Raw genomic sequence first — 95,702 nt, forward strand, 5'->3', positions numbered from 1 at the left:
AGGCACAAGATCATCTGACACCTGCAGAACTCTGCCGCCCTGAGACCCAACTGCCAAGCCCCACAAGCGAACTCATTCTGAAATGATCAGTAAGTAACCGCTGTTGCACTCGTGCCGCACGAGCCAGAGAAGAGACGGAAGTGAAGCGAGTGAAGCGCAGAACTGTGAACCCGAACCGGGCCGGGCACTGGTGGATCCGGCTCGGCACGAAGGACAGCGACACCTCGCTGACCGTCTCCGCGAACCTCGCCGCCCGGCTGAGGAACCTCGGCGACGACGTGAACATCAAGTACTACTGGGACGCCGGGCACGGCGCCGACAACGACCCCGGGGACTTCATCACGTGGATCGCGCAGGTGTCGGGTCACCGGCCCGCGAGCCGCCGGCGCTGAAACTCACGTAGGTGGCCAGGAAGCCGACGGCGTAGCCGGTCAGCAGACCGCCCGCGTAGACCGCCGCCGCCAGGGCCGGGCCCCTGTTCCCCGTCAGCAGAGGGAACAGGGCCCAGCCCGAGGGGCCGATGGCGGTGGCGCCCACGCGGTCACCGAGTACGGCGAAGAACCCGACGAACGCCCCGCCCGCCGCGCCGCCCGCACAGGCGGTGAGGAAGGGCCGCCCGAGAGGGAGTGAGACGCCGTAGATCAGGGGCTCGCCGACACCGAGCAGGCCCGCCGGGAGGGCGGACTTGATGGTCGTACGCAGTGAGGTGTCGTGGCGGAGGCGGACGTAGACGGCCAGCGCGGCGCCCACCTGTCCGGCACCGGCCATGGCCAGCAGCGGGAGCAGGACGGTGTAGCCCTGCTGCTGGATGAGGGTGGTGTGGATGGGGATCAGGGCCTGGTGGAGGCCCAGCATCACGAGGGGGAGGAAGAGGCCGCCGAGGATCAGGCCGGCGAGGGGGCCGGTGGTGGCGAGGAGCCAGTCGGCGGCGGTGCCGATGGCGGAGGAGACGACTCCGGCGGCGTACATCAGGCCGTACAGGGTGGCCAGTCCGGCGACGAGGACGGTGACGGTGGGGGTGAGGAGGACGTCGAGGGCGTCGGGGACGCGGCCCCGGCACCAGCGTTCGACGTAGACGGCGAGCAGGGCGGCGGCCAGCGCGCCCAGCACCCCGCCCTGCCCCGGCGCGAGCGTCACCCCGAAGGCGGTCACCTTCGCGACGCCCGGATAGACGACGATCGCCGCGACCGCACCGCCGAGGACGGGCGTCCCGCCGAACACCTTCGCCGTGTTGTAGCCGACGAAGACGCTGATCAGGGCCATGAAGCCGGAGGCGATGGCGGCGAGGGCGGGGGTGAGCCAGGGCAGCAGGCCGGCGTTGACGAGGAGCCCGTTGAGGCCGGCCAGCACCCCGCAGCCGATCAGGGCGGGGATGAGCGGAACGAAGACGTCGGCGATGCGGCGCAGGGCGGTCTTGAGGGGGGTCGCGTTGCGCCGGGCGCGGGCGGCGCGCAGTTCGGCTCCACGGGCGGCGAGCTGCCCGGCTCCGCGGGCGGCGGGCGGCTCGGCTTCGTGGGCGGCGGGCGGCTCGGCTTCGTGGGCGCCGCGTAGATCGGCTCCGCGGGTGGCGGGCGGCTCGGCCTCGTGGGTGGCAGGCTGCCCGGCACCTCGGGTGGCGGGCTGCTCGGCCGCCGCCGCTTCCTCCGTCGTCAGCAGTTGCTGGAACTCGGCGGTCACCGTCACCACCGCCCCCGGCCCGAGCACCACCTGGAGGCTGTCCCCGGCGGCCACCACTCCCAGCACCCCGGGCACCGCCCGCACCGCCTCCCCCTCCACGAGAGAGGGATCGCTCAGCCCCAGCCGCAGCCGGGTCATGCAGTGGGCGACGGAGGTGACGTTCGCGGGGCCGCCGACGAGGGGCAGCAGTGCGGCGGCGGTGTCGTACGGCGATCTCTGCACACCCCGAGCGTGCGGGTCAGCCGGCCGCCCTGGCGAGCGCGGCGCGCAGACGGCCGCCGGACTCCTCCAGAAGGCGGGTGGCGGTGGGCCCGTCGACACCGGCCAGGATCACCAGGACGGCGTTCTTCACCTCGCCGTGGGTCGCGGTGAGGGCCTGCTCGATCTCCTCGTCCCCGGCGCCGGTCGCGAGGGCCACGATCCGTCTGGACCGGGCGCGCAGCTTCTCGTTCGAGGCCCGGACGTCGACCATCAGGTTCCCGTAGGTCTTGCCGAGCCGGATCATCGTGATCGTCGACAGCATGTTGAGGACCAGCTTCTGGGCGGTGCCGGCCTTCAGGCGGGTGGAGCCGGTGAGCAGCTCGGGGCCGACGACCACCTCGATGCCGTGCTCGGCGGCGGCCGCGAGCGCGCTGCCCGCGTTGCAGGAGAGCCCGACGGTCAGGGCGCCGAGGGCGCGGGCGTGCTCGACGGCGCCGACGGCGTAGGGAGTGCGGCCGGAGGCGGAGACACCGACGACCGAGTCGAGGGCGTCCACCCCGAGGGCGTCGAGGTCCTTCCGGGCCAGCTCCGCCGAGTCCTCGGCGCCTTCCACGGACGTGACCATGGCCTCGGGCCCGCCCGCGATGACACCGACGACCTGACCGGGAGCGGTGTTGAAGGTGGGCGGGCACTCGGAGGCGTCGAGCACCCCCAGCCGCCCGGCGGTACCGGCACCGGCGTAGACGAGCCGCCCGCCCTGGGCCATCCGGGTGGCGACGGCGTCGATGGCCCCGGAGATCTCCGGCAGCCGCAGTGCCACAGCGGCGGCGACCCCGGCGTCCTCGCCGTTCATGAGACGCGCGATGTCGAGGGTGGGAAGCGTGTCGATCTCGGAGAGCTCCGGCCGAAACGCCTCGGTGGTGAGCGCCTCCAGCTCGGAGCGGAGGGCGCGGTGTTCGGTGGTCATGGACACACGGCTCTTTCTGATTAGCGCTCAGTCAACCAACCAAGGGGCGCGGGGAACTGCGCGACAAGCCACAACGCGGCCGCGGCCGTCACAACGCATCCACCCCCACGGTCTATCGAGGCAAGTTACGGTGCCGATGAGCCAACGCCTCGTAAGACGCCGCCAACGCCGGAGCCGCCGCCTCGTACGTCCGCTGCGCAACACCCACGAACAGACAGTCCACCACCAGCAACTGACTGGTCCGCGAGGACATCGCGGCCGGCCTCAGCTCGCTCTCCCGCGCGGTCGAGGTCGTCAGCACATGGTCGGCGTACTGCGTCACCGAGGAATCCGGCCGCCCGGTGATGGCAACGGTCGTGGCCCCCCGCTCGAAGGCGACCCGCAACGGCTCTATGACATCCCCGGTGGACCCGGAGTGCGTGATGGCGATGGCCACGTCACCCGCCCGCAACTGCACCGCGTTGGTGACCGCCAGATGCGGATCGCTGTGCGCGTGCGCTATCAGCCCTATCCGCAGCAGCTTCTGCGTGAGGTCCTGGGCGACCAGCCCGGACGCCCCGATGCCGTAGACGTCGGTCCGCCGGGCCCCGGCGAGCGCGCTCACCGCGGCCCCCAGCTGCACGGTGTCCAGGCCGGCGGCCGTGTCCGCGAGGGTCTGCTGCTCGTCGTAGGCGAGTTTCGCGACGACGTCGGCGATCGGGTCGTCGACGGCTATGTCGGTGGTGATCGCGGGCGCCCGCCCCGACTGCTGGTGCGCGGCCAGCCCGGCGAGGGCGAGCCGCAGATCGCGGTAGCCGGGGTAACCGAGCAGCCGGGCGGTGCGCACGACGGTCGCCTCGCTGGTACCGGTGCGCTCCGCGAGCCCGGTGACCGTGAGGGCCGCGCAGCCGGCGGGGTCGCCCGCGACGGCTTCGGCGACCCGCTGCATGGAGCGGGTCATGGAGGGGGCGAGGGTACGCACCTTGGCCGCGAGGGCGGCCGGAGCAGGCGGCGCGCTCGCCGGGGCCGGGGTCCCGCCCGGACGGTTGCCGAAAATTTCCTTCACGTTCTCGGTCACCCCTGAAAGATATTTTCGTTTCGGGTGCCCGGTCAAGACCGCGCACAATAGGACCATGGACCCCGTAAGCCCCCTGGAACAGTCGCTGCACGCAGCCCGCGCCCTGGTGCTCGCCGATCTGGTCGCGGGCGAGGTCGCCGAGGCGGACGTCGTCTCACTGGTCGAGGACTCCGTCGTACAGCGGCGCTGGTGGGTCGAGCAGTGGCCGGACGGGGCCGGGTACGTGGCGGGGCTGGTCGCCCAGGACGTACAGGACGCGCTGCTCGAGCGGTACGGCCGCTGGCCGCTGTGCCCGGTGTGCGGCACCGGCGACCCGCACGCCCTGGACGTCGAACCGGAGCTCGGCCCGGACCCGCACTGGGTGTGCCACAAGGCGGGCGTGAAGGTCGCCTCCGTCGGCTCCCTGGGCCGGGCGACGGGCGGGATGGGGTCCTCGTGACCGTGCTCTCGTGAAGGTGCTCTCATGACGGTGTACATCGACCCGCCGACCTGGCCCGGCCACGGCCGCATGTGGTCCCACCTGGTCAGCGACGTCTCCTACGCCGAACTGCACGTCTTCGCCGAGGCGTTGGGCGTACCCCGGCGCGCCTTCGAACGCGACCACTACGACCTCCCGTCCGACCGCTACGCGGACGCGGTACGGGCGGGCGCGGTGCGGGTCAGCAGCCGCGAGGTGGTACGGCTGCTGCACGGAGCGGGGCTGCGCAGACGCAAGAGCGACACGTCCCGATAACCGCCCTTACCGTCCCCGCAGTTCGAAGGCGAGTCCCTCCCCGTCCTCGCTCACCTTGGTGAAGCCGGCGCGGGTGACGACCGCCTGGGAGGGGATGTTGGCGGGCTCGACCGTGGCGAACAGGGAGCTCACGTCGGCGCGGGACAGGGCCCAGTCGGCCAGGGCGCGCAGCGCCTCCGTGGCGTAGCCGTGGCCGCGGGCGGACTCGGTCAGGTCGTAGCCGATCTCCACCCGGCCCTCCTCGTCCGGCGCGGAGTGGAAGCCCATGCCGCCGACCGCGCGGCCGTCCTCCCGGCGGACCAGGGCGAAGACGCCGAACTCCGGCCGGTGTACGCCCCCTTCGTACGCCTTCAGCAGGAAACCGGCGGCGTCCCGGGTGCCCTCGTACGGGCCGCCCTCGATCCACGTGAAGCCGCCGTCGCCGCCGAGGCGCAGGTCGCGGGCCTCGGCGGGGCGGATGCCGACGAGGTCGAGGCGGGCGGCGGGGATGACCAGGTTGTTGTGCCAGCGCCAGTCGGTGACCGGGGCGCGGCCGGGCAGTTCGCCGCGGCCGGTCGCCCACAGCAGGGTCTCCCAGGGCGTCGGACCGGGCTGGACGTGCGGGAAGAGCAGGGCCAGGACGGATTCGGCCAGTTCGTCGGACGGCCGGTAGGGGACCCCGAGGCCCGCTGCCATGTCGTGGGTGTGGAGCAGTACTTCGGCGATGCCCATCGCGGCGAAGCCGACCCGGTCCGCGCTGCGGAAGGGGTACGGGTGAAAGGCGCGGACCTCGCGCGGGGTGGTCCGGACGGTGGCGGCGAGCAGGGCGCCGGTCGTCTCGATGACGTGCAGCAGGCCGGAGTTGTCGGTGCCGTCGTCGAGCTTGAGCTCGAAGGGCACGTACGCGTCCTGGGCGCGTCCGGCCAGATTGGCGGCGTACGCGACGAGGTCGTCGGCGACGTGGATCGCCGTCTCGTGGCAGCTCCAGTCCAGGCCCCCTGCCTTCACCTCCGTCCAGTCCCGTGCCACCGCCGGCCGCAGCGCCGCGACACAGCCCGCGACGGCCTCTTCCACCTGATCCCCGCCCGTTGCCCGCATGGGCCGCACCCTAGGACGCCGGATCCTGCGCGGTCGACAGCATTTCCAGCTCGGCTGCGAGGTTGTAGCGGGCGGTCGGCTCCCACTGCGCCCGGCCGTGCGGGGTTCTGAAGAGTGCCGGCAGGTCGAGCAGTTGGCGGAGGATCGCGGAACGGCCGTCGCGGAAGGCGTCGTTCGGGACGAAGTGGTACTCCTCGCGTACCTCGGCGGTGTAGGCGGCGTACGCGGCGGGCGGGGCGGCGAGGATCGCGAGGTCGGCGTCGCACAGGACCTCGCCGTTGCGGTCGCCGGGGGCCGGGTCGTGGGTGACGGTGAGCCGGACCAGGCGGGCGACCTCGGCGGTCCCAGCGTCGGAGACCCCGGCCTCGGGCAGGGCGCGTTCGGCGAGACGGGCCGAGCGCTCCTCGTTCGTCGACCGCTCCGGCAGATACACCGCGTCGTGGAACCAGGCGGCGAGCCGCACCAGATCGGGGTCGTCCGCGTACTCCTCCAGTACGTCGACGTGGTCGAGGACCGCCGTGAGGTGGGCCAGGGTGTGGTACCGGCGCTGAGGCTCCTGCCAGCGGCGCAACAGCTCGTCGGCGTACGGGTCGGTGTCGGGGTAGCAGGTGTCTTCGTCCCGCGCCATCTGCACGGCGCGCCGCCAGCGGACGCTCAGTTCCTGGAGATCGGCCATGCGCCCATTCTCCCGCGAGCCACTGACATGCCCCTAGCGTGGAAGGCATGACTGCTGCTGCCGACGACGTACGTGACCCTTCGCTGCCCGGACGTCTGCTCGCCGTCGAGCGTGACGCGCTGCTCCCGCTCCTGCGCTCCCGGCCGGACGCGGACTTCGCGCTGCCGACCGCCGCCTGTCCGGGGTGGACGGTGCGCGATGTGCTCGCCCACTGTTCGGCCGCGCTGGACCGGGTGGTGGAGAGCCGTTTCGAGAAGGGGGTGTTCTCGCCCGAGTCGAACGACCGGGACATCGCCGACCGCGCCGACTGGACGAACGCTCGGGTCCTCGACGAACTGGAGCGCGGGATGACCGAGGCCGGAGAGGTGATCGCGGGGCGGGCCGACGGCGCCTGGGACGGGATCGCCTTCGGGGAGTGGGTGCACGCCGGTGACGTCCGTGACTGCCTCGGCGAGCCCGGCGCCTACACCGGCGTGGGCCGGCCGTACGCGCTCTCGCTGCTGTCCCGGGTCACCCGGGACCGGGGGCGGCTGAGGCTGCAGGCCGACCTGGACGACGTCGACGACCCGCTGCACCTGGGCGTGCCGAGCGGGACACGGACCCCGGCCCGTTTCATCGGGGACTCGGCGACGCTCGTACGGCTGTACACGGGGCGGGCGGTCGACGGGGCGTCGTACGAGCTGACCGGGGCGGCGGCGGAGGAGCTGAATCTGTACGGGTGACAGGAGCCGAATCTGTACGGGTGAGCGGCCGGGGGCGGTCTCGCGGCCGTATACGGTCCCCACGTATTCTTGGATTGGACTAGACCTCCTGCGGTCGGCCGGCCGGCTGATCGGCCGGCTGCGTCAGGGGTACACGGGGAACACCACGGAAGGGGCCCTATGAGCACGCGTGCAGTCCTGGAGGTGATCGCCCTCGACGCCGAGGACGCGGTCGCCGCCCAGGCCGGAGGCGCGGACCGCCTCGAACTGGTCACCGACATGGCGGCCGACGGGCTGACCCCGCCGCCCCGGACCTTCACCGCGATCCGGGCCGCCGTCGACATCGACCTGCGCGTGATGCTGAGGCTGGCGGACGGGTTCGCGGCGGGTGACGTCGATCGCCTGGTCGGGGTGGCCGGGGAGCTGCGGGAGGCGGGGGCCGACCAGTTCGTGCTCGGGTTCCTGGGCGCGGAAGGCGATGTGGACCTGGCGGCCGTGGAGCGCGTGGTGGCCGAACTGGCGGGTTGTAGCTGGACCTTCCACCGGGCCATCGACCGCGCCGCCGACCGCGACGCGCTGCGCAAGCAGCTCGCCGACCTTCCGGGCCTGGACACCTACCTCACCGCGGGCGCGGCGACGGGCGTGGACGAGGGCCTGCCCACCCTGCTGGCCGAGGCCCGGCGCCGCGGCGAGCCGGGGTACGGGCAGACGCTGCTGGTGGGGGGAGGTCTGCGGCTCGACCATGTGCCGGGGCTGCGGGATGCGGGGATCGACGCCTTTCACATCGGCGGCGCGGCCCGGCCGGGCGGCTGGGAAGGACCGGTGTCGGCGCCGGCCGTACGGGAGTGGCGGCGGGTGCTGGACGAAGGGTGAGCGCCCTCCGCTGGTGTTCATTTAAATGAACGCCAGGTTCGCCATATCGGAATGGCCTGTTATAGTGAACGAATGGTTCACTCAAACGACTCCTGGGTCCGTTGATGGGCCCGCAGCCCGGGACCGGGCGGCAGCCGGTGAGCAGTACATCGGCCGCGGTCGGTGCGAAGATCCGGTTGCGCCGTCAGCAGCGTGGCATGAGCGCGGCGGAGATGGCCCGGCGCGCCGGACTGAGCAAGGCCACCCTGTCCCAGCTGGAGGCCGGCCGGGGCAACCCGACCATCGACACCCTGGACGCCATCGCGATCGCACTGCGCATCCCGATCGCGGACCTGCTCGCACGCGACGCCGACACCGGCCCGGTCTACCGGGCGGCCACGGAAGCCGAACCCGGCGAGGTCACCCGCGAGTTGCTGCGCCGCATCAGCAGCGGCAACAGCCTGGAGATCTGGCGGCTGCGCATCCGGCCCGAGACCGAGCTGGCCGGTGTCCCGCACGCCACCGGCACGATCGAGCACCTGATCATCTCCACCGGACACGTCACCGCCGGACCGGTCGACGCCCCGCACGACCTCGGCCCCGGCGACATGCTCGCCTTCGCCGGCGACGCCCCGCACTTCTACCGCACCGGCGCGGAGGCGGTGGACATCACCGTCGTCTTCGCCTCCCCCATCAGCGCCTGAGAACGGGAACACCCCTCATGACCGCCGCCGCCCCCACCGCCACCACCCCGTCCGGCCTGTCCTTCATCAGCGACAACATGGCCGGAGCCGCCCCTCGCATAGCCACCGCCGTCGCCGACGCCGCCGTGGGTCAGGTCCTGCCCTACGGCAACGACCCCTTCACCGAGCGCGCCCGGGGCAGGCTCGCCGAGATCTTCGAACGGGACGTCGACGTCTTCCCCGTCTCCACCGGATCCGCCGCCAACGGCCTCGCCCTGGCCGCCCTCACCCCGCCGTGGGGCAGCGTCCTCGCCCACCAGGACAGCCACATCCACCACGACGAATGCGGGGCACCCGAGTTCTTCACCGGCGGCGCCAAGCTCGTCCGGCTCCCCGGCCTCGACAGCAAGATCGACCCCGAGGCGCTCCAGGCGGCGGTGCGCCGCGGCGCCGGCGACGTCCACAGAGTGCAGCCGTCCGCGGTGAGCATCAGCCAGGCCACCGAGAGCGGCAGCGTCCACACCGTCGAGGAGATCCGCCGACTGTCCTCGATCGCCAAGGGCGCGGGCCTGCGCGTCCACATGGACGGCGCTCGCTTCGCCAACGCCCTGGTCCACCTCGACGCCACCCCGGCCGAGATGACCTGGAAGGCGGGGGTCGACGTGCTGTCCTTCGGCGCCACCAAGAACGGGGCGATGACCGCCGACGCCATCGTCTCCTTCGACCCCGCCCTCGCCGCGGAACTGGCCTTCCGGGCCAAGCGCGGCGGTCAGCTCACCTCCAAGATGCGCTTCCAGACGGCCCAGCTCGACGCCTACCTCACCGACGGCCTGTGGCTGGACAACGCCCGCCGGGCCAACGCCATGGCCGCCCGACTCGGTGCCGGCCTCAAGGCCGTCCCGGGTGTCGGCCTCCTGGCCGCCCCGGAGGCCAACATCCTCTTCTGCCGCCTGCCCCAGCACGTCACCGACGGGCTCCTCGCCGAGGGTTACGCCTTTTACCACGACCGCTGGGAGCCGGGCATCGTCCGCTTCGTCACCGCCTTCTCCCACCACGCCGAGGACATCGACCAGCTCCTCGACGCGGTCCACCGCCACAGCGCCTGAACCCACGGCGTCGAGGACCGGGCCGAGTGCACCCGAACCGGCCCTCCACGCCGTCGCGGCACGCCTGGTGGACGGCGCCGCGCCTCCGGGGCGTTCACCTTGCGGCCCGGAGGCGCGGCGCGTCAGGTCAGTTGGGGCGGGAGCGGGGCCATGTGCGTCACGATCAGGCCGGAGACGGCCCGGGTGAGGGCGACGTAGAGGCGGCGCAGGCCGGTGCGTTCGTCGGGTTCGCCGTCGACGACCGCCTGCGGCTCGTCCAGGACCACGTAGTCGTACTCCAGGCCCTTCGCCAGTGACGCCGGGACCAGGGTGAGACGCGTGTCGGCCGTCGTCTCCTCGCCGGGGGCGAGATATCCGATGCCCGCCGCCGTCAGGGTTTCCGCGAGGGCCGGTACGCGCGCGTCCGCCGCGATCAGGCCCGTCGATCCCTCGTGGCGCAGCAACTCCTCGCAGGCCGCCACGGTTTCGGCGGTGCCGGAGATCGAACGCACCGCGAAGAAGCCGGGGTTCTCACGGACCGAAGCCACCGGGGTGAGGCCGGGGGCGATGTGCGGGAGGAGCCGGGAGGCGTACGTGATGACGTCCGTCGGGACGCGGAAACCGGCCGTCAGTTCCTCGATCACGCCGTCCGACTTGCCGAGGTGGGACAGGGCCTCGTCCCAACTCCGGGTCGCCCAGGGCGTGGTGCCCTGCGCCAGGTCGCCGAGGACGGTCGCCGAGCCGGTGGTGCAGCGGCGGCCGACCGCGCGGTACTGCATGGGCGACAGGTCCTGCGCCTCGTCCAGGACCACATGGCCGAGGGAGTGCGTCCGCTGGACGAGATCCGTCGTCTCGTCGATCAGCACGGCGTCCGCGGCCGACCACTTGGCCGACTTGACGCTGCGCACCGGTTTCGCCCAGACGATCGTCTTCTGCTCGTCGTCGGTGAGGATTCCCTCCGCGTGCACGGCGAGGAAGTCCGCGTCCGTGAGCAGGCGCAGCACGAGTTTCGGCGGGTCGACCGGCGGCCAGACCTGTTTGACGGCCGCCTTCACCGCCGCGTTGCGGGCCACCGAGTCCTGCACCCGGTCGTCGGGAGCCTCGCCCGAGCGTTCCATCTGGACCAGCACGGCGTGTGCGATGCGCTGCGGCAGGGCCTCGCGCGCCGCGCCGTACCGGATGCCGCGGGCCAGCAACTCCCTGACGATGTCCTCCAGTTCGTACGCCGGGACGCGCCAGCGCCGGGAGCCGCGGACCACCACGACCGGTTCGCCGGGCATCGTGACGTGCGCGTACACGGCCCTGCGCAGCACCTCCGCCATCCGGGCGTCGCCCTTGATGACCGCGGCGGGCGCGGTGTCGGTGCCGCGCACCTCGACGCCGTTCGCCACCAGGTCGTCCACCGTGGCCTGCTGCACCGTCAGTTCGCCCAGTGCCGGGAGCACCTGCTCGATGTAGTGGAGGAAGGAGCGGTTCGGGCCGATGACCAGGGTGCCGGTGCGGGCGAGGCGCTCCCGGTGGGCGTAGAGGAGGTACGCGACCCGGTGCAGGCCGACGGCGGTCTTTCCGGTCCCCGGCCCTCCCTGCACGCACACGGTTCCGCCGAGCCCGCTGCGCACGATCTCGTCCTGCTCGGGCTGGATGGTCGCGACGATGTCCCGCATCGGGCCCACGCGCGGGCGCTCGATCTCCTGCTGGAGCAGCTTGCTGGTCCGGGCCGCCTCGGCCGGGTCGGACAGGTGCTCGTCCTCGTAGGCGGTGATGTCGCCGCGGGTGTACCCGAAGCGGCGGCGCAGCGCCACGTCCATCGGGTCCTTCTTGGACGCGCGGTAGAACGGCTGCGAGACCGGCGCCCGCCAGTCGATGACCATCGGGTCGCCGTCGTGGTTGTGGACGTGCCGGCGCCCGATGTAGAAACGCTCGCCGTACGCCCCCTCGGCCTGTTCGGCGCCGGGGGCGTGCAGGTAGTCGAGGCGGCCGAAGAAGAGAGGCGTGTCGCTGAGGTCGGCCAGCGCCTTGATGCGCTCCTCGATCTGGCGGGCGAGGACCTCGGCGTTGACCCAGTTCGCGGTGACGTCGCTGATGTCCAGCGACTCGACGTCCTCCCGCATGGCCCGCAGAGCGGACCGGGAGCCGGCGAGGTGGGCGCGCTCACGGGAGAGGGGGTCGGTGGCTTCGGTGTGCGGGTCCGTGAGGGGGTCGTGGGCGGGCGTGGACAAGGGGGTGCCTCCGAAGGCCTGCGAGTGGGTGGCGCTCAGGTGTGAGTGGCGCACGGGTGGCGATCAGCCGACCGGTTTCCGTCCGGGCGGCGGCACTCCCGGGAAGGAGGCGGGCAAGAGCGGAGATTGTAGTGAGGCGGGGGCGGGGGAGGCCAATGGATTTCCCTCGGCGTGCCGAGGGGGGCCGGGGGGGCGTGCCGAGGGGGGGCGGCCCGGGCGGGGTGAGCCGAGGGGGGCGTGCCGAGGGGGTTGGGCTGGGCGCCCAGGAGGGGGAGCGTCCCCTAGGGGGAGCGTCCCCCGTGGGGTGGGGCGGAGGTAGGGGGTGGGGTCCATCGGCGGGTGGACTGGCGGAAGCCGGAAATTGGACCCGTGGACCGATGCCGTACTTGTGCCCGAAGTTCCACCATTGAGGCATGAGCGCAGCAACCATCCATCCAGCCCCCAGCCGTCCGCCGGGCGCCACCGCCCTGGACGGCGTCCCGCACCCCCAGCACCGTCTGGGCGACGCCCTGCGTGCCGTCAAGGTCTTCGTCGGCGCGGCGTTCAGCGTCGTCATACTCGGCGAATACGGCGAGGAAGCAGGCATACACCGCAAGTGACGGCATAGTGTCGCCTCCGTGCCGAACCGGACGGTGACGTCATCTCCCCTGCCCTCCCTCACCCGCACCCGTTCCCTTTGCTCCCTCTCTCTTCTGGCGGTCTCCCTCTCCTCCTTCGTGGCCCTCTGCGTCCTGCTGCACGCCCCGATGGCCGATCTGCTGGTCTACCGGGCCGAGGGCGAGGCCGTGGTCCACGGCAGTGACCTGTACGGCTTCACGGTCACTGAGTGGCGGCTGCCGGCGACCTACCCGCCCTTCGCGGCGGTCCTGTTCGTCCCGGCGACCTGGATCCCCGTCCCGGCCCTGAAGGCGGCGTTCCTCGCGGGCAACGCGCTCCTGCTCGCCTGTCTCGTCGCCCTCTCCGCCCGCCTGGCCGGCCGCACGGCACCCCTCCCCGTGCTGTGCACGGCCACCGCCCTCGCCCTCTGGCTGGAGCCGGTCTTCCAGACCCTCCTCTTCGGCCAGATCAACCTGGCGATCGCCTGCCTGGTCCTCTGGGACCTCACCCGCCCGCCCGGCGCCCGCGCCAAGGGCCTGGCCCTGGGCATCGCGGCGGGCGTCAAACTCACCCCGGCGATCTTCATCGCCTACCTGTTCCTCACCGCACGCAGAAAGGAGGCAGGCGTTGCGACGGCATCCTTCGCCGGTACGGCACTGCTCGGCGCCCTGTTCCTCCCCACGGCGACCGTGGACTTCTGGACGCGGCGCCTGTTCGAGACCGGCCGGGTCGGCAAGGCCTGGATCGTCGACAACCAGTCGCTCCAGGGCCTGATCGCAAGGGTCACGGGCACGGCGACACCGGGCCTGACCTGGGCGCTCCCGGCGGCCGTGCTCGCGGCGACGGGCCTGTGGCTGGCGACCCGCACCCACCGCGCGGACCTCACGCACCGCGTCGACCTCGCGTACCGCGCCGGCGGAGACCGCTGGGGCATCCTGCTCACCGCGTTCACGGCACTGCTGATCAGCCCGATCAGCTGGTCCCATCACTGGGTGTGGTGCGTCCCGCTGCTGGCGGTACTGCAGGCGGAGGGCCGCACGCTCGTCGCGGCCACCACGGCGCTCGTGTTCGCGGCCCGCACGATGTGGCTGCTGCCGCACGAGGGCGACCGGGACCTGCACCTCCCCTGGTGGCAGCAGCCGTTCGCGGCGCCCTACCCGCTGCTGGGGCTGGCGCTGCTGGCGGGCGCGGGCGTGGTCCTGCGACGGCACAGCCACGCCCGGCCGGAGACTCAGCCCTCCGCGGCGTCCGTGCCCGCCGTGCCCTCCGCGAGGAGCTCGTCCGCGTCGACGATGCGGTAGGCGTAGCCCTGCTCCGCCAGGAACCGCTGCCGGTGGGCGGCGAAGTCCTGGTCGATCGTGTCGCGGGCGACGACGGAGTAGAAGTGGGCCTGGTGGCCGTCGGCCTTGGGGCGGAGCACCCGGCCGAGGCGCTGGGCCTCCTCCTGGCGGGAGCCGAAGGTGCCCGACACCTGGATCGCGACCGTCGCCTCCGGCAGGTCGATGGAGAAGTTGGCGACCTTCGACACCACCAGCACGCTGATCTCGCCCTCGCGGAAGGCGTCGAAGAGCTTCTCGCGCTGGGCGTTGGAGGTCTCGCCCTTGATGACGGGGGCGTTCAGGTGCTCGCCCAGCTCGTCGAGCTGGTCGATGTACTGGCCGATGACAAGGATCTGCTGGCCGGCGAAACGCTTCACGATCGCCTCCGTGACCTTCCGCTTGGTCGCGGTGGTCGCACAGAAGCGGTACTTCTCCTCGGTCTCGGCGGTGGCGTAGGCGAGCCGCTCCGAGTCCGTGAGGTTCACCCGCACCTCGACACAGTCGGCGGGCGCGATGTAGCCCTGCGCCTCGATCTCCTTCCACGGGGCGTCGAAGCGCTTGGGCCCGATGAGGGAGAACACGTCCGATTCCCGGCCGTCCTCGCGCACGAGGGTGGCCGTCAGCCCCAGCCGCCGGCGCGCCTGCAGATCGGCGGTGAACTTGAAGACAGGAGCCGGCAGTAGATGGACCTCGTCGTAGACGATCAGACCCCAGTCACGGGAGTCGAAGAGTTCGAGGTGCGGGTAGACGCCCTTCCGCTTGGTCGTGAGCACCTGGTACGTGGCGATCGTGACGGGCCGGATCTCCTTCCGCGTCCCGCTGTACTCCCCGATCTCGTCCTCGGTGAGACTCGTCCGCTTCACCAGCTCGTGCTTCCACTGGCGCGCGGAGACGGTGTTGGTGACGAGGATCAGGGTCGTCGACTTGGCCTGTGCCATGGACCCGGCACCGACCAGCGTCTTGCCCGCCCCGCAGGGCAGGACGACCACGCCGCTCCCGCCGTGCCAGAAGTTCTCCACGGCCTGCTTCTGGTACGGCCGCAGCGCCCAGCCGTCCTCGGCGAGCTCGATCGGATGGGCCTCGCCGTCCACGTATCCGGCGAGGTCCTCGGCGGGCCAGCCCAGCTTCAGCAGCGTCTGCTTGATCTGCCCGCGCTCGGAGGGGTGCACGGCCACGGTGTCGGGGTCGATCCGGGCGCCGACCAGCGGGATGACCCGCTTGGAGCGCAGGATCTCCTCCAGGACCGGCCGGTCGGTGGTGGTGAGCACCAGCCCGTGCGCCGGGTGCTTGGAAAGCGTCAGCCGGCCGTAGCGGTCCATCGTCTCGGCGATGTCGACCAGCAGCGCGTGCGGCACCGGGTAGCGGCTGTACTCCACCAGCGCGTCCACGACCTGCTCGGCGTCGTGTCCGGCCGCCCGCGCGTTCCACAGGCCCAGCGGGGTCACCCGGTAGGTGTGGATGTGCTCCGGCGCCCGCTCCAGCTCGGCGAAGGGCGCGATCGCCCGACGGCATTCGTCGGCCCGCTCATGGTCGACTTCCAGGAGCAGCGTCTTGTCGGACTGGACGATCAACGGACCATTCACGCGCGGCACCTTTCCCTTTCGGCTCATGCGGCCATCGCCATGGCGGCCATCGTCATGGGCCAAAGTTCCAGTGTGCCTCATGGGCGAGCGATCACCTGCGCCGCTCGGCAGAAGGTGCCTTCCGAGGGCGGGGGACCGCCCGATGCAACCTTGGGCCCGTTTCGGGTGTCATGTCCCGAGGGGGAGCCGCGCAACGCGTGTGGTTCGGTGAGGAGGGGTGGGGTGACGTCCGTACGTATATGGGGGCCAGGTGCCGGGGCGGTGGCGGTGCTGGTGGTGACGGCGGTGTGGGCGCACGGGTCCGCCGGTGTGGACGCCGGCCTGTGGACCGAGGTGCGCCCCGCCATAGAGGCCCGGCTCGTGGCGCAGGCCGCGGGAACCGGGGCGGGGGAGAGCGAGCCCGGCCTCCGGTCGCGGTGGTTCTGCCGGGCGGAGGCCCTGGACCTGGCGGAGAGCGGGGGCCAGGTCCGGGCCGGGATCGACACGCTGTGCCTGGAGTACGGCGAGCGCGCCGGCGCCCTGGTGGAGTGCGGCGGCGCACAGATACCGCAGGTGGTCCGGCTGGAGCGGGACGCGGCGCACGGCGGGTACCGCGTCGTCGCCGAGGAGGAGCCGCCGGACGGCGAGGGCTACGGCGAGTGGACGGAGAACCACTTCAGCCGCCACGCCGAGTCCCGCCTCGACAAGGAGATGGAGTCCACCGGGCTGCAGACCGTGGCCCGCACCCACTTCGCCCTGCCGGCGGACGCACCGGTGCGGTACTGCTGAGTGCTTCGCGGTGAGCGCCGCGGCCGACCTCGCCCGACCGGCTCGGCCGCCCGCGCCGCTACTCCTCCGCGAGTTCCGCCACCCCCGTCACCCGGTGCAGGGGGTAGGTGCGTACCTCGTCGGCCGTGTGGTCGTACGCCGTGACGAAGCCGCCCTCCACGCGGATGGGGGCGATGACGCGCTGGCTGGCGGTGCCCTCGGCGTTGACGTAGCCGATCCACAGGGTGCCGCCGGTGAGGACGGCGGCCTGCATGGTGGCGAGGGTCTCGGCGGCGGTGGTGCGCGGGAGTTCGCCGCCCTGGACGGCGGTGCCGGTCGCCTTGCGCGGGGTGGTGGCGGCCAGATCGCCGGCGCGGATCGCGCGGATCGCGGCGGCCAGGAGGGTGCCGTCCGGCGGGGGCGGGCCGTCCGGGACCGGCTCGGGGGCCGTGCGCGGCGGGGTGCGGTGGGCGTGGGCTCGGGTGATCAGGACATCGCCCTCGGCGGACTCGGCCGCGGGCGCGTAGCCCATCGCGCGCAGGCCCTCCAGGAGGGTGGCCGGGTCGGCCTGGGTGGCGAGCACGGTCGGGGCCAGGCGGCGCAGGCGCAGGGCGGCGGCTCTCTTGTCGGCCATGATCTCGTTCAGGACGGTGTCGTCGTCGCAGCGGACGTACGCCGAGGCCGCCCCCACCCGCAGATGGCCGTGCTTGCGGGCCACGTCGTCGATCAGGTAGGCGAGCGGCTGCGGGACCGGGGTGCGGGAGTGGGTGCTGAGGAAGGCGTGCAGGTCGGTGGCGGTGCGGCCGGCGTCCAGGGCGCGGCGGACCGAGGCGGGCGTGAAGCGGTAGACGGTGGCGCCGCCCTTGGACTCGACGTCGGCGAGTACGCCCAGCGCGTCGGCGAGCGGGCGCTGCAGCGGGCCGGGGGCGACCGCCGTCAGGTCGGCCTGGAGCAGCACGTGGTCGAGGGGCTCGGGCAGCAGCGGGGCGAGGAGACGGCCGGCGGCCGCGGCGGCGACGGCCTGCTCGGGCGGGGAGAGGGGTTCGAGGACGGCGGCGGGACGGTGATGGTGCACGGGGAGCTTGTCGCCGGGCCCGGCGGCCTCCTGCTCGTTTTCCGCCGGGGGTTCCACCGGTGGCGCCCCGAGGAGCGCCCTGCCCTGCGCCGACAGCGCCCCGCGTCCCGTCACGCCCAGCAGCTCGGCCTCGGACAGGGTCCAGCGGGCCAGGCGGCCGCGCAGGTCGTCGCCCTGCTGCTGGGGGCCGCGCAGCGGGCGTTCCCAGCGCAGCCGGGCCAGTACCGAGGCGGCGGCCGGGGCGGTGCCCTCCGGGAGCCCGGCCAGCAGGGTCAGCACCCGGTGCCGTACCTCGGGCGCGGCCGAGCGGTCGAGGCCGGGGCCGAGCGCCGACAGCGCGCGGTCCTTGGCGTCCCGGCCGCCGACCAGGCCGGAGGCGCGGGTCGCGGTGAGCCAGGCCTGGGCGAGCTGGGACCAGCGTTCGGCCGGGGGGCGGTCCAGCCACTCGTCGTAGGCGGGGGTGGCCGCGTAGCGTTCTTCGGCCTCGCCGTCGGAGGCGAGCAGCCCGGCCGCGTACGCCAGCTCGACCCAGAAGGCGGCGATCGGCTCGGGCAGGTCCAGGGCCACGGCCGTCCGCTTCAGGTCCCGGACGCTGAGCCCGCCCGCCCGCAGCACGGCCGGCCCGCCCTCGTCCCAGTCCTTCAGCAGCTCCTCCACGGTGGCGAGTGCGGTGTACGCCTGCCCGGCCGCCGTGGTGTCCACAACCTGTGGACGGTGCGTCGCCGTCGGCTCGACCGCGGGCGGCACCGGCTCCGGCTCGCGGTGCGCCCGGCCCTCGCGCAGGTGCAGGGCGACCTCGCGGGGGAGGACGACCGTGCCCGGCGCGGTCGGCAGCAGCAGGCCGCGGTCGAGGAGCCAGCGCAGATGGGCGGCCGGTTCCGGGGTGACCTGGCCGTACGGAGGCCCCCAGACCAGCCGGGAGAGGACCTCGCGGGACTCGGCGGGCGCGGCGGCGAGCAGCTTCGCCATCTTCTTGCGGTGGCCGAACAGCTTGCCGAGCGCGTCCGCCGCGGACACCGAGTCGTGTGTGGTGGGCAGCCCGGCGGTGGTGACGATCTCCTGGATCCGGCCCGGCGACATGCCCGAGGTGGCCTCCCGCACGGTCGGGCCCAGCCCGGTCGGCGAGGGGTACTGCGGGGACGGGGCGAGCACCTCGCGCGCGGTCCGCACCAGCCGCAGCCGGTCGTCGTCGCCCCACACCAGCGCCTGGTCGCGGAGCGTGCCGAGGGCGCGCGGCAGGGCTGCGGCGACCGGCGGGTCCTCGCCGTCGCCGGCCATCAGGCCCAGCAGTTCCGGGTACGACGCGGGGTCGCCGGCCACCGCGAGCGCCTCCGCGGTCTGCAGGGCGAAGCGGTCCAGGCGTTCCAGGGCGCGCAGCACCGAGGCGCGGGTGCCGGCCCGGGTGGCCAGCTGGGTGAGATCGGTGGGGACGGGGGTGATGAGGTCGGGGCGGGCGCGCAGCAGTACGGCCAGGGAGACGTCGTCCCTGGCGCGAAGCGCCTCCGCGAGGGAGCGCGGCGGGGTGGCCGGGTTGCTCATCCGACCCACGGTAGCGGGTGCGGGGCGGGGACCGGGATCACCCGGCGGTTCCGGCAACCCACGCCATGCACTCGTCACCCTGGGCGGTGGACGGCGGCCACGGAGACCACGTACGGCAACCGCCCCCGCCCGGAGTCGCGTTACCCGCTGGTGTGCCCGCCGACATAAGCCGTGACCTGCGCTACCGTCGTTCCGACGGGTTATCCAACGCGGCGGCCCCGGAGGGGACTTCGTGGGTATCGAGAGTGATCAGGTCGTCTACGAGTATCTGAGCCGGGTCGGGGACATCGCGCACCAGCGCCAGTTGTCGTCGGCCGACCGTATGCGGCTGGTGTCGGGGCTGCGCAACGAGATCGACCGGCACCGGGCGAAGGCGACCGTCGACAGTCCCGCGGCCGTGCGGCGCATCCTCGACCGGCTGGGCTCGCCCGACGAGGTCGTCGAGGCGGCGGGGGGTACGACGGAGACCGCGCCGCCACCGTCACCGCCGTCGGCGGCAGCGGTTCCCGCCCAGCGGGAGGCCGGGGCGGCCGCCGGGGGCGAGGAACTGCGTCGCGTCGTACCGCGGCCGCGGCCCGACGAGCCGGCGGACGGACAGATGCCGCCCGACTGGTGGCGGGTGGACAGCAGCCCGTTCGGGGACGGCGACAGCGTGCCGGGGTTCGTGGGCGGCGTGGAGATCCCGGAGCTGCTCAGGAAGCCGCGCCTGCGCAAGGAAGCGGAGCCGGAGGAGGAGGCCGCCGGGGAACCGGCGGAGGCCGCCGGGCCGGCCCCGAAGGTCGAGGCGGCCGAAGCCGTGCCGACCGTCCGCCGGCGCTTCCGTGTCGTCCCCCGGCCCGCGGTCGGCTGGAGCAACCCCCTGCTGCTGCTCGCCGCCGCCGCGCTGGTCGTGGGCGCGGTGCTCGGCAACTGGTTCGCGTTGCTCCTCGGCTGGCTCATCGCCTACGGCTCCCGGCGGCTCACCCCTGCGGAGACGAAGCTGGCCGTGATGTGGGTACCGGGACTGTCCGTCACGGCCGGGGTGGTCTGGCTGTGGGGCCGCAGCGCAGGCCGCTGGGGCGACCCGATAGCCCAGGGCCACATGAGCGACGCGGTGGGCGAGACCTGGCCGTGGGTGGTCCGGGGCGCGGCGGTGGCATCGGCGCTGTATCTGGTGTGGCGGTCGCAGAGAGCGCGGTAGGGGGGCGCCGGGTCCGGTTGTCGGGCGGCTGCGGGTGCGTGGGGGCTTGTCGCGCCCACGCGGCGGAGCCGAATATCGGACACAGCCCCGCGCTCCTTCAGGTGGGACGAGTGGACCCACTTTCTCGGGGACGCGGGGAACTGCGCGAACGACCCCCACCGGCCCGCAGCCTCCAGACGGCCGACCCTCCCGGGCACAATGGCCCATATGACTTCTCGCGCCCTCACCGTCGGCTTCGATCTCGACATGACCCTCATCGACTCCCGGCCCGGGATCCACGCCTGCTACACGGCGCTGGCCGAGCGGACGGGGACCTTCATCGATGCCGATCTGGCGATCACCCGGCTGGGGCCGCCGCTCGCCGAGGAGTTGATCAACTGGTTTCCGGCCGAGCGGGTCGCGGAGATGAGTGATCTGTACCGGGCCATGTATCCGGAGATCGCGATCGCCGCGACGCCCGCCATGCCGGGCGCGCAGGAGGCGGTCGCGGCGGTGCAGGGCACGGGGGGCAAGGCCGTCGTGGTCACCGCGAAGTACGAGCCCAATGCGAAGCTGCATCTCAGCCACCTCGGCATAGTCCCCGACGCGGTGGTCGGTGACCTCTGGGCCGAGCAGAAGGCCGTCGCACTGCGCGAGCACGGCGCGGGCGTGTACGTCGGCGACCACGTCGGCGACGTGCGCGGGGCACGTACCGCCGGAGCGCTGTCCGTCGCCGTGGCCACCGGGCCGTGCGACGCGGACGAACTGCTCGCGGCGGGCGCCGACGTGGTTCTCGGGGACCTCACCGAACTCCCGGCCTGGCTGTCCGCCTACCGCGAGGACGCCTCCCGGGCCTGACGGCGCCCGGCCGCGATCGACTGGAGCACTCCGGCGCCGGCGACCAGGAAGCCGACGCCCATGAGCATGCTCAGCAGGTACATGTAGGTCGGAAAAGGCTTCGCACCGAGGAACAGCGGTATCACGGTGACGAGAGTGGCCACCGTACCGATGAAGAAGAGCACGGCACCGGCGCGGATCAGTCGGTCACCGGGCCCGGCGGAATTCGCTTGGGTTTTGTCACGCACTCGACCAGGGTAGTTCCCTGCCCGAAGGAACAACCGGGCGACGTCTTGTCACGCGCCCGCAGACCATTAGCCTTGGTACCGGCGGGTCGTGGTCGACCCGCCCGAGTGCTATCAAGGCCCGTTCCAGAGCTGTTGCATTCAGAAGTTTCCCGAGCAGTTTCCGACGAGATACGAGGACGAGGACAGACGTGCCTACCGGCAAGGTCAAGTGGTTCAACAGTGAGAAGGGCTTCGGCTTTCTCTCCCGCGACGACGGCGGTGACGTCTTCGTCCATTCCTCGGTTCTCCCCGACGGGGTCGACGCACTCAAGCCCGGACAGCGCGTGGAGTTCGGCGTCGTCGCCGGTCAACGCGGTGACCAGGCACTGTCGGTGGTCCTGCTCGACCCCACCCCGTCGGTCGCGGCCGCCCAGCGCAAGAAGCCGGACGAACTGGCCTCGATCGTGCAGGACCTGACGACCCTGCTCGAAAACATCACGCCGATGCTGGAGCGCGGCCGTTACCCCGACAAGGCGGCCGGCGCGAAGATCGCCGGGCTGCTGCGCGCGGTCGCGGACCAGCTTGACGTGTAAGCGCGTAAGAGACCGGCAAGTCGCGTAAGCGTGCAAGTCCCGTAAGTGTTTTTACGGGAAATCGAGTGCGTGCGGACCGAGGGGCGGCACGAGTCCCTCGGCCGCCGCCCGGGTGAGCAGTCCGCGTACCGCCGCGTAGCCGTCCTCGCCGAGTTCCGAGGTGAACTCGTTGACGTAGAGCCCGATGTGCTGGTCGGCGACGGCCGGGTCCATCTCCTGGGCGTGCGCCATGACGTAGGGCCGGGAGGCCTCGGGGTCGTCCCAGGCCGCGTGGACGGACGTACGGATCGACTCGGCGAGGCGGGTGAGCGTCTCCGCGCCCAGGGACCGCTTGGCGATGATCGCGCCGAGCGGGATCGGCAAGCCCGTCGTGTTCTCCCAGTGCTCGCCCATGTCGGCGAGCTTGTGCAGCCCGTAGTTCTGGTAGGTGAAGCGCGCCTCGTGGATCACCAGCCCCGCGTCGACCTTGCCGTCCCGTACGGCCGGCATGATCTCGTGGAAGGGCATGACCACGATCTCGCCGACGCCACCGGGGAGCGTGTCCGCCGCCCAGAGGCGGAACAGCAGGTACGCCGTCGACTTCTCGCTCGGTACGGCGACCGTACGGCCCGTGAGGTCCGTCCCGGCCTCCCTGGTCAGCACCAGCGGCCCGCAGCCCCGCCCCAGCGCGCCCCCGCAGGGCAGCAGCGCGTACTCGTCGAGGACGTACGGCAGTACGGCATACGACACCTTCAGCGCGTCGGACTCGCCGCGCTCGGCCATGCCGTTGGTGATGTCGATGTCCGCGAAGGTCACGTCGAGCGCGGGTGCGCCCTCGACGCGGCTGTGGGCGAGGGCGTCGAAGACGAAGGTGTCGTTCGGGCAGGGCGAGTACGCGATGCGCAACGAGTCAGCGGTGGTCATGTGGGTTCCAACTCTCCAAAGCGGGCGCGAGCTTCCCGAAGGCCTCGGTCAGGGCGGCCAGGGCGTCCGCGATGCGCCAGGCGGCGCGGTCGCGGGGTCCGACGGGGTTGGAGACCGCGCGTATCTCCAGTACGGGCACGCCGTGCGCGGCGGCCGCCTCGGCCACGCCGAAGCCCTCCATGGCCTCGGCGAGGGCGTGCGGATGCCGGGCGCGCAGTTCGGCCGCGCGGGCGGCGGAGCCGGTCACGGTGGACACGGTGAGTACCGCTCCGGGGCGGGCGCCGGTCGCCTCGGCGGTAGCTCGTACGAGTGAATCCGGCGGACGGTGGCTGACGGTCCCGAACCCCAGTTCGGTGACCGGCACGAACCCGTCGGCCGTCTCGGCGCCCAGGTCCGCCGCGACGATCTCGTCGGCGACGACCAAGGAGCCCACGGGGGCCGCCGGCCGGAAACCGCCGGCGATCCCGGCGGAGACCACCAGGGCGTAGGGCCGGCCGTCCAGGGCGGCGGCGGTGAGGGCGGTCGCGGTGCCCGCGGCGGCCAGGGCCGGTCCGACTCCGGCGGCGAGCAGGTCGTACCCCGCGCGTGTCTCGCGCGTGCGATGCAGCAGAACCGAGCCGGGCAGCCGTACCTCGGCCGTCCCCGCTGTGAACGCCCCTGCCACCGCGTCCCGTTCGGCCGGGACCGCGGTGGTCACGAGGATGCGTACGGCGGACGTGGTCAGGCGTCCTTCTTGAGCTTGAAGGACCACAGGCCCAGCACCGACTTGTCGCCCTCCTTGATGGAGACGAGGGTCGAGTCGCCGGAGGCGCCGTACTGGGCGTTGAAGAACACGCTGCCCGGGATCGTGCGGTAGGTCTTGGTGCTGGAGTCGGTGAGCGCCTGACCGTTCATCAGGATCGTCCAGCCGTTGTCCGCGATCTTCGGGTCGACGCCGAAGCGGACCGTGTCGTCCGGGTCCACCTTGATGGACTTGATCCCGGTGTCCTTGATGCAGCTCGCGAGGGAGGCCGTGTTCAGAGCCTTCCCGTCGTTGTAACAGGTGGCCTCGGAGTTGACCGAGGCCGTACCGACGGTGATCGTGGCGATCGGCGTCGGCTTGTCACAGGCCGACAGGACGAGCAGTCCGGCGGAAACGGCGCCGGCGGCGGCGACGACGCGGCGGCGTCGCGAGCGGGATTGCAGCGTGGTCATGGCCGAAGGCTATCGGGACCTCCCGGCCCGCTCCCCATGTGGGGTACGGCGTGCCCGGTTCGTTACGCCAGCCGCGTTCCTCAGGCCACCCTCGCCCGGCCACGGGTGCCGTGCCGGGCGGAGCCGATCAGGCCGCGCAGGGTGGCCAGCCAGCCGGCCGCCACGATCACGGCGGCCACCACCAGGCCCAGGGTGCCGTTCAGCGGCATCACGATGCCCACCGCCCCGCCGAACACCCAGGCCATCTGGAGCAGCGTCTCCGAGCGGGCGAACGCCGAGGTGCGCACCGCCTCCGGCACGTCCCGCTGGATCAGCGCGTCCAGGCACAGCTTGGCCAGCGCCTGGGCGAATCCGGCCACCGCGGCGAGGACGGCGACCAGGAAGGCGCCGAAGAACAGGGCCGCGACGACCGCCGTCCCCAGCACCACGGCGACCACCGTCACGATGATGATCTCCGGCGCCCGGGAGCGCAGCCAGGCCCCCACCGCCGTACCGAGCGCGTTGCCCGCGCCCGCCGCGACGCCCACTATCCCCAGCGACACCGCCGCGCTCTCGCCGGTCAGCGGGTGCTCGCGGAGCAGGAACGCCAGGAAGAAGATCAGGAAGCCGGAGAGGCAGCGCAGGGTCGCGTTCGCGCCGAGCGCGTGCGTGACGGCGGGGCCCACCGTCCGCAGCCCCGGCCGCTTCGCCTCCTTCCGGAGCGGGCCGTGCAGATGCTCCTCGTCGGCGGCGAGCAGCGCCACGTCCTCGCCCTTGGCCGAGTCGACCTTCGAGGGGAGGGTGAAGGAGAGAACCGTCCCGGCAACGAAGATCACGAAGGCGCCGTAGAGCGGCCAGGGGTCGCCGACGGCGTGCAGCCCGGCCCCGATCGGGGCGGCCACACCGGTGGCGAGCAGCCCGGCGAGGGTGACCCGTGAATTGGCCTTCACGAGGGAGAACCGGGGCGGCAGCAGGCGGGGCACGACGGCACTGCGCACCACGCCGTACGCCTTCGACGCGACCAGCACCCCGAGCGCGGCCGGATACAGCTCCAGACTGCCGCCGGCCACCGCCCCCGAGATGATCAGCGCGAGCAGCGCCCGGGCGAGCATCGCGCCGGCCATCGCGGCGCGGCGGCCGTGCGGGAGGCGGTCGAGGAGGGGGCCGATGACCGGGGCGAGAACGGTGAAGGGTGCCATGGTGATGGCGAGATAGAGCGCGACCCGCCCCCGGGCCTCGTCGGTGGGCACGGAGAAGAACACGGTGGAGGCGAGGGCGACGGTGATCATGACATCGCCCGCGCCGTTGACCGCGTGCAACTCGATCAGCTTGCCGAGACCGGACTCACCGGCGCCGTGCGCGTGCGTGGCCTTGCGGATACCCCGGGCGGTACCGGTCACCGGGAGGTGCAGGGCACGCCCGACGGAGCGGACGGCACCGCGCACGCGGCCCGCGCCGCTACCGACCCCGACGGTGTGTTGGGGGGATTTCGCGGTTGCCACGTCGTTCATAGTGCCCTGAGACGACAGTTCCTACTGCACTTTGTGACCAAGCGAGTCGGAGACGGCGCGCGGAACGACTGCCCGCGGCTACGGCGCCCTGAAGGGGCGCGGGGAACTGCGCGCCCAGCCCCCGCTCGCCTGCACCCGCCGACGGACCTGACCCGGCACCCCCCCCACCGCCTTCGGCCCCCCCGCCGCCGCGCAGGCATCGCGGCGGACTGTCCCCCACTACCGGCGACGGGGTAGCGTGCGTATCTCAGCCATAAAGCACAATGGATGGCAGAGGTGCGCCCGAGCGCGATCGGACGCGGACGTCGATGCGGCCCACAGGTCCGCTCCGTCCGCCCCACCGCCGGAGGCAGCCGCACTCGTGAGACGGCGTAGGAGAGAAGCGATACCTGTGAGCGCAGCGACAACGCGAAGCCGCACCCCCGACCGTCTGTGCGCCGAGGCGGTCGACCTCGCCCGGACCGCCGCCGAGGAGGCCGCCGCACCCGGAGTGGTCGGCGAGCACGCCGGAGCGGTCGCGGAGGGTGACCGTGTCGTCACGCACTACTTCGAGTGCAAGGAACTCGGGTACCGCGGCTGGCGCTGGGCGGTGACGGTGGCCCGCGCCTCCCGCGCCAAGCTCGTCACGCTGGACGAGGTCGTCCTCCTCCCGGGCTCCGACGCCCTCCTCGCCCCCGAGTGGGTGCCCTGGAGCGAGCGGCTGCGCCCCGGCGACATGGGCCCCGGCGACCTGCTCCCCACCGAGGCCGAGGACCTCCGCCTGGAGCCCGGCTACACCGGCGAGGACGGACCGGAGCCGAACTCCCCGGTCTCGGCGGAGATGGAGGAGCTGGCGGAGGCGGAGGACGCCGAGGTCACCGCGGGCACGCCCGCCCACCTGCCCACGGTCCCCTCCCGGGGCACGATCGCGTCGGTCGCCGAGGAACTGGGCATGCGCCGCGCCCGCGTCCTGTCCCGCTACGGCCTGCACATCGCCGCCGACCGCTGGGAGGAGTCGTTCGGCGCCAAGACCCCGATGGCCCAGGCGGCCCCCGCGACCTGCGTCAGCTGCGGCTTCCTCACCCCCATCGGCGGCTCCCTGGGCCAGGCCTTCGGCGTCTGCGCCAACGAGTTCTCCCCGGCCGACGGCCGGGTCGTCTCGTTCTCCTACGGCTGCGGCGGCCACTCGGAGGCCGCGGTCATGCCGAAACCTCCGGTGGTGGCACCCCCGGTGATCGACGAGACCCGCGTCGACCCCTTCCCGCTCCGCCCGGCCTCCGACTCCGGCTCGGTACCGGCGACGGAGGACGAGACGTCGGCGGAACTGGGTCACTCGTAGTCCCGCTCCCTGCCGGAGTGACGGCCGGTCAGCCCCCGGCACCGGCCGCCCGGTTCCCGAGCGCCGCCAGGAACGCGCCGTCCGCCACCACGGCCGCCGGCAGGGCATCCCGTGAGCCGTCGGTTTCGGCCGGCGGGCCCGACACGGCCCGGCCGGCCGCGGTGCCCGGCGGTCCGGCGGCCTTCAGGAGCGTCATCGCGGCCGTGGCACGGTACGGCGGGGCGAGGCGCCCGGCCAGGGCGTAGCGGGTGATCACGCACGGCGCCACGGTGCGGCCGGCCACCGCCGGTGCCGGGCCGGGGCACGGGCTTCCGCTCCTTGGCTGAGCGGGGCGGGTACGCGGACGGGTGGGCTCTCGGCGCGCGGTACCTTCGTCCTCACGCCGATGAGGAGAGAAAACGTGAGCAAGTTCGTGCGGCCGGCCGCCGAGGGCGCCGACCCCTTCGGCACCGCCCGCCTGCGCCGCGGTGTCCTCGACGCCTGGGCCACCAGCCCCGCCCGGTTCCGGGAGGACGCCAACGCCGAGGAGGACCTGGTCCTCGGCGGCTACCGGGACCGGCTCGTCGTGGAGCTCGCCCAGAACGCCGCCGACGCCGCCGCCCGCGCCGGGGTCCCCGGCCGGTTCCGGCTCACCCTCCGCGACGGCGTCCTGTTCGCCGCCAACACCGGCGCCCCGCTGGACGCGGCCGGCGTCGAGTCCCTCTCCACCCTGCGGGCCTCCGCGAAGCGGGAGGAGACCGAGAGTGCCGTCGGGCGGTTCGGGGTCGGCTTCGCCGCCGTGCTGGCCGTCACCGACGAGCCGGCGGTGGTCGGCCGGCACGGTGGGGTGCGGTGGTCGCTCGCCGAGGCGCGGGAGCTGGCCGAGGAGACCGCCCGGCACAGCACCGGTCTCGGGGACGAGATCCGTCGCCGGGACGGCCATGTGCCGCTGCTCCGGCTCCCGTTCGCCGCCGAGGGCACCGCCCCGGACCCGTACGACACGGTCGTGATCCTGCCGCTCCGGGACACCGCCGCCACCGATCTCGCCGAGCGCCTGCTCGCCGCCGTCGACGACGCCCTCCTGCTCGCCCTGCCGGGGCTGGAAGAGGTCGTGATCGAGAGCGGCGACACCGTACGCACCCTGCGCCGCGGCACCGACGGCGCGCTCACCGTCGTGGACGACTCGCAGGAGGGCACGACCCGCTGGCGTACCGTCTCCGCGCACGGCTCGCTCACCCCGGAGCTGCTGGCCGGCCGGCCGGTGGAGGAGCGGCTGCGCCCGCACTGGTCGCTGACCTGGGCCGTGCCCACGGACGGCGCGGGCGCCCCCGACCGCCCGCGCACCGCCGCCGTGCTGCACGCCCCCACTCCCAGCGACGAGCCGCTCGGTGTCCCCGCCCTGCTCATCGCGTCCTTCCCCCTCGACACCACCCGCCGGCACGCCGCCCCCGGCCCGCTCACCGACTTCCTGGTGCAGCGCGCGGCCGACGCGTACGCCGAACTCCTCGGCGGCTGGCGGCCGGTGGGGGAGGGGATCATCCATCTGGTGCCCGGCCCGCTCGGCAAGGGCGAGCTGGACGGCGCGCTGCGCCAGGCGATCCTGGAGCGGCTGCCGCGCACCGCGTTCCTGCCGCCCGCCGTCGAGGCCGGAGACGACAGCGAGCTCCCCGAGGCGTTGCGGCCGCGGGACGCCGAGATCGTGGAGGGGGCGGGCGCGGACACGATCCGGGTCCTCGCCGAGGTGCTCCCCACGCTCCTGCCCGCCGGTCTCGAACGCCGGGTGGAACTACGGACGTTGTCCGTCAGCCGGCTCCCGCTCGCCGACGCCGTCGACCGCCTGGCCGGCCTCGAGAAGGACCCGGACTGGTGGTGGCGGCTCTACGACAGCCTTGCGGGCGTCGACCCGGAGCGGCTGTCCGGGCTCCCGGTGCCGCTGGCCGACGGGCGGACCACCATCGGCCCCCGCCAGATCCTGCTCCCCACCCCGGACGCGGTCATCGACCCCGAGGTCCTGGCCCGGCTCGGCCTCAAGGTCGCCCACCAGGACGCCGCCCACCCCCTCCTGGAGAAGCTCGGCGCGCTGCCCGCGACCCCGCGCGCGGTCCTCACCACCCCGCAGGTGCGGGCCGCCGTGGCCGCCTCTCTGGACGACGAGGGAGGCGTGAACTGGGAGGAGGACACCCCGGACGCGGAGGAGCTGGCGGACACGGTCCTCGCCCTGGTCCGGGATGCCGGCCTGGAACCCGGTGACGAGCCCTGGCTGGGCGCCCTCGCCCTGCCTGACGAGGACGGTGAACCGGCGCCCGCCGGTGAACTCGTCTTTCCCGGCAGCCCGTTCGCCCGGGTGATCAGGGGGGACGAACTCGCCGCCGTGGACGCCGACCTGGCGGAGAAGTGGGGCGAACAGCCGCTGGCCGCCTGCGGGGTGCTGGCGAACTTCGCCCTCGTCCGTGCCACCGACGTCGTCCTGGACCCGGACGAACTGGAGCCCCGCGAAGGCGACTTCGCCGAACCCGACGACGCCGGTCTGCTTGACGCCGTGGACGTCTGGTGCGAGGACATCCTGGACCGCTTCCCGGACACCCCCGTACCCCCGGTCGCCACCGAGTTGGTCGCCGTCCGCGACCTCGACCTCGTCGACGAGGACCACTGGCCCGAGGCCCTCGCGCTGCTCGCCCGGCCGCCGCTGCGCGACGCCCTCACCCAGCCGGTCCGCATCCTGCTGCCGGACGGCACCCACGAGGTCGTACGGCCGTACACGGCCTGGTGGCTGCGCGGCCACCCGGTGCTGGACGGCCGCCGCCCCGCCGGTCTGCTGGCCTCCGGCGGCGACCCGCTGCTGCGCGGCCTCTACGAGGAGGCCGACGCGACCGGCTTCGAGGACGAGCAGGTGCTCCGGGCGCTGGGGGTACGGACCTCGGTGGCCGCCCTCCTCGACGAGCCTGGCGGCGCCGCCGAACTCCTGGACCGCCTCGCCGACCCGGACCGCTCGGTCACCGGGGCCCAACTGCACGCCCTGTACGGCGCGTTGGCGGACCTGGACCCTGAGCGGGTGACCCTCCCCGACGAGCTGCGGGCGGTGGTCGACGGCCGGGTGGAGGTGGTGGACGCGGCGGACGCGGTGGTCGTCGACTCGCCGGACCTGCTGCCGTTCACGACCGGCGTCCCGCTGCTCCCGGTACGGCCCGCCCGCGCCGCCGAACTGGCCGAACTGTTCCAGGTGCGGCGGCTGAGCGAGTCGGTGACGGGGTCGGTCGACTCGGAGGGGACCGAACACGACGTCCCCGAGCCGGTCCACGTCCTGCTCGGCCCGCGCACCCCGGGGACCTACGTCGAACACGAGGAGCTGGTGGTCGACGGCGTCGAGATCGACTGGCGGCTCACCGGGGACGGCGTCCTGCACGCGGCCACCCTGGAGGGCGTCGCTGCCGGTCTCGCCTGGGCGGCGGGCCAGTGGCCGCGCCGCTTCGAGGTGGCCGCGCTGCTGGAGGACCCGTCCCGCACGGAGGAACTGGCCCGGGACCGCTGGTTCGACTGAGGTCGAAAGGCGACGGCCCGGGACCCCGGCAGGGGCCCCGGGCCATGTCAGACCGATCAGACCGATCAGACCGATCAGGCCGGTAAGACGGGTAAGACCGGTAAGACCGGTCAGGCTTCCACTTCCAGGAAGTACTCGAAGCGGTCCAGGTCGAGTGCCATGCCGGTCAGCCGGTGGAAACCGTCCGCGTGCTCCGGCCCCAGCGGATACACGTCGGTGAGCCGGTCCGCGGGCATCGCCAGCAGCCCCGCGAACGCGTCCGCGCCCACGGACGAGACGTCGGTGACCGACTCGGGGGTGTCCTCGTCCTTGGCGTAGCGGGCGACGAGGTATTTCATGGGGTCACCTTCCGGGTTCCGTCCGCGGGCTTGGTCTGGGCACCAGTATCGGGGTCGAACTCCCCGAGGTGCTTGCCCCGCTTGTTGTACTTCTCGACCGTCCCGTGCTGGGAGTCCCACTCGTAGATCTCCCCGCTGCCCGGGTCCTTCCACCGCTTGCGTAGGCCCCCGCCGCCCTGCACGGGCGTCTTCGGCTTGGCACGGGCGGCCTTGGGGAAGCCCGGCAGGCTGCTGGGCGCCGGCTTCGGGCCCGGCTGGACGACCTTGTTGACGTTGCTCTTGCTCTGCGCCTCACGCAGCGCCTGGCCCAGGCCGTCGTTGAACCGGCCCACGCCGTCGGCGGTGGTGAAGCCGCCCGAGACGACCAGCGTCGTGCTCGCGGCAATGGCCGGGGCCCCCGCGAGACAGCCGATGCCGGTGATGCACAGCGCGCCGCCGGCGATGTCGCCGGAGCCGCCGACGCCCATCATCACGACGCCCGCGCCGGTCTCGGCCAGACCCGTCCAGACGTCCTCGTTGGTGAGGATCGCCTCGCCGTAGGTGAGGACGGTGTCCGCCGTGTCCTCCAGCCAGTCCGGGACCCAGTCGCTGCCGGAGTCCTCGTCCGGCGCGTCCTGGCTCTGGGCCTTGCGCCAGGCCTCCTCGGTCTTGCGGTACTCGGCCTCCTCCTGCTTCTGCTTGGTGACCGCGGTCCGGAAGGCGTCCTCGAACGCCTTGCCGGCGGCCACCGAGTCCTTGCCCGCGGCCGTCGCCGACGCGCGGGCGTCCTGGGCCGCGCTCCACGCCTCGTCGGCCGAGCCCTGGGCCCAGTTCGCCGAGGACTGCGCCTGGGTGGCCGACTCGACGGCCCGGGCCGCCGCCGCGTGGGCGTCCTCCTCCGCGGCCCGCGCGGTCCTGGCCGAGGCCGCCGCGTTCGCCGCCGACGTCTCCGCGTCCTTGGCGGACTCGAGGGCGTCGTCGGCGTACCCCTTGGCGGCCTTCGCCGAGGCGTCGGCCTGCTTGGCGTACTCCTTGGCCTCGGCCGCGGCCTTGCGTGCCGTGGCGGCGACCTTGCCGGCCTCGGCGGCGTTCTTCTGGGCGGTGGCGGCCACCGAGGCGGCCTCCGAGATCAGCTGCTGGACCAGGGCGACATGCCCGGCCGCGAGCTGGTCCTTGCGCTGCGCCTGGTACTGGCCGTGCTGGATGAACGCGTGCAGCAGCGGCGCGGGCCCCTCCAACGCGATCCTGGCCGCCGCCTTGACCTCGGGGCCGCCGCTGTCGACGAGCTGTGCCGCGCGGACCCGCTCGTCCTCGGTGCGGGCCTGGTACTGGCCGTCGGTGACGAAGGTGCGGTAGCGGTCCACGGAACCGGAGTTCAGCGCCGCGCGGCCCGCCTCCTGGACGCCGGGACCCCCGGTGGAGACGACCCGCGCGATGTAGACGCGCAGGTCGTCGGCCATCGCCTGGTACTGGCCGTCCTTCAGGAAGGTGCTGATCCGGGCCGTGTCGCCGGCCAGGGCCTGCTCGGCTCCGCCGCGCACGTCGGACGACGGCGAATCCAGGGCCAGCGTCTCCACCCTGGCCCGTTCGTCCGCCTGCGCCGCCTCGACCCGGGCGGTACGGACATACGACACCACCTCGGCGGCGTCACCGGAGAGCGCGTCCCCCGCCGCCGAACGGCTCCAGGGCCCACGGGACTTCAGGGTGCGCAACGCGAGGTCACGCCCGTCGTCGGCGATCTTCTGCAGGTCGGCGCCGGGTGCGGAGGCATCCGTGCTCAGCTGCCGGGCATCGGCTTCGAGGGCCGCGGAGGCCTGTGTCGCGCGGTTCAGCGCCGCCTGCCGCTGCTCCTCCTGCGCCTTGAGCTCCCGGGCCCGCGCGACGGCCTCGTTCGTACGGGCGGTCAGCTCCTCGGCCTCGATCTGACGGGCCAGCGTGAACACCGACCTGGCCTTGGCCACGGCCGCGCTCGCGACGTCCGCCGCCTCCTTGGCGGACTTGGCGTGGGCGGTCGCCTGGGCCGCCGCGTTGGCGGCGTCCGTGGCGTGGTCGGCGGCCGCGTCGGCCGCCTTGGCCGCGTTCTCGGCGTGCGTGGCGGCGGAGTTGGCCGCGTCGCGTGCCTCGCCTGCGGCCGTCGCCGCCTTGCGGGCCAGGCTCTCCGCGGCGTTCGCGGCGCGGGTGGCCTCCGCGGCCTGGGCGCGCGCCGCCGAAGCCGCCGCGGCGGCCTCCGCGGAGTGCACGCCGGCCTGGTCCGCGTAGGCGCTGGCGTCGCTCGCGGCACTGGCGGCCGCGTCGGCGTTGCCGCCCGCGCTCGCCGCCGCCTTCGCCGCGTCCCCGGCCGCGGTCGCGGCGACCCCGGCCTGGTTGGCGGCGTCCGCCGCGAGCCGGGCGCCCTTGGCCGCGGTACGGGCGTCGTCGGCGGCCTTGCGGGCGGTGCTCGCCTTGGTGGCGTCCGTGGCGGCGTCGGCCGCCGCCCCGCGGGCCCGGCTCGCGGCCTGGGCGGCACCGGTCGCGGCGGCCGCGGCCTGGGTGGCCGCGTTGGCCGCCGTGCGGGCCGAGTTGTTGGCGGCCCGGGCCGCGTCGATGGCCTGCTGGGCCGCCTTGGCGGCCTGGCCCGCGGCCGTGGCCGCGCGGGAGGCGGCGGACGCGGCACGCACCGAGTCCTTGCGGGCCGCCTCCGTCTCCTTCGCCGCCTTCTGCGCGGCCTCCTTGGCCAGCGCCGAGGCCGCGACGGCCCGCGCCGAGGCGTCCTTGGCGGCCTCCGTCTCCGCCTTCGCCTGGCGTCCGGCCTCCTTCGCCTGGGCGGCGAGCTGGGCGACCGTGGCGCGTTCCTGATCCCGTGAGCGGGCGACGTACTGGCCGACCTGGAGGAACTCGCGGATGTCGGCCGCGGTGCCGTCCAGCGCGACCCGGCCCGCTGCCCGGACGTTGGGTCCGCCCGTGCTCACGATCTGCACGAGCTGGACCCGCTCGTCCTGCTCGCGCTCCGTGTACTGGCCCTCGTCGAGGAAGGCGGTCATGTCGTCGGTGGTGCCGTTGAGCGCGGCCCGGCCGGCGTCCTGCACGCCTGGCCCGCCCGCGTCGACGATCTGCGCGATGCGGACGCGCTGGTCCTGCTCCAGCGGTGCCTTCCAGCCGTCCTTCAGGAGGGCGGTCAGGTCGTCCTGCGACCCGGCCAGCGCCTTGCGGGCGGCCTCCTGCAGCCCCCGTCCGCCGATGCTCGCGACCTGCGCGGTCTGGACGCGGTCGTCCTGGTAGGCGGCCTCGGGAGCGACGTCGTCGAGGAAGTGCCGTACGTCGGTGTCCGCGCCGGTGAGGGCGACCTCCGCGGCGGCCCGCACTCCGGGCCCGCCCGCCTGCCACAGCTCCAGGACCCGGCCGCGGTCGGTGTACGCCCCGCTCGTCGGGTCGGAGTCGCCGGCGGGAGAGCCGGCTGCCTGGGCCGGGGCGGGGCCGAGCAGTCCGGCGGCGATCGCCAGGGGCAGCAGGCCCAGTGCCGTTCTGCGTATCAGACGTGTGGTGTTTCCAGCGGTATCGAACTGGTCAGTTCTTCGATTCACTGAGTACCTGTCTCGGTAATCGGCGACGACCCCCGAAAAGCGAGTCGCCGAATGGTCGACGGGTAAGCATAGTCATCGTTTTCCCGAGGGGGATGTGAATAAGATGTCGGCGGTGCAGCGAATGCACCGGCCTGCTTATATCGGACAAGGGGGATCTTCCGGAGCGGGTGTGTCGTGGGTGCGGGGCCGAGGTTGACGGAACGGCGAACCTTTGCTTACTCTGTGCCTCGACTTTACGTTCGAGGCAATCAGGCCCGACCAGCCTGCGATGCCGCGGACCTGTATTCACACGGGGATGAAGGGGGGACCGGTTGCGCCTGCGCGCAACCGGCTGATCTGGGCATCTGTCGGCCGCGAACGGCCGCTGCCCACGCATGTCTGCATTTTCTCATCGCATCCTGGCGGGGGTCTCTCGATGCGAGGATCCACGCCGGAAGGGAATCTTCGGTGCCTTTCCGTGCCCGAAATCTCGTCGTTTCCGGAATAGCGGCCGCGTGTGCCACGCTGGCCGGAATTTCCGTGGCATCGGCCGACGACCCACCGCAATCCCCGTCGGATTCGACCCCGCCCGCGGCGGTCGAGGACTACGGTTATCCCGGTGCCGACCACGTGCTCGCCGAAAAGGGGATCCGGCTGAAGAAGGGTGACGGGCACATTCTGCTGGCGGACTGCGACCAGGGCGCCCAGCAGATCCGGGTGCTGACCCGCAAGGACGACTCCGTGGGCCGGGCCGGCACCTACTGTTTCCAGGCCACGGCGAAGACCGGCCGCCTCACGCTGGAACTCCCGCAGGTCTTCATGGTGGAGGCGGGCGCCGACCACCCGGTCCGCGCCGACCTGACCAGCAACGGCCAGACCACCTCGGTCAGCGTCCCCAAGGGCGGCTTCCAGTCCGTCGGCGAGGGCACCGGCGGCGCACCGTCGGTCCTCGTCGAACTGCTGGTGACCGGCTGAGCACGACCGGCGCACCGAGCTCCGCGGTGCGCTGAGCGCCGAGTTCCGCGGGGTTCCGGCCTGCGCCGAGAGCCCCGAGTCCGTGGGTTCCGAGTCCGTGGATTTCGAGTCCCGTGGGTCCCGAATCCCGTGGGTTCCGTCGAGCACCGGGCGCTGCGTGCCGCCGGTGCCGTCTGTGCCGCAGGTGCCGAGGCGCCTCCGCTCCCCCCTTGCCCGTCCGCATGCTCCTCCGCTTCCCCCCTGCGCCCTGCGCACCCTGGGGAAGCCCGCCTTCCGATTCGAGGGAAACGTGAAAGACGTCCGTCCGCGCAGCGCGCGCATGGTGTGGGCCGCCGGTCTCGCGGCCGCCGGTCTGACGACCGGTCTGCTGACCGCGGCCCCGGCCCAGTCCGTCGTCGGTGACCAGGTCGCGGACGGTGCCGACCAGTACACGGTCAAGCTCCACATCGCCGGCGGCACCGACAACGAACGCGGCTGCTCCGGCACCCTGGTCGACCAGCAGTGGGTTCTCACCGCCGCCAGCTGCTTCGCCCCGGATCCCCGGCAGGCGACCGCGCTCACCCGGGGCGCGCCGCCCCTGCCCACCCTCGTGACCGCCGACGGCAACGCGCCCACGCCGACGGCCGAGCTGAAGCAGCGGGTGCGCGAGATCGTGCCGTACCCGGGCCGCGACCTGGTCATGGCGCGTCTCGAGGACCCGACCACCGCCACCGACCCGCTGGACGGACCGTTCCCCGACATCGCCTCCGCCGACGTCAGCGGCGCCACCCCGGCCCAGGGCGACCAGCTCACGGCGATCGGCTACGGCCGCACCAAGCTGGAGTGGGTTCCCGCGCGGGCCCACACCGGATCCTTCGGCGTGGACGTCGTCAACCCCACCACCCTGGCGATCTCGCCCGCCGCGTCCGGCGGCGCCCTGTGCAAGGGAGACGCGGGCGGTCCCGTGCTCAACGCCGGCGGCAGGGTCGTCGGCGTGGTCAGCGCCGCCTGGGACGGCGGCTGCTTCAACTCGCGGGAGACCCGCACCGGGGCCGTCGCCACCCGGGTCGACGACATCGCCGACTGGGTGCAGAAGGTGCTGCTGACGAACCGCCAGAAGTACGTCACCGACGTCATGACCGCGGCCGACTTCGACGGCGACGGCCGTACGGACATCGCCACGCTGCTCACCAACGGCTCGGCCCAGGTCTTCCAGGGCCGTGCCGACGGCACACTGGAGTACGGCTCCTTCCTGAAGGTCGTCGGACGCAGCAACCAGAAGGAGCTCGTCGCCGGGGACTTCGACACGACCCCCGGGACCGAGCTGATCTCGGCCGACACCGAGGGCGACCTCACCCTGTTCAGCAAGCGCTCGTGGGTCCCGGACCTCTACAGCCGCGCCCAGCTGTGGACGGACGCCGGCTGGAAGAACGGCCTGCCCGTGGCCGCCCTGCGGACCGGGAAGGCGGGCCGCGACACCCTGCTCTTCCAGTGGTCCGACGGCTCCCTCTACAGCTACAAGCGGGACGCCGACGGCAACCTCGTGAACCAGAAGAAGTCGATGTGGCCGGACAAGACCTGGAAGAAGAAGCACATCGCCACCGCCGACTTCACCGGTGACGGGCGGGACGACATCGCCGCCGTCGCCTCCGACGGGGCGCTCCACCTCTACCCGGCCAAGGCCGACGGCACCTTCGACAAGGCCCGTTCGATGTGGTCCGACAAGAGCTGGAGCACCATGCGCGCCGTGGTCGGCGGCGACTTCGACGGCGACGGCAAGGCGGACCTGGCCGCGCTGTGGGCCAACGGCGACCTGAAGTGGTACGCGGGCGACGGCAAGGGCGGACTGGCGGCGGGCAAGACCATGTGGCCGACGGTCTGAGCAACCGCGGGAAGGAACGTCTCACACGACTTTTGATTTATCGCACAACCTTTCCCCTCCCCTGTGGATCTGATCGGGCGAGTCAACAGACTCCCCGGTCACTTCCATGCAGGGGAACCTATGCGCATACGCGCCACCGTGGTCGCCGTCTCCGGCGTCCTGGCCCTCTCCGCCCTCGCCGTGCCGGCCGCACAGGCCGCCGGCGGCTCTTCCTACAGCCCCTCCGGCCTGGCGAAGCTCGCCCAGGCGCACCAGGGCACCGCCGGCCGGTCGGCGTACACCGCCTCGACCGCGGACGACGCGGGCGACCCCTACGCGCTGGACCTGTCCTTCTCCAACGTCCAGGTCAACAAGGGCAAGCCGATCGTCGCGGGCACCACCACCCACGGGACGTTCCCGGTCACCTACACGGTGACGCACGGCGCCGACGTCGACATCCACGCGGACGACTTCCTGATGGACGTCGAGATCTACCGCGGCGCCACCATCGACGACCCGGCGAACGAGCTGTTCGGCGTGGACTGGCCGTCCTGCACGGACACCTCGACGACCACCGCCAGCTGCAAGGGCACCATCGACGTCTACGCGGACGAGGAACTCTCCAACGCCGACGCCACCACCTGGAAGGCGTTCGGCGTCGCGATCGCCCTCAACGGGCAGGACCCGACCAGCGACGACTGGAGCAAGATCGGCGTCGCCGAGCAGGACAAGCTGGCCACCACCAAGCTCCAGCGCCTGTCGAAGCTGACGGTGAACGCCGCCCCGGAGCCGGTGACGAAGGGCAAGACCATCACGGTCACCGGCAAGCTGTCCCGTGCCAACTGGGACGACGGCAAGTACCACGGCTACGCCACCCAGTCCGTGCGGCTGCAGTTCCGCAAGAAGAACTCCAGCATCTACACGAACGTCAAGGGCATCAAGTCGTCCTCGACCGGCACGCTGAAGACGACCACCAAGGCGACGGTGGACGGCTACTACCGCTTCTCCTTCGTGGGCACCTCCACGACCCCGGCGGTCAACGCGACGGGCGACTACGTCGACGTGAAGTAACCCCATGGGGACGTAATCCGGTCGCAAAGGAATCAAAATCTGACCGGATTACGTCTCGCTCGTACAACCACTCCCGCCCCTCGTGGATCTGATCACCGAGTCAACAGACTCCCTAGATCACTTGGGCCTCGCGCCCACTGTTCTCCACTTGGGGAATCCATGCGCATTCGTGCCACTGTGGCCGCCGTCTCCGGCGCCCTGGCCCTCTCCGCCCTCGCAGTCCCGGCCGCACAGGCCGCCGGCGACTCGGGCACCCCGTACACGCTGAACGCCAGCTTCTCGAACCTGTCGATCGCCAAGGCGGTCAAGGTCGGCACCACCGCCAAGGTCAGCGTCAAGTACACGTACAAGCTGACGCACGGCGCCGACGTGGACATCACCGCGAAGGACTTCTACACGGACGCCTTCCTCTACAAGGGCTCCTACAGCGACACGGCCCCCGAGCTGTACGGCGATGCCGACTCGGCGACCTGCACCGCCACCTCCTCGACCACCGCCACCTGCGCTGGTTCCGTCGACATCTACCCGGCCGACGGCGACCTGAAGAGCGTCTGGGCCGGCAGCTGGAGCGTCGCCGCCGAGGCCGTCGCCTTCAACGGGCAGAGCCCGACCAACCCCGACCTGAGCAAGGTCGGCTACAAGGACCAGAGCGGCCTCGCCACCACCCTGGTCCAGCGCAACTCGAAGCTGACGGCCAACGCGGGCCCCGAGCCGGTCGCGAAGGGCAAGACCCTCACGGTCACCGGCAAGCTCTCCCGCGCCAACTGGGATGACAACCTGTACCACGGCTACGCCAGCCAGCCGGTCAAGCTCCAGTTCCGCAAGGCGGGTACGAGCACCTACACCACCGTCAAGACGGTGTCCACGGACTCGTCCGGCAACCTGAAGACCACCACCACCGCCAACTACGACGGCTACTGGCGCTTCAGCTTCGCCGGCACCTCGACTACCCCGGCGGTCAGCGCCACGGGCGACTACGTCGACGTGAAGTAAACCCTGTCAGTGCGGCTCCGCCACGTGGGCACCCAGCCCTCGCGGCGGAGCCGCACTGTTCTAGTCGGGGAAGCGGCGCTCCACCCACCTCCAGGAGAACTCCAGCAAGGCCGACCCCACCACGGCGATACCGACGGCAGTCCACGGCATCACCACCCCCACCAGCTTCAGCGCGAAGAAGCTCTGCAGGGCGGGTACCGCGAGGACGAAGACGAAGGCCACGCCCATCGAGGCCACCAGCGCCACCCGCCACCAGGTGTACGGGCGGGCGATGATCGCCAGGACCCACATCGAGATCAGGAACAGGGTCAGGGTCGCCGCGCTGGTCTCCGCGTCCAGGGAGCCCGGTCCCGTGTAGTAGTGGCGGGCGAGCAGATACGTCACGAAGGTCGCGACGCCGGCCAGCACCCCGCCCGGGATCGAATAACGCATCACGCGGCGCACGAAGTGCGGTCTGGCCCGTTCCTTGTTGGGGGCGAGGGCCAGGAAGAAGGCCGGGATGCCGATGGTGAGGGTGGACAGCAGGGTCAGGTGTCGGGGCAGGAAGGGGTATTCGACCTGCCAGCAGACCACGAGCACCGCGAGCAGGACCGAGTAGACCGTCTTGACCAGGAACAGGGTGGCGACCCGGGTGATGTTGCCGATCACCCGGCGTCCCTCGGCGACCACCGAAGGCAGCGTGGCGAAGCTGTTGTTGAGCAGGACGATCTGCGCGACCGCCCGGGTGGCCTCGGAGCCCGATCCCATCGAGACACCGATGTCCGCGTCCTTCAGGGCGAGTACGTCGTTCACGCCGTCCCCGGTCATCGCGACCGTGTGCCCGCGTGACTGCAACGCCCCCACCATGTCCCGCTTCTGCTGCGGGGTGACCCGGCCGAAGACGGTGCCCCCGTCCAGGGCCTCGGCCATCTCGCCGGGCTCCGCGGGCAGCCGGCGCGCGTCCACCGTCGTACCGCTCAGGCCGAGCTTCGCGGCCACGGCACCGACCGACACCGCGTTGTCGCCGGAGATCACCTTCGCCCGGACCTCCTGGTCGGCGAAGTAACGGAGCGTGTCGGCGGCGTCGGGGCGCAGCCGCTGCTCGAGGACCACCAGCGCGGTCGGGCGGGCGCCCTCGGCCACCTTCGCGTGGTCGAGGTCCCGGGTGGAGCGGGCGAGCAGCAGCACCCGCAGCCCCTCCTCATTGAGGCGTACGGTTTCGGCCAACGCCGGGTCGCCGTCGTCGAGCAGCACGTCCGGCGCCCCCAGCAGCCAGGTGCTCAGCTCCCCGTCGCCCTCGCTGAAGGTGGCCCCGCTGTACTTGCGGGCGGAGGAGAAGGGCAGCGACTCCACGCACCGCCAGTCCTCGCTGTCCGGGTAGGCGTCGATGATCGCCTGGAGGGAGGCGTTCGGACGCGGGTCCGACTCGCCGAGCGAGCCCAGCACCTTGCGTACGTAACTCTCGTCGACCCCGTCCAGCGCCCGCAGCTCGGTGACGTCCATGCCGCCCTCGGTGAGCGTGCCGGTCTTGTCGAGGCAGACGGTGTCGATGCGGGCGAGGCCCTCGATCGCGGGGAGTTCCTGGACCAGGCACTGCTGGCGGCCCAGCCGGATCACGCCGATCGCGAAGGCGACGGACGTGAGCAGGACGAGACCCTCGGGGACCATCGGGACGATGCCGCCGACCGTGCGGGCGACGGCGTCCTTGATCCCGTTGTTCTTGACGACCAGCTGGGTGGCGACCAGGCCGATGGCGGCCGGGACCATCATCCACGTCACGTACTTGAGGATGGTCGAGATACCGGAGCGCAGCTCGGAGTGGACCAGCGTGAAGCGGGAGGCCTCCTCGGCGAGCTGGGCCGCATAGGCCTCCCGGCCGACCTTCGTGGCCGCGAAGGCGCCACCGCCGGCCACCACGAAACTCCCCGACATCACCTGGTCGCCGCGGCGTTTGACGACCGGGTCGGCCTCACCGGTGAGCAGCGACTCGTCGATCTCCAGGCCGTCGGCCTCGGCACACACGCCGTCCACCACGATCTTGTCGCCGGGGCCGATCTCTATGAGGTCGTCGAGCACGATCTCGCTCGTGCCCACTTCCACCGCGGCCCCGTCGCGGCGCACGGTCGGCCGCGCCTCGCCGATCACCGCGAGCGAGTCCAGGGTCTTCTTCGCCCGCCACTCCTGCACGATGCCGATGCCCGTGTTGGCCAGGATCACGAAGCCGAACAGGCTGTCCTGGATCGGCGCCACCACGAGCATGATCACCCACAGCACACCGATGATCGCGTTGAACCGGGTGAAGACGTTCGCGCGCACGATCTCGCCGAACGAGCGGCTGCTGCGCACCGGAATGTCGTTCACCTGGCCGCGCGCGATCCGCTCCGCGACCTCGGCGGCGGTCAGCCCGCTCGTCCGGGCCGGGGCCGGCAGCGGAACCGGATGCACAGGGTCGAGTTCCGCGCCCGCGTCGATGTGCGTCATACGTTCGACGGTACGTGCGGATTTGCGCGTTCACCTGCCGAGTGCCCGGAAGATCCGACCAGGGGAGGAGCGAAGTCGTGCCCTGGTTGTAGGCGGCCCCGGGGTCTCCCCTACAGGGAGCGTGCGGTCTGCGCCCGCTTGATGGCCGCGTCCCGCTTCTTCACGTACCAGATGCCGATCAGCCCGAGGCCGCCGCCGGCCAGGCAGGTCCACACCCACCAGGTGTGGCCGTGGTCGGCGTACCAGCCGTAGAAGGGGAGCTGGGCCAGGAAGAGGACGAACCAGACGAGCGTGCCGCCGATGATCGTCGGCACCACGGGCCCCTCCAGGGGTTCCGGTGCCTCGTGCTGGGGGGTCCACTTCGCCATGGTGCTCAGCTTACGCATCCCTGGGGTCTACGCGCGGAGATAGCGATCTATCACTCATACGTTCATACTGAAACCGTTTGTGTCTGGCTACTTCTGATCGTAGGAACCTCCAATGCCGACCCCGGCTTCCACTCAGGCGCCCGCCCCCGAACAGCCGGGTGCGACCCCCGCGTACGGCGCGCTCGACCGTTACTTCAAGATCTCCGAGCGGGGTAGCACCCTCGCCCGCGAGGTGCGCGGCGGCTTCGCCACGTTCTTCGCGATGGCGTACATCATCGTGCTGAACCCGATCATCCTCGGCAGCGCGAAGGACATGTACGGCCACCAGCTCGACAACGGTCAGCTGGTCACGGCCACCGTCGTCACCGCGGCCTTCACCACGCTGCTCATGGGCGTCGTCGGCAACGTCCCGATCGCGCTCGCCGCCGGTCTCGGTGTGAACTCCGTCGTCGCTCTCCAGCTGGCGCCCCGGATGTCCTGGCCGGACGCCATGGGCATGGTGGTGCTGGCGGGCTTCGTCGTGATGCTGCTGGTCGCCAGCGGCCTGCGCGAGCGCGTGATGAACGCGGTGCCCTACAGCCTGCGCAAGGCGATCTCGATCGGTATCGGCCTGTTCATCATGCTGATCGGCCTGGTGGACTCCGGCTTCGTCACCCGGATCCCGGACGTCGCCCAGACCACCGTCCCGCTCCAGCTCGGCGTCGACGGTCACCTGAACGGCTGGCCGGTCCTGGTCTTCGTGCTCGGCGTGCTGCTGACCCTCGGGCTGATCGTCCGCAAGGTCTCCGGTGCGATCCTGATCTCCATCGTCGCGATGACCGTGCTCGCGCTGATCATCAACTCCGTCGCCCATGTGACGACCTGGGGCCTGACCGTCCCGAAGTGGCCCGGCAACCCCGTCTCCACCCCGGACTTCGGCCTGCTCGGCAAGGTCAGCCTGTTCGGCGGCTTCGACAAGGTCGGCTTGCTGACCGGCGTCCTCTTCGTCTTCACCGTCCTGCTGTCCTGCTTCTTCGACGCCATGGGCACGATCATGGGCGTCAGCGACGAGGCCAAGCTGACCGACGCCCAGGGCTATATGCCGGGCATCAACAAGGTCCTCTTCATCGACGGTGTCGCGGTCGCCGCCGGCGGTGCCAGCTCCTCCTCGGCCACCACCTGCTTCGTGGAGTCGACGGCGGGTGTCGGCGAGGGCGCGCGCACCGGCTTCGCCAACGTCGTCACCGGCGGACTGTTCGCCGTGGCGCTGTTCCTGACCCCGATCGCCACGATGGTCCCCTCGCAGGCGGCCACCCCGGCGCTGCTCGCGGTGGGCTTCCTGATCCTGGCCGGCTCGATCAAGGAGATCGACTGGGCCGACTACACCGTCGCGATCCCGGCCTTCGTGACCATGGTGATGATGCCGTTCACCTACTCGATCACGAACGGCATCGGCATGGGCTTCATCACCTTCGTGGTGCTGCGGCTGACCGCCGGCCGGGCCAAGGAGATCCCGGTCGCGATGTACGTGGTCGCGGCCGTGTTCGCCTTCTACTACCTGATGCCGGCCCTGGGTCTCACCTGATCCCGATCCCGATCCGATCGCGATCCTGATCCGGCCGGGGTCTCATGTGACCTTGACCTGGTCGCCGTAGAACCTCTCCGTCTCCTCGACGGCGGCCGAGAACCGCTCGTCGAAGTCGTTGCGAATGAGCGTCCGGACCACGTAGTCCTGGACGCTCATTCCCCTTTTCGCCGCATGGTGCCGGAGCCGGTCGAGCAGCTCTTTGTCTATCCGCAGGCTGAGCACACTGGTCCCCATGCATACGAGGGCGCCACATCCGGGCGCCCGATGCGTCACTTTCCGGATTCGACTCACTCGTAAGGGTGACGCGATGTTTTCTGGGGGACACCCACAGGCCACCAGATTCAGTGGCCGAGGTCACGGGCATACGGCGTGTCCCAGGTGGTCCTTAGGCAGGGTAATGAGTTACTCTAAAGAACATGCCGGACCTTACCCATGGCGACGACGCGGCCGCCGTGAACTCCCTCCGCTCCGCCGTGATGCGACTCTCGCGACGGCTGAAGCACCAGCGGGTCGACGAGTCACTGAGCCCCACCGAGATGTCGGTGCTGGGCACCCTCTCCAACTGCGGCCAGGCCACCCCCGGTGAGCTGGCCCGCAAGGAACATGTGCAGCCGCCCTCGATGACCCGCATCGTGGCGCTGCTCGAAGCCAAGGGACTGGTCCGTCTGGAGCCGCACCCCGAGGACCGGCGCCAGAAGGTCGTCACCAAGACCGAGCAGGCCGAGGCGATGCTCGAGGAGAGCCGCCGCAAGCGCAACGCGTTCCTGGCCGGCCTCGTCGACGGCCTCGACGAGGACGAGTGGGCCAAGCTCCGTGCTGCCGCCCCCGTCCTGGAGAAACTCGCACACCTGTAAAGCCCTTGCACCGCGAGTGAGCTGAAGGGCCTCCCGGCACCGGCGGGAGCGCCCCGTAGGCGAACGAGCCAGAGAAAGAGGAGGCGAACGCACTTTGAGTTCGGGATCCGGAGCACCTTCCGCCCCCGCACCGACCGCCCCTACTACCCCCGCATCACGCAGCAGGTCCTCGATGTTCGGCTCGCTGAAGGTCAGGAACTACCGCCTGTTCTTCGCGGGCCAGGTCGTCTCGAACATCGGCACCTGGATGCAGCGCATCGCCCAGGACTGGCTGGTCCTCAGCCTCACCGGCTCCGCGACCGCCGTCGGCGTCACCACCGCTCTCCAGTTCCTGCCGATGCTGCTCTTCGGCCTCTACGGCGGGGTCCTCGTCGACCGGCTGAACAAGCGGCGCGCACTCTTCGTCACCCAAACGTCCATGGCCCTCACCGGCATCGCGCTGGCGCTGTTGACCCTCTCCGGCCATGTCCAGGTCTGGCACGTCTACCTCGCCGCCTTCGTGGTCGGTCTCGCCACGGTCGTCGACAACCCGGCCCGCCAGTCCTTCGTCTCCGAGATGGTCGGCCCGGACCAGCTGCAGAACGCGGTCAGCCTCAACTCGGCGAACTTCCAGTCGGCCCGCCTGGTCGGCCCGGCGGTCGCCGGCCTGATGATCACCGGCGTCGGTACCGGCTACGCCTTCCTCTTCAACGGCTTGTCCTTCGTCGCCCCCATCGTCGGCCTGCTGCTGATGCGCGCGCGTGACCTGCACGTCGTGCAGCGGGCGCCGAGAGGCAAGGGCCAGCTGCGGGAGGGCCTGCACTATGTGGCCGGCCGCCCCGACCTGACGTGGACGATCATCCTGGTCGGCTTCATCGGCACCTTCGGCTTCAACTTCCCCGTCTATCTCTCCGCCTTCGCGGACGACGTGTTCCACGCGGGCGCCGGTTCCTACAGCCTCTTCAACACCCTGATGGCGGTCGGCTCCCTGGCCGGCGCCCTGCTCGCGGCCAGACGCGGCACGGCCAAGCTGCGGGTGATGCTCGCGGCGGCGGTGGCCTTCGGCGGACTGGAGCTGGTAGCTGCGACCGCACCGTCCCTCTGGCTGTTCTCGCTGCTCATGGTCCCGATCGGCATGTTCGGCATGACGGTCAACGTCACCGCGAACACCACCGTCCAGATGGGCACCGACCCGGCCATGCGCGGCCGGGTGATGGCCCTGTACATGATGGTGTTCATGGGCGGCTCCCCCATCGGCGCACCCATCGCCGGCTGGATCACGGACGCGTACGGCGTCCGCGCCGGCCTGGCGGTGGGCGGCGCCATCGCCGCCGCGGCGGCCGTGGTGATCGGCCTGGTCCTGGCCCGCGTCGGCAACCTGCGGCTGTCGGTCGGCTGGCACGGCGGCCACCCGCGGGTGCGGTTCGTCCCGCGCGATGAGCGGGAGGACCAGGAGGAGCTCGCCGCGGCCGCGTGAGACACGGACGGGGCGCCGGCCCGGAGGCGTACTACAGCCTCCGGGCCAGCACCTGTCCCGGCCAGTCCCGCATCGCGGTGTAGGTCTCGGTGCGGACGAAGCCGTTGCCCTCGTAGTAGCGGACCAGCTTGCCGTCGGCGCCCGCGTAGCAGTCCACCCGCAGCAGCGAGATCCCGGCCCGCCGGGTCTCCTCGGCGGCATGCGCCAGCAGCGCGCTGCCCACGCCGTGGCCCTTGAACCGGCGGTCGGAGGCCAGCCAGTGGATGTACCGCTCGGGCTCACCGGGCGGCGGGAGATGCGACAGATAGGCGCCGGGCGCGTCGGTGACCGTGAGCGTGGCCGCCGGCACTCCGTCGGCCTCGGCGATGTAGGTCACGCCCTTGTCCATGTAGTGCGCGACCGACTCCGCCGTCTTCTGGTTCTCCGACAGCGGCGTGGTGCCCCACTGCTCGGTCCGCCCCTGTCCCACCAGCCACTCCACACAACTGTCGAGCATCCCGAGTATCGCGGGAATGTCGTCGGGCCTGCCTTCTCTGATGGTGATCTGCATCTCCTCATGATGGCAGGGTGGTCCGCATGAGACTCTTCGCCGCCGTGCTGCCCCCGGCCGAGGTGGCCGCCGAACTCGCCGTCGAGGTCGACCGGTTGAAGCGGCTGCCGGGCGCGGACGCGCTCCGCTGGACCGGCCGCCCCGGCTGGCACTACACCCTGGCGTTCTACGGCGAGGTCGAGGACGGCGTCGTACCGGACCTGTCGGACCGGCTGGCCCGCGCGGCCCACCGCACGCCGTCCTTCCCGCTGTCCGTCGCGGGCGGCGGCCAGTTCGGCCACGGCCGGGCCCTGTGGGCGGGCGCCCGGGGGGATCTGGAGACCCTCCGACTCCTTGCCGACCGCGCGGAGGCGGCGGCGCGGAAGGCGGGCGTACCGATGGGGGAGCACCGCCGCTACAAGGCCCACCTGACGGTGGCGCGCAGCCGGGACGCGGTGGAGGTACGGCCGTACGTCGCGCTGCTCGCCGAGTTCGCGAGCCGGACCTGGGCGGTGGGGGAGCTGGCGCTGGTGCGCAGCAACCTGCCGACGTCGGGGGTGCCGGGGGAGCAGCCGCGGTACGAGGTGGTCGCCCGCTGGGGGCTCGGGGCGGGCGGTTAGGCTCGTTGCCGTGGACCCGAAGACCAGGAACCGGATCATGGCCGGTGCGCTTGTGCTGTTGTTCGTGGTGGTCGCGGTGGCGTCGGCGATGAGGTGAGGGCCGGCCGGGGAACTGCGGCCGGCTTTCGACTGCGGGCAGTCGGTGGCTGATCGCGCAGTTCCCCGCGCCCCTACGGGGCGCTCTCCTACCAGGCGAAGGCCTCCGGAGAAGGACCAGGACCCGGGAAGATCTCGTCCAGCCCCGCCAGCAGCTCCTCGCTCAGCTCCAGCTCGACGGCCCTCAGCGCCGACTCCAGCTGCTCGCCGGTGCGCGGGCCGACGATCGGACCCGTCACCCCCGGACGCGTGAGCAGCCAGGCCAGCGCGGCTTCTCCGGGCTCGGTCCCGTGCTTTTCGAGCAGGTCCTCGTAGGCCTGGATCTGGGCGCGTGAGGTGGGGTTGGCGAGGGTGTCGGCGGCCCGGCCACTGGCCCGGCGCCCGCCCGCCACCTCCTTCTTGATCACACCGCCGAGCAGCCCGCCCTGCAGCGGCGACCAGGGGATGACCCCGAGGCCGTAGTCCTGCGCGGCCGGGATGACCTCCATCTCCGCGCGCCGCTCGGCGAGGTTGTAGAGGCACTGCTCGCTCACGAGACCGATGGTGCCGCCGCGCCGGGCGGCGATCTCGTTGGCCTGGGCGATCTTGTAGCCGGGGAAGTTGGAGGACCCGACGTACAGGATCTTGCCCTGCGTGATGAGGGTGTCGATCGCCTGCCAGATCTCCTCGAAGGGGGTCCGGCGGTCGATGTGGTGGAACTGGTAGACGTCGATGTAGTCGGTCCCCAGCCGCTTCAGGCTGGCGTCGACGGCCCGCCGGATGTTGACGGCGGACAGCTTGTCGTGGTTGGGCCAGGCGTCACCGTCGGCGGCCATGTTGCCGTACACCTTGGTGGCGAGCACGACCTTGTCGCGGTGCGCGGGGCTCTTGGCGAACCAGCTGCCGATGATCTCCTCGGTCCGCCCCTTGTTCTCACCCCACCCGTAGACATTGGCGGTGTCGAAGAAGTTGATGCCGGCATCCAGCGCCGCGTCCATGATCGCGTGGCTGTCGGCCTCGTCGGTCTGCGGGCCGAAGTTCATGGTGCCGAGGACGAGTCGGCTGACCTTGAGTCCGGTACGTCCGAGCTGCGTGTACTTCATGGTCACCCAGCCAACGGCGTGGAGTGCGCTCTAGGCAAGGACTTCGGGTCGGTGGGCCCGGGGTTCTTCAGAGGAAGACCCGCGCGATGTCGAGCCACTTGCCCGCGTCCTCGCCGACCGCCCTGAGGTCGGTCTCGGCCCGGGACCTGCGTCGGGTGACCCGGAGGCAGAAGTCGAGGGCGGTGCCCTGAACCCGTTGCGCCGCGTTCTCCGGGCCCCATGCCCAGGTCCGGCCACCGGGACCGGTCAGCTCGATACGGAACGGCTCGGCCGGACCGGGCAGCCCGGCCGCGTGGAAGGACAGCTCCCGTCCGGTCACTCCCAGGGCGGCCACCTGCCTGAGCCGGTCGGTCGGACGACGTTTCACACCGAGTGAATCGAAGACGTCCTGCCCGTGGGCCCACGTTTCCATCAGCCGAAGCGGTGTCATGAGCGCCGCGGTCAGCTGTGAGCCGTACCAGGGAAACCCCTGGTCCCGGGGTACGTCACGGAGCGCCGCCGCTGCTTCGGTCCGGCCCGCGCGCCATCGGGCCAGCAGTGCCGACCGCGGTTCGGCCGCTCCCGCGGCGGCGTCGAGGTCGGCGTACCGGGCGCCCGCGGCCTCGGCCTGCTGCAGCACGGCGTCGAACGCCTCCGGGGCCCGTATGGCGGTGACGACGTTCGCATCGGCTGAAGCGAGATGAGCGATCTGGTGGGCGATCGTCCACCCCGCGGCCGGTGTGGGCCTGGTCCAGTCCGGATGCGCCGACACCAGGGCGTCGAGCTCCTCTCCTTCGGCCACCAGGTCGGGCACCGTGAGGTCGCCCTCCAGGGCGGAGAGGTCGAGCCCGTAGTTCAGCATCCGGAATCACCTTCGCACGCGTTGACGGCAGGCACGGCCGACGGGAGCCGATCCACGCACGACCCTAGCCGAACGTACTTGCGGCAACGGCTCAACTCCGTTGCGTGGAGGGCTAGTCGGTCGGGAACTCGTCGGTCTTCAGGGCGAGGCCGACGACGGTGGCCGTGAGGTCCGCCTCGTCGCCGAAGTCGACCTTCGTCTCGGTCGCGTAGTCGTCGCCCTTGGGGTTGGTGTAGATGTGGCAGCGGCGCTGGTAGGGGTCGGCGATCAGGTAGACGGGGACCTCGGCCTGGGCGTAGGCGTTCTTCTTCAGGCCGTAGTCGTTGGCTGCGGTGCCCCGGGAGATGACCTCGGCGACGAACTCGACGTCCTGGTAACGCCAGAGCCCTTTCCCGTTCTTCGCCGCCTCCTCGGCCATCACCGTCACGTCGGACGCGAACCCGTTCAGATGCCCCGGGTAGTCGACACGGACGTCGGACTTGACCCGCTTCCGGGGGTACTTGGTCCGCAACTGCTCGACGATGTCCAGGATGATCTCCCAGTGGGTGTCCCGCTGCGGCGCCATGAGGACGGTCCCCTCGACGATCTCGACCTTGTATCCCTCGGGGGCGGGCATCTTCTCGATCCGCTCGAACAGCTCGTCGAGCGTGATCTCGTCGTCGCTCTCGGCCATCGCGATCCTGTCTTCGAGGACGGTCATCCTGGCGCTCCTCCCCGGCCACCCTCCGCACGAGTGCGGCCGCGCGGTTCAACGATACGCACGGTGACCGGGCGACGGCGGAATTCGGTCAGTCCGTTCCGGCCGCGTACTCCTCGCCCAGATCCCACCCCTGCCACATCGCCTCCGCGAACGCCTCCGCGATGCGGTGTTCGCCGTTCGCGTTGGGGTGGGTGCCGTCGTAGGTGTCCGTGTCGATGTCGTACGACGGCGGGGGCGAGGCCAGCAGCAGCGGGGAGCGGGGCTCGTCCAGGTCGGCGATCGTCTTCGCCAGCAGTTCGTTGAAGAGGTTCACCTGCTCCGCGAACTGCGGGTCCGACGCGGCCCGGATGTTCGGGATCACCGGCAGCACCACCATGCGGATGCGCGGGTTGGCCTCCCTCGCGGCCGCCACGAAGGACCGTGCGTTCGCCGCCGTCTGCTCCGCGTTCGTGTAGAAGCCCAGGTCGATCAGGCCGAGGGAGACCAGCAGGACGTCGGCGCGGCAGGACCGCACCGCCTCCCCGATCAGCGGGGCCATGTGCAGCCAGCCCTCGCCCCAGCCGGCCAGGTGGGCGCAGGGGAAGTCCGGGTCGGCGTAGGTGTACGACACGGGCGCGTCGGCAAGCTTGTCGTACAGCGTCTCGCGCGGGCCGACCAGGGTGAACGGGCCGCCGTAGGTCGCGCACAGGTGCTGCCACATGCGGTATCGCCATGTGTGTTCGCCCGTGCTGCCGATGGTCATCGAGTCCCCGACGGGCATGAACCTGAGCATCCGCTCATGATGGACGATCAGCAGGAGCGGTGGGGTGTGAGGACCGCCACGTCATCCACGGGCCCCGGGCCGTGAAACACGGTGCGGGATGGCAGGCTTGGGCCCATGCGCCGACGATCGTTCGCCCTTCTCGCCGGGGTCCTGCTCACCGGGGCCCTCGCCGCCGCACCCGCCTCCGCCGCCGACGGCGCCGGTGACAAGGGGTTCACGATCACGGACCCGCGCATCACCGAGTCCAGCGGTCTCGCCGCCTCCCATCTGCACCCCGGCATCTACTGGACCCACAACGACAGCGACGACGGCCCCTACATCTACGCCGTCGACAGCGCGACCGGGAAGACCGTGGCGACCGTCACGCTCAGTGGTATCGGCAGGCCCCGTGACGTCGAGGCCATCTCCATCGGCCCCGACAACCAGATCTACGTCGGGGACATCGGCGACAACCTCGACGGCAGCTGGCCGTACGTGTGGATCTACCGGCTGCCCGAGCCGAAGGTCCTGGAGAACCAGACGATCAAGGCCACGCAGTACGTCGTCAAGTACGCGAACGGCGCCCGGAACGCCGAGTCGCTGATCGTCCACCCCAAGACCGGGCGCGTGTACATCATCGACAAGAAGGAGGACGGCGGGCATCTCTACGAGGGCCCGGCGACCCTGTCCTCCTCCGGCACCAACGTCTTCAAGCCCGTCGCCGCCGTCGACCTGTGGGCCACCGACGCCGCCTTCTCGCCCGACGGCAAGCAGCTCGCCGTACGCGGCTACTTCGGCGGCATCTACTACGACTGGAACGGCGGGAAGATCAAGCGGGAGGGGCGGCTCGACGTGCCGCTCCAGAAGCAGGGCGAGTCGGTCAGCTACTCCGCCGACGGGACCAGGCTGATGTACGGCAGCGAGGGCTCCGACAGTCCGGTGCAGGCCGAGGACGTGCCGGGCGGGGCGGCGGCAGGCACGTCGCCGTCCGGCAGCGGGAGTTCGGCCGCCGCCGGGGACAGCGGCAGTCCCGCGAGCGGCAAGGTCAAGGTCGGTGCCATCGCCGTCGGCGTCGCGGTGCTCGCCCTCTTCGGGCTGCGCCGGCTGCGGCGCACACCCACCCGCCGGCACTGACTCCTGGCCGGACATCACTCTTCCGGGTCACCGGCGGGGCGGCCGTACGCGGGTCCGTGCAGGCTGGGAAGCGTCCCGCGGGACGGGGCGGCAACACGCGACCGGTCCCGCCGCACGGAATGGGAGCACCCATGCGCCGCAACGCCCTACGCCTGGCCGGGAACGTCTGCCTGCTCACGGCCGCCCTGGGCCTGACCGTCCCCGCGACCGCCGCCACCGCCGCCGAGCCCGCCCGAACGGCCCGCACGGTACGGGCCGCAGCCGCCGCCCTCCCGCAGTTCCGCTCGGTCAGCCTGCCGATCAGCGGCACCTTCGCCGGCCCGCACGAGAACGTCCGCCTCACCGGCACCCTCGACGTCACCGTCATCACCCTGCCCGGCGCGGCCGGCGGCGGCACCGCCCAGATCATCAGCAGCCTGGACGACACCAGCGGCACCGGCGACCCGAGCGGCGAGAAGTACGACCTGGTCGGCGCGGGCCGGGACAACCTGCCCTTCTCGGCGGGGGCCACCACGACCCTCAAGACCCGCCCCTCCTTCGTGCTGATCTCTCCGGTCGTCCCGCCCAACCCGATCGTCCCGCCGAACCCGATCCGGCCCGTCACGGTCTCGGTCACCGTGAGCAGCACCGGCGTGATCGGCGCCATCACCGCCACGGTCGGCACCCCCGCGCCCTGAGGAGGGCCGACCGAGGAACGGCCGAGGACCGGCCCAGGAGGGGCGACGAGGGGCGTCGTATGTCTTGACGTGATGACGGTGTGTCAGTTTCCTGGGAGGTGCGCGGCATATGGGAGCGCTCCCATGTTCCGGGGCCGCGCCTCCCCAGTGGAACTCCGAGAGGAACAGGCACATGTTCCGCTTACGCGCCCTGCGAAGAGCGCTGTGCGCTGCCGCCGCCGCGCTCCTCCTGCCCCTCGCCGGTGTGCACCCCGCGCACGCGGCGACCGCCCCCGGGGCCGGCTACTGGCACACCAGCGGCCGGCAGATCCTGGACGCGGCCGGCCAGCCGGTCCGGATCGCCGGGATCAACTGGTTCGGGTTCGAGACCGCCAACTACGTGGCGCACGGCCTCTGGTCACGCGACTACAAGAGCATGATCGACCAGATGAGGTCGCTGGGCTACAACACCATCCGGCTGCCCTACAGCGACGACATCTTCAAGAGCACGACCGTCCCCAACAGCATCGACTTCAGCAACGGCAAGAACGCCGACCTCCAGGGGCTCAACTCGCTCCAGGTCATGGACAGGATCGTGGCCTACGCCGGTCAGGACGGCCTCAAGGTCATCCTGGACCGGCACCGCCCGGACGCCGGCGGCCAGTCGGCGCTCTGGTACACCTCGTCGGTCCCCGAGTCGACGTGGATCGCCGACCTGAAGGCCCTCGCGGTGCGTTACGCGGCCGATCCGACCGTCGTCGGCATCGACCTCCACAACGAGCCCCACGATCCTGCCTGCTGGGGCTGCGGCGACACCACGATCGACTGGCGGCTCGCCGCCCAGCGCGCCGGGAACGCCGTGCTGTCCGTCAACCCCGACCTGCTGATCTTCGTCGAGGGCGTGCAGACGTACAACGGCGTCTCCGGCTGGTGGGGCGGCAACCTGATGGGGGCCGGCCAGTACCCGGTGCAGCTGAGCGTCGCCGGCCGGGTGGTGTACTCCGCCCACGACTACGCCACCAGCGTGGCCCAGCAGAGCTGGTTCGGCGATCCCACGTTCCCCGCCAACATGCCCGGGATCTGGGACAGGTACTGGGGCTACCTCTTCAAGCAGAACATCGCGCCGGTGTGGGTGGGCGAGTTCGGCACCACGCTCGCCTCGACCGTGGACCAGAAGTGGCTGGCCGCGCTGGTGAGTTACCTGCGGCCGACCGCGACGTACGGCGCCGACTCCTTCCAGTGGACCTTCTGGTCCTGGAATCCCGACTCGGGTGACACCGGCGGGATCCTGAAGGACGACTGGCAGACCGTGGACACGGTCAAGGACGGCTACCTGGCGAGCGTCAAGGCGCCGCTGTTCCCGGGCACGGGGGGCGGCGGTGGCGGTGGCGGGAACACGGGTGCCTCCTGCGCGGCCTCCTACGCCGTCAGCAGTGACTGGGGGAGTGGCTTCAACGCCGCTGTCACGGTCACCAACACCGGTACGACCGCGATCGGTTCGTGGACGGTGACCTGGACGTGGAGCGGCTCGCAGCAGGTCACGAACATGTGGAACGCGTCGTACACCCAGAGCGGCGGGAAGGTCACCGCCGTGAACGCCGCGCACAACGGGACGATCCCGGCGGGCGGTTCGGCGAGCTTCGGCTTCGGGGGCGCGCCGGGCGGCGGGTCCGTCCCGAGCGTGAGCTGTACGGCCGGATGAGCAAGGGCGCCCGGTGCCTGTCCGGGCACCGGGCGCCCTCCGCTGCCGTACGCGTCAGAGCTTCTCGATCACGTAGTCGACGCACTTCGTCAGCGCCTCGACGTCGGCCGGGTCGATCGCCGGGAACATCGCGATGCGGAGCTGGTTGCGGCCGAGCTTGCGGTAGGGCTCGGTGTCGACGATGCCGTTGGCGCGCAGCACCTTGGCGACGGCGGCCGCGTCGATCTCGTCGGCGAAGTCGATCGTGCCGATGACCTGCGAGCGCTGGGCCGGGTCGGCGACGAACGGGGTGGCGTACTTGCTCTCCTCGGCCCAGGTGTAGAGGCGGGTCGAGGAGTCCTTCGTACGGCCGGTGGAGAAGGCCAGGCCGCCCTGGCCGTTCAGCCACTCCAGCTGCTGGTCGAGCAGGAAGAGGGTGGCCAGGGCCGGCGTGTTGTACGTCTGGTTCTTGCGGGAGTTGTCGATCGCCGTGGGGAGGCTGAAGAACTCCGGCACATGGCGGCCGGACGCGTGGATGCGCTCGGCGCGCTCGATCGCCGCCGGGGAGAAGACGCCGATCCACAGCCCGCCGTCGGAGGCGAAGGACTTCTGCGGGGCGAAGTAGTAGACGTCGGTCTCGCTGACATCGACGGGCAGGCCGCCCGCGCCGGAGGTGGCGTCGACGAGCACGAGCGCGCCCTCGTCGGCCCCGGCGACCCGCTCGATCGGCATGGCGACACCGGTCGAGGTCTCGTTGTGGGTGAAGGCGTAGACGTCCACGCCGGCCTCGGCCCGCGGCTGCGGGTGGGTGCCCGGGTCGGAGGCGATGACGGTGGGTTCGGCCAGCCAGGGGGCGAGCTTGGCGGCCTTGGCGAACTTGGACGAGAACTCACCGAAGTTCAGGTGCTGCGACTTGCCGTCGATCAGACCGTGGGTGGCGACGTCCCAGAAGGCGGTGGAGCCGCCGTTGCCGAGGACGACCTCGTAGCCGTCCGGGAGGGAGAACAGGGCGCTGATGCCCTCGCGCACCCGGCCGACCAGGTTCTTCACCGGGGCCTGGCGGTGGGAGGTGCCCATGAGAGAGGTACCGGTGGCGGCGAGCGCGTCCAGCGCCTCCGTCCGCACCTTGGAGGGGCCCGCGCCGAAGCGTCCGTCGGCGGGCTTGATGTCAGCGGGGATCTGGATGTCAGCCACGGGGCGAGCGTAGTGGCTGGAGGAAACGTGGTCGAAATGTAGTCCGTCGGGTGAGACGGGCGGGTGTGGGGGCGGGAGGCGGGCGGGTGTGAGGGGCGTGAGACGGACGGGTGACGAGCGGGTGTGAGGGGCGTGAGACGGGCGGGTGACGAGCCGGTTCCTGCCCCGGCGCCGTCGGGCGCGCGCCGGCCGGGGCGGTTCCCCGGCCGTCGTCCCGCGTCACCGCCGGTGCCGGAGGGCAGACTGGGAGGCATGGTCGATCTGGAGGCTGAGCTGCGCGGGGCCGTCCGGGGCGAGGTGGGGTTCGACGTCACGTCGCGGGCGCTGGCCACCATGGACGCGTCCAACTACCGGCGGGTCCCGGTGGGGGTGGTGGCCCCTCGGGACGCGGACGACGTGGCGGCCGTACTGGAGGTGTGCCGCGCCCACGGGGTGCCGGTGGTCGCCCGGGGTGGCGGCACCTCGATCGCGGGGCAGGCCACGGGCACGGGCGTGGTGCTGGACTTCACCCGTCACATGAACCGCCTGATCGGCCTGGACCCGGTCACCCGTACGGCCGTCGTCCAGCCGGGTCTGGTCCTGGACCGCCTCCAGGAGGCCGCCGCCCCGCACGGCCTGCGGTTCGGCCCGGACCCCTCCACGCACAGCCGCTGCACGCTCGGCGGGATGATCGGCAACAACTCGTGCGGCTCGCACAGCGTGGCCTGGGGCACGACCGCGGACAGCGTCCGGGAGCTGGACGTGATCACCGCGCGGGGCGGCCGGCTGCGGCTCGGCCAGGGCTGGGCCGGGGCTCCGGACGGCCTGCGGGCCCTGGTGGAGGGGGACCTGGCGCTGCTGCGCACCGGCTACCCCGACCTCCCCCGCCGGATCTCCGGGTACGCGCTGGACGCCCTGCTCCCCGAGAAGGGCGCCGACGTGGCCCGCGCCTTCTGCGGCAGCGAGGGCACGCTGGGGATCCTCACGGAGGCGACCGTCCGCCTCGTCGAGTCGCCCCGCGCGCGTGCCCTCGCGGTGCTCGGGTACGCCGACGAGAGCGCGGCCGCGGAGGCGGCGGCCGGGCTGCTCGCCGCCGCCCCGCTGACGGTGGAGGGCATGGCCGCCGACCTGGTGCGGTCCCCGGCCGGACTGCCGCGCGGCGGCGCCTGGCTGTTCGTGGAGACGGGCGGGGAGTCGGCCGCGCAGGCACGCGCGCGTGCCGAGGCGGTCGTCCGCGCGGCGGATGTCCTCGACGCGCTGGTCGTCACCGACCCGGCCGGGCAGCGCGCACTCTGGCGCATCCGCGAGGACGCCTCCGGTACGGCGACCCGGATGCCGGACGGCAGCGAGGCCTGGCCCGGCTGGGAGGACTGCGCGGTACCGCCGGCCCGACTGGGCGCCTACCTGCGGGACTTCAGAGGCCTGCTGTCCGCCCACGGCCTGCGGGGCACTCCGTACGGCCACTTCGGTGACGGCTGTATCCATGTCCGCATCGACTTCGACCTGCTCAGTGCGGCCGGCGTGGCCCGCTTCCGCCGCTTCTCCGAGGAGCTGGCCGATCTCGTCGTCGCCCACGGCGGCTCGCTCTCCGGGGAGCACGGGGACGGCCAGGCGAGGGCGGAACTGCTGCCCAGGATGTACGGCGCGCAGATGGTGGCGTTGTTCGAGCGCGCGAAGGGGATCTGGGACCCCGACGACCTCCTCAACCCCGGCATGCTGGTCAGGGCCGCCCCCCTGGACACCAACCTCCGTTTCGCCGTCCTCCCCCGCGAGCCGCTGCCGGTGGCCTTCGCCTACCCCTCCGACCACGGCGACTTCTCGGCGGCCGTCCGCCGCTGCGTGGGCGTGGCGAAGTGCCGTACGACCGAGGTGTCCGGCGCGTCCGTGATGTGCCCGTCCTTCCGGGTCACGGGCGAGGAGGAGCACTCCACGCGCGGCCGGGCCCGGCTGCTGCACGAGATGCTGGCGGGCGAGCTGGTGACGGACGGCTGGCAGTCGACGGAGGTCCGGGACGCGCTGGACCTGTGTCTGTCCTGCAAGGGCTGCCGGTCGGACTGCCCGGTGGGGGTGGACATGGCGACGTACAAGGCGGAGTTCCTGCACCATCACTACGCGGGCCGCCGCCGTCCTTCGTCGCACTACAGCATGGGCAGGCTGCCGCTATGGCTGCGCCTGGTGGCCCGCACGCGCACGGCGGGACTGGTCAACGCGCTCGTCGCCGTACGCCCGCTGGCGGCGCTGGCCAAACGCGTCGGCGGTATCGCGCCGGAGCGGCGGATCCCGCACCTGGCGAGGGAGCCGTTCAGCCGGTGGCTGCGGCGACGGCAGCGCAGGCGCCTGAGTGACTGGATGGCGGACGCGCGGGCGGGACGCCGGCCGGACTTCCCGGCGCGGATGGTCTTCCTCTGGCCGGACACGTTCACGGAGCACCTGTCACCGTCCGTGGGGCGGGCGGCCGTACGGGTGCTGGAGGCGGCGGGAGTGGGCGTGGCGGAGCTCCCGACGCGACCGTGGCGGGTGCGCCGGTCGCACGCCGGCGAGGTGGCGAGCGTCGGCATGTCCACGCGCCGGCCGCGCCGGGCCTCCCGCGCGTGCTGCGGGTTGACGTACATCTCGACGGGCCAGCTGGACGAGGCGCGGGCGGTGCTGCGTCGCACGCTCGACCTCCTGGGCCCCTTCGTGCTGCCGGAACCGGAGGACGTGGAGGACGCGGCGCTGTTCGTGGTCCTGGAACCCAGCTGTGCGGCCGCCCTCCGCGCGGACCTGCCGGAACTCCTCCCGGACGACCCCCGCGCGGCCCGCGTGGCGGGGGCGGTGATCACCTTCGCGGAGGCCCTGGAACGCCTGGCCCCGGAGTGGACCCCGCCCCACCTGAACCGCCGGGTCACCGGCCAGACCCACTGTCACCAGCACGCGGTGCTGGGCGACACCGCCGACCGCCGCCTGCGCGAGGCCGCCGGCCTCACCGGCGACCTGGTCGGCGGCTGCTGCGGTCTGGCGGGCAACTTCGGCTTCGAGAAAGGGCACTTCGAGGTGTCCAGGGCGTGCGCGGAGGAGCAGCTGCTGCCGGCGGTGGCCGAGGCGCCGGCGGACACGGTGATCCTGGCGGACGGCTTCTCCTGCCGGACACAGCTGGAACAGCTGGCGGGGGTGCGGGGGAGGCACCTGGCGGAGGTGCTCGCCGAGGGGCTGGAACCGGAGGGGGTTGGGAAGGGCGGGAAGTGGGTCGGGGAGTGGGTAGGGGAGGACGGGAAGTGGGGCGGGAAGTGGGTCGGGAGGGACCGGAAGTGGGGCGGGAAGTGGGGCGGAAAGGACCGGAAGCGGGACGCGAAGCGGGATGGGAAGTGATCGTGTCCGAGGCCGAGTTGGACCGGGTGGCGGTCCTCTCCGACATCCACGGGGTGTTGCCGGCGCTGGAGGCGGTCCTCGCGGAACCTGACGTGTCCTCGGCCGACCGCATCGTGCTCACCGGTGACATCACGGCGGGCCCGCAACCGGGCCAGGTGATCGAGGCGTTGCGCGAGCTGGGCGACCGGGTGCTGTGGCTGTCGGGAAACGCGGACCGGGAGCTGGTGGAGTACCGCAGGGGCGAACGCACCGAGATCCCGGACCCGATCGGCCCGTTCGCGGCGAACGCGCTCACCGCCGAACAGGTCGGCTTCCTCGCCGCGCTCCCCAGGACGGTCACCCTCACGGTTCGAGGCCTGGGCCGGGTCCTGTTCTGCCACGCGACGCCCCGCGACGACGAGGAGATCGTCCTGGTCGACTCCTCGGCGGCCCGCTGGGCGGAGGTGTTCACCGGCATCGACCCCGCCGTCGGAACGGTCGTCTGCGGCCACACCCACATGCCGTACACCCGCCTCGCCCACGGCCGCCTGGTCGTCAACCCCGGCAGCGTGGGCATGCCCTACGGCCGTCCGGGCGCCCACTGGTGCCTGCTGGGCCCCGGGACCGACCTGCGGGTGTCGTCGTACGACATCCCGGCGGCGGTGGCCCGGCTCCGCGCCGAGTGCGCGTACCCGGACATCGCGGAGTGGGCGGACTGCTACCTCAACTCCCGCGTGACCGACACGGAGGCACTGACGGCGTTCGGCCCTGGCGACGGGAGGGCGGATGATCGGCAGGCTGCCACTCGATGAACAACTCGAGGCCCTGCGGGAGGCGTTGAGGCGCAACGAGGTTCTTGTGGATGTCCTGGAGCGGAGTGCGGTGCTCGGGCTGCCCGGGGGCTACGTAGCGGCCGGGTGTCTGTTCCAGACCGTGTGGAACGTGGTGACGGGCAGGCCGGCGGGGGCCGGGATCAAGGACTACGACCTCATCTACTTCGACGACGCTGATCTGTCGTGGGAGGCGGAGGACCGGGTGATCCGGCGGGGGCGGGAGGTGTTCGCCGGGGTGGCGGCCGAGGTCGAGATACGGAACGAGGCCCGGGTGCACCTCTGGTACGAGGAGAGGTTCGGGGTGCCCTGTCCACCGTACGGGTCGACCGAGGCCGCGATCGACAGCTTCGCGGCGACGACCTGCTGCCTGGGCGTCCGGGTTGAGGAGGGCGGCCGGTGGCGGGTGTACGCCCCGCACGGGCTGTCGGACGTGTTCAACCTCGTCGTCCGGCCCAATCCGGTGCTCGCTCCCCGGGCCGTCTACGAGGAGAAGACGGCCCGGTGGCGGGAGCAGTGGCCCGAGCTCACGGTGCTGGCGTGGCCCTGACGGCGATCGCCACCGTGCAGCAGACCGGCTGGACCCGGCCGAGCCGCCGGAGAGGCCCAGGCCGTCCGTCGTGAGGACGGCGCCCACGTCCGCCACGACACCCGCCGCGAGTCCCGACACGCCCTCACCGACCTGCGCGGAAACGATTCCGACCAGATCCGCGTCTGTTCTGCTTGATGCCGTCGCCATCAGTTTCCCCCGCACCTCCTGTTTGCGGCCGGTGAGTGTCGAAGCCGGTCCGATGCCCCTCTGTCCAGGAAGAATCCGAGGAGTCTTCGCCCATGACGTCAGCCTCCGCAGCCCTCCGTCTCCAGCCCGTCTCCCGTGCCGAACACCTCGCCTTCGTCGACTCCCGTAGCCCCTCCCCGAGCCATATGCAGGTGCCGTCCTGGGGAGACGTGAAGCCGGACTGGCGGGCGGAGAGCCTGGGCTGGTTCGACGGGGAGGGGCGGATGGTCGGGGCCGGGCTGGTGCTGTTGCGCGCGTTGCCCAAGGTGAAGCGGTATCTCGCCTATCTGCCGGAGGGACCGGTCATCGACTGGCACGACCCGGCGCTGGAGCGCTGGCTCGATCCGCTGCTGGCGTACCTGAAGGGGCGCGGGGCGTTCGCGGTGAAGATGGGGCCGCCCGTCGTCGTACGACGGTGGAGCGCGGAGGCGGTGAAGGAGGCGATCGCCGATCCCGCCGCCCGACGGCTGCGGGACGCCGACGCGACCACGGAGGAACCCCGTGCCCTCGAACTCGGCGAACGGCTGCGCCGGATGGGATGGCGGCAGGCGGAGGCCGGCGGCGAGGACGGGTTCGCGGCCGGGCAGCCCCGGTACGTGTTCCAGGTTCCGTTCGCCGGGCGGTCGTTGGACGACATCCAGCGCGGGCTCAACCAGCAGTGGCGGCGCAACGTGAAGAAGGCCGAGAAGGCCGGGGTCAAGGTCGTCCGCGGCGGCTACGAGGACCTGCCCGCCTTCTACACCCTGTACGCCGAGACCGCCGAGCGCGACCGCTTCATCCCGCGCCCCCTCTCCTACTTCCAGCGCATGTGGACCGCCCTCACCACCGAACACCCCGACCGTATGCGCCTCTACCTGGCCCACCACGAGGGCGAGGTCCTCGCCGCCGCGACCATGCTCACCGTCGGCGGGCACGTCTGGTACTCCTACGGCGCCTCCACCAGCCGCAGGCGCGAGGTCCAGCCCAACAACGCCGTCCAGTGGCGGATGATGTGCGACGCCCACGAACTCGGCGCCGCCGTATACGACTTCCGGGGCATCACCGACACCCTGGAGGAGTCGAACCACCTGCTGGGCCTGCTCCGGTTCAAGGTCGGCGCCGGCGGTGAGGCCGTCGAGTACCTGGGGGAGTGGGACTTCCCGCTCAACAAGCTGCTCCACAAGGCGTTCGACGTGTACATGGGCCGCCGCTGACGCCTCCTTCGGGGTACGGCCCGGCCGGCTTCATAAGCCGGCTCTCAGGTTCATAAGAGAACTCTCAGGTTCGGGGCCGTTATACAGCTGTTACCCAGGTATTCACAGCACCTGTTTGCCGTTCGCAAGCCGACTTTGCTGTTCCTTGAGATCTGGGCCGTGTAAGTTCATCGGTGTCGGGCGGCGGGGATTGCCGAGGATGACGATCCGAAATCCCCGTACGTTGCCCAAGAGAATTCTCGCACCATCCTGCACCACTTGCACTTCGAACTCCCAAGGAGTCGGAATGAGCCTCAAGAAGCTCTCCCCGCTGCCCCCCAAGCCCAAGAAGCAGCTGCCCCCGCCGCCCCCGCCGAAGCCGAAGAAGAAGGCCCACAAGCCGCTTCCGAAGCCGATCCCCGGCCAGGACGGCTGAGTCAGCTGTGAAAAGGACCGACGGTTCGCCGTCGGTCCTTTTTCGCTCCTTAATTCTCGTAATTCCAGCGTCGGAGAGCGGAGGTAGTGAGAAATGCGCGCAAAGGAGAGTGAAGGCACGGAATACGAGTACGAAGTCGACGCCTCGTCGAAATACGGGGGCGCAGACGAGTACGGCGCAGACGGGTACGGCGCAGACGGGTACGACGGAGGTGAGGACGACGAGGACGACGAGTACACGCCCGTCATCCCGGCCCGCACCGCCTTCCGCCGCTTCTGGCCGCTGACCCGGGGCCTGCGCGGCTGGCTGGTGATCGTCTGGGTGTGCACGGTGATCGCCGCGCTCGCCGAGACCGAGGCCATCCTGCTCTTCAGCGACCTCACCGACCACGCCCTGCAGAAGGGTTCGCTCAGCGCCTTCTGGAGTCCGGCCGGACAGTGGCTGGGCATCGCGATCGTCGGCGCGATCGTCGCGTACGCGGGCAACTCCATCGCCGCCTGGGTCACCGAACGCTTCGTCATGCGGCTGCGCGAGCACGTCTTCGACCACGTCCAGCAGTTGCCCCCGCACTTCTTCCAGCGCCACCGCCAGGGCGACCTGCTCTCCCGCCTGACCAGCGACGTCGAGGCCATCGAGACCATGGTGGTGTCCGGGCTGGTCGGCGCCGCGTCGGCCCTGTTCAGTGCCCTGTTCTACGCGGCCGCCGCGTTCTGGCTGCGCTGGGACCTGGCCGCCGCCACCTTCGTTCTCGCCCCTCTGTTCTGGCTGGCCGCCCGCCGCTTCTCCGGCTCCATCAAGGACGTCTCCAGGGAGGGCCGGGTCGCCGACGGCGCGATCACCTCCGTGGTCGAGGAGTCCCTCGGCAACATCGTGCTGACCCAGGCGTACGACCGCCGCGACGCCGAGCGCCGCCGCCTGAACGAGGAGGCGGGCGCCTGGTTCCGCGCCTCCGTCCGCTCCACCCGCCTCAACGAGGCCTACGAGCAGCTCGTCCAGGTCATCGAGACGATCTGCGTCCTCGCGGTGATCGGCATCGGCGCCTGGGAGATCTCCACCGGCCGGATGACCCTCGGCCAGCTCCTCGCCTTCTCCGCCTTCCTTGGCTACCTCTACCCGCCCGTGCGCGGCCTCGCCCAGCTCGGCCTCACCGTCACCGCCGCCACGGCCGGCGCGGAACGGCTGATCGAGATCCTCGACGTCCGGCCGTCGGTCACCGACCCCCGCCGCGGCGCCGGCACCGACACCGGGCGCCCCGACGGCACCGTCGAGCTCCGCGACGTCGGCTTCCGCTACCCAGGCGCCGACAAGACCGCCCTGGAGGGCCTCTCCTTCACGGTCAGCCCCGGCGAACTCGTGATCATCACCGGGCCCAGCGGCGCCGGCAAGTCCACCGTCTCCAAGATGCTGCTCCGCTTCTACGACCCCGACAGCGGCGAGATCCTCCTCGACGGCGTCCCGATCCGCGACTTCCCCCTCGCCAGGCTGCGCGAGTACATCACCCTGCTCCCGCAGGAGACCCTCGTGCTGCACGACACCGTCCGCGCCAACATCGCCTGCGGCCGCCCCGGCGCCAGCGAGCAGGCCATCGAGGAGGCCGCCAGGGCCGCCGACGCCCACGACTTCATCGTCCGGCTCCCCGACGGCTACGACACCAGGGTCGACCCCAACTCGGCCCGGCTCTCCGGCGGTCAGCTCCAGCGCCTGGCCATCGCCCGCGCGATCCTGCGCGACGCCCCCGTCCTCGTCCTCGACGAGCCGACCACCGGCCTGGACGCGATGGCCGCGCGCCGCGTCGTCAAGCCGCTGCGGCGCCTGATGACCGGCCGTACGACCATCATGATCACCCACGACCTGAACCTCGCCCCCGACGCCGACCGCATCCTCGTCGTCGACCGCGGCCGCATCGTCGAGACCGGCCGCCACGACGAACTCCTCACCCGCGGCGGCGCCTACTCCCGGTTGCACCGCTCCCAGAACAACGCGGTGATGGACACCGGCGAACTGCGGCTCCCGCTCTTCACCGACCAGGGCACACCGAGGCCCGAGCCGATGGCCGTACCCCAGGGCTCCTACGCCGGCGCGCAGGGCGGCGGGTACGGCTACCAGCAGCCGTACGGGAACATGTACGACCACCACCACGAGCACGACGTATACGCGGCGGCGGCCGCGGGGCTATGGCCCCAGCCCGTGTACGACGCCCACATGGAAACGCCGGCACCCATGGCGACCGGGGTACCCATGGCGACCGGGGTGCCTATGGCGACGGGTGTGCCTATGGACGTCGACTACGGCGCGAACATGCCCACCACACTCCCCGACGGCCGCCCCCTGTTCCGTGACGAGGAGCCTCCCTGGCCGGGCATCTGAGACCGCGGGCGTGAGCGGTTCCCGGCGGGCGTGAGCGGCCGTCAGTTCGATTCTGTTACACACCTATTGCACAGAGAATCTTCAAGGTTTCTCCACTTGATCCGTACGCTGCATACGCCAACGGGCCCGGCCGGGAGTCATCCCGGCGGGCCTCTCGCGATCCCAGGGGGATTCACATGCGTATACGCGTCGCGGCCACCGTCATCTCCGGCGCGGCCGTGCTGTCCGCGCTCGTCGTTCCGGTGGCCGCCCAGGCGGCCGAGGGTCCGGGTGCGCGGGCGCAGCTCAGCTCCTTCTCCGCGAACTCCGTGAGCGCCGCGAAGTCCGCCAAGTCCGCGAGCTCGGCGAGCACCGCGAAGACCGTCCGCCCGATGGATGCGCTGGGCGACATCACCTTCTCGAAGGGCGTCGTCAACGGCGGCAAGGACATCGTCCTCGGCACCACCACCCAGAAGTCCGTCACCGCCACCTACACCGCCACCGGTTCGAGCGGTGTCGCGCTCACGGAGGCCTTCCTCTGGCAGGGCACCGACCCCTCCAGCGTGGACACCATCACCGGCGCCCTGGGCACCGACGACGACCCCGTCTGCACCGAGTCGACCACCCAGACCGGCGTCTACAGCTGCAAGGCCGTCTTCAACATCCACGCGGCCACCGACATGAAGCACAACGGCGTCGCCGGCACCTGGAAGCTCGCCCTCGGCGGCTACGACCTCTCCGCGAACGCCAGCTTCGACGACAACGTCACCACTGCCAAGATCAAGAAGGCTTCCAAGCTGACCGTCAACGCCACGCCGGAGCCGGTGAAGAAGGGCAAGACCGTCACCGTCACCGGCAAGCTGACCCGCGCCAACTGGGACAACGGCACGTACGGCGGCTACGCGGGACAGAAGGTGGTGCTGCAGTTCCGCAAGAAGACCAGCAGCACCTACACCAACGTGAAGAGCATCACCGCCGGCACCGGCGGTGCGCTCAAGACCACGACCAAGGCCACGGTCGACGGGTACTACCGCTTCTCCTTCGCTACCAACGCCACCACCGGCGCCTCGACGGCGACCGGTGACTACGTCGACGTGAAGTAGCCCTCGGCAGCCTCCGGGGTCCGGCGGGAAAGGGGCCGGGCGGTCCGTCGCCGGACCTCGTGGGCCGTGACCTGCGGCAAGGCGGGGTGTGGGCGGTCGGTGTCCAGGACAGTTCCATAAGGGGTTCACGCGCCTGTTCAAGTCCATTACCCTGGACTGAGCAGTGCACCGCAATGAACAACGAGCTCCCTGGACCGCCCGTGACCACCCCCAGCACCTCACAGCCGACGCCCACGCCTGCCGCCGTGTCCGAGCCCGCCGCCGCAGGCGCCACCCACCGGCTCGGCTCGCTCGGCCCCGTCGGCCTGGTGCTGGCCGGCGGGATCTCCGTGCAGTTCGGCGGCGCCCTCGCGGTCACCCTGATGCCCAGGGCCGGTGCGCTCGGCGTGGTGACGCTGCGGCTCCTCGCGGCCGCCATCGTCCTGCTCGTGGTCTGCCGGCCCCGGCTGCGCGGCCACTCCCGCACCGACTGGGGCACGGTGATCGTCTTCGGCATCGCCATGGGTGCGATGAACGGTCTCTTCTACGAGGCCGTCGACCGCATCCCCCTGGGTCCCGCCGTCACCCTCGAAGTGCTGGGCCCGCTCGCCCTGTCGGTACTGGCCTCCCGGCGTGCCGTCAACGCGGTGTGGGCCGGCCTCGCCCTGGCCGGTGTCTTCCTCCTCGGTGGCGGAGGCTTCGGCGATCTCGACCCCACAGGTATCGCCTTCGCCCTGGGGGCCGGCGCCATGTGGGCCGCCTACATAGTCTTCAGTGCCCGTACCGGTCGCCGTTTCCCGCAGGCGGACGGCCTCGCCCTGGCCATGGCGGTCGCCGCGCTGCTCTTCCTGCCGCTGGGCATCGCCGAGGCCGGCAGCAGACTTCTCGACCCGACCACCATCGCCCTCGGCTCGTCGGTCGCGGTGCTCTCCTCCGTCCTGCCCTACACCCTCGAACTGCTCGCCCTGCGCCGGCTTCCCGCGCACACCTTCGCCGTCCTCATGAGCCTGGAACCGGCCATCGCCGCCACCGCCGGCTTCCTCATCCTCGACCAGGCGCTGACCGCCACCCAGGCGGCCGCCATCGCCCTCGTCATCGCGGCCAGCATCGGCGCGGTCCGCACCCAGGTGGGACGCGGCCGGCGACCGGTGGGCGGCGCTCAGCCGGAGGGGAACGGCAGCCCGTCCTGACAGCCGTCGGACGGCCGCCGGATCTTCTTCAGGCCTGGGCGTCCACCGCGACCGGCGCGGCTTCGTGCCCGGCTCTCCGCCGGGATGCCGGTTCCCGGTGACCGGCGCCCAGGTGTTGGCGGGCCGGACGCCGCCGCAATTTCATGCAAGCGTGCTTGATTGTTTCTTGGGTCGCTGCCATGCTCCTCCCCATGTCCGAGCCGACGTCCGTCATCGACGACCTGCGTGAGGAGAGCACGGAACTCGACCGGCTGGTAGCCGAGTTGGGAACCGAGCGGTGGACTCTCGCCACCCCCGCGCCCCGCTGGACCATCGCCCACCAGATCGCCCATCTGCACTGGACCGACCGCGCGGCGCTGCTCGCCGTGACGGACGAGGACGGTTTCCGCGCGGAGGCCGAGAAGGCGCTCGGCGCACCCGACACCTTCGTCGACGAGGGTGCCGAGGACGGCGCCCGACTCCCGCCCGCCGAACTGCTGTCCCGCTGGCGCGAGGGCCGGACCGCGCTGGACCGGGCCCTGCGGGAGGCCGCGCCCGGCACCCGCTTCCCCTGGTTCGGTCCGCCCATGTCCGCCGCCTCCATGGCCACCGGCCGGCTCATGGAGACCTGGGCCCACGGCCAGGACATCGCCGATGCCCTGGGTGTGGTCCGCACCCCCACCGCCCGGCTCGGACATGTGGTCCGCATCGGGGTACGGGCAAGGAACTTCGCGCACCTGGTACACGGCCTCACCCCGCCCGCCGAGGAGTTCCGGGTGGAGATCACCGCCCCGGACGGCCAGCTGTGGGCCTACGGCCCCGAGGACGCCCCGCAACGGGTCACCGGCCCCGCACTCGACTTCTGCCTCCTGGTCACCCAGCGCGCCCACCGGACCGACCTCGCCGTGACCGCCGTCGGCGCCGACGCCGACCGCTGGCTCGACATCGCCCAGGCCTTCGCGGGCCCGCCCGGCACCGGCCGCACCCCGAAGGGCGGCACCGAGTGACCCTGCGCATAGGCAACGCCTCCGGCTTCTACGGCGACCGCTTCGACGCCCTGCGCGAGATGCTCGGCGGCGGCGAGCTCGACGTCCTCACCGGCGACTACCTCGCCGAGCTGACCATGCTCATCCTGGGCCGCGACCGGCTGAAGGACCCCGGCGCCGGATACGCCCGCACCTTCCTCCGCCAGCTGGAGGACTGCCTGGGCCTCGCCCACGAACGCGGCGTACGGATCGTCACCAACGCCGGCGGCCTCAACCCGGCCGGACTCGCCGAGGCGGTACGGCAATTGGCGGATCGTCTCGGCATCCCTGTGCGCGTCGCACATGTGGAGGGCGACGACCTCACCGCGGCCCACCCCGGCAGCCTCGCCGCCCACGCCTACCTCGGCGGCTTCGGGATCACCGAGTGCCTGCGGGCCGGCGCCGACATCGTGGTCACCGGCCGGGTCACCGACGCCGCCCTGGTCACCGGACCCGCCGCCGCCCACTTCGGCTGGGGACCGGGGGAGTACGACCGGCTCGCGGGCGCCGTCGTCGCCGGACACGTCCTGGAGTGCGGAACCCAGGCCACCGGCGGCAACTACGCCTTCTTCGCCGAAGCCGCAGCGGGGGTCGGCCGGGACATGCGGCGGCCCGGCTTCCCGGTCGCCGAACTCCACGCGGACGGCAGCTGCGTCATCACCAAGCACCCGGGCACCGGCGGCTTCGTCGACGTCGGCACGGTGACCGCCCAGCTCCTGTACGAGACCGGCGGCGCCCGGTACGCGGGCCCCGACGTCACCGCCCGCCTCGACACCGTACGGCTGAGCCAGGACGGCCCGGACCGGGTACGGATCGAGGGCGTCCGGGGCGAGGCACCGCCCCCGACCCTCAAGGTCGGCCGCAACCGGCTGGGCGGCTTCCGCAACGAGGTCGTCTTCGTTCTCACCGGCCTCGACATCGAGGCCAAGGCGGCTCTGGTGCGGGAGCAGATGGCCGACGCCCTCGCCAAGTCGCCGCCGCAGGAGGTGCGGTGGGAGCTGGTGCGCACCGACCGGGCCGACGCGGACACCGAGGAGACCGCCAGCGCGCTGCTGCGGCTCGTCGTACGGGACCGGGACCAGGAGGCCGTCGGGCGGGCGCTGAGCGGAGCCGCCGTGGAACTGGCGCTCGCCAGCTACCCCGGCTTCCATGTGCTCGCGCCACCCGGGAAAGGCGCGCCCTATGGGGTCTTCGAGGATGTGTACGTCCCCCAGGGCGAGGTGCCCCATATGGCCGTCCTCCACGACGAGCGACGGATCCCTGTGCCGCCGGCCCAGGACACCCTCGTACTCCAGGATCCGCCCGAACCGTCGCTGCCCGAGCCGCTTGCGGCCGGACCCACCCGGCGGGCGCCCCTCGGGCTGGTGGCCGGGGCCCGCAGCGGCGACAAGGGCGGGAACGCCAACGTCGGCGTCTGGGTGCGCTCGGACGAGGCCTGGCGCTGGCTCGCGCACACGCTGACCGTCGACGCCTTCCGGCACCTCGTACCCGAGAGCCGCGCGTTGACCGTGACCCGGCACCTCCTGCCCAACCTCCGCGCCGTCAACTTCACCGTCGAAGGCATCCTCGGCCGGGGTGTGGCCGCCCAACACCGTTTCGACCCCCAGGCCAAGGCCCTCGGCGAATGGCTTCGCTCCCGCCACCTGGACATCCCGGAGGCCCTGTTGTGACGGTCATCGAGACCACACTCGACACCCGCGACCCCGACTACCGGGCGAACCGCGACACCATGCTCGCCAAGCTCACCGACCTGGAGGCCGAGCACGCCAAGGCCCTCGCGGGCGGCGGCGAGAAGTACGTCGCGCGGCACCGCAAGCGCGGCAAACTCCTCGCCCGCGAGCGCATCGAACTCCTCCTGGACCCCGACACCCCCTTCCTGGAGCTGTCGCCGCTGGCCGCCTGGGGCAGCGACTACGCCGTCGGCGCCTCGCTCGTCACCGGGATCGGCGTCGTCGAAGGCGTGGAGTGCCTGATCACCGCCAACGACCCGACCGTGCGCGGCGGCGCCAGCAACCCCTGGTCGCTGAAGAAGGCCCTGCGCGCCAACGACATCGCCCTCGCCAACCGGCTGCCCTGCATCAGCCTGGTCGAGTCGGGAGGTGCCGATCTGCCGTCCCAGAAGGAGATCTTCATCCCCGGAGGCGCCATCTTCCGGGACCTCACCCGGCTCTCGGCCGCCGGCATCCCCACCATCGCGGTCGTCTTCGGCAACTCCACGGCCGGCGGCGCCTACATCCCTGGCATGTCCGACCACGTGATCATGGTCAAGGAACGCGCCAAGGTCTTCCTCGGCGGACCGCCGCTGGTGAAGATGGCCACCGGCGAGGAGAGCGACGACGAGTCGCTCGGCGGCGCGGAGATGCACGCGCGCGTGTCGGGTCTCGCCGACTACTTCGCCGTCGACGAACCGGACGCGCTGCGGCAGGCACGCCGGGTGGTCGCCCGCCTCAACCACCGCAAGGCGCACCAGGATCCGGGCCCGGCGGAGCCCCCCAAGTACTCCGCCGACGAACTCCTGGGCATCGTCCCCGGCGACCTCAGGATCCCCTTCGACCCGCGCGAGGTGATCGCCCGGCTCGTCGACGCCTCCGACTTCGACGAGTTCAAGCCGCTGTACGGCACCAGTCTCACGACGGGCTGGGCCACCCTGCACGGCTATCCCGTGGGGGTGCTCGCGAACGCCCAGGGCGTCCTGTTCTCCGCGGAGTCGCAGAAGGCCGCCCAGTTCATCCAGCTCGCCAACCAGCGCGACATCCCGCTCCTGTTCCTGCACAACACCACCGGCTACATGGTCGGCAAGGAGTACGAGCAGGGCGGCATCATCAAGCACGGCGCGATGATGATCAACGCGGTCAGCAACAGCCGCGTCCCGCACCTCTCCGTCCTCATGGGCGCCTCCTACGGCGCCGGCCACTACGGCATGTGCGGCCGCGCCTACGACCCCCGTTTCCTGTTCGCCTGGCCCAGCGCCAAGTCGGCCGTCATGGGCCCGCAGCAGCTCTCCGGCGTGCTCTCGATCGTCGCCCGCCAGTCGGCCGCCGCGAAGGGACAGCCGTACGACGAGGACGGCGACGCGGCCCTGCGCGCCATGGTCGAGCAGCAGATCGAGTCCGAGTCGCTGCCCATGTTCCTGTCCGGGCGGCTGTACGACGACGGCGTCATCGACCCGCGCGACACCCGCACCGTCCTCGGCCTGTGCCTGTCCGCCATCCACACCGCCCCCTACGAGGGCGCGCGGGGCGGCTTCGGCGTCTTCCGGATGTGAGGGATCACATGATTTCGACCCTGCTGGTCGCCAACCGCGGCGAGATCGCCTGCCGGATCTTCCGCACCTGCGCCGAACTCGGCATCAGGACCGTCGCCGTGCACTCGGACGCCGACGAGAACGCGCTCCACGCGCGCGTGGCCGACACCGCGGTACGACTGCCGGGCGCCACGCCCGCGGACACCTACCTGCGCGGCGACCTGGTGGTGAAGGCCGCCGTGAGCGCCGGCGCGGACGCCGTGCACCCCGGGTACGGCTTCCTCTCCGAGAACGCCGACTTCGCCCGCGCCGTCCTCGACGCCGGCCTGGTCTGGATCGGGCCGCCCCCGGAGGCGATCGAGGCGATGGCGTCCAAGACGCGCGCCAAGGAGCTGATGGGGATCGCGCCGCTCGGCGAGGTCACCGAGTCCGACCTGCCGGTGCTGGTGAAGGCGGCCGCGGGCGGCGGCGGGCGCGGGATGCGTATCGTGCGCCGCCTCGAGGAGCTGGGCGACGCGCTGGAGGGCGCACGCGCCGAGGCCGCGAGCGCCTTCGGTGACGGCGAGGTCTTCGTCGAGCCCTACATCGAGCGCGGCCGCCATGTGGAGGTGCAGATCCTCGGCGACGCGCACGGCACGGTGTGGCCGCTGGGCACCCGCGACTGCTCACTCCAGCGCAGACACCAGAAGGTGATCGAGGAGGCGCCGGCGCCCGGGCTCCCCGAAGGGCTCACGAAGGAGCTGTACGCGCTGGCCGTGCGCGCCGCGCGCGCCGTCTCCTACATCGGCGCGGGCACCGTCGAGTTCCTCGTCGCCGACGGCAAGGCCCACTTCCTGGAGATGAACACCCGCCTCCAGGTGGAACACCCCGTCACCGAGGCCGTCTTCGGCCTCGACCTGGTCGCCGAACAGATCCGCGTCGCCGAGGGCCACGCCCTCCCGCTCGAAGCCCCACAGGCGCACGGCCACGCGATCGAGGCCCGCCTCTACGCCGAGGACCCCGCCCGCGACTGGGCCCCGCAGACCGGCACCCTGCACCGTCTCGCCGTTCCCGGCAGCGTCCGCCTGGACACCGGCTACACCGACGGCGACGAGATCGGCGTGCACTACGACGCGATGCTCGCCAAAGCGGTCGCGCACGCCCCCACGCGCGCGGAAGCGCTGCGCAAGCTGGCGCACGCGCTCGACAACACCACCCTGCACGGCCCCACCACCAACCGCGACCTCCTCGTCCGCTCCCTGCGCCACGAGGAGTTCACCGCGGCCCGCATGGACACCGGCTTCTACGACCGCCACCTCACCACCCTCACAGCGCCCGCCGCCGACCGGCACGCCCCCCTCGCGGCCGCCCTGGCCGACGCCCACGGCCGCTCCCGCTTCGGCGGCTGGCGCAACGTCTCCTCCCAGCCGCAGACCAAGCGCTACCTGATGGCGGGCGAGGAGCACGAGGTCCACTACCGGCACACGCGCGAGGGCCTCACGGCAGCGGACGTACGGGTCGTGCACGCGGGCGCGCACCTGGTCGTACTCGACATCGACGGCATACGCCGACGGTTCGAGGTGTCGACGTACGGCGACCAGGTCCACGTCAACAACACGAGGCTCACCGCGTTGTCCCGCTTCCCCGACCCGAAGGCCCAGCTGGCGCCCGGTTCGCTTGTGGCGCCGATGCCGGGGACGGTCGTCCGGATCGCCGAGGGGCTGGCAGAGGGAGCCCAGGTGGCGGCCGGACAGCCACTGATGTGGCTCGAAGCCATGAAGATGCAGCACCAGATCACCGCCCCGGTCACCGGCACGCTGAGCGAACTGCGGGTGGTGGTCGGCCAGCAGGTCGAGCCCGGCTCGCTACTGGCGGTAGTGCAAGCTCCCCTCTAGGGGCGCGGGGCTGCATTCGATATGCGGCTACCGCCGCGTGAGCGCGAGCAACCACAGACAACCCGCACGCGAAGGAGCCACGTTGACCCCTCAAATCGAAACAGACGAGCACAAGGCACTCCGCGAAGCGGTGGCCACCCTCGGCAAGAAGTACGGCCGCGCCTACATCACCCGAACCATCGCAGAGGGCCGCGCCCCCACCGAACTCTGGCAAGAGGCCGGAAAACTCGGCTACCTCGGCGTCAACCTCCCGGAGGAGTACGGCGGCGGAGGCGGCGGCATCGCCGAACTCTCCATCGTCCTGGAGGAACTGGGCGCCGCGGGCTCCCCACTCCTCATGCTGGTGGTCTCACCGGCGATCTGCGGCACGGTGATCGCCCGCTTCGGCACCGAGGAACAGAAGCGGGCCTGGCTGCCCGCACTCTCCGACGGCTCACGCCTGATGGCCTTCGGTATCACCGAACCCGACGCCGGCTCCAACTCCCACCGCATCACCACCACTGCCCGCCGCGACCCCGACACCGGCGACTGGCTGCTCACCGGCCGCAAGGTCTTCATCTCCGGCGTCGACATGGCCGACGCCGTCCTGATCGTCGGCCGCACCGAGGACGCCCGCACCGGACGCCTCAAGCCCTGCCTGTTCATCGTCCCGACCGACGCCGAGGGCTTCCACAAGCACCCCATCGACATGGAACTCAACGCCGCCGAGAAACAGTTCGAGCTGGTCCTCGACGACGTGCGGCTGCCGGCCGACGCACTCGTCGGCGACGAGGACGCCGGCCTCCTGCAGCTCTTCGCCGGACTCAACCCCGAGCGGATCATGACGGCCGCCTTCGCGATCGGCATGGGGCGCTACGCACTGTCCAAGGCGATCGAGTACGCGCGCGACCGCACCGTCTGGAAAACCCCCATCGGCGCCCACCAGGCCATCGCACACCCCCTCGCCCAGGCGCACATCGACCTCGAACTCGCCCGCCTGATGATGCAGAAAGCGGCACACCTCTACGACGCCGGGGACGACATCGGCGCAGGCGAGGCGGCCAACATGGCCAAGTACGCGGCGGGCGAGGCGTGCGTGCGCGCCGTCGACCAGGCCGTGCACACCCTCGGCGGCAACGGACTCACCCGCGAATTCGGGCTCGCTTCGTTGATAACAGCGGCGCGCGTGGCTCGTATTGCTCCGGTGAGCAGGGAGATGATTCTCAACTACGTCTCCCACCAGACCCTGGGCCTGCCCAAGTCGTACTAGGCCGCCTTGGAGGAACCGTGTTCCGCAGCGAGTACGCAGACGTCCCGCCCGTAGAACTCCCCATCCACGAGGCGGTGCTGGGCCGGGCCGCCGCGTTCGGCGACGCGCCCGCCCTGATCGACGGCACCGACGGCACCACCCTCACCTACGAACAGCTGGACCGGTTCCACCGCAGGATCGCCGCCGCACTCGCCGACGCCGGCGTCCGCAAAGGCGATGTGCTCGCCCTGCACAGCCCGAACACGGTCGCCTTCCCGACGGCGTTCTACGCGGCCACGCGCGCGGGTGCCTCCGTCACCACCGTGCACCCCCTCGCCACCCCCGAGGAGTTCGCCAAACAGCTCAGGGACTCCGCGGCCCGCTGGATCATCACCGTCTCACCCCTGCTGGAGGCCGCCCGCCGGGCCGCCGAACTCGCCGGCGGCGTAGCGGAGATATTCGTCTGCGACAGCGCGCCCGGGCACCGCTCGCTGATCGACATGCTCGCCGGCGACGCCCCCGAACCCCACGTCGACATCGACCCCGCCGAGGACGTCGCCGCGCTGCCGTACTCCTCCGGCACCACCGGCATCCCCAAGGGCGTGATGCTCACCCACCGGCAGATCGCCACCAACCTCGCCCAACTGGAACCCGCCGTCCCCACCGGCCCCGGCGACCGCATCCTCGCCGTACTCCCCCTCTTCCACATCTACGGCCTCACCGCGCTCATGAACGCGCCCCTGCGGATGGGCGCCACCGTCGTCGTACTGCCCCGCTTCGACCTGGAGACCTTCCTCGCGGCCATCCAGAACCACCGCATCACCGGCCTGTACGTCGCCCCGCCGATCGTCCTCGCTCTCGCCAAGCACCCGCTGGTCGAGCAGTACGACCTGTCCTCCCTGAAGTACGTCATGAGTGCCGCCGCACCCCTGGACGCCCGCCTCGCCGCCGCCTGCTCCGAGCGCCTCGGCCTGCCGCCCCTCGCACAGGCCTACGGCATGACGGAACTCTCGCCCGGCACTCACGTCGTCCCGCTCGACGCCATGCACCACGCACCGCCCGGCACCGTCGGCAAACTCATCGCCGGCACCCAGATGCGGATCGTCTCCCTCGACGACCCGCACAAGGACCTCGACACCGACGAACCCGGCGAGATCCTCATCCGCGGCCCGCAGGTCATGAAGGGCTACCTCGGCCAACCCGACGCCACCGCCGAGATGATCGACACCGATGGCTGGCTGCACACCGGGGACGTCGGCCACGCCGACGCCGACGGCTGGCTGTTCGTCGTCGACCGGGTCAAGGAACTCATCAAGTACAAGGGCTTCCAGGTGGCCCCCGCCGAACTGGAGGCATTCCTGCTCACCCACCCCGGCATCGCCGACGCCGCCGTCGTCGGCGCCTACAACGAGGACGGCAACGAGATCCCGCACGCCTTCGTCGTCCGCCAGCCCACCGCCGCCGACCTCACCGAGAACGAGACCATGCTCTACGTCGCCGAACGCGTCGCACCCTACAAACGCGTCCGCAAGGTCACCTTCATCGCCGGCGTGCCCCGCGCGGCCTCCGGGAAAATACTCCGCCGCGAACTGCGCGCGCTCGGGCGGACCGCAGCACACGGGGAACCAGGGGAGCGGCCATGACGTTGATCGGACAGACACGCGCGCGTGCCGTCGCCACCCTCAGCCTCGACTCCGCCCCCACCCGCAACGCCCTGTCCGCCGCCCTCATCGCCGAACTCGTCGAGGCCCTCACCGACTGCGCCAAGGACCCCGACATCCGCGCGGTCGTCCTCACCCACACCGGTACGACCTTCTGCGCCGGCGCCGACCTGCGCGACCCGCCCCACCCCGACGCCCTCGTCGGCCTCCTGCGCCAGATCGTCGAACTGCCCAAACCGGTCGTCGCCCGCATCACCGGCCACGTCCGCGCCGGCGGCCTCGGCCTCCTCGCCGCCTGCGACATCGCCGCCGCCGGCCCCGACGCCACCTTCGCCTTCACCGAGGTACGCATCGGCGTCGCCCCCGCCGTCATCTCCCTGACCCTGCTCCCGCGCACCGACCCCCGCGCCCTGGCCCGCTACTACCTCACCGGCGAACGTTTCGACGCTCCCGAAGCCGTACGCCTCGGCCTCCTCACCACCACCGCCGACGACGTCGACACCGCCCTCGAACCCATCCTCGACGGCCTCCGCCGCTCCGCCCCCCAGGCCCTGACCGAGACGAAACAGCTGCTCACAGCTAGGGTGCTGGAAACATTCGACCGAGACGCGGCCGACCTGACCGCGCTCTCGGCCCGGCTGTTCTCCTCCGACCAGGCCCGCGAGGGGATGACGGCCTTCCTCGAACGACGGGATGCGGCGTGGGTGGTGTGAGTACGGCCGGCGCGAACACGGCGGAACACGCGCGCGGACCTCAACAGGACCGCGCCCCCAAACAGGACCGCAGCCGGGCCACTCGGCAACGGCTCCTGGAAGCCGCCGTGGCCTGCCTCGCCGAACACGGCTGGGCAGGCTCCACCGTCGCCGTCGTCGCCGAACGCGCCGGCGTCTCCCGCGGCGCCGCCCAGCACCACTTCCCCACCCGCGAGGACCTCTTCACCGCCGCCGTCGAATACGTCGCCGAAGAACGCTCCACAGCCCTGCGCGACCTGTTCCCGCAGGGCAACGCCGACGACCGCCGGGCCGTGGTCCGCGCCCTCGTCGACCTCTACACCGGCCCCCTCTTCCGCGCCGCCCTCCACCTCTGGGTCGCCGCGTCCAACGAGGACCAGCTCCGTCTCCGCGTCACCGAACTCGAAGCCCGAGTGGGCCGCGAGACCCACCGCATCGCCGTGGACCTCCTGTCCGCCGACGAATCCCGCCCCGGCACCCGGGAAACCGTCCAGGGCCTCCTCGACATGGCCAGGGGCCTGGGTCTGGCCAACCTCCTGACGGACGACGCGGCGAGGAGGGAGCGGGTGGTGGCGCAATGGGCGGCACTGCTGGACGAGACCCTGGGCTGAGCGCCCCTCTGAGCGCCCCTCCGGGCGGCGGCGACTCCACCGGCCTGTGGACTGGTCAGCTGTCGACGGCGTCGTCCCCGCGGAACGCCCCGGTCACCACGGGGACCAGCTGCCCTTCGATCTGCTCGGCGGACATGGCGGCCAGCTCGGTGCCGATGGGTGCCAGCGCGAGCCAGTTCAACAGGCCGGCCGCGCAGCGCGTGCGGAAGACCAGCTCCTGCTCGTCCACTCCGTGAAGGTTCGGTGCCAGCACCCGAACGGCCCCCCGGCGGCTCCGGTCGAACTTGCCGTTCAGCCGCTCCCACCCCTGGGGCGGATCGATGCCGACCCGCGCCACGGTCCGCATCACGGCCAGGTCCTGTCCACCGGCCGCCAGCGCGCGCACCATCGGCCGGGTGAACGCTGTCGCCACCTCATGGAGCGTCGCAGTGGAGGCGAGGGAGTCCAGTTCCAGGATCTTTTCGTCCAGATACCGTTCCAGCGCGTGCTCTATCGCTGAGTCGCACAGCGCCTTCAGCGACCCGTAGTGGTAACTCACCGCGGCGACGTTGGCTCCGGCGCGATCGGTGATCTCGCGGAGTGTCACGCCCTCCTGGCCTCGTTGTGAGAGCAACTCCAGGGCGGCCGTCTGCAGGCCGTCCCGCGTGCGCTGCCCGGCCTCCCGGCGCAGGTCCGTCTTCGCCACCTGTGTCATGCAATGTAATCAATCATACGTTTGAGTACACGTCAACAGCGTGACCACGGAATTCAAGCAACAGCTTGACAGCCTGCACTGCCCTTCATAAGGTCAAGCGAGCGTTTGAATTACTAAGGACGCGGCAGACACCGTTGCGACGGATCTCGAATCCTGCGTACCAATCTGGAGGAACACGACATGAAGCTGCTCAGCCGGAAGTCGATCACCGCCGCGACCGCGGTAGCTGTCCTGGGTGGTCTTTCCATCGCGGCCGTGCCGTCACAGGCCGCAAGCCCCGCCCACAACGGAGCAGCGGTCCACAGCGGCACGGCCGCCCCGACCCTCACCGCGCGCCAGCTGGCGAAGCTGCCGCTCACCGACCGCCACCTGACCAAGCACGAGAAGGCCAACCTCGCGGTCGTCCTGCGCGACTACTACGTGGCGGAAGGCAGCCACATCGACGTCCCGACGTTCGTCAACAGCTTCACCAAGGACGGCGTCTTCAACGACATGGTCGCCGGCCAGGCCTACCGGGGGGACGCGCTCGGCAACGTGCTGCCCTACATGAAGGGCCTCTTCTCCAACGTTCACCGTGACCTCAAGCGCATCACCGTGAACGGCGACGTGATCAGCATCGAGCTGTCGATCCAGGGCACGTTCGACGGACAGCTCCAGGCTCCGACGGGCGGCGTCGTCAAGGGCAACGGCCACCAGGTCGACGCGCCGACCGCCGACTTCTGGTACCTGAAGAACGGCAAGGTCACGGCGTTCAACTGCTTCGTCGGATACTCGAAGATGTACCACGACATGGGCGTGGACTTCGACTGGGCCTCGGCCGTCAACAAGCACTGACCGCTCACCCGGCGGGTGATGCCCGGCGCCACCGGCCGCGCATCACCCGCCGAGCCCGACCACCGGCCCGCCGGCGCGAACCGGGCCATGCCGCTCCTGGGGGCCGACGACGCCAGGCCGACGCCCCGGACTAGTGGGCGATGTCCCCGTACCCCTCGATGTCCTGAGGCTTCCGCACCCCCGGCCCCACATACTCCGCCGACGGCCGCACCAACCGCCCCGTCCGCTTCTGCTCAAGAATGTGCGCCGACCACCCAGCGGTGCGCGCACACGTGAACATCGACGTGAACATGTGGGCCGGCACCTCCGCGAAGTCCAGCATGATCGCCGCCCAGAACTCCACATTGGTGGCGAGCACACGATCCGGCCGACGGTTGTGGAGCTCCTCCAGCGCCGCCTTCTCCAACGCCTCCGCGATCTCGAACCGCGGCGCCCCCAGCTCCCGAGCCGTCCGCCGCAGCACCCGCGCCCGCGGATCCTCCGCCCGGTACACCCGGTGCCCGAACCCCATCAGCCGCTCACCCCGGTCCAGCGCACCCTTGACGTAGGCCTCGGCGTCCCCGGTCCGCTCGATCTCCTCGATCATCCCCAGCACCCGGGACGGCGCACCCCCGTGCAACGGCCCCGACATCGCGCCCACCGCACCCGACAGTGCGGCGGCGACATCCGCACCCGTGGACGCGATGACCCGCGCGGTGAAGGTCGACGCGTTCATCCCGTGCTCGGCGGCCGACGTCCAGTACGCGTCCACCGCCGCCACATGCTTGGGATCCGGCTCCCCGCGCCACCGGATCATGAACCGCTCCACGACCGAGTTCGCCTTGTCGATCTCCCGCTGCGGCACCATGGCCAGCCCCTGCCCGCGCGCGGACTGGGCGACGTACGACAGCGCCATGACCGCGGCCCGCGCCAGGTCGTCCCTAGCCTGCTCCGCGTCGATGTCGAGGAGCGGCTTCAGCCCCCACACCGGGGCGAGCATGGCGAGCGCGGACTGGACGTCCACCCGGATGTCACCCGAATGGACCGGGATCGGGAACGGCTCGGCGGGCGGCAGACCGGGATTGAAGGCACCGTCGACCAGCAGCCCCCAGACGTTCCCGAACGAGACGTGCCCGACCAGATCCTCGATGTCGACGCCCCGGTACCGCAGGGCGCCCCCCTCCTTGTCCGGTTCGGCGATCTCCGTCTCGAACGCGACGACTCCTTCGAGCCCAGGTACGAAGTCGGACATGGGGCGGCTCCTCGGTGAGGTGTACGGCGGAGGCATCTGCACCATAACCCCGAGTGCCAGCATTGGGGAGTCCAGCGGCACTCAGTGCCAGGTTGGCTCTGCGTCACATGTGGCCCCCACCCATATGTGCATACGGCAGGATGACCGCGTGACCGACCCCGACGCCGCCGCCGCCGACCCCATCCTCAACCCCGCGCTGATGCGCAAGCACTACCAGGCCGAGGGCCTCGACGAGCACGACCTCGTCGCACACCCCATGGACCAGTTCACCCGTTGGTTCGAACAAGCCGCGCGGGCGGCCGCCGACGGCATGATCTACGAACCCAACGCGATGATCGTCTCCACCGCCGACGCCGAGGGCCGCCCCAGCTCACGCACGGTCCTGATGAAGCAGTACGACACCCAGGGCTTCGTCTTCTACACCAACTACGACTCCCGCAAAGCCCAGGACCTCGCCGCGAACCCCCACATCTCGTTGCTCTTCCCCTGGCACGCGATCGCCCGTCAGGTCATCGTCACCGGCACCGCCCGCCGCACCGGCCGCGACGAGACCGCCGCCTACTTCCGCACCCGCCCGCACGGCTCCCAGCTCGGAGCCTGGGCCAGCGCCCAGTCCTCGGTCATTCACTCCCGCACCGAACTCGACACCGCCTACGCCGACCTGAGCGCCCGCTACCCCGAGGGCGAACAGGTCCCGGTCCCCCCGCACTGGGGCGGCTTCCGCATCGAACCCCGTGCGGTCGAGTTCTGGCAGGGCCGCCACAACCGCCTCCACGACCGCCTCTGCTACGTCATCGCCCCCGACGGCACCTGGCACGTGGAGCGCCTCAGCCCCTGAGTCTCCTCTGAGCCCCGCGAAATCCCACGCGGACGCAGACGACCCGCGAACTCGAGGTCCCTCCGTCTGACGACGGAGAAGCCGGCCGGACGTACCGGCGAGTTCGCGGGTCGGGTGACTGCCTGGGATTGGGCCGGCTGCACGCGTCTGTCACGTGCCGGTCCGGCACCGCACTCGGTGTGGTGACGGGCGCTAGCCCGCAGTCACCTCACGCGTCCGGTTGTCATACATCTGCCGAACCACCTCCCTTCTCGTGTACCCCACACATTAAGAAGCCCCGGGGGCCGGTTCAACTGCTTTTTCGGGATGTTTGCGGCCGCGGTTTCCAGCGGCGGTCGTCTAGCGTTTCGTACATGACAAAGCGGCAGGTGATTCTCGGTGGGTCTGTGTTCGAGGAGCAGATCGGGTATGCGCGGGCCGTGGTGGACGGGGACTGGGTGCATGTGTCCGGGACCACGGGGTTCGACTATGCGGAGATGACCATCTCCGAGGACGTGGTGGAGCAGGCCGAGCAGTGCCTGCGGAACATCGGGGCGGCGCTGGCCGAGGCCCGCTGCGGGTTCAAGGACGTGGTGCGGGTGCGGTACCTGCTGCCCGTGCGGGAGGACTTCGAGCCGTGCTGGCCGGCGTTGCGGCGGGTGTTCGGGGATGTGCGGCCGGCCGCGACGATGATGGTGTGCGGGCTGGCGGATCCGCGGATGAAGATCGAGATCGAGGTGTACGCCCGGCGGGCTGCAGGAGAGGCGGGGGACGCGTGAGCGGTGTGCTGAGGGTCGTGGGCGTGGGCGGGGACGAGGCGCTGGAGGAGTGGCGGTACGTGCACAACGTCGTCGTACCGCCGGCCGCGATGTCGGCTGCCGAGGCGCGGGAGCGGCTGGCGCGGGGATATCGGCTGGAGAACGCGTATCTCGGGGACGTTCTCGTGGGGTGTTCGACCGTGCGGCCCGCGGTCGACGGGGCGGTGACCGTGATCGCGCGGGTGCTGCCGGGGTTTCGGCGGCGGGGGTTCGGCAAGGCGTTGTACGAGCGTGGGCTCGCGCACGCGCGCGTGCAGGGTGCAGAGGCCGTCGAGACGTGTGTGCTGGCGGTCAACGAGGACGGGCTGCGGTTCGCCGGGCGGTGCGGGTTCGTCGAGGTGGAGCGGTATGTGCTCGACGGAGGGGACGATGAGTGGGTGGATCTTCGGCTCGGGTTGTGAGCGTCGGCTTGCAACGATTCCTTCAATCTTGCGGGAACACAGTGTGGGCTGCGTCACGTTCGAGTTGAATGAAGGGCAGCGAGGAACCGGCGCGCCGTGCGTGCGGACGCAGCCTGATGGGGGTCCAGGTGAGTGCTTCCCGGCGTAGTGGGACCACCGACGAGCTGGGGCCCGACGAGCCCGAGCCGGAACCGGAGCGGGACGGTCCGGAGGACTCGGGCGGCTCGGACCTGCTCGCCGCGCTCCTTGACGGCATGGACGCGGCCCTGTGCGCGTTCGACGCGGACGGCTTCGTCACGCACTGGAACCGTGAGGCCGAGCGGATCCTGGGGTGGACGGCGGCCGAGGCGGTGGGCCGGCACGGGTTCGCCGGGTGGGCGGTGCGTGCGGCGGACGCCGACGAGGTCGAGGGGCGGCTGCTGTCGGCCATGCACGCCACGGGGCGCCAGGTGCACGAGTTCGCGCTGCTCACCAAGGACGGCGGGCGGGTGCTGGTGCGGACGCAGTCGGCGGCCGTGCGCGGGCCGGACGGGAAGCCGGCGGGTGTGTACTGCGCGTTCAGCGAGGTGCATACGCAGATCGACCTGGAGCGGTCGATCGCGCTGAGCGAGGCGCTGTTCGAGGACGCGGCCTGGGGTGTCGTCCTCGTGGACGCGGATCTGCGGCCCGCCGTCGTCAACGCGCATGCCGCGCGGGCGCTCGGGACGGGGCGCACGTCGGCGCTGGGGCGCCCGCTCGGGGAGCTGCTGGCGCAGGGCGTGGAGGATCTGGAGGGCGCGCTCACGCATGTGCTGGCCGAGGGTGCGCCGCCCGCGCCGGCCGAGATGTGGGTGAGCGTGCGGACGGCGGAGGGCGAGGAGCGTCGCTGCTGGCGGTCCGGGTTCGTGCGGCTGGCGTCGCCGCTCGCGGAGGAGCCGGTGCCGCTCGGGGTCGGCTGGCTGTTCCAGGACGTCACGGAGGCCAAGCAGGCCGAGCAGGAGGCGGCCATGCTGCGCTTCCGTGCGAACCAGCTGCATCGTGCGGGCCGCGCGGCCTCCGAGTGCGAGGACCCGGTGGAGGCGGCCACCGTCCATCTGGACTTCGCGCTGGCGGGTTTCGCCGATCACGCGGTGGTCGACCGGGTGGTGGGCGGTGCCCGGGCGGACGGGGACGTGGGTCCGGTACGGCTGGTGCGGATCGCGGCCACGCCGTCCGGGTCGCCGGGGCCGAGCCTGCTGACGGGCGCGGCGGGGCTGCCGGTGCGCTACGAGGAGGGGCATCCGGCGTTGCAGTGCGTGGCGCGCGCCGGGAGTGTGCGGGCGGACGCCGGGAGTGTGCCGGCGGATCGTGCGCGGGCGTGGGCGCTGGAGCGGCAGTGGCCGGGGGACGCGGTGCACGCGTTGTGCGCGGTGCTGCGCAGCCGGGGGCGGACGCTGGGCGTGCTGACGTTCCTGCGCGGGTCGGGGCGCAGCCGCTTCGAGCGCGTGGACGCGACGTACGCGGAGGACGTGGCGGTGCGGATCGCCACGGCGCTGGATCTGGCCCAGCTGGCGAAGGAACGGCAGCAGTAGCGGCCGCTCGGCGCCGGGCCTCAGTGCTGGTAGAAGATCCGGTCGCGGTACTCCTCGAACACGCGGGCGTTCCATTCGTGGCCGCCGTCGACGTTGCCGGAGCGCAGCAGCGGGGGCTCGATGCCGCGGTCGGCGAGGGTGGCCGCGGTGGTGGCGAGGACCGCTTGGAGCAGGGCGCTGGTGACGACCGTGGAGGCGGGGGCGAAGGGGGCCGGGATGGTGTCGAGGGTGAGTTCGGCGTCGCCGATGGCGATCTTCGAGTCGAGTACGACGTCGCAGTGGTCCTTGAGGTACGTGCCGGAGGAGTGCCGGGAGGCGGTCTCGGCGGCGTAGGCCACGGAGGTCACGCCGATGACCTTGGCGCCGCGGGTGCGGGCGGTGACGGCCATCTCGACGGGCAGGGCGTTGCGGCCGGACAGAGAGATGATCACGAGGGTGTCGCCGGCGCGTAGGGGCGAGGTGTCCAGGACGGCGGTGGCGAGTCCGTCGACGCGTTCCAGGCGGGAGCCGAGGGTCGCGGGCATCACGTCGACGCCGACGAGGCCGGGGGCGGCCAGGAGGTTCATGAGGGCGAGGCCGCCCGCGCGGTAGACGACGTCCTGGGCGGCGAGGGAGGAGTGCCCGGCGCCGAAGGCGAACAGTCGGCCGCCGGCGGCGACGGTGTCGGCGAGGAGGGTGCCGGCGGCGGTGATGGCCTCGGCCTCCTCGTCGCGGACGCGTTGCAGGAGCCCGATCGCGGCGTCGAAGAACAGGTCGGCGGGTGTGCCGTCGCTCATGCGGTGCCCCTTTGCGCGGTCGACGCCGTGGTCCGTGGCGCGGAGGTCCGTGGCACGGAAGTCTGTGTCGCGGATCACCCTCCGGTCTGGACCATCTCGGTGTCAATACGGCCGGGGGTGGCAGCGGCGGGCCCGAGCCGCCGGGCTCCTGTTTTCCCCGCGTCCCCCGCTTGTCAGTGGGATCCGGCAGAATTGGTGACAGGGCCAGCGCACGCACGCGGCCGGGCTTCCGGCAGAGGTAATCGAGGGGCACGTATGTCCGGACTGATCGACACCACGGAGATGTATCTCCGCACCATCCTCGAGCTTGAAGAGGAAGGCGTGGTCCCCATGCGCGCCCGCATCGCGGAGCGGCTCGACCAGAGCGGGCCGACGGTGAGCCAGACGGTGGCGCGGATGGAGCGGGACGGCCTGGTGTCCGTCGCCAGCGACCGCCATCTGGAGCTGACCGACGAGGGCCGCCGGCTGGCGACGCGCGTGATGCGCAAGCACCGGCTCGCCGAGTGCCTGCTGGTCGACGTGATCGGCCTGGAGTGGGAGCAGGTGCACGCCGAGGCGTGTCGCTGGGAGCACGTGATGAGCGAGGCGGTGGAGCGGCGGGTGCTGGAGCTGCTGCGCCACCCGACCGAGTCGCCGTACGGCAACCCGATCCCGGGCCTGGAGGAGCTGGGCGAGAAGGACGGCGCGGACCCGTTCCTCGACGAGGGCATGGTCTCGCTGGCCGACCTGGATCCGGGTGCGGACGGCAAGACCGTGGTCGTACGCCGGATCGGTGAGCCCATCCAGACCGACGCGCAGCTGATGTACACGCTGCGGCGGGCGGGTGTGCAGCCCGGTTCGGTGGTGAGCGTGACGGAGGCGGCCGGCGGGGTGCTGGTGGGCAGCGGCGGCGAGGCGGCCGAGCTGGAGGCGGACGTCGCCTCCCATGTGTTCGTCGCCAAGCGCTGAGCGCCGGTAGACCGGAGCGTCTCTCAACTTCCGCTGTTCGTGGGGTAGTTGACGCCCTCTCTCGGCGTCGCCGCGGGGTCTGTCGAACGCGTCGAATCCGAGATTCAGTGCTCCGAATCGCAGCGCTCGAACGTTTCGCGTGCGAGGCTGTCGCGAGAGGCATATGACCTGAGGGGGCGGGGAGGATGTGCCGAAGGCGTGAAGACGGACCGGGGGTTGGCCCCGGCACCCTTCGGTGCCGGGGCCTGTCCTCCCCAGTGCTGACCCGGAGCCCCGAGCTCTCAGGGTCATCCCCTCGGACCGTCTTCCCCGAGCGGTCCGCCCCCCGCAGAAGGAATCCCCCTGGTGGCGCCGATCATGCCTGGGGAGGGGTCACTCGAACGAGGGGTGTTGCCCGCAGGACCCCGATTTTCGAATAGATATTCGATAGTCTGCAGCGGTACCGAAGCAGCACGAAGCGATACGAGGCGACACTAGGCACGCGGAGCAAGGGGGGTGCCAGGCTCATGGCACGACGCATCGACGTGACAGGAGCCGGCGGCGTACACCTCGCCGCCTGGGAGTTCGCGGACCCGCCCAAGGCGGAGGATCCGGCGCGGCCGCACGCTGACCGTCCCGACCCGGACCGTTCGTTCCCCGGCGTGCTGTTACTGCACGGCCTGATGGGCCGCGCCTCGCACTGGGCCTCCACCGCCCGCTGGCTCTCCGACCGGCACCGCGCCGTCGCCCTCGACCAGCGCGGCCACGGCCAGAGCGACAAGCCCCCGCAGGCCGCGTACACGCGTGAGGCGTACGTCGAGGACGCCGCGGCCGCCATCGAGCAGCTGGACCTCGGCCCGGCCGTGCTCATCGGCCACGCCATGGGCGCGCTGACCGCCTGGCAGCTCGCCGCGAAGCGCCCCGAACTGGTCCGGGGCCTGATCATCTGCGATATGCGGGCCTCCGCGCTGGGCGCGGCCTCGCAGCGCGAGTGGGCCGACTGGTTCAAGTCCTGGCCCGTCCCCTTCGCCACGCTCGCCGACGTACGCAAGTGGTTCGGCGAGGACGATCCCTGGGTGGAGCGGCCGAACCCGGCGCGCGGGGAGTTCTACGCCGAGGTGATGCACGAGGGCACCGACGGGTGGCGGCCCGTCTTCGACCCCGACCAGATGCTGAAGTCCCGGGAGACCTGGGTGTACGACGCGCACTGGGAGGAACTGGCCCAGGTGCCGTGTCCCGCGCTGGTGGTGCGCGGGGTGGACGGGGAGCTGGGGCGGGCGGAGGCGCAGGAGATGGTGCGGGTCCTCTCCAAGGGGGAGTACGCCGAGGTGGCCGAGGCGGGGCATCTGCTGCCGTATGACCGGCCGGAGGCCTGGCGGGCGGCTGTGGAGCCGTTTCTTGATCGAGTGGGGGAGTGAGGGGCGCGGACCGGAGGGGCGGCGATGTTGTCTCGCGGCTGCGGGTACATCGTGGTTGCTCCGCGCGGCGGTAGCCGCACATCGATACAGCCCCGCGCCCGTTACGGGGCGCTGGGGTCACCCCCTGCTGACAGCCGTCAGGATCTCCGGCAGGCTCGCCGCCGTGCGCGGTGCCGCCAGGCGCAGGCCCGCCCAGGTGATCGCCGCCCCGTAGGCCGCGCCCACCGGCAGCAACACCCATGTCCACTCCCCGCCTCCCGCGCTCACGTTCAGCGTGATCGTCAGGGCGATGACGGGGGCGCACAGGAGGGCCGCCGAGACCATGCCGCCGAAGATCGCGATCCAGGCCAGGCCGGCCTGACCGGCGGCGACGTTCTTGTGGCCCTCCTGGGGGATGGAGTACGGGAAGCGGGCCGAGGTCCAGGCGCCGGTCGCCAGCATCGCGCCGAGCAGGGCGAAGGACAGGCCGAGCACCTCGGGCAGCCGGGGCCAGTCGCCCAGCATGGCCGTGGTCAGGACGGTCACCAGCGTCGCGTACGGCAGGGTGATCACCAGCAGGGCCAGCGCGCGCCCGCGCAGTTCGACATAGGCGTCCCGCGGGGACGAGATGGTCATCGCGACCATCCAGAAGGCGGAGGTGTCCTGCCCGAACTGGTTGTACATCTGGATGCCGAGCATCCCGGCGGCGAAGCACGCGAAGTAGATCGACCCGGTGCCCTGGAGGGCGTTGAAGACGGGCACGATCAGGCCGATGGCCAGCGAGGTCACCCAGGCGGCCTTGGTCTTGGGGTCGCGCCAGACGTAGCGCAGGCTGCGCGCCATGACCGTTCCGGTACGGCCGGAGGGGAGCAGGTGCCCCAGGCCCGCGCCGTCGGAGGAACGGCTCCGGACGGCCGAGCCGGGCGCCTGGAGCGTCGAGCCGTCCGGTGCGGTCATCAACCGGGTCAGGGTCCGCGCCCAGGCGCCGACCAGCAACGCCAGCGCGGCCACGGACAGGCCCAGCTGCGCGGCGGCCGTGCCGTACGCCCCTTCGCTCGCCGAGTGCACCGCGCCGATCGCCGACGCCGGCGGCAGCCAGCGCACCACGTCGGCCACCGGCGCGAGCTCCCCGAGCCCTGCCGAACCGAGGCTCCGGGCCCCGAAGTTGACCAGCTGCGCCCCGATGGCGATGACCAGGCCGCTCAGTACGGCCAGGTCACGGCCCTTGCGGCTGCTGAGCAGCCGTACGTTCGCGGCGGCCACGGCCCGTGCGAGGGCCACGCAGACCAGCAGCGCGAGGGCGACGGCGACGACCGCGACGCCGTACCCGGCCGCCCCGTGCGCCACGGCCGCCGCACAGCCCACCAGCAGCAACAGTGAGAACAGCGGGCCGATGCCGACCAGGGAGGCGGCCAGCAGGGCCCGTACCAGCGGTCGTGGCCGCAGCGGGAGCATCACCAGGCGGGTCGGGTCCAGGGTCTCGTCGCCGCTCGGGAAGAACAGCGGCATCACCGCCCATCCGAGCGCCAGCACGGCCGCCCCCGGCACGGCCACGGCATCCGCGTGCGCATGGCCGCGCAGCATGATCAGGCCCAGCAGCTGCACCGCCCCGAACAGCAGCGCGAGCACGGCCGACACGACGAACGCGGCCCGTCGGCCACCGGACTGCCGCAGCCCGTTGCGCAACAGCGACAGCTTCAGCCGTACGACGGTGGCGGTCACGTCCGTCATCGGGCCGCCCCGCCGCCCAGCCAGTCCAGGTCGGCCCCGGCGTCCCGTCCGCTCGCCCCGACCAGTTCCAGGAAGGCGGCCTGGAGGGTGCCGTGCGCCCCGCGCACGTCCGCCAGGGTGCCCGTCGCACGGATCCGCCCGGCCGCCATCACCGCCACCCAGTCGCACAGCGACTCCACGAGTTCCATGACGTGGGAGGAGAAGACGACGGTCGCGCCGGAGGCCGTGTAGCGCTCCAGGACGCCCCGGATGGTCTGCGCGGACACCGGGTCGACGCCCTCGAACGGCTCGTCCAGGAAGAGGACTTCGGGGTTGTGGAGGAGAGCCGCCGCGAGCCCGATCTTCTTGCGCATGCCGGTCGAGTAGTCGACGACGAGCTTGTGCTGGGAGCCGGCGAGATCGAGTACGTCCAGGAGCTGGGTGGCCCGCTTGTCGACCTCGGCGCCGGGCAGTCCGCGCAGCCGGCCGGTGTAGCCGAGCAGTTCGCGTCCGGAGAGCCGCTCGAAGAGCCGCAGCCCTTCGGGCAGCACGCCGATACGGGCCTTCACCGCCACCGGGTCCTGCCACACGTCGTGCCCGACCACCTCGGCACTTCCCTGGTCAGGCCGGAGCAGCCCGGTCACCATGGAGAGGGTGGTGGTCTTTCCGGCCCCGTTGGGCCCGACCAGCCCGACGAACTTCCCGGCGGGCAGCGACAGATCGATCCCGCCGACGGCCACCTGCTGCCCAAACCGCTTCCAGAGCCCACGAACACGAACGGCATCGGTCATGCCAGAACCCTACGGGGGAGTCGGGTCTACGAGAGTGCGGGTGGACGGGGGGCTGGGGATGGGAGGTTTCGCTTACCGGCGCCGACAGGATGCCGCTGCGCCCACCCGTGCCGCCTGGGGGGCACCTCCCAGGCTCTTAAGGCACTGGGGGAGGCACGATTGCCCGCAGCTGAGTAGGACGCGGCTGGGCAGCGCCCCGTAAGGGGCGCGGGGAACTGCGCGAGCAACCACACGCGACCTGAACTCGCGCACCCACCGCACCCGGCAACCCTGTAGGCGCTACCGGTCCCGCCCGCACGCATAGGCCAGCGCCGAGATCAGCTCCTCCGCGTCCGGCAGCCACCGGTTCGCCGGTGTCGGCCGGCAGGCCCACTGCACCGCGCCCCGGGAGCCCAACCGCGTCGGCGGCGCCGGCACGTACGCGCCCTCACCCAGCGCCGTGAGGTCCAGCGACGCCGGCGCCCAGCCCAGCTTCCGTACCAGCTCCGGCACCTTCACCGACCCGCCCGGCAGCACGAAGAACTGCATCAAGCGGTCGGGCGTGAGCGTCACCGGCCCGAGCGTCAGCTCCATCCGCTCCATCCGGGCCAGCGCCAGGAACCCGGCCGTCTCCGGGACGGACAACGCGTCGAAGGTCCGCCCCGTCGGCAGCAGGATCGACGCCGTCGGCTGCTTCTGCCACATCCGGCGCGCCACCGTCGCACTACCGGTCGCCTGCGACGCCCAGTCCGGGCGCGCCGCGTGCGCGCCGGGCGCCGCGCACGCGACCTCCCCGCAGGAACAGCACTGCACCCCCTCGACCGCTTCCAGCCAGGTGCCGGGGAAGACGTCCCAGTGGCGCTCCTCGGCGTAGCGTACGGCGGTCTCCAGCAGCGATTCCCCGCGCTGCTTCGGAATCTGAGCGGCTTCGGTGCCGACGATCGTCTCTTCCACGTTCATCACAACTCCCGCACCCACCTGGAGTTACGGGCGTAGCGCGCGCGGGGGAGGAGCATCCTTTCCGCAACTGGGGCGCATGGATGCACGTGTGGGGGCGCGCAGGAGGAACCGGGGCGTGAGCGGGTAGTCACGTGTGGGGGGTTGGCGGCGGTCCTACCCGCAATTCCGCTGCTTTTACCCGGCAATCCTCGCATGTCCCGCATTTTCGGCATGTCCGCTGGGCAGTGATCGTCAAGGCCGGATCTTTTCCCTACAGGGAGTTCGCAGGGGGTACGCCATGGCCGCAAGGCCGCTTGTCGCGCGGCAGCCGAACGAACGGTTGCAGGCGCTCATCCAGGAGGCGGGGTGCTCGAACGCCGGGCTCGCCCGCCGGGTCAACATGTGCGGCGCGGAGCACGGTCTCGACCTCCGGTACGACAAGACGTCCGTGGCCCGCTGGCTGCGCGGACAGCAGCCGCGGGGCCGCGCGCCCGCGATCATCGCCGAGGCGCTGGGGCGCAAGCTGGGCCGTACGGTCACGATCGACGAGATCGGCATGGCCAACGGCAAGAACCTCGCGTCGGGCGTCGGCCTCCAGTTCTCGCCGACGGTCCTGGGGGCCATCGAACAGGTCTGCGAGCTGTGGCGCAGTGACGTGGGCCGCCGGGACTTCCTCTCCGGTTCCTCGGTCGCCGCGTCCGCGCTGGTCGAGCCCAGCCGGGACTGGCTGATCTCGGCGCCGGACGCGCAGGTGGCGCGGCAGGCCGGGCCGCGGGTCGGGCCGTCGGACGTCGCGGCCGTGAAGGCCATGACACAGGCGCTCACCGACCTGGACCACCAGTACGGCAGCGGGCATGTGCGCCCGGTCGTCGTGCACTACCTCAACAGCGTGGTCTCCGGACTGCTCGCCGGGTCCTACCGGGAGTCCGTGGGGCGGGAGTTGTTCGCGGCCGTCGCCCGGCTCACCGAGCTCGCCGGGTACATGGCCGTCGACACCGGGCAAGCCGGGCTCGCCCAGCGGTACTACATCCAGTCGCTGCGCCTGGCGCAGGCCGCCGGTGACCGCGGTTACGGCGGCTACGTGCTCGCCGCCTCCATGAGCCACCTCGCGGCGCAGCTCGGAAACCCGCGGGAGATCGCTCAGTTGGCGCGGGCGGCGCAGGAGGGGGCGCGCGGGCGCGTGACTCCGCGCGCGGAGGCCATGTTCTACGCGGCCGAGGCCCGCGGGCACGCGCTGCTGGGCGACGCGCGGTCGGCGCAGCTGGCGTCCGGGCGTGCGGTGTCGGCGATGGAGGCCGCCGATCCGTCCTCCGGGGACGACCCGGCGTGGATCGCGCACTTCGACGAGGCCTATCTCGCCGACGAGTTGGCGCACTGCCACCGCGACCTGGGCCAGGCCGAGGCGGCCGCGAGGAGCGCGGAGCAGTCCCTGGCCGGGCACCCGCCGACGCGGGCGCGGCGCCGCGCGATCGGCTATGTGCTCCTCGCCACGGCGCAGGTGCAGCAGCGCGAGATCGAACAGGCCTGTGCCACCGGGCTGAAGGCGGTGGAACTCCTTGAGACGGTCCGCTCCAACCGGGGCGCCGAGTACCTGGAGGACTTCCAGCAGCGCCTGGAGCCGTTCCGGGACGAACCGGTCGTCAGGGAGTTCGGCGCCCGGCTGGATCTGCAGGCGGCCGCATGAATTCATGCCCCGCGGATGCGTGAACGTGTGGGAAACCACACCTTGCCGTGCGAGAGGCGGCATATACAGCGCACCGCGGGGCGGTTTTGTTACTGCTGTGGCAGGGAAGAAGATCGCGCCCTTGGCTGCGTGGCACCTTGCTGAGGGGACCCGGTAGCGTGAGCCGACGATTCACAAGGTCCCCCATTAGTAGGAGTCCCGGTGACGCAGAGTGGACAGGGCGAGCCCGCGCGCGAAGGCATCGTGCTGCCCTCCGACGGTGGCGAGCCGCTGCTGCCGGGCATGACGGGCGTTCCCGCCCCCCTATCACAGCCGCCCGCCCCCGCACCGGCGCCGACCACCGCGCCCTCCGAGGGTCAGGCCTGGGGACAGCCGTGGGGGCCCGGTCACCAGCAGGGCGCGCCGCAGCCCGAGCAGGGCTGGCCGCAGGCGGCCGGCCAGGAGTGGAACACCCAGGAGCCGGCGCCCGAGCTGCCGCCCGCCTGGAACGCCCAGTCGCACGCCGCGCAGTCCCAGGCCGCGCAGAACCAGGCCGACCGGTACGGGTCCCCCGGCTCCGGCGCCGGCCCGCTCCCGCCGGAGGGGGCGCCCGCCCCGTCGTACGGCGGCGGCTACGAGCAGTCGTACGGCTACGGCGCACAGCCCCAGCAGCCGTACGGCGCCCCGCTGCCCCAGGCCGGCGGCCAGGACCCCTACGGCGCCCCGGGTGCCGCGCTGCCGCCCGCCGTCCCGCACGGAGGCCACGGCGGGTACCCCGGTGCCCTGCCGTCCGCCGACGAGGGCGCGACCCAGTACATCCCGCCGGTGCCCGCCGCGCCGGTGGGCGAGGGGGCCACGCAGTACATACCGCCGGTGGCGGCGGCTCCCGAGGGGGCCACCCAGCTGATACCGCCGATCGGCCCGGGTGTGCTGCCGCCGGAGAGGTCCCACGAGCAGACCACCTTCCTGGGCCGGCAGTCCGCGCCCGCCGCGCACTCCGACGCCGAGGCCACGCAGTACATCCCGCCGTACCAGGCCGGTGCCGAGCAGGGCGGCGACCGGCAGCCGCCCGCCGAGTTCGACAACCTCTTCCGCAGCGGGCCGGGCGGCGAGCCCCCGGCCGCGTCCACGGCTCAGCTGCCGCGCTTCCAGCAGCCGCCGCCGAGCTTCCAGCAGCAGCCGGCGTACACCCCGCCCCCGTCGTCGTACGACCACGACCACGACCACGACCGGGACGGTGACGGCGGTGGCCGGGGCGGTCGTGGCCGGTCGAAGGTGCCGGTGATCGCAGCCGTCGGGATCGGGATCGCCGTCCTCGGGATCGGGGCCGGTGCCCTGTTCAGCGGGGGCGGCGGGGACTCGGGCGACGACAGCAAGACGGTCGCCGCGTCCGCGCCCGCCGGCGACGGGTCCTCGTCGGCCGCGGCCGACGAGGGGAAGGCGCAGGCCGCCGCCCTGGACAAGCTGCTCGCCGACAGCGGCAGCAGCCGGGCCGCGGTGATCAGTGCCGTAGCCAATGTGAAGCAGTGCAAGGACCTGGACGGCTCCGCCTCCGACCTGCGCAATGCCGCCACGCAGCGGGCCGCGCTGGTCACCCGGCTGTCGAAGCTGTCCGTCGACAAGCTGCCGGGCAACGCCGAGCTGACCAGCGCCCTCACCAAGGCCTGGCAGGCCTCCGCGAACGCGGACAACCACTACGCGGCCTGGGCCGACCAGGCCAAGGGCAAACACGGCTGCCACAAGGGCCAGGCCCGCGCCACCGGCCAGACCGCGGCCGGCAACCAGGAGAGCATCACCGCCAGCTCCCAGAAGGTGAAGGCGGCCGCGCTGTGGAACACGATCGCGAGCAAGTACGGGCTGACCCAGCGGCAGCCCACCCAGCTGTGAGAGCGGGCCGGCGGTAAGAGCCGGTCAGCGGGTCGGCCGGGTCAGCCGGCCGGCCCGGCCGGTCAGGTGAGGTTCGCGTTCTCCAGGATCTTGGTCATGTCCAGCGCGTTCTTGTTCGCCGACTGGAGCAGGCCGCCCCTGACCGTCTGGACGTTCACGTCGGTGTTGACCAGCCGGGAGAAGCCGGCCGCGGACAGCTTGCCCTGGTAGGGCCAGGACAGCGACGGGGTGAGGCCGCCGGTGGAGACCTTCAGGCCGTCGTTGAGGGTGCGGCGCACACTGTCGGCGCTGACGTCGCCGGTGCCGATCTTCTTCAGCGCGGCGATCAGGACCTGGTAGGCGATCCAGGTCGTCTGCACCCCGGCGTCGGCCGGGTCGATCCGGTTGTCGCCGAAGGCCTCCTTGCTGATGACCTTCTTCATCGGGTCCCAGCGCGCGTCCGAGGCCACCGGGTACCAGCCGGTGATGTACGACCCCTCGTACGGGCCGGACGCACCGCCGGTGGAGTTGATCACCGTCTGGTCGACGCTGCCGACCTCGGCGGCCGTCTTCACCTTCGGGTAGTCCTGGCGGGCGCGCTGGAAGTTGTCCATGAAGGTGGCCGTGCGGTCACCGAGCTCGGGAACCACACAGCCCGTCTTCAGCGAGTCCGAGGTGGCGCTCTCCAGCGCCTTCTGCGACTGCTTGTCGTACTCGGTGAGGTCCTCGGCCGCCAGCTGGTCGTTCGACTTGGCGTGGCTGCCGGCCTGCAGGCCCGAGTCGAGCAGCTGGGGCAGCTGGTCGCCGGCGATGGTGTCCGGGCGGACCAGGGTGACCGGGCCGCACTTGTCGGCCAGCGCCTCCCCGAGTCCGGACAGCAGGGTGAGCTGGCCGCCGTTGACCGGGTAGGAGACGGGGCTGGTGAACTCCTCGTTCGACGCCCCGTAGCCGCCTATGTAGGGGATGGCGGCGCCTTCCAGCGCGGCGAAGTAGGAGTCGCCGAACTGGCTGTAGGAGCCGACGACGGCGACGACGTTCTCGTCGGCCGCCTTCTGAGCGCAGTTCGCGGCGCCCACGCTGGAGTTGTGGTCGTTGCAGGTGATCAGCTTGAGCTTGTGGCCGTCGACGCCGCCCTGGGAGTTGACCCAGTGGACGATGGCCGACGCCATGGCGGGCATGCCGGGCTTGTTGGTGGCGCCGGTCTTCTGCGGCGCCCAGGTCATCACCTTGATCTCGTCGTCCCCCGAGCCCGAGAATCCCGGGACGACCCCGCAGCCGGCGGCGAGTGACGCACAGGCCGTCATGGCCACCGCGGACAGCGCGATGGCTCTGACGCGCCGGTGGGTCGTGGGGAGGACGGTGCTGAGTGTGGGACGCCTGCCGGTCATGGACACGCACGATTCCGTCACATCACTAACCTCCGAGTGACCCATGGTCAATGAGAGGTGACGCGCAGGTGAATTGCGGGGGCCGGTGACGGGAGTGTGACGAGGAACGTACGATCGATGACCGTGCAAGGTTCGGAGAACTCTTCCCGTCGCGGCCGTCGCTCCTCCACCATGGGCGGCATGCCACTCAATGACATGCCGTGGTGGCGCTGGCGCAGCAATGTGCGCTCCGCGCTGCACATGCTCTCCGACCCGGAGTTCCAGCGGAACGTCTGGCTGGCCGGCCAGGAGGGATACGGCGACGTGACCGACGCGGTCTACCGGCTGGTCGAGGACACCTGGCTGGACAACTGGTCTGCGGAGAAATACGTCGGGACGATATTCCGCGACTCGCAGGAGGCGGCGCTCGTCGACACCGCCGTCCTGCGGGTGCTGCGGATCATGCACCAGGTCGGGCCGGACGCGCCGGTCTCCGCGTACCTCGACCACCAGGCGTGGCCGGACGCGGTCCGGGCGGCCCGGGACGCGCACACGCGCCTGGCGGCGAGTGACGGCGACGACCCGGACATCCCGCCGCGCAGCCTCGAGGTGCTGCGGATCATGACGCGGGCGGCGTGAGTCCGCGAAGCGGACGCTGACCGCCCGGGGCGGCCGGGCATGAGATTCTGTGGTGCATGACGGATCAGTCCACCCGAGCCCAGGCCGCCCTGGCCGACCAGTACGTCCTCACCCTCTCCTGCCCGGACAAGCAGGGCATCGTGCACGCCGTGTCGAGCTACCTGTTCATGACCGGCTGCAACATCGAGGACAGCCAGCAGTTCGGGGACCACGACACGGGTCTGTTCTTCATGCGCGTGCACTTCTCGGCCGAGGCGCCGGTGACGGTCGACAAGCTGCGGGCCAGCTTCGCGGCGGTCGGTGACTCCTTCCACATGGACTGGCAGATCAACCGGGCCGACGAGCGGATGCGCGTCGTCCTCATGGTCAGCAAGTTCGGGCACTGCCTGAACGACCTGCTCTTCCGTGCGCGGATCGGCGCGCTGCCGGTGGAGATCGCCGCGGTGGTCTCCAACCACACCGAATTCGCGGAGCTCGTGGAGTCGTACCACGTCCCCTTCCGCCACATCCCGGTGACGAAGGAGACCAAGGCCGACGCGGAGGCCCAGCTCCTCGAGCTGGTCCGCGAGGAGAACGTCGAGCTGGTCGTCCTGGCCCGGTACATGCAGGTCCTCTCGGACGACCTGTGCAAGCAGCTCAGCGGCCGGATCATCAACATCCACCACTCGTTCCTGCCGAGCTTCAAGGGCGCCAAGCCCTACCACCAGGCGCATGCGCGGGGCGTCAAGCTGATCGGGGCGACGGCGCACTACGTCACGGCGGACCTCGACGAGGGGCCGATCATCGAGCAGGAGGTCGAGCGGGTGGGGCACGGCGTCACCCCGGACCAGCTGGTCGCGATCGGGCGGGACGTGGAGTGCCAGGCGCTGGCGCGGGCGGTGAAGTGGCACGCGGAGCGCCGCATCCTGCTCAACGGCCGGCGAACGGTCGTCTTCGCCTGACCGTTCGGCTCGCCCGAGGGGCGGGGTGGTTGCGGTCGTACGGCGACCGCGGGTGGCTCGTGGCCGTTCGCGCAGTTCCCCGCGCCCCTGGAAAAGACGGGGCTGCGCCCCGCTAGAAGCTTTACGGG

Annotated in this window: 83 protein-coding genes and 2 pseudogenes; 53 read left to right on the forward strand and 32 right to left on the reverse strand. The window is 71.8% G+C overall.

The features are described 5' to 3' along the window. Positions 1-167: 167 nt before the first annotated feature. Positions 168-392, forward strand: a pseudogene (locus ACWGJB_RS43665) (subtype B tannase); the annotation flags it as partial. On the opposite strand, the gene ACWGJB_RS43670 reads toward ACWGJB_RS43665, so the two are convergent. The 3 genes from ACWGJB_RS43670 to ACWGJB_RS43680 all read right to left on the reverse strand — a co-directional run bounded on the left by ACWGJB_RS43670 (position 340) and on the right by ACWGJB_RS43680 (position 3,902). Then, positions 340-1,899 carry a PTS transporter subunit EIIC gene (locus ACWGJB_RS43670; RefSeq protein ID WP_453385597.1) on the reverse strand — a complete coding sequence of 520 codons (1,560 nt, stop codon included), beginning with the start codon at positions 1,897-1,899 and terminating at the stop codon, positions 340-342. The pseudogene ACWGJB_RS43665 and the gene ACWGJB_RS43670 overlap by 53 nt on opposite strands. Before the next feature lie 16 nt (positions 1,900-1,915). Beyond that, on the reverse strand, positions 1,916-2,845 hold the full coding sequence (gene murQ, locus ACWGJB_RS43675) for an N-acetylmuramic acid 6-phosphate etherase (RefSeq protein ID WP_453385598.1): 930 nt from the start codon (positions 2,843-2,845) through the stop codon (positions 1,916-1,918). Between the two features lie 112 nt (positions 2,846-2,957). Next, positions 2,958-3,902 carry a MurR/RpiR family transcriptional regulator gene (locus ACWGJB_RS43680; RefSeq protein ID WP_453385599.1) on the reverse strand — a complete coding sequence of 315 codons (945 nt, stop codon included), beginning with the start codon at positions 3,900-3,902 and terminating at the stop codon, positions 2,958-2,960. Positions 3,903-3,957: 55 nt separating this feature from the next. Here ACWGJB_RS43680 and ACWGJB_RS43685 point away from each other — a divergent pair, with 55 nt between their 5' ends. After that, positions 3,958-4,341, forward strand: a complete 384-nt coding sequence (locus tag ACWGJB_RS43685; RefSeq protein ID WP_453385600.1) for a hypothetical protein — start codon at positions 3,958-3,960, stop codon at positions 4,339-4,341. A 24-nt stretch (positions 4,342-4,365) separates the two neighbouring features. Then, positions 4,366-4,635, forward strand: coding sequence for a DUF4031 domain-containing protein (locus ACWGJB_RS43690; protein WP_453385601.1), 270 nt, complete (start codon positions 4,366-4,368; stop codon positions 4,633-4,635). Between the two features lie 6 nt (positions 4,636-4,641). On the opposite strand, the gene ACWGJB_RS43695 is transcribed toward ACWGJB_RS43690, so the two are convergent. Next, positions 4,642-5,712 carry a GNAT family N-acetyltransferase gene (locus ACWGJB_RS43695; protein ID WP_453385602.1) on the reverse strand — a complete coding sequence of 357 codons (1,071 nt, stop codon included), beginning with the start codon at positions 5,710-5,712 and terminating at the stop codon, positions 4,642-4,644. 10 nt (positions 5,713-5,722) lie between these two features. Continuing rightward, positions 5,723-6,388: an HD domain-containing protein gene (locus tag ACWGJB_RS43700; protein WP_453385603.1), complete on the reverse strand. Its 666-nt coding sequence runs from the start codon at positions 6,386-6,388 to the stop codon at positions 5,723-5,725. A 47-nt stretch (positions 6,389-6,435) separates the two neighbouring features. Here ACWGJB_RS43700 and ACWGJB_RS43705 point away from each other — a divergent pair, with 47 nt between their 5' ends. The 4 genes from ACWGJB_RS43705 (at position 6,436) to ACWGJB_RS43720 (ending at position 9,730) form a co-directional block, all read left to right on the forward strand. Then, a complete protein-coding gene (locus ACWGJB_RS43705) occupies positions 6,436-7,110 on the forward strand; it encodes a maleylpyruvate isomerase family mycothiol-dependent enzyme (protein WP_453385604.1) in 675 nt (224 codons plus the stop codon). Between the two features lie 159 nt (positions 7,111-7,269). Further along, positions 7,270-7,962 carry a copper homeostasis protein CutC gene (locus ACWGJB_RS43710; RefSeq protein ID WP_453385605.1) on the forward strand — a complete coding sequence of 231 codons (693 nt, stop codon included), beginning with the start codon at positions 7,270-7,272 and terminating at the stop codon, positions 7,960-7,962. Between the two features lie 137 nt (positions 7,963-8,099). Then, entirely contained in the window at positions 8,100-8,645 is a 546-nt protein-coding gene (locus ACWGJB_RS43715; protein ID WP_453385606.1) for a helix-turn-helix domain-containing protein, read from the forward strand. A 17-nt stretch (positions 8,646-8,662) separates the two neighbouring features. Beyond that, entirely contained in the window at positions 8,663-9,730 is a 1,068-nt protein-coding gene (locus ACWGJB_RS43720; protein ID WP_453385607.1) for a threonine aldolase family protein, read from the forward strand. A gap of 122 nt (positions 9,731-9,852) precedes the next feature. Here the strand turns inward: ACWGJB_RS43720 and ACWGJB_RS43725 are convergent, their stop codons facing one another. Next, positions 9,853-11,928: a HelD family protein gene (locus ACWGJB_RS43725; protein WP_453385608.1), complete on the reverse strand. Its 2,076-nt coding sequence runs from the start codon at positions 11,926-11,928 to the stop codon at positions 9,853-9,855. Between the two features lie 413 nt (positions 11,929-12,341). Between ACWGJB_RS43725 and ACWGJB_RS43730 the strand changes: the two genes are divergently transcribed. After that, on the forward strand, positions 12,342-12,527 hold the full coding sequence (locus ACWGJB_RS43730) for a hypothetical protein (protein ID WP_453385609.1): 186 nt from the start codon (positions 12,342-12,344) through the stop codon (positions 12,525-12,527). An 18-nt stretch (positions 12,528-12,545) separates the two neighbouring features. Next, positions 12,546-13,826: a glycosyltransferase 87 family protein gene (locus ACWGJB_RS43735; protein ID WP_453385610.1), complete on the forward strand. Its 1,281-nt coding sequence runs from the start codon at positions 12,546-12,548 to the stop codon at positions 13,824-13,826. Here the strand turns inward: ACWGJB_RS43735 and ACWGJB_RS43740 are convergent. Beyond that, positions 13,757-15,427 (reverse strand): DNA repair helicase XPB, encoded by a 1,671-nt coding sequence (locus ACWGJB_RS43740; protein WP_450762319.1) that lies wholly within the window; start codon positions 15,425-15,427, stop codon positions 13,757-13,759. The genes ACWGJB_RS43735 and ACWGJB_RS43740 overlap by 70 nt on opposite strands. Before the next feature lie 222 nt (positions 15,428-15,649). On the opposite strand from ACWGJB_RS43740, the gene ACWGJB_RS43745 reads away from it, so the two are divergent. Beyond that, positions 15,650-16,195 (forward strand): hypothetical protein, encoded by a 546-nt coding sequence (locus ACWGJB_RS43745; protein WP_453385611.1) that lies wholly within the window; start codon positions 15,650-15,652, stop codon positions 16,193-16,195. Positions 16,196-16,253: 58 nt separating this feature from the next. On the opposite strand, the gene ACWGJB_RS43750 is transcribed toward ACWGJB_RS43745, so the two are convergent. Continuing rightward, positions 16,254-18,788 (reverse strand): helicase-associated domain-containing protein, encoded by a 2,535-nt coding sequence (locus ACWGJB_RS43750; RefSeq protein WP_453385612.1) that lies wholly within the window; start codon positions 18,786-18,788, stop codon positions 16,254-16,256. Between the two features lie 232 nt (positions 18,789-19,020). Here ACWGJB_RS43750 and ACWGJB_RS43755 point away from each other — a divergent pair, with 232 nt between their 5' ends. Continuing rightward, positions 19,021-19,968 carry a hypothetical protein gene (locus tag ACWGJB_RS43755; RefSeq protein ID WP_453385613.1) on the forward strand — a complete coding sequence of 316 codons (948 nt, stop codon included), beginning with the start codon at positions 19,021-19,023 and terminating at the stop codon, positions 19,966-19,968. A 198-nt stretch (positions 19,969-20,166) separates the two neighbouring features. After that, complete coding sequence (locus tag ACWGJB_RS43760; RefSeq protein WP_453385614.1) at positions 20,167-20,805, forward strand: HAD family hydrolase; 639 nt, start codon at positions 20,167-20,169, stop codon at positions 20,803-20,805. Here ACWGJB_RS43760 and ACWGJB_RS43765 read toward each other — a convergent pair. Continuing rightward, a complete protein-coding gene (locus tag ACWGJB_RS43765) occupies positions 20,778-21,032 on the reverse strand; it encodes a hypothetical protein (protein ID WP_351711398.1) in 255 nt (84 codons plus the stop codon). The genes ACWGJB_RS43760 and ACWGJB_RS43765 overlap by 28 nt on opposite strands. 188 nt (positions 21,033-21,220) lie before the next feature. Here ACWGJB_RS43765 and ACWGJB_RS43770 point away from each other — a divergent pair, with 188 nt between their 5' ends. Further along, the gene (locus ACWGJB_RS43770; RefSeq protein WP_093501504.1) at positions 21,221-21,604 is read left to right on the forward strand and encodes a cold-shock protein; all 384 of its coding nucleotides are present in this window, start codon (positions 21,221-21,223) and stop codon (positions 21,602-21,604) included. A 51-nt stretch (positions 21,605-21,655) separates the two neighbouring features. Here ACWGJB_RS43770 and ACWGJB_RS43775 read toward each other — a convergent pair whose 3' ends face one another. The 4 genes from ACWGJB_RS43775 to ACWGJB_RS43790 all read right to left on the reverse strand — a co-directional run bounded on the left by ACWGJB_RS43775 (position 21,656) and on the right by ACWGJB_RS43790 (position 25,182). Next, positions 21,656-22,507 (reverse strand): 1,4-dihydroxy-6-naphthoate synthase, encoded by an 852-nt coding sequence (locus ACWGJB_RS43775; protein ID WP_453385615.1) that lies wholly within the window; start codon positions 22,505-22,507, stop codon positions 21,656-21,658. After that, complete coding sequence (locus ACWGJB_RS43780) at positions 22,494-23,258, reverse strand: futalosine hydrolase (protein WP_453385616.1); 765 nt, start codon at positions 23,256-23,258, stop codon at positions 22,494-22,496. Before ACWGJB_RS43780 ends, ACWGJB_RS43775 begins: the two co-directional genes overlap by 14 nt. Beyond that, positions 23,228-23,701 carry a DUF2771 domain-containing protein gene (locus tag ACWGJB_RS43785; protein WP_453385617.1) on the reverse strand — a complete coding sequence of 158 codons (474 nt, stop codon included), beginning with the start codon at positions 23,699-23,701 and terminating at the stop codon, positions 23,228-23,230. Before ACWGJB_RS43785 ends, ACWGJB_RS43780 begins: the two co-directional genes overlap by 31 nt. 80 nt (positions 23,702-23,781) lie before the next feature. Continuing rightward, on the reverse strand, positions 23,782-25,182 hold the full coding sequence (locus ACWGJB_RS43790) for an MFS transporter (protein WP_453385618.1): 1,401 nt from the start codon (positions 25,180-25,182) through the stop codon (positions 23,782-23,784). 400 nt (positions 25,183-25,582) lie between these two features. Here ACWGJB_RS43790 and ACWGJB_RS43795 point away from each other — a divergent pair, with 400 nt between their 5' ends. Further along, positions 25,583-26,509 (forward strand): DUF3027 domain-containing protein, encoded by a 927-nt coding sequence (locus ACWGJB_RS43795; protein WP_453385619.1) that lies wholly within the window; start codon positions 25,583-25,585, stop codon positions 26,507-26,509. Between the two features lie 28 nt (positions 26,510-26,537). On the opposite strand, the gene ACWGJB_RS43800 is transcribed toward ACWGJB_RS43795, so the two are convergent. Further along, on the reverse strand, positions 26,538-26,765 hold the full coding sequence (locus ACWGJB_RS43800) for a hypothetical protein (RefSeq protein WP_453385620.1): 228 nt from the start codon (positions 26,763-26,765) through the stop codon (positions 26,538-26,540). A 144-nt stretch (positions 26,766-26,909) separates the two neighbouring features. On the opposite strand from ACWGJB_RS43800, the gene ACWGJB_RS43805 reads away from it, so the two are divergent. Next, complete coding sequence (locus ACWGJB_RS43805) at positions 26,910-30,026, forward strand: sacsin N-terminal ATP-binding-like domain-containing protein (protein ID WP_453385621.1); 3,117 nt, start codon at positions 26,910-26,912, stop codon at positions 30,024-30,026. Between the two features lie 110 nt (positions 30,027-30,136). On the opposite strand, the gene ACWGJB_RS43810 is transcribed toward ACWGJB_RS43805, so the two are convergent. Both ACWGJB_RS43810 and ACWGJB_RS43815 read right to left on the reverse strand, forming a co-directional pair. Then, the gene (locus ACWGJB_RS43810) at positions 30,137-30,364 is read right to left on the reverse strand and encodes a DUF7683 domain-containing protein (protein WP_360485648.1); all 228 of its coding nucleotides are present in this window, start codon (positions 30,362-30,364) and stop codon (positions 30,137-30,139) included. Further along, complete coding sequence (locus tag ACWGJB_RS43815; protein ID WP_453385622.1) at positions 30,361-33,903, reverse strand: colicin E3/pyocin S6 family cytotoxin; 3,543 nt, start codon at positions 33,901-33,903, stop codon at positions 30,361-30,363. Before ACWGJB_RS43815 ends, ACWGJB_RS43810 begins: the two co-directional genes overlap by 4 nt. Before the next feature lie 519 nt (positions 33,904-34,422). On the opposite strand from ACWGJB_RS43815, the gene ACWGJB_RS43820 reads away from it, so the two are divergent. From ACWGJB_RS43820 to ACWGJB_RS43835, 4 genes are all read left to right on the forward strand, one after another. Next, complete coding sequence (locus tag ACWGJB_RS43820; protein WP_453385623.1) at positions 34,423-34,857, forward strand: hypothetical protein; 435 nt, start codon at positions 34,423-34,425, stop codon at positions 34,855-34,857. 289 nt (positions 34,858-35,146) lie between these two features. Beyond that, positions 35,147-36,718 (forward strand): trypsin-like serine protease, encoded by a 1,572-nt coding sequence (locus ACWGJB_RS43825; RefSeq protein ID WP_453385624.1) that lies wholly within the window; start codon positions 35,147-35,149, stop codon positions 36,716-36,718. A 120-nt stretch (positions 36,719-36,838) separates the two neighbouring features. Further along, a complete protein-coding gene (locus ACWGJB_RS43830) occupies positions 36,839-37,768 on the forward strand; it encodes a hypothetical protein (protein ID WP_453385625.1) in 930 nt (309 codons plus the stop codon). 159 nt (positions 37,769-37,927) lie between these two features. Continuing rightward, the gene (locus ACWGJB_RS43835) at positions 37,928-38,761 is read left to right on the forward strand and encodes a hypothetical protein (RefSeq protein ID WP_453385626.1); all 834 of its coding nucleotides are present in this window, start codon (positions 37,928-37,930) and stop codon (positions 38,759-38,761) included. A 60-nt stretch (positions 38,762-38,821) separates the two neighbouring features. Here ACWGJB_RS43835 and ACWGJB_RS43840 read toward each other — a convergent pair whose 3' ends face one another. Next, positions 38,822-41,221 (reverse strand): HAD-IC family P-type ATPase, encoded by a 2,400-nt coding sequence (locus ACWGJB_RS43840; protein WP_453385627.1) that lies wholly within the window; start codon positions 41,219-41,221, stop codon positions 38,822-38,824. A gap of 110 nt (positions 41,222-41,331) precedes the next feature. Next, positions 41,332-41,589: a DUF2530 domain-containing protein gene (locus ACWGJB_RS43845; protein WP_453385628.1), complete on the reverse strand. Its 258-nt coding sequence runs from the start codon at positions 41,587-41,589 to the stop codon at positions 41,332-41,334. A gap of 112 nt (positions 41,590-41,701) precedes the next feature. On the opposite strand from ACWGJB_RS43845, the gene ACWGJB_RS43850 reads away from it, so the two are divergent. Then, the gene (locus tag ACWGJB_RS43850; protein WP_453385629.1) at positions 41,702-43,153 is read left to right on the forward strand and encodes an NCS2 family permease; all 1,452 of its coding nucleotides are present in this window, start codon (positions 41,702-41,704) and stop codon (positions 43,151-43,153) included. A 42-nt stretch (positions 43,154-43,195) separates the two neighbouring features. Here the strand turns inward: ACWGJB_RS43850 and ACWGJB_RS43855 are convergent, their stop codons facing one another. Further along, a complete protein-coding gene (locus ACWGJB_RS43855) occupies positions 43,196-43,390 on the reverse strand; it encodes a ribbon-helix-helix protein, CopG family (RefSeq protein WP_352223476.1) in 195 nt (64 codons plus the stop codon). 182 nt (positions 43,391-43,572) lie between these two features. Here ACWGJB_RS43855 and ACWGJB_RS43860 point away from each other — a divergent pair, with 182 nt between their 5' ends. Both ACWGJB_RS43860 and ACWGJB_RS43865 read left to right on the forward strand, forming a co-directional pair. After that, positions 43,573-44,010 carry a MarR family winged helix-turn-helix transcriptional regulator gene (locus tag ACWGJB_RS43860; RefSeq protein WP_351702944.1) on the forward strand — a complete coding sequence of 146 codons (438 nt, stop codon included), beginning with the start codon at positions 43,573-43,575 and terminating at the stop codon, positions 44,008-44,010. Between the two features lie 172 nt (positions 44,011-44,182). Further along, a complete protein-coding gene (locus ACWGJB_RS43865; protein WP_453385630.1) occupies positions 44,183-45,466 on the forward strand; it encodes an MFS transporter in 1,284 nt (427 codons plus the stop codon). A 31-nt stretch (positions 45,467-45,497) separates the two neighbouring features. Here the strand turns inward: ACWGJB_RS43865 and ACWGJB_RS43870 are convergent, their stop codons facing one another. Then, entirely contained in the window at positions 45,498-46,016 is a 519-nt protein-coding gene (locus ACWGJB_RS43870) for a GNAT family N-acetyltransferase (protein WP_453385631.1), read from the reverse strand. A 26-nt stretch (positions 46,017-46,042) separates the two neighbouring features. Here ACWGJB_RS43870 and thpR point away from each other — a divergent pair, with 26 nt between their 5' ends. Next, positions 46,043-46,615 (forward strand): RNA 2',3'-cyclic phosphodiesterase, encoded by a 573-nt coding sequence (gene thpR / locus ACWGJB_RS43875; protein WP_453385632.1) that lies wholly within the window; start codon positions 46,043-46,045, stop codon positions 46,613-46,615. Between the two features lie 185 nt (positions 46,616-46,800). Here thpR and ACWGJB_RS43880 read toward each other — a convergent pair whose 3' ends face one another. The 4 genes from ACWGJB_RS43880 to ACWGJB_RS43895 all read right to left on the reverse strand — a co-directional run bounded on the left by ACWGJB_RS43880 (position 46,801) and on the right by ACWGJB_RS43895 (position 50,106). Next, positions 46,801-47,793: an aldo/keto reductase gene (locus ACWGJB_RS43880; RefSeq protein ID WP_453385633.1), complete on the reverse strand. Its 993-nt coding sequence runs from the start codon at positions 47,791-47,793 to the stop codon at positions 46,801-46,803. Between the two features lie 67 nt (positions 47,794-47,860). Then, positions 47,861-48,634, reverse strand: coding sequence for a TIGR03084 family metal-binding protein (locus ACWGJB_RS43885; RefSeq protein WP_453385634.1), 774 nt, complete (start codon positions 48,632-48,634; stop codon positions 47,861-47,863). A 112-nt stretch (positions 48,635-48,746) separates the two neighbouring features. Further along, entirely contained in the window at positions 48,747-49,334 is a 588-nt protein-coding gene (locus tag ACWGJB_RS43890; protein ID WP_453385635.1) for a Uma2 family endonuclease, read from the reverse strand. Between the two features lie 88 nt (positions 49,335-49,422). Beyond that, positions 49,423-50,106 carry an SGNH/GDSL hydrolase family protein gene (locus tag ACWGJB_RS43895; protein ID WP_453385636.1) on the reverse strand — a complete coding sequence of 228 codons (684 nt, stop codon included), beginning with the start codon at positions 50,104-50,106 and terminating at the stop codon, positions 49,423-49,425. A gap of 105 nt (positions 50,107-50,211) precedes the next feature. On the opposite strand from ACWGJB_RS43895, the gene ACWGJB_RS43900 reads away from it, so the two are divergent. The 3 genes from ACWGJB_RS43900 to ACWGJB_RS43910 all read left to right on the forward strand — a co-directional run bounded on the left by ACWGJB_RS43900 (position 50,212) and on the right by ACWGJB_RS43910 (position 53,568). Next, a complete protein-coding gene (locus ACWGJB_RS43900; RefSeq protein ID WP_453385637.1) occupies positions 50,212-51,210 on the forward strand; it encodes a WD40 repeat domain-containing protein in 999 nt (332 codons plus the stop codon). 131 nt (positions 51,211-51,341) lie between these two features. Continuing rightward, positions 51,342-51,887: a hypothetical protein gene (locus ACWGJB_RS43905; protein WP_453385638.1), complete on the forward strand. Its 546-nt coding sequence runs from the start codon at positions 51,342-51,344 to the stop codon at positions 51,885-51,887. A 172-nt stretch (positions 51,888-52,059) separates the two neighbouring features. Next, positions 52,060-53,568: a cellulase family glycosylhydrolase gene (locus tag ACWGJB_RS43910; protein ID WP_453385639.1), complete on the forward strand. Its 1,509-nt coding sequence runs from the start codon at positions 52,060-52,062 to the stop codon at positions 53,566-53,568. Between the two features lie 54 nt (positions 53,569-53,622). Here ACWGJB_RS43910 and serC read toward each other — a convergent pair whose 3' ends face one another. Then, positions 53,623-54,741, reverse strand: a complete 1,119-nt coding sequence (serC, locus tag ACWGJB_RS43915) for a phosphoserine transaminase (protein WP_453385640.1) — start codon at positions 54,739-54,741, stop codon at positions 53,623-53,625. Positions 54,742-54,993: 252 nt separating this feature from the next. Here serC and ACWGJB_RS43920 point away from each other — a divergent pair. From ACWGJB_RS43920 to ACWGJB_RS43995, 16 genes and pseudogenes are all read left to right on the forward strand, one after another. Continuing rightward, positions 54,994-57,915, forward strand: a pseudogene (locus ACWGJB_RS43920) (FAD-binding and (Fe-S)-binding domain-containing protein); the annotation flags it as partial. A 152-nt stretch (positions 57,916-58,067) separates the two neighbouring features. Beyond that, positions 58,068-58,859 (forward strand): metallophosphoesterase family protein, encoded by a 792-nt coding sequence (locus ACWGJB_RS43925; protein ID WP_453385671.1) that lies wholly within the window; start codon positions 58,068-58,070, stop codon positions 58,857-58,859. After that, on the forward strand, positions 58,834-59,427 hold the full coding sequence (locus tag ACWGJB_RS43930; protein WP_453385641.1) for a nucleotidyltransferase family protein: 594 nt from the start codon (positions 58,834-58,836) through the stop codon (positions 59,425-59,427). The genes ACWGJB_RS43925 and ACWGJB_RS43930 overlap by 26 nt, the downstream gene beginning before the upstream one ends. Before the next feature lie 281 nt (positions 59,428-59,708). Next, complete coding sequence (locus tag ACWGJB_RS43935) at positions 59,709-60,848, forward strand: lipid II:glycine glycyltransferase FemX (RefSeq protein ID WP_453385642.1); 1,140 nt, start codon at positions 59,709-59,711, stop codon at positions 60,846-60,848. A gap of 286 nt (positions 60,849-61,134) precedes the next feature. Next, entirely contained in the window at positions 61,135-61,263 is a 129-nt protein-coding gene (locus ACWGJB_RS43940) for a hypothetical protein (RefSeq protein ID WP_453385643.1), read from the forward strand. Between the two features lie 93 nt (positions 61,264-61,356). Continuing rightward, entirely contained in the window at positions 61,357-63,630 is a 2,274-nt protein-coding gene (locus tag ACWGJB_RS43945; protein ID WP_453385644.1) for an ABC transporter ATP-binding protein, read from the forward strand. Positions 63,631-63,806: 176 nt separating this feature from the next. Beyond that, positions 63,807-64,712, forward strand: coding sequence for a hypothetical protein (locus ACWGJB_RS43950; protein ID WP_453385645.1), 906 nt, complete (start codon positions 63,807-63,809; stop codon positions 64,710-64,712). A gap of 200 nt (positions 64,713-64,912) precedes the next feature. After that, positions 64,913-65,881: an EamA family transporter gene (locus tag ACWGJB_RS43955; protein WP_453385646.1), complete on the forward strand. Its 969-nt coding sequence runs from the start codon at positions 64,913-64,915 to the stop codon at positions 65,879-65,881. Between the two features lie 191 nt (positions 65,882-66,072). Continuing rightward, positions 66,073-66,867 (forward strand): TIGR03084 family metal-binding protein, encoded by a 795-nt coding sequence (locus ACWGJB_RS43960; protein WP_453385647.1) that lies wholly within the window; start codon positions 66,073-66,075, stop codon positions 66,865-66,867. Then, entirely contained in the window at positions 66,864-68,555 is a 1,692-nt protein-coding gene (locus ACWGJB_RS43965) for an acyclic terpene utilization AtuA family protein (RefSeq protein ID WP_453385648.1), read from the forward strand. The genes ACWGJB_RS43960 and ACWGJB_RS43965 overlap by 4 nt, the downstream gene beginning before the upstream one ends. Continuing rightward, positions 68,552-70,150 (forward strand): acyl-CoA carboxylase subunit beta, encoded by a 1,599-nt coding sequence (locus ACWGJB_RS43970; RefSeq protein WP_453385649.1) that lies wholly within the window; start codon positions 68,552-68,554, stop codon positions 70,148-70,150. The genes ACWGJB_RS43965 and ACWGJB_RS43970 overlap by 4 nt, the downstream gene beginning before the upstream one ends. Positions 70,151-70,158: 8 nt before the next feature. Continuing rightward, a complete protein-coding gene (locus tag ACWGJB_RS43975; RefSeq protein WP_453385650.1) occupies positions 70,159-72,003 on the forward strand; it encodes an ATP-binding protein in 1,845 nt (614 codons plus the stop codon). Positions 72,004-72,085: 82 nt separating this feature from the next. Continuing rightward, on the forward strand, positions 72,086-73,252 hold the full coding sequence (locus ACWGJB_RS43980; RefSeq protein WP_453385651.1) for an acyl-CoA dehydrogenase family protein: 1,167 nt from the start codon (positions 72,086-72,088) through the stop codon (positions 73,250-73,252). A 17-nt stretch (positions 73,253-73,269) separates the two neighbouring features. Then, a complete protein-coding gene (locus tag ACWGJB_RS43985; RefSeq protein ID WP_453385652.1) occupies positions 73,270-74,874 on the forward strand; it encodes a 4-coumarate--CoA ligase family protein in 1,605 nt (534 codons plus the stop codon). Further along, positions 74,871-75,605, forward strand: a complete 735-nt coding sequence (locus tag ACWGJB_RS43990) for an enoyl-CoA hydratase family protein (protein ID WP_453385653.1) — start codon at positions 74,871-74,873, stop codon at positions 75,603-75,605. The genes ACWGJB_RS43985 and ACWGJB_RS43990 overlap by 4 nt, the downstream gene beginning before the upstream one ends. After that, positions 75,593-76,234, forward strand: coding sequence for a TetR/AcrR family transcriptional regulator (locus tag ACWGJB_RS43995; protein ID WP_453385654.1), 642 nt, complete (start codon positions 75,593-75,595; stop codon positions 76,232-76,234). Before ACWGJB_RS43990 ends, ACWGJB_RS43995 begins: the two co-directional genes overlap by 13 nt. A 55-nt stretch (positions 76,235-76,289) precedes the next feature. On the opposite strand, the gene ACWGJB_RS44000 is transcribed toward ACWGJB_RS43995, so the two are convergent. Further along, positions 76,290-76,928, reverse strand: a complete 639-nt coding sequence (locus ACWGJB_RS44000) for a TetR/AcrR family transcriptional regulator (protein ID WP_453385655.1) — start codon at positions 76,926-76,928, stop codon at positions 76,290-76,292. 180 nt (positions 76,929-77,108) lie between these two features. Between ACWGJB_RS44000 and ACWGJB_RS44005 the strand changes: the two genes are divergently transcribed. After that, positions 77,109-77,762: a nuclear transport factor 2 family protein gene (locus tag ACWGJB_RS44005; RefSeq protein WP_453385656.1), complete on the forward strand. Its 654-nt coding sequence runs from the start codon at positions 77,109-77,111 to the stop codon at positions 77,760-77,762. 130 nt (positions 77,763-77,892) lie between these two features. Here ACWGJB_RS44005 and ACWGJB_RS44010 read toward each other — a convergent pair whose 3' ends face one another. Next, positions 77,893-78,993 carry a citrate synthase 2 gene (locus ACWGJB_RS44010; RefSeq protein WP_453385657.1) on the reverse strand — a complete coding sequence of 367 codons (1,101 nt, stop codon included), beginning with the start codon at positions 78,991-78,993 and terminating at the stop codon, positions 77,893-77,895. 124 nt (positions 78,994-79,117) lie between these two features. On the opposite strand from ACWGJB_RS44010, the gene pdxH reads away from it, so the two are divergent. The 4 genes from pdxH to ACWGJB_RS44030 all read left to right on the forward strand — a co-directional run bounded on the left by pdxH (position 79,118) and on the right by ACWGJB_RS44030 (position 82,579). Next, on the forward strand, positions 79,118-79,831 hold the full coding sequence (gene pdxH, locus ACWGJB_RS44015; RefSeq protein ID WP_453385658.1) for a pyridoxamine 5'-phosphate oxidase: 714 nt from the start codon (positions 79,118-79,120) through the stop codon (positions 79,829-79,831). 353 nt (positions 79,832-80,184) lie between these two features. Then, entirely contained in the window at positions 80,185-80,589 is a 405-nt protein-coding gene (locus ACWGJB_RS44020) for a RidA family protein (RefSeq protein ID WP_360485550.1), read from the forward strand. Next, complete coding sequence (locus ACWGJB_RS44025; RefSeq protein WP_453385659.1) at positions 80,586-81,029, forward strand: N-acetyltransferase family protein; 444 nt, start codon at positions 80,586-80,588, stop codon at positions 81,027-81,029. Before ACWGJB_RS44020 ends, ACWGJB_RS44025 begins: the two co-directional genes overlap by 4 nt. A gap of 128 nt (positions 81,030-81,157) precedes the next feature. Continuing rightward, positions 81,158-82,579, forward strand: coding sequence for a PAS domain-containing protein (locus ACWGJB_RS44030; protein WP_453385660.1), 1,422 nt, complete (start codon positions 81,158-81,160; stop codon positions 82,577-82,579). Positions 82,580-82,599: 20 nt separating this feature from the next. Here ACWGJB_RS44030 and ACWGJB_RS44035 read toward each other — a convergent pair whose 3' ends face one another. After that, positions 82,600-83,355: an SIS domain-containing protein gene (locus tag ACWGJB_RS44035; RefSeq protein ID WP_453385661.1), complete on the reverse strand. Its 756-nt coding sequence runs from the start codon at positions 83,353-83,355 to the stop codon at positions 82,600-82,602. A gap of 255 nt (positions 83,356-83,610) precedes the next feature. On the opposite strand from ACWGJB_RS44035, the gene ACWGJB_RS44040 reads away from it, so the two are divergent. Beyond that, positions 83,611-84,303, forward strand: coding sequence for a metal-dependent transcriptional regulator (locus tag ACWGJB_RS44040; RefSeq protein ID WP_351321325.1), 693 nt, complete (start codon positions 83,611-83,613; stop codon positions 84,301-84,303). A 506-nt stretch (positions 84,304-84,809) separates the two neighbouring features. Next, a complete protein-coding gene (locus tag ACWGJB_RS44045) occupies positions 84,810-85,700 on the forward strand; it encodes an alpha/beta fold hydrolase (RefSeq protein ID WP_453385662.1) in 891 nt (296 codons plus the stop codon). A 117-nt stretch (positions 85,701-85,817) separates the two neighbouring features. Here the strand turns inward: ACWGJB_RS44045 and ACWGJB_RS44050 are convergent, their stop codons facing one another. The 3 genes from ACWGJB_RS44050 to ACWGJB_RS44060 all read right to left on the reverse strand — a co-directional run bounded on the left by ACWGJB_RS44050 (position 85,818) and on the right by ACWGJB_RS44060 (position 89,122). Beyond that, positions 85,818-87,410 carry a transporter gene (locus ACWGJB_RS44050; protein WP_453385663.1) on the reverse strand — a complete coding sequence of 531 codons (1,593 nt, stop codon included), beginning with the start codon at positions 87,408-87,410 and terminating at the stop codon, positions 85,818-85,820. After that, complete coding sequence (locus ACWGJB_RS44055; RefSeq protein WP_453385664.1) at positions 87,407-88,180, reverse strand: ABC transporter ATP-binding protein; 774 nt, start codon at positions 88,178-88,180, stop codon at positions 87,407-87,409. The genes ACWGJB_RS44050 and ACWGJB_RS44055 overlap by 4 nt, the downstream gene beginning before the upstream one ends. A gap of 279 nt (positions 88,181-88,459) precedes the next feature. Beyond that, entirely contained in the window at positions 88,460-89,122 is a 663-nt protein-coding gene (locus ACWGJB_RS44060; RefSeq protein WP_453385665.1) for a bifunctional DNA primase/polymerase, read from the reverse strand. Positions 89,123-89,396: 274 nt separating this feature from the next. On the opposite strand from ACWGJB_RS44060, the gene ACWGJB_RS44065 reads away from it, so the two are divergent. After that, on the forward strand, positions 89,397-90,782 hold the full coding sequence (locus tag ACWGJB_RS44065) for a transcriptional regulator (protein WP_453385666.1): 1,386 nt from the start codon (positions 89,397-89,399) through the stop codon (positions 90,780-90,782). Between the two features lie 201 nt (positions 90,783-90,983). After that, the gene (locus tag ACWGJB_RS44070) at positions 90,984-92,648 is read left to right on the forward strand and encodes a hypothetical protein (protein WP_453385667.1); all 1,665 of its coding nucleotides are present in this window, start codon (positions 90,984-90,986) and stop codon (positions 92,646-92,648) included. 62 nt (positions 92,649-92,710) lie between these two features. On the opposite strand, the gene ACWGJB_RS44075 is transcribed toward ACWGJB_RS44070, so the two are convergent. Further along, entirely contained in the window at positions 92,711-94,015 is a 1,305-nt protein-coding gene (locus ACWGJB_RS44075; protein ID WP_453385668.1) for an ABC transporter substrate-binding protein, read from the reverse strand. Positions 94,016-94,132: 117 nt separating this feature from the next. On the opposite strand from ACWGJB_RS44075, the gene ACWGJB_RS44080 reads away from it, so the two are divergent. Both ACWGJB_RS44080 and purU read left to right on the forward strand, forming a co-directional pair. After that, entirely contained in the window at positions 94,133-94,633 is a 501-nt protein-coding gene (locus ACWGJB_RS44080; protein WP_453385669.1) for an SCO4402 family protein, read from the forward strand. Positions 94,634-94,689: 56 nt separating this feature from the next. After that, positions 94,690-95,574 carry a formyltetrahydrofolate deformylase gene (gene purU / locus ACWGJB_RS44085; protein ID WP_453385670.1) on the forward strand — a complete coding sequence of 295 codons (885 nt, stop codon included), beginning with the start codon at positions 94,690-94,692 and terminating at the stop codon, positions 95,572-95,574. The last annotated feature ends 128 nt before the right edge of the window (positions 95,575-95,702 follow it).

The sequence above is a fragment of the Streptomyces sp. NPDC054813 genome (assembly GCF_053611365.1).

Excerpts from the sequence above, each read along its gene's own strand:
- murQ (WP_453385598.1), bottom strand. The coding sequence starts at position 2,845 with ATGACCACCGAACACCGCGCCCTCCGCTCCGAGCTGGAGGCGCTCACC.
- ACWGJB_RS43685 (WP_453385600.1), top strand. The coding sequence starts at position 3,958 with ATGGACCCCGTAAGCCCCCTGGAACAGTCGCTGCACGCAGCCCGCGCC.
- ACWGJB_RS43690 (WP_453385601.1), top strand. The coding sequence starts at position 4,366 with ATGACGGTGTACATCGACCCGCCGACCTGGCCCGGCCACGGCCGCATG.
- ACWGJB_RS43695 (WP_453385602.1), bottom strand. The coding sequence starts at position 5,712 with ATGCGGGCAACGGGCGGGGATCAGGTGGAAGAGGCCGTCGCGGGCTGT.
- ACWGJB_RS43700 (WP_453385603.1), bottom strand. The coding sequence starts at position 6,388 with ATGGCCGATCTCCAGGAACTGAGCGTCCGCTGGCGGCGCGCCGTGCAG.
- ACWGJB_RS43705 (WP_453385604.1), top strand. The coding sequence starts at position 6,436 with ATGACTGCTGCTGCCGACGACGTACGTGACCCTTCGCTGCCCGGACGT.
- ACWGJB_RS43710 (WP_453385605.1), top strand. The coding sequence starts at position 7,270 with ATGAGCACGCGTGCAGTCCTGGAGGTGATCGCCCTCGACGCCGAGGAC.
- ACWGJB_RS43720 (WP_453385607.1), top strand. The coding sequence starts at position 8,663 with ATGACCGCCGCCGCCCCCACCGCCACCACCCCGTCCGGCCTGTCCTTC.
- ACWGJB_RS43730 (WP_453385609.1), top strand. The coding sequence starts at position 12,342 with ATGAGCGCAGCAACCATCCATCCAGCCCCCAGCCGTCCGCCGGGCGCC.
- ACWGJB_RS43750 (WP_453385612.1), bottom strand. The coding sequence starts at position 18,788 with ATGAGCAACCCGGCCACCCCGCCGCGCTCCCTCGCGGAGGCGCTTCGC.
- ACWGJB_RS43760 (WP_453385614.1), top strand. The coding sequence starts at position 20,167 with ATGGCCCATATGACTTCTCGCGCCCTCACCGTCGGCTTCGATCTCGAC.
- ACWGJB_RS43775 (WP_453385615.1), bottom strand. The coding sequence starts at position 22,507 with ATGACCACCGCTGACTCGTTGCGCATCGCGTACTCGCCCTGCCCGAAC.
- ACWGJB_RS43785 (WP_453385617.1), bottom strand. The coding sequence starts at position 23,701 with ATGACCACGCTGCAATCCCGCTCGCGACGCCGCCGCGTCGTCGCCGCC.
- ACWGJB_RS43810 (WP_360485648.1), bottom strand. The coding sequence starts at position 30,364 with ATGAAATACCTCGTCGCCCGCTACGCCAAGGACGAGGACACCCCCGAG.
- ACWGJB_RS43830 (WP_453385625.1), top strand. The coding sequence starts at position 36,839 with ATGCGCATACGCGCCACCGTGGTCGCCGTCTCCGGCGTCCTGGCCCTC.
- ACWGJB_RS43835 (WP_453385626.1), top strand. The coding sequence starts at position 37,928 with ATGCGCATTCGTGCCACTGTGGCCGCCGTCTCCGGCGCCCTGGCCCTC.
- ACWGJB_RS43840 (WP_453385627.1), bottom strand. The coding sequence starts at position 41,221 with ATGACGCACATCGACGCGGGCGCGGAACTCGACCCTGTGCATCCGGTT.
- ACWGJB_RS43845 (WP_453385628.1), bottom strand. The coding sequence starts at position 41,589 with ATGGCGAAGTGGACCCCCCAGCACGAGGCACCGGAACCCCTGGAGGGG.
- ACWGJB_RS43850 (WP_453385629.1), top strand. The coding sequence starts at position 41,702 with ATGCCGACCCCGGCTTCCACTCAGGCGCCCGCCCCCGAACAGCCGGGT.
- ACWGJB_RS43855 (WP_352223476.1), bottom strand. The coding sequence starts at position 43,390 with ATGGGGACCAGTGTGCTCAGCCTGCGGATAGACAAAGAGCTGCTCGAC.
- ACWGJB_RS43860 (WP_351702944.1), top strand. The coding sequence starts at position 43,573 with ATGCCGGACCTTACCCATGGCGACGACGCGGCCGCCGTGAACTCCCTC.
- ACWGJB_RS43865 (WP_453385630.1), top strand. The coding sequence starts at position 44,183 with ATGTTCGGCTCGCTGAAGGTCAGGAACTACCGCCTGTTCTTCGCGGGC.
- ACWGJB_RS43870 (WP_453385631.1), bottom strand. The coding sequence starts at position 46,016 with ATGCAGATCACCATCAGAGAAGGCAGGCCCGACGACATTCCCGCGATA.
- thpR (WP_453385632.1), top strand. The coding sequence starts at position 46,043 with ATGAGACTCTTCGCCGCCGTGCTGCCCCCGGCCGAGGTGGCCGCCGAA.
- ACWGJB_RS43880 (WP_453385633.1), bottom strand. The coding sequence starts at position 47,793 with ATGAAGTACACGCAGCTCGGACGTACCGGACTCAAGGTCAGCCGACTC.
- ACWGJB_RS43885 (WP_453385634.1), bottom strand. The coding sequence starts at position 48,634 with ATGCTGAACTACGGGCTCGACCTCTCCGCCCTGGAGGGCGACCTCACG.
- ACWGJB_RS43890 (WP_453385635.1), bottom strand. The coding sequence starts at position 49,334 with ATGACCGTCCTCGAAGACAGGATCGCGATGGCCGAGAGCGACGACGAG.
- ACWGJB_RS43895 (WP_453385636.1), bottom strand. The coding sequence starts at position 50,106 with ATGCTCAGGTTCATGCCCGTCGGGGACTCGATGACCATCGGCAGCACG.
- ACWGJB_RS43900 (WP_453385637.1), top strand. The coding sequence starts at position 50,212 with ATGCGCCGACGATCGTTCGCCCTTCTCGCCGGGGTCCTGCTCACCGGG.
- ACWGJB_RS43905 (WP_453385638.1), top strand. The coding sequence starts at position 51,342 with ATGCGCCGCAACGCCCTACGCCTGGCCGGGAACGTCTGCCTGCTCACG.
- ACWGJB_RS43910 (WP_453385639.1), top strand. The coding sequence starts at position 52,060 with ATGTTCCGCTTACGCGCCCTGCGAAGAGCGCTGTGCGCTGCCGCCGCC.
- ACWGJB_RS43930 (WP_453385641.1), top strand. The coding sequence starts at position 58,834 with ATGATCGGCAGGCTGCCACTCGATGAACAACTCGAGGCCCTGCGGGAG.
- ACWGJB_RS43935 (WP_453385642.1), top strand. The coding sequence starts at position 59,709 with ATGACGTCAGCCTCCGCAGCCCTCCGTCTCCAGCCCGTCTCCCGTGCC.
- ACWGJB_RS43940 (WP_453385643.1), top strand. The coding sequence starts at position 61,135 with ATGAGCCTCAAGAAGCTCTCCCCGCTGCCCCCCAAGCCCAAGAAGCAG.
- ACWGJB_RS43945 (WP_453385644.1), top strand. The coding sequence starts at position 61,357 with ATGCGCGCAAAGGAGAGTGAAGGCACGGAATACGAGTACGAAGTCGAC.
- ACWGJB_RS43950 (WP_453385645.1), top strand. The coding sequence starts at position 63,807 with ATGCGTATACGCGTCGCGGCCACCGTCATCTCCGGCGCGGCCGTGCTG.
- ACWGJB_RS43960 (WP_453385647.1), top strand. The coding sequence starts at position 66,073 with ATGTCCGAGCCGACGTCCGTCATCGACGACCTGCGTGAGGAGAGCACG.
- ACWGJB_RS43975 (WP_453385650.1), top strand. The coding sequence starts at position 70,159 with ATGATTTCGACCCTGCTGGTCGCCAACCGCGGCGAGATCGCCTGCCGG.
- ACWGJB_RS43990 (WP_453385653.1), top strand. The coding sequence starts at position 74,871 with ATGACGTTGATCGGACAGACACGCGCGCGTGCCGTCGCCACCCTCAGC.
- ACWGJB_RS44000 (WP_453385655.1), bottom strand. The coding sequence starts at position 76,928 with ATGACACAGGTGGCGAAGACGGACCTGCGCCGGGAGGCCGGGCAGCGC.
- ACWGJB_RS44005 (WP_453385656.1), top strand. The coding sequence starts at position 77,109 with ATGAAGCTGCTCAGCCGGAAGTCGATCACCGCCGCGACCGCGGTAGCT.
- ACWGJB_RS44010 (WP_453385657.1), bottom strand. The coding sequence starts at position 78,993 with ATGTCCGACTTCGTACCTGGGCTCGAAGGAGTCGTCGCGTTCGAGACG.
- pdxH (WP_453385658.1), top strand. The coding sequence starts at position 79,118 with ATGTGCATACGGCAGGATGACCGCGTGACCGACCCCGACGCCGCCGCC.
- ACWGJB_RS44020 (WP_360485550.1), top strand. The coding sequence starts at position 80,185 with ATGACAAAGCGGCAGGTGATTCTCGGTGGGTCTGTGTTCGAGGAGCAG.
- ACWGJB_RS44035 (WP_453385661.1), bottom strand. The coding sequence starts at position 83,355 with ATGAGCGACGGCACACCCGCCGACCTGTTCTTCGACGCCGCGATCGGG.
- ACWGJB_RS44040 (WP_351321325.1), top strand. The coding sequence starts at position 83,611 with ATGTCCGGACTGATCGACACCACGGAGATGTATCTCCGCACCATCCTC.
- ACWGJB_RS44045 (WP_453385662.1), top strand. The coding sequence starts at position 84,810 with ATGGCACGACGCATCGACGTGACAGGAGCCGGCGGCGTACACCTCGCC.
- ACWGJB_RS44050 (WP_453385663.1), bottom strand. The coding sequence starts at position 87,410 with ATGACGGACGTGACCGCCACCGTCGTACGGCTGAAGCTGTCGCTGTTG.
- ACWGJB_RS44055 (WP_453385664.1), bottom strand. The coding sequence starts at position 88,180 with ATGACCGATGCCGTTCGTGTTCGTGGGCTCTGGAAGCGGTTTGGGCAG.
- ACWGJB_RS44065 (WP_453385666.1), top strand. The coding sequence starts at position 89,397 with ATGGCCGCAAGGCCGCTTGTCGCGCGGCAGCCGAACGAACGGTTGCAG.
- ACWGJB_RS44075 (WP_453385668.1), bottom strand. The coding sequence starts at position 94,015 with ATGACCGGCAGGCGTCCCACACTCAGCACCGTCCTCCCCACGACCCAC.
- ACWGJB_RS44080 (WP_453385669.1), top strand. The coding sequence starts at position 94,133 with ATGACCGTGCAAGGTTCGGAGAACTCTTCCCGTCGCGGCCGTCGCTCC.
- purU (WP_453385670.1), top strand. The coding sequence starts at position 94,690 with ATGACGGATCAGTCCACCCGAGCCCAGGCCGCCCTGGCCGACCAGTAC.